Origin of the sequence: Actinacidiphila paucisporea (genome assembly GCF_900142575.1) — a bacterium.
Lineage (GTDB): Bacteria > Actinomycetota > Actinomycetes > Streptomycetales > Streptomycetaceae > Actinacidiphila > Actinacidiphila paucisporea.
On the sequence record NZ_FRBI01000013.1, the window covers coordinates 1 to 115,343 of the forward strand.

The 115,343-nt window shown below is 72.4% G+C and carries 101 protein-coding genes and 1 riboswitch (1 of these 102 running past the window's edge); of the genes, 32 read left to right on the forward strand and 69 right to left on the reverse strand.

Annotated elements, in window-relative coordinates:
• Positions 1–209 precede the first annotated feature (209 nt).
• The 3 genes from BUE44_RS19870 to thyX all read right to left on the reverse strand — a co-directional run bounded on the left by BUE44_RS19870 (position 210) and on the right by thyX (position 3,910).
• Positions 210–1,895 carry a ribonuclease J gene (locus BUE44_RS19870; RefSeq protein WP_073500318.1) on the reverse strand — a complete coding sequence of 562 codons (1,686 nt, stop codon included), beginning with the start codon at positions 1,893–1,895 and terminating at the stop codon, positions 210–212.
• A 141-nt stretch (positions 1,896–2,036) separates the two neighbouring features.
• Entirely contained in the window at positions 2,037–2,936 is a 900-nt protein-coding gene (gene dapA, locus BUE44_RS19875; RefSeq protein ID WP_073500319.1) for a 4-hydroxy-tetrahydrodipicolinate synthase, read from the reverse strand.
• Positions 2,937–3,124: 188 nt separating this feature from the next.
• Positions 3,125–3,910, reverse strand: coding sequence for an FAD-dependent thymidylate synthase (gene thyX / locus BUE44_RS19880; protein WP_079189897.1), 786 nt, complete (start codon positions 3,908–3,910; stop codon positions 3,125–3,127).
• 154 nt (positions 3,911–4,064) lie between these two features.
• On the opposite strand from thyX, the gene BUE44_RS19885 reads away from it, so the two are divergent.
• A complete protein-coding gene (locus tag BUE44_RS19885; protein ID WP_073500321.1) occupies positions 4,065–4,610 on the forward strand; it encodes a hypothetical protein in 546 nt (181 codons plus the stop codon).
• Positions 4,611–4,820: 210 nt separating this feature from the next.
• Here the strand turns inward: BUE44_RS19885 and BUE44_RS19890 are convergent, their stop codons facing one another.
• From BUE44_RS19890 to eccD, 6 genes are all read right to left on the reverse strand, one after another.
• The gene (locus tag BUE44_RS19890; RefSeq protein WP_073500322.1) at positions 4,821–5,270 is read right to left on the reverse strand and encodes a tetratricopeptide repeat protein; all 450 of its coding nucleotides are present in this window, start codon (positions 5,268–5,270) and stop codon (positions 4,821–4,823) included.
• 4 nt (positions 5,271–5,274) lie between these two features.
• Positions 5,275–6,048: a 4-hydroxy-tetrahydrodipicolinate reductase gene (gene dapB, locus BUE44_RS19895; protein WP_073500323.1), complete on the reverse strand. Its 774-nt coding sequence runs from the start codon at positions 6,046–6,048 to the stop codon at positions 5,275–5,277.
• A 59-nt stretch (positions 6,049–6,107) separates the two neighbouring features.
• Complete coding sequence (locus tag BUE44_RS19900; RefSeq protein WP_073500324.1) at positions 6,108–7,484, reverse strand: M16 family metallopeptidase; 1,377 nt, start codon at positions 7,482–7,484, stop codon at positions 6,108–6,110.
• On the reverse strand, positions 7,481–9,703 hold the full coding sequence (locus tag BUE44_RS19905; protein ID WP_073500325.1) for a polyribonucleotide nucleotidyltransferase: 2,223 nt from the start codon (positions 9,701–9,703) through the stop codon (positions 7,481–7,483). The genes BUE44_RS19900 and BUE44_RS19905 overlap by 4 nt, the downstream gene beginning before the upstream one ends.
• Before the next feature lie 331 nt (positions 9,704–10,034).
• Positions 10,035–10,322 (reverse strand): 30S ribosomal protein S15, encoded by a 288-nt coding sequence (gene rpsO, locus BUE44_RS19910; protein WP_033173003.1) that lies wholly within the window; start codon positions 10,320–10,322, stop codon positions 10,035–10,037.
• A gap of 209 nt (positions 10,323–10,531) precedes the next feature.
• The gene (eccD, locus tag BUE44_RS19915; protein WP_073500326.1) at positions 10,532–11,998 is read right to left on the reverse strand and encodes a type VII secretion integral membrane protein EccD; all 1,467 of its coding nucleotides are present in this window, start codon (positions 11,996–11,998) and stop codon (positions 10,532–10,534) included.
• 135 nt (positions 11,999–12,133) lie between these two features.
• Here eccD and eccCa point away from each other — a divergent pair, with 135 nt between their 5' ends.
• From eccCa to BUE44_RS35890, 7 genes are all read left to right on the forward strand, one after another.
• Positions 12,134–16,066, forward strand: a complete 3,933-nt coding sequence (gene eccCa, locus BUE44_RS19920) for a type VII secretion protein EccCa (RefSeq protein ID WP_073500327.1) — start codon at positions 12,134–12,136, stop codon at positions 16,064–16,066.
• Between the two features lie 108 nt (positions 16,067–16,174).
• A complete protein-coding gene (locus tag BUE44_RS19925; protein WP_235002284.1) occupies positions 16,175–16,807 on the forward strand; it encodes a hypothetical protein in 633 nt (210 codons plus the stop codon).
• Complete coding sequence (locus BUE44_RS19930) at positions 16,804–17,460, forward strand: hypothetical protein (RefSeq protein ID WP_073500328.1); 657 nt, start codon at positions 16,804–16,806, stop codon at positions 17,458–17,460. Before BUE44_RS19925 ends, BUE44_RS19930 begins: the two co-directional genes overlap by 4 nt.
• Positions 17,460–19,274 (forward strand): putative T7SS-secreted protein, encoded by a 1,815-nt coding sequence (locus BUE44_RS19935; protein ID WP_073500329.1) that lies wholly within the window; start codon positions 17,460–17,462, stop codon positions 19,272–19,274. Before BUE44_RS19930 ends, BUE44_RS19935 begins: the two co-directional genes overlap by 1 nt.
• Positions 19,275–19,571: 297 nt before the next feature.
• Positions 19,572–21,263, forward strand: a complete 1,692-nt coding sequence (locus tag BUE44_RS19940; RefSeq protein ID WP_073500330.1) for a putative T7SS-secreted protein — start codon at positions 19,572–19,574, stop codon at positions 21,261–21,263.
• 118 nt (positions 21,264–21,381) lie between these two features.
• A complete protein-coding gene (locus tag BUE44_RS19945) occupies positions 21,382–21,741 on the forward strand; it encodes a YrhB domain-containing protein (protein WP_073500331.1) in 360 nt (119 codons plus the stop codon).
• Between the two features lie 4 nt (positions 21,742–21,745).
• A complete protein-coding gene (locus BUE44_RS35890; RefSeq protein WP_079189898.1) occupies positions 21,746–23,071 on the forward strand; it encodes a YrhB domain-containing protein in 1,326 nt (441 codons plus the stop codon).
• A 74-nt stretch (positions 23,072–23,145) separates the two neighbouring features.
• On the opposite strand, the gene mycP (BUE44_RS19965) is transcribed toward BUE44_RS35890, so the two are convergent.
• The 7 genes from mycP (BUE44_RS19965) to eccB all read right to left on the reverse strand — a co-directional run bounded on the left by mycP (BUE44_RS19965) (position 23,146) and on the right by eccB (position 30,504).
• The gene (mycP, locus tag BUE44_RS19965; protein ID WP_407640039.1) at positions 23,146–24,372 is read right to left on the reverse strand and encodes a type VII secretion-associated serine protease mycosin; all 1,227 of its coding nucleotides are present in this window, start codon (positions 24,370–24,372) and stop codon (positions 23,146–23,148) included.
• A gap of 161 nt (positions 24,373–24,533) precedes the next feature.
• Entirely contained in the window at positions 24,534–24,830 is a 297-nt protein-coding gene (locus BUE44_RS19970) for a WXG100 family type VII secretion target (RefSeq protein ID WP_073500333.1), read from the reverse strand.
• A gap of 135 nt (positions 24,831–24,965) precedes the next feature.
• Positions 24,966–25,292, reverse strand: a complete 327-nt coding sequence (locus tag BUE44_RS19975; protein ID WP_073500334.1) for a WXG100 family type VII secretion target — start codon at positions 25,290–25,292, stop codon at positions 24,966–24,968.
• A 143-nt stretch (positions 25,293–25,435) separates the two neighbouring features.
• A complete protein-coding gene (mycP, locus tag BUE44_RS19980) occupies positions 25,436–26,830 on the reverse strand; it encodes a type VII secretion-associated serine protease mycosin (protein WP_073500335.1) in 1,395 nt (464 codons plus the stop codon).
• A gap of 43 nt (positions 26,831–26,873) precedes the next feature.
• A complete protein-coding gene (locus BUE44_RS19985) occupies positions 26,874–28,388 on the reverse strand; it encodes a WXG100 family type VII secretion target (protein WP_073500336.1) in 1,515 nt (504 codons plus the stop codon).
• A 40-nt stretch (positions 28,389–28,428) separates the two neighbouring features.
• The gene (locus tag BUE44_RS19990; RefSeq protein ID WP_073500337.1) at positions 28,429–28,908 is read right to left on the reverse strand and encodes a hypothetical protein; all 480 of its coding nucleotides are present in this window, start codon (positions 28,906–28,908) and stop codon (positions 28,429–28,431) included.
• 84 nt (positions 28,909–28,992) lie between these two features.
• Positions 28,993–30,504, reverse strand: a complete 1,512-nt coding sequence (gene eccB / locus BUE44_RS19995) for a type VII secretion protein EccB (RefSeq protein ID WP_073500338.1) — start codon at positions 30,502–30,504, stop codon at positions 28,993–28,995.
• Between the two features lie 167 nt (positions 30,505–30,671).
• Here eccB and eccE point away from each other — a divergent pair, with 167 nt between their 5' ends.
• The 7 genes from eccE to BUE44_RS20030 all read left to right on the forward strand — a co-directional run bounded on the left by eccE (position 30,672) and on the right by BUE44_RS20030 (position 40,482).
• Positions 30,672–31,961 carry a type VII secretion protein EccE gene (eccE, locus tag BUE44_RS20000; protein WP_079189901.1) on the forward strand — a complete coding sequence of 430 codons (1,290 nt, stop codon included), beginning with the start codon at positions 30,672–30,674 and terminating at the stop codon, positions 31,959–31,961.
• The gene (locus tag BUE44_RS20005; RefSeq protein ID WP_322940386.1) at positions 31,961–32,752 is read left to right on the forward strand and encodes a hypothetical protein; all 792 of its coding nucleotides are present in this window, start codon (positions 31,961–31,963) and stop codon (positions 32,750–32,752) included. The genes eccE and BUE44_RS20005 overlap by 1 nt, the downstream gene beginning before the upstream one ends.
• Positions 32,753–33,381: 629 nt before the next feature.
• A complete protein-coding gene (locus BUE44_RS20010) occupies positions 33,382–36,360 on the forward strand; it encodes an SCO5717 family growth-regulating ATPase (RefSeq protein WP_073500340.1) in 2,979 nt (992 codons plus the stop codon).
• A 238-nt stretch (positions 36,361–36,598) separates the two neighbouring features.
• Positions 36,599–37,528 (forward strand): ATP-binding cassette domain-containing protein, encoded by a 930-nt coding sequence (locus BUE44_RS20015; RefSeq protein WP_073500341.1) that lies wholly within the window; start codon positions 36,599–36,601, stop codon positions 37,526–37,528.
• On the forward strand, positions 37,525–38,373 hold the full coding sequence (locus tag BUE44_RS20020) for an ABC transporter permease (protein ID WP_073500342.1): 849 nt from the start codon (positions 37,525–37,527) through the stop codon (positions 38,371–38,373). Before BUE44_RS20015 ends, BUE44_RS20020 begins: the two co-directional genes overlap by 4 nt.
• 10 nt (positions 38,374–38,383) lie before the next feature.
• Complete coding sequence (locus BUE44_RS20025) at positions 38,384–39,727, forward strand: sensor histidine kinase (protein ID WP_079189902.1); 1,344 nt, start codon at positions 38,384–38,386, stop codon at positions 39,725–39,727.
• Positions 39,728–39,813: 86 nt separating this feature from the next.
• Positions 39,814–40,482, forward strand: a complete 669-nt coding sequence (locus BUE44_RS20030; protein WP_200804471.1) for a response regulator — start codon at positions 39,814–39,816, stop codon at positions 40,480–40,482.
• A 31-nt stretch (positions 40,483–40,513) separates the two neighbouring features.
• On the opposite strand, the gene BUE44_RS20035 is transcribed toward BUE44_RS20030, so the two are convergent.
• The 9 genes from BUE44_RS20035 to rimP form a co-directional block, all read right to left on the reverse strand.
• Positions 40,514–41,482 carry a bifunctional riboflavin kinase/FAD synthetase gene (locus BUE44_RS20035; RefSeq protein ID WP_073500343.1) on the reverse strand — a complete coding sequence of 323 codons (969 nt, stop codon included), beginning with the start codon at positions 41,480–41,482 and terminating at the stop codon, positions 40,514–40,516.
• A 315-nt stretch (positions 41,483–41,797) separates the two neighbouring features.
• Complete coding sequence (locus BUE44_RS20040; protein ID WP_073500344.1) at positions 41,798–45,682, reverse strand: trypsin-like peptidase domain-containing protein; 3,885 nt, start codon at positions 45,680–45,682, stop codon at positions 41,798–41,800.
• Between the two features lie 227 nt (positions 45,683–45,909).
• The gene (gene truB, locus BUE44_RS20045; protein WP_073500345.1) at positions 45,910–46,803 is read right to left on the reverse strand and encodes a tRNA pseudouridine(55) synthase TruB; all 894 of its coding nucleotides are present in this window, start codon (positions 46,801–46,803) and stop codon (positions 45,910–45,912) included.
• A complete protein-coding gene (gene rbfA, locus BUE44_RS20050; RefSeq protein WP_079189904.1) occupies positions 46,800–47,366 on the reverse strand; it encodes a 30S ribosome-binding factor RbfA in 567 nt (188 codons plus the stop codon). The genes truB and rbfA overlap by 4 nt, the downstream gene beginning before the upstream one ends.
• Positions 47,367–47,400: 34 nt before the next feature.
• Positions 47,401–47,694 (reverse strand): DUF503 domain-containing protein, encoded by a 294-nt coding sequence (locus BUE44_RS20055; protein ID WP_073500346.1) that lies wholly within the window; start codon positions 47,692–47,694, stop codon positions 47,401–47,403.
• 127 nt (positions 47,695–47,821) lie between these two features.
• Positions 47,822–50,959 (reverse strand): translation initiation factor IF-2, encoded by a 3,138-nt coding sequence (gene infB, locus BUE44_RS20060; protein ID WP_073500347.1) that lies wholly within the window; start codon positions 50,957–50,959, stop codon positions 47,822–47,824.
• Positions 50,960–51,122: 163 nt separating this feature from the next.
• Positions 51,123–51,404 carry a YlxR family protein gene (locus tag BUE44_RS20065; RefSeq protein ID WP_073500348.1) on the reverse strand — a complete coding sequence of 94 codons (282 nt, stop codon included), beginning with the start codon at positions 51,402–51,404 and terminating at the stop codon, positions 51,123–51,125.
• 103 nt (positions 51,405–51,507) lie between these two features.
• Positions 51,508–52,539 carry a transcription termination factor NusA gene (nusA, locus tag BUE44_RS20070; RefSeq protein ID WP_073500349.1) on the reverse strand — a complete coding sequence of 344 codons (1,032 nt, stop codon included), beginning with the start codon at positions 52,537–52,539 and terminating at the stop codon, positions 51,508–51,510.
• 2 nt (positions 52,540–52,541) lie between these two features.
• Positions 52,542–53,096, reverse strand: coding sequence for a ribosome maturation factor RimP (gene rimP, locus BUE44_RS20075; protein WP_073500350.1), 555 nt, complete (start codon positions 53,094–53,096; stop codon positions 52,542–52,544).
• A gap of 113 nt (positions 53,097–53,209) precedes the next feature.
• Here rimP and BUE44_RS20080 point away from each other — a divergent pair, with 113 nt between their 5' ends.
• The 3 genes from BUE44_RS20080 to BUE44_RS20090 are packed head-to-tail and all read left to right on the forward strand — an operon-like array spanning position 53,210 to position 55,140.
• On the forward strand, positions 53,210–53,731 hold the full coding sequence (locus BUE44_RS20080; RefSeq protein WP_073500351.1) for a hypothetical protein: 522 nt from the start codon (positions 53,210–53,212) through the stop codon (positions 53,729–53,731).
• Positions 53,728–54,147 carry a ferritin-like domain-containing protein gene (locus BUE44_RS20085; RefSeq protein ID WP_073500352.1) on the forward strand — a complete coding sequence of 140 codons (420 nt, stop codon included), beginning with the start codon at positions 53,728–53,730 and terminating at the stop codon, positions 54,145–54,147. Before BUE44_RS20080 ends, BUE44_RS20085 begins: the two co-directional genes overlap by 4 nt.
• Before the next feature lie 42 nt (positions 54,148–54,189).
• A complete protein-coding gene (locus BUE44_RS20090; protein ID WP_073500353.1) occupies positions 54,190–55,140 on the forward strand; it encodes an aminoglycoside phosphotransferase family protein in 951 nt (316 codons plus the stop codon).
• 4 nt (positions 55,141–55,144) lie between these two features.
• Here BUE44_RS20090 and BUE44_RS20095 read toward each other — a convergent pair whose 3' ends face one another.
• From BUE44_RS20095 to BUE44_RS20125, 7 genes are all read right to left on the reverse strand, one after another.
• Complete coding sequence (locus BUE44_RS20095) at positions 55,145–55,678, reverse strand: GNAT family N-acetyltransferase (protein WP_073500354.1); 534 nt, start codon at positions 55,676–55,678, stop codon at positions 55,145–55,147.
• Between the two features lie 61 nt (positions 55,679–55,739).
• Positions 55,740–56,585, reverse strand: coding sequence for a GNAT family N-acetyltransferase (locus BUE44_RS20100; protein WP_073500355.1), 846 nt, complete (start codon positions 56,583–56,585; stop codon positions 55,740–55,742).
• A 134-nt stretch (positions 56,586–56,719) separates the two neighbouring features.
• Positions 56,720–57,874, reverse strand: coding sequence for a flavodoxin-dependent (E)-4-hydroxy-3-methylbut-2-enyl-diphosphate synthase (gene ispG / locus BUE44_RS20105; protein ID WP_073500356.1), 1,155 nt, complete (start codon positions 57,872–57,874; stop codon positions 56,720–56,722).
• A gap of 99 nt (positions 57,875–57,973) precedes the next feature.
• Positions 57,974–59,290 carry a M50 family metallopeptidase gene (locus BUE44_RS20110; protein WP_073500357.1) on the reverse strand — a complete coding sequence of 439 codons (1,317 nt, stop codon included), beginning with the start codon at positions 59,288–59,290 and terminating at the stop codon, positions 57,974–57,976.
• Positions 59,287–60,540, reverse strand: a complete 1,254-nt coding sequence (gene dxr / locus BUE44_RS20115; RefSeq protein WP_073500358.1) for a 1-deoxy-D-xylulose-5-phosphate reductoisomerase — start codon at positions 60,538–60,540, stop codon at positions 59,287–59,289. The genes BUE44_RS20110 and dxr overlap by 4 nt, the downstream gene beginning before the upstream one ends.
• An 80-nt stretch (positions 60,541–60,620) precedes the next feature.
• Positions 60,621–62,543 (reverse strand): acyl-CoA dehydrogenase family protein, encoded by a 1,923-nt coding sequence (locus BUE44_RS20120; protein WP_073500359.1) that lies wholly within the window; start codon positions 62,541–62,543, stop codon positions 60,621–60,623.
• Positions 62,544–62,667: 124 nt separating this feature from the next.
• The gene (locus BUE44_RS20125) at positions 62,668–64,122 is read right to left on the reverse strand and encodes an aldehyde dehydrogenase family protein (protein WP_073500360.1); all 1,455 of its coding nucleotides are present in this window, start codon (positions 64,120–64,122) and stop codon (positions 62,668–62,670) included.
• 218 nt (positions 64,123–64,340) lie between these two features.
• Between BUE44_RS20125 and BUE44_RS20130 the strand changes: the two genes are divergently transcribed.
• Entirely contained in the window at positions 64,341–64,757 is a 417-nt protein-coding gene (locus tag BUE44_RS20130; protein WP_073500361.1) for a CU044_2847 family protein, read from the forward strand.
• A 17-nt stretch (positions 64,758–64,774) separates the two neighbouring features.
• On the opposite strand, the gene BUE44_RS20135 is transcribed toward BUE44_RS20130, so the two are convergent.
• Entirely contained in the window at positions 64,775–66,325 is a 1,551-nt protein-coding gene (locus tag BUE44_RS20135; protein ID WP_073500362.1) for a PucR family transcriptional regulator, read from the reverse strand.
• A gap of 98 nt (positions 66,326–66,423) precedes the next feature.
• Positions 66,424–68,775, reverse strand: a complete 2,352-nt coding sequence (locus BUE44_RS20140) for a type IV secretory system conjugative DNA transfer family protein (protein WP_235002287.1) — start codon at positions 68,773–68,775, stop codon at positions 66,424–66,426.
• 255 nt (positions 68,776–69,030) lie between these two features.
• Here BUE44_RS20140 and gabT point away from each other — a divergent pair, with 255 nt between their 5' ends.
• Together gabT and BUE44_RS39295 are read left to right on the forward strand one after the other, a co-directional pair.
• A complete protein-coding gene (gene gabT, locus BUE44_RS20145) occupies positions 69,031–70,362 on the forward strand; it encodes a 4-aminobutyrate--2-oxoglutarate transaminase (RefSeq protein ID WP_073500364.1) in 1,332 nt (443 codons plus the stop codon).
• A gap of 394 nt (positions 70,363–70,756) precedes the next feature.
• Positions 70,757–71,446 (forward strand): phosphatase PAP2 family protein, encoded by a 690-nt coding sequence (locus tag BUE44_RS39295; RefSeq protein ID WP_073500365.1) that lies wholly within the window; start codon positions 70,757–70,759, stop codon positions 71,444–71,446.
• Here the strand turns inward: BUE44_RS39295 and BUE44_RS20155 are convergent.
• The 7 genes from BUE44_RS20155 to BUE44_RS20185 form a co-directional block, all read right to left on the reverse strand.
• The gene (locus BUE44_RS20155; protein ID WP_073500366.1) at positions 71,390–72,922 is read right to left on the reverse strand and encodes a CoA-acylating methylmalonate-semialdehyde dehydrogenase; all 1,533 of its coding nucleotides are present in this window, start codon (positions 72,920–72,922) and stop codon (positions 71,390–71,392) included. The genes BUE44_RS39295 and BUE44_RS20155 overlap by 57 nt on opposite strands.
• A gap of 108 nt (positions 72,923–73,030) precedes the next feature.
• Positions 73,031–73,480 (reverse strand): hypothetical protein, encoded by a 450-nt coding sequence (locus BUE44_RS20160; protein WP_073500367.1) that lies wholly within the window; start codon positions 73,478–73,480, stop codon positions 73,031–73,033.
• A 161-nt stretch (positions 73,481–73,641) separates the two neighbouring features.
• Positions 73,642–75,039: an NAD(P)/FAD-dependent oxidoreductase gene (locus tag BUE44_RS20165; RefSeq protein WP_073500368.1), complete on the reverse strand. Its 1,398-nt coding sequence runs from the start codon at positions 75,037–75,039 to the stop codon at positions 73,642–73,644.
• Positions 75,040–75,087: 48 nt separating this feature from the next.
• Positions 75,088–75,879, reverse strand: coding sequence for an ABC transporter permease (locus tag BUE44_RS20170; RefSeq protein ID WP_073500486.1), 792 nt, complete (start codon positions 75,877–75,879; stop codon positions 75,088–75,090).
• A 14-nt stretch (positions 75,880–75,893) separates the two neighbouring features.
• Complete coding sequence (locus BUE44_RS20175; protein ID WP_073500369.1) at positions 75,894–76,832, reverse strand: ABC transporter permease; 939 nt, start codon at positions 76,830–76,832, stop codon at positions 75,894–75,896.
• On the reverse strand, positions 76,829–78,034 hold the full coding sequence (locus BUE44_RS20180) for an ABC transporter ATP-binding protein (protein ID WP_073500370.1): 1,206 nt from the start codon (positions 78,032–78,034) through the stop codon (positions 76,829–76,831). The genes BUE44_RS20175 and BUE44_RS20180 overlap by 4 nt, the downstream gene beginning before the upstream one ends.
• A 16-nt stretch (positions 78,035–78,050) precedes the next feature.
• The gene (locus BUE44_RS20185; protein ID WP_073500371.1) at positions 78,051–79,283 is read right to left on the reverse strand and encodes a polyamine ABC transporter substrate-binding protein; all 1,233 of its coding nucleotides are present in this window, start codon (positions 79,281–79,283) and stop codon (positions 78,051–78,053) included.
• Between the two features lie 282 nt (positions 79,284–79,565).
• Here BUE44_RS20185 and BUE44_RS20190 point away from each other — a divergent pair, with 282 nt between their 5' ends.
• On the forward strand, positions 79,566–80,603 hold the full coding sequence (locus BUE44_RS20190) for an adenosine deaminase (protein ID WP_073500372.1): 1,038 nt from the start codon (positions 79,566–79,568) through the stop codon (positions 80,601–80,603).
• A complete protein-coding gene (locus BUE44_RS20195) occupies positions 80,594–81,274 on the forward strand; it encodes a glycerophosphodiester phosphodiesterase (RefSeq protein WP_073500373.1) in 681 nt (226 codons plus the stop codon). Before BUE44_RS20190 ends, BUE44_RS20195 begins: the two co-directional genes overlap by 10 nt.
• Positions 81,275–81,344: 70 nt before the next feature.
• On the opposite strand, the gene BUE44_RS20200 is transcribed toward BUE44_RS20195, so the two are convergent.
• Positions 81,345–82,778, reverse strand: a complete 1,434-nt coding sequence (locus BUE44_RS20200) for a gamma-aminobutyraldehyde dehydrogenase (protein ID WP_073500374.1) — start codon at positions 82,776–82,778, stop codon at positions 81,345–81,347.
• 220 nt (positions 82,779–82,998) lie between these two features.
• Here BUE44_RS20200 and BUE44_RS20205 point away from each other — a divergent pair, with 220 nt between their 5' ends.
• The 6 genes from BUE44_RS20205 to BUE44_RS20225 all read left to right on the forward strand — a co-directional run bounded on the left by BUE44_RS20205 (position 82,999) and on the right by BUE44_RS20225 (position 88,149).
• On the forward strand, positions 82,999–83,460 hold the full coding sequence (locus tag BUE44_RS20205; protein WP_073500375.1) for an Lrp/AsnC family transcriptional regulator: 462 nt from the start codon (positions 82,999–83,001) through the stop codon (positions 83,458–83,460).
• Between the two features lie 2 nt (positions 83,461–83,462).
• Positions 83,463–84,824 (forward strand): aspartate aminotransferase family protein, encoded by a 1,362-nt coding sequence (locus BUE44_RS20210; RefSeq protein WP_073500376.1) that lies wholly within the window; start codon positions 83,463–83,465, stop codon positions 84,822–84,824.
• 214 nt (positions 84,825–85,038) lie between these two features.
• Positions 85,039–85,767, forward strand: a complete 729-nt coding sequence (locus tag BUE44_RS20215; RefSeq protein WP_073500377.1) for an ABC transporter ATP-binding protein — start codon at positions 85,039–85,041, stop codon at positions 85,765–85,767.
• Positions 85,764–85,895, forward strand: a complete 132-nt coding sequence (locus tag BUE44_RS39300) for a hypothetical protein (protein WP_265737163.1) — start codon at positions 85,764–85,766, stop codon at positions 85,893–85,895. Before BUE44_RS20215 ends, BUE44_RS39300 begins: the two co-directional genes overlap by 4 nt.
• On the forward strand, positions 85,889–87,010 hold the full coding sequence (locus BUE44_RS20220; protein WP_073500378.1) for a hypothetical protein: 1,122 nt from the start codon (positions 85,889–85,891) through the stop codon (positions 87,008–87,010). Before BUE44_RS39300 ends, BUE44_RS20220 begins: the two co-directional genes overlap by 7 nt.
• Positions 87,011–87,036: 26 nt before the next feature.
• The gene (locus BUE44_RS20225; protein WP_073500379.1) at positions 87,037–88,149 is read left to right on the forward strand and encodes an LOG family protein; all 1,113 of its coding nucleotides are present in this window, start codon (positions 87,037–87,039) and stop codon (positions 88,147–88,149) included.
• A gap of 26 nt (positions 88,150–88,175) precedes the next feature.
• Here BUE44_RS20225 and BUE44_RS20230 read toward each other — a convergent pair whose 3' ends face one another.
• From BUE44_RS20230 to rpsB, 10 genes are all read right to left on the reverse strand, one after another.
• Entirely contained in the window at positions 88,176–88,655 is a 480-nt protein-coding gene (locus BUE44_RS20230) for a VOC family protein (RefSeq protein WP_073500380.1), read from the reverse strand.
• Positions 88,656–88,817: 162 nt separating this feature from the next.
• Positions 88,818–89,834, reverse strand: a complete 1,017-nt coding sequence (locus tag BUE44_RS20235) for an ABC transporter ATP-binding protein (RefSeq protein ID WP_073500487.1) — start codon at positions 89,832–89,834, stop codon at positions 88,818–88,820.
• A 59-nt stretch (positions 89,835–89,893) separates the two neighbouring features.
• Complete coding sequence (locus BUE44_RS20240; protein ID WP_073500488.1) at positions 89,894–91,501, reverse strand: ABC transporter permease; 1,608 nt, start codon at positions 91,499–91,501, stop codon at positions 89,894–89,896.
• Positions 91,502–91,607: 106 nt separating this feature from the next.
• Positions 91,608–92,735 (reverse strand): thiamine ABC transporter substrate-binding protein, encoded by a 1,128-nt coding sequence (locus tag BUE44_RS20245; protein WP_073500381.1) that lies wholly within the window; start codon positions 92,733–92,735, stop codon positions 91,608–91,610.
• Positions 92,729–92,858: riboswitch (TPP riboswitch) on the reverse strand. It overlaps the preceding gene by 7 nt.
• Positions 92,859–92,920: 62 nt before the next feature.
• Positions 92,921–94,042: a 23S rRNA (adenine(2503)-C(2))-methyltransferase RlmN gene (rlmN, locus tag BUE44_RS20250; RefSeq protein WP_073500382.1), complete on the reverse strand. Its 1,122-nt coding sequence runs from the start codon at positions 94,040–94,042 to the stop codon at positions 92,921–92,923.
• Positions 94,043–94,107: 65 nt separating this feature from the next.
• A complete protein-coding gene (locus tag BUE44_RS20255) occupies positions 94,108–95,109 on the reverse strand; it encodes a phosphatidate cytidylyltransferase (RefSeq protein WP_073500383.1) in 1,002 nt (333 codons plus the stop codon).
• An 82-nt stretch (positions 95,110–95,191) separates the two neighbouring features.
• On the reverse strand, positions 95,192–95,749 hold the full coding sequence (gene frr, locus BUE44_RS20260) for a ribosome recycling factor (protein ID WP_073500489.1): 558 nt from the start codon (positions 95,747–95,749) through the stop codon (positions 95,192–95,194).
• Between the two features lie 34 nt (positions 95,750–95,783).
• Complete coding sequence (pyrH, locus tag BUE44_RS20265; RefSeq protein ID WP_200804466.1) at positions 95,784–96,566, reverse strand: UMP kinase; 783 nt, start codon at positions 96,564–96,566, stop codon at positions 95,784–95,786.
• Positions 96,567–96,752: 186 nt separating this feature from the next.
• Complete coding sequence (gene tsf, locus BUE44_RS20270; RefSeq protein WP_073500384.1) at positions 96,753–97,589, reverse strand: translation elongation factor Ts; 837 nt, start codon at positions 97,587–97,589, stop codon at positions 96,753–96,755.
• A gap of 109 nt (positions 97,590–97,698) precedes the next feature.
• Positions 97,699–98,637 carry a 30S ribosomal protein S2 gene (gene rpsB / locus BUE44_RS20275; RefSeq protein ID WP_073500385.1) on the reverse strand — a complete coding sequence of 313 codons (939 nt, stop codon included), beginning with the start codon at positions 98,635–98,637 and terminating at the stop codon, positions 97,699–97,701.
• Positions 98,638–98,902: 265 nt separating this feature from the next.
• On the opposite strand from rpsB, the gene BUE44_RS20280 reads away from it, so the two are divergent.
• A complete protein-coding gene (locus BUE44_RS20280) occupies positions 98,903–99,460 on the forward strand; it encodes a murein hydrolase activator EnvC family protein (RefSeq protein ID WP_073500386.1) in 558 nt (185 codons plus the stop codon).
• 43 nt (positions 99,461–99,503) lie between these two features.
• Here BUE44_RS20280 and BUE44_RS20285 read toward each other — a convergent pair whose 3' ends face one another.
• The 17 genes from BUE44_RS20285 to proS form a co-directional block, all read right to left on the reverse strand.
• On the reverse strand, positions 99,504–100,061 hold the full coding sequence (locus tag BUE44_RS20285) for a TetR/AcrR family transcriptional regulator (RefSeq protein WP_073500387.1): 558 nt from the start codon (positions 100,059–100,061) through the stop codon (positions 99,504–99,506).
• A gap of 54 nt (positions 100,062–100,115) precedes the next feature.
• The gene (gene whiG, locus BUE44_RS20290; protein WP_073500388.1) at positions 100,116–100,952 is read right to left on the reverse strand and encodes an RNA polymerase sigma factor WhiG; all 837 of its coding nucleotides are present in this window, start codon (positions 100,950–100,952) and stop codon (positions 100,116–100,118) included.
• Between the two features lie 283 nt (positions 100,953–101,235).
• Positions 101,236–102,387: a DNA-processing protein DprA gene (gene dprA, locus BUE44_RS20295; RefSeq protein WP_073500491.1), complete on the reverse strand. Its 1,152-nt coding sequence runs from the start codon at positions 102,385–102,387 to the stop codon at positions 101,236–101,238.
• A gap of 275 nt (positions 102,388–102,662) precedes the next feature.
• Positions 102,663–104,315, reverse strand: coding sequence for a YifB family Mg chelatase-like AAA ATPase (locus tag BUE44_RS20300; RefSeq protein ID WP_073500389.1), 1,653 nt, complete (start codon positions 104,313–104,315; stop codon positions 102,663–102,665).
• Complete coding sequence (locus BUE44_RS20305; protein ID WP_073500390.1) at positions 104,315–104,677, reverse strand: YraN family protein; 363 nt, start codon at positions 104,675–104,677, stop codon at positions 104,315–104,317. Before BUE44_RS20305 ends, BUE44_RS20300 begins: the two co-directional genes overlap by 1 nt.
• A 144-nt stretch (positions 104,678–104,821) precedes the next feature.
• Positions 104,822–105,148, reverse strand: a complete 327-nt coding sequence (locus BUE44_RS20310; protein WP_073500391.1) for a DUF2469 domain-containing protein — start codon at positions 105,146–105,148, stop codon at positions 104,822–104,824.
• A 49-nt stretch (positions 105,149–105,197) separates the two neighbouring features.
• On the reverse strand, positions 105,198–105,971 hold the full coding sequence (lepB, locus tag BUE44_RS20315; RefSeq protein ID WP_073500392.1) for a signal peptidase I: 774 nt from the start codon (positions 105,969–105,971) through the stop codon (positions 105,198–105,200).
• A 33-nt stretch (positions 105,972–106,004) separates the two neighbouring features.
• Positions 106,005–106,985, reverse strand: a complete 981-nt coding sequence (gene lepB, locus BUE44_RS20320; protein WP_235002290.1) for a signal peptidase I — start codon at positions 106,983–106,985, stop codon at positions 106,005–106,007.
• Entirely contained in the window at positions 106,975–108,129 is a 1,155-nt protein-coding gene (lepB, locus tag BUE44_RS20325) for a signal peptidase I (protein WP_073500394.1), read from the reverse strand. Before lepB (BUE44_RS20325) ends, lepB (BUE44_RS20320) begins: the two co-directional genes overlap by 11 nt.
• Positions 108,122–108,841, reverse strand: a complete 720-nt coding sequence (gene lepB / locus BUE44_RS20330) for a signal peptidase I (protein ID WP_073500395.1) — start codon at positions 108,839–108,841, stop codon at positions 108,122–108,124. The genes lepB (BUE44_RS20325) and lepB (BUE44_RS20330) overlap by 8 nt, the downstream gene beginning before the upstream one ends.
• 45 nt (positions 108,842–108,886) lie before the next feature.
• Positions 108,887–109,237, reverse strand: coding sequence for a 50S ribosomal protein L19 (gene rplS / locus BUE44_RS20335; protein ID WP_073500396.1), 351 nt, complete (start codon positions 109,235–109,237; stop codon positions 108,887–108,889).
• Between the two features lie 133 nt (positions 109,238–109,370).
• The gene (trmD, locus tag BUE44_RS20340) at positions 109,371–110,192 is read right to left on the reverse strand and encodes a tRNA (guanosine(37)-N1)-methyltransferase TrmD (RefSeq protein WP_073500397.1); all 822 of its coding nucleotides are present in this window, start codon (positions 110,190–110,192) and stop codon (positions 109,371–109,373) included.
• Position 110,193: 1 nt separating this feature from the next.
• Positions 110,194–110,784, reverse strand: coding sequence for a ribosome maturation factor RimM (rimM, locus tag BUE44_RS20345; RefSeq protein WP_073500398.1), 591 nt, complete (start codon positions 110,782–110,784; stop codon positions 110,194–110,196).
• A 130-nt stretch (positions 110,785–110,914) separates the two neighbouring features.
• Positions 110,915–111,154, reverse strand: coding sequence for an RNA-binding protein (locus BUE44_RS20350; protein WP_033173065.1), 240 nt, complete (start codon positions 111,152–111,154; stop codon positions 110,915–110,917).
• Positions 111,155–111,156: 2 nt separating this feature from the next.
• The gene (rpsP, locus tag BUE44_RS20355) at positions 111,157–111,609 is read right to left on the reverse strand and encodes a 30S ribosomal protein S16 (protein ID WP_073500399.1); all 453 of its coding nucleotides are present in this window, start codon (positions 111,607–111,609) and stop codon (positions 111,157–111,159) included.
• Between the two features lie 147 nt (positions 111,610–111,756).
• Positions 111,757–112,347, reverse strand: coding sequence for a hypothetical protein (locus BUE44_RS20360; RefSeq protein WP_073500400.1), 591 nt, complete (start codon positions 112,345–112,347; stop codon positions 111,757–111,759).
• A 231-nt stretch (positions 112,348–112,578) separates the two neighbouring features.
• Positions 112,579–113,991: a proline--tRNA ligase gene (gene proS / locus BUE44_RS20365; protein WP_073500401.1), complete on the reverse strand. Its 1,413-nt coding sequence runs from the start codon at positions 113,989–113,991 to the stop codon at positions 112,579–112,581.
• A 194-nt stretch (positions 113,992–114,185) separates the two neighbouring features.
• Here proS and BUE44_RS20370 point away from each other — a divergent pair, with 194 nt between their 5' ends.
• Both BUE44_RS20370 and BUE44_RS20375 read left to right on the forward strand, forming a co-directional pair.
• Entirely contained in the window at positions 114,186–115,028 is an 843-nt protein-coding gene (locus BUE44_RS20370) for a class I SAM-dependent methyltransferase (protein ID WP_073500402.1), read from the forward strand.
• Between the two features lie 59 nt (positions 115,029–115,087).
• A protein-coding gene (locus BUE44_RS20375) for a DUF402 domain-containing protein (RefSeq protein ID WP_073500403.1) crosses the window boundary here: on the forward strand, positions 115,088–115,343 show its 5' portion. Its footprint extends 248 nt past the window's final position; 256 of the gene's 504 nt are visible here — the first part of the coding sequence; the start codon lies at positions 115,088–115,090; its stop codon lies off the right edge, out of view.

The following is a 115,343-nucleotide window of genomic DNA, read 5'->3' on the forward strand; positions in this document are numbered from 1 at the left end:
AAGCTTCCTTCGAGACCGTTTCACCGGCCCCTCCGGGCTTTCCCTTCGTGTTTCCGACTTTAGCAGAAGCTATTCGGTCGGAATTACCAACCCCGTTCCGAGCACGCACGTTTCCGCGGGTCTCGTCGAGGCGGTTGTGCCAACGTACTGGAGCGGGCCGCCGGATGCAAATCCGGCGGCCCGTGTGTGGTCAGCAGCTTGACGGAGGGTCAGACCTCAACGACCACAGGGAGGATCATCGGGCGGCGGCGGTAGGTGTCCGATACCCACTTGCCGACGGACCGTCGGATCAGCTGCTGGATCTGGCGGACCTCCATCACTCCGTCGGAGGCGGACCGGGAGAGGCCTTCCTCGATCTTCGGGATGACGGCGGCGAACGCCACGTCCTCGATACCCGACCCCCGCGCGTGGATGTTCGGGCCGCCGACGATCTTGCCGGTGGTGCTGTCGACCACGACGAAGACCGAGACGATGCCTTCCTCGCCGAGAATGCGCCGGTCCTTCAGCGACGCCTCGGTGATGTCGCCGACCGACAGGCCGTCGACGTACACGTAGCCGGCCTGGACCTTGCCGGCGATCTTGGCCACGCCGTTGACGAGGTCGACGACGACGCCGTCCTCGGCGATGACGGTGCGTTCCTTGGGGATGCCGGTGAGTCGGCCCAGATCGGCGTTGGCGCGAAGGTGCCGCCATTCGCCGTGGATCGGCATCAGGTTGCGCGGCTTGCAGATGTTGTAGAAGTACAGCAGTTCGCCGGCCGAGGCGTGGCCCGAGACGTGGACCTTGGCGTTGCCCTTGTGGACGACGTTGGCGCCCCATCGGGTGAGGCCGTTGATCACGCGGTAGACCGCGTTCTCGTTGCCCGGGATGAGGGAGGACGCGAGGACGACGGTGTCGCCCTCGACGATGCGGATCTGGTGGTCCCGGTTGGCCATGCGGGACAGGGCGGCCATGGGCTCGCCCTGGGAGCCGGTGCAGACCAGCACGACCTTCTCGTCCGGCAGGTCGTCGAGCACCTTGATGTCCACGACGAGGCCGCCGGGGACCTTGAGATAGCCCAGGTCGCGGGCGATGCCCATGTTCCTGACCATCGAGCGGCCGACGAAGGCGACCTTGCGGCCGCGTTCATGGGCGGCGTCGAGTACCTGCTGGATGCGGTGCACATGGCTGGCGAAGCTCGCGACGATGATGCGCTTTTCAGCCTTCGCGAACGTCTGCCGCAGCACCGAGGAGATGTCGCGCTCCGGCGGGACGAAGCCGGGCACCTCGGCGTTGGTGGAGTCGGCGAGCAGCAGGTCGATGCCCTCCTCGCCGAGTCGCGCGAAGGTGGGCAGGTCCGTGAGCCGGCCGTCCAGCGGGAGCTGGTCCATCTTGAAGTCGCCGGTCACGACGACCATGCCGGCCGGGGTGCGGATGGCGACGGCGAGCGCGTCGGGAATGGAGTGGTTGACGGCGATGAACTCGCAGTCGAAGGGGCCGATACGCTCGCGGTCGCCCTCCTTGACCTCGAGGGCGTACGGCCGGATGCGGTGCTCCTGGAGCTTGGCCTCGATCAGTGCGAGGGTGAGCTTGGAGCCGATCAGCGGAATGTCGTCCTTTTCCCTGAGCAGGAAAGGAACGGCGCCGATGTGGTCCTCGTGGCCGTGGGTGAGGATGACGCCGACGACATCGTCGAGGCGGTCCCGGATGGAGCTGAAGTCGGGCAGGATCAGGTCGACGCCCGGCTGCTCCTCCTCGGGGAAGAGGACGCCGCAGTCCACGATCAGCAGCTTGCCGCCGAATTCGAAGACCGTCATATTGCGGCCGATCTCACCGAGGCCGCCGAGCGGTGTGATGCGCAGGCCGCCTTCGGTGAGAGTCCGCGGGGGGCCGAGTTCAGGGTGCGGATGGCTCAAAAGGTTCTCCCTATCACGCACGCCGGAGGGGCCTTCGTGGGCCGTGGCGTGCGGAACTGTATGTGACGTATCCGTTGGCGCACCGTCATTCGGGCGGTGCGTTTGCGTGCGGTGGTGCTTATTCAGTTGTGAAGTCCGTTGTCAGAGGTGTACCCCGCCGGCGGCGAGATCCTTCCTGAGGCGTTCCGTGGCGTCCGCGTCGAGTTCGGTGAGCGGCAGCCGGAGCGGGCCTGCGGGCAGTCCGCGCAGCGCGAGGGCGGTTTTGGTGGTGATGACGCCCTGGGCGCGGAACATACCGGTGTAGACGGGGAGCAGCCGCTGGTGGATCTCTGCCGCCTTGGCGACGTCACCGCTGGTGTACGCGTCCAGCAGGGCGCGCAGCTCCGGGGTGACGAGGTGGCCGACGACGGAGACGAAGCCGACGGCGCCGATGGCGAGCAGCGGCAGGTTGAGCATGTCGTCACCCGAATACCAGGCCAGGCCGCTGCGGCCGAGTGCCCAGCCGGCCGCGCCGAGGTCGCCCTTGGCGTCCTTGTTGGCGACGATCCTGGGGTGTTCCGCCAGCCGGACGAGGGTCTCGGTCTCCAGCGGGACGCCGCTGCGGCCGGGGATGTCGTAGAGCATGACGGGCAGGCCGGTGGCGTCGGCGATGGTGGTGAAGTGCCGGATCAGCCCTTCCTGCGGCGGCTTGCTGTAATACGGCGTGACCGTGAGCAGGCCGTGGGCTCCGCTGCGCTCGGCCTGGCGGGCGAGTTCGGTGCTGTGCCGGGTGTCGTTGGTGCCGACGCCGGCGATGACGAAGGCGCGGTCGCCGACGGCCTCGACCACGGCGCGTACGAGCTGGTCTTTCTCCGTGTCGCTCGTGGTGGGCGACTCCCCGGTGGTGCCGTTGACGACGAGTCCGTCGTTGCCCGCGTCCACCAGGTGGGTGGCGAGCTGCTGGGCGCCGGCGAGGTCGAGTGCGCCGTCCGTGGTGAACGGCGTGACCATTGCGGTCAGTACCCGCCCGAAGGGGGCGTTGGGGGTGGAGGTCGGAGCCATGGGTCCCACGCTACTCGGTGTGTATGGGGGCACGCAGCCGCGGGACCTGCGCAAAGGACTCCGGCGGTGTCTGCTCGGGGGTTCAGGCACCGCCGGGGTCCGTTTCTGCAGCCTAGATGAACCTCACGAATGCCTGCAATCCGAACACTTCGGACATTCGGCTGCGACGGGCCGGTCGGCCGGTCCCGCTACGGGGCGACACGCCCGTTGGCGTTGAACGCCGCATGGGTGAGCGGCATCAGTTCCGCCCAGGCCGCCTCCATCCGCTCGCCGACCATCTCGATCTCGCGCTGCGGGAAGGACGGCACCGTGGCCAGCTCGTGCTGGGTGCGCAGGCCGAGGAAGTGCATCAGCGACCGTGCGTTGCACGTGGCGTACATCGACGAGAACAGGCCGACCGGCAGGGTGGCCCTGGCCACCTCGCGGGCGACCCCGTCGGCGAGCATCGCCTGATACGCGGCATACGACTGCGCGTAGGACTCCTCCATGGCCGCGACGGTCTGCTTGTGCTGTTCGGGTGTCCCGTGCACGAACTCGTACTTCCCCGGGCGGCCGCGCTGCACCAGTTTGCGGTCCGGCCCCGGCACGTAGAAGACCGGCTGCAGCTCGCGGTAGCGGCCGGACTCCTCGTTGTAGGACCAGCCGACCCGGTGGCGCATGAACTCGCGGAAGACGAAGATCGGCGCGCTGACGAAGAAGGTCATCGAGTTGTGCTCGAAGGGGCTGCCGTGGCGGTCCCGCATCAGGTAGTTGATCAGGCCCTTCGACCGCTCCGGGTCCTTCGTCAGCTCCTCGAGCGACTGCTCGCCCGCGGTGGAGACCCGGGCCGCCCACAGGACGTCGGAGTCCGACGCGCTGTGCTTGACGAGGTCCACGGTGACGTCGTCCCGGAACTCGACGGAGGCCGGCGGGGCGGCGGGGGTCCCGGTGGGGAGGTCGGTCGGCACCGGAGGGTCCTTCCTGCTAAGCGGCATTGCGGCGACCAGCCTAAGGGCTGGGGAGGACAGCGGCCGCTGCCGAACGGCCGACCTGAAGTAGCCGTGGGGCCGCCGGGGCGGCTAGCCTCACCGGATCGGAGCGCAGTCCGCTCCGGCTGGCCCCCTCCGGAACCGGAAGAGGATTCTCCGCGTGTCCCTGCCCTACAGCTCCGCGCCCGCCGAGACCGACGACCTGGCGGCCGGACGCCCGCTCCCCCACCTAGAGCAGGACCGCTGGATGCGGCCGTACCGTCCGGGCCCGTGGCGGGTCGCCACGGCCGCGCTGGCGCTGATGCTGGCCTCGTACCTGATGTTCGCCGCCCTGATCATGGCCGCCGCGGCCGACACGCAGGGCGCGGGCGTGTGCCTGCTGGCGGCGCTGCTGGTGATAGCGGCCGCGCTGCGGCTGCTGCGGGTCGGCGTGTGGGTGAGCGGCAAGGGGCTGCGGCAGACGAGTTACTTCAGCACGGTGACCGTTCCGTGGCGCAAGGTCGCCTCGGTACGCACCGCGCAGCAGCCGGTGCGGGTGCTCGGGCTGCCGCGCAGCGTCCAGGGGCAGGCGCTGATCATCAGCCGGAAGGGCGGCGAGCCGCTGCGCCCGCAGCTCACCGACCACAACGCGGACTTCCTCGGCCGGGTCGACGCCTTCGACATGGCCGCCGACGCCATCGAGGGCTGGGCCGCGGAACTGCGCTGACCGCCCCCTGACGCCGCCCTAGGGCCTGTCCGGCGGATCTTGGCGGATCAGCCTGCGGCGTCCGGTGCCGTACATGGCAAGGCGGAGAATCGTCCTCGTACCGGGTCGTACAAGGATGATTCGACAACGCTGGGGGCACCTCCCGCCGAAGGCAGGGGGAGGGGTGCGGTGCCGGGCGTCGCAGGCCCGGCATGATCCGCCGGACAGGCCCTAGCGCTGCGGCCGGCCGTCGTGCAGGGCGATGGCGCGCTGCATCGCCTTGCGGGCCCTCGGCGTGTCGCGGGCGTCGAAGTAGGCGACGGCCAGCCGGAACCAGTTGCGCCAGTCCTCGGGCGCCGCCTCGGTCTCCGCCTGCCGCTTGGCGAAGACCGCGTCGGCCGAGTCACGGTCGATCCGGCCACTTGGCGTACGGGTCAGCTCGTCGACCGGCAGCCCGCCCTCGGCCTCCAGCTCGCGGCCCAGCCGCCCCGCGTGCCGGGCGAACTGCGTGGTGTGCCACAGGAACCAGGCACCGATCAGCGGCAGCACCAGCACCGCCACGCCGAAGGCCACGGTGACCGGGCGGCCGTCGGCGATCAGCAGCAGCCCGCGGTCGCCGACCAGGACGAAGTAGAACAGCAGCGCGACGGCGGAGCCGGCGTAGCTGATTTTGGAACGCATGCGGTCAGTCCTCTTGGTGGCCGGGTTCTGTTCCTTCGAGGAAGTTTTCCAGGCCGTAGGTGAGGCCGGGGACACCGGGGACGGTGCGGGCGGCGAGCAGGATGCCGGGCATGAAGCTGCTGTGGTGCAGCGAGTCGTGCCTGATGGTGAGCGTCTCCCCGGTACCGCCGAACAGCACCTCCTGGTGCGCGAGCAGGCCGCGCAGCCGTACCGAGTGCACCGGCACGCCCTCGACGTCCGCGCCGCGGGCGCCCTCCAGACCGTGGGTCGTCGGGTCGTGCTGCGGGGCGAGGCCCGCCTCGGCGCGGGCGGCCGCGATGAGCTGTGCGGTGCGGGTGGCGGTGCCGCTGGGGGCGTCCGCCTTGTTGTCGTGGTGCAGCTCGATGACCTCGGCCGATTCGAACCAGCGGGCCGCCTGCCGGGCGAACTGCATGGTCAGGACGGCGCCGATGGAGAAATTCGGGGCGACGAGCACCCCGGTGCCGGGGGCGGCGGCCAGCCAGCCGCGCAGCCGGTCGAGGCGCTCCGCGGTCCACCCGGTGGTGCCGACCACGGCGTGGATGCCGTGCCCGACGCAGAATTCCAGATTGCCCATGACCGCGTCGGGGTGGGTCAGTTCCACCGCGACCTGGGCGCCGGCCTCGGTCAGCGCCTCCAGCGGGTCCTCGCGGTCGATCGCGGCGACCAGGTCGAGGTCGTCCGCGGCCTCGACGGCGGCGGCCGCCGCCGAGCCGATCCGGCCCTGGGCGCCGATGACGGCCACACGGAGCTTGCTCATCGTTTCGGGGTCCTCCGAGTCGTGCGTACGGGATGGGTGCAGCGTGCGCGCGGCCCGCGCTATGCGACGGCTTCGTGCAGGCGGGCGGTCTGCTTCTGCTTGAGCGGGCCGATGGCGGCCAGCGAGGGGCGCTGCCCCAGCACGTCGCGGGCCACCGCGCGCACCTCGTCGGGCGTCACGGCGGCGATTTTTGCCAGCAGGTCGTCGACCGACAGCTGGTCGCCCCAGCACAGCTCGCTCTTGCCGATCCGGTTCATCAGCGCGCCGGTGTCCTCCAGGCCGAGGACGGTCGACCCGGACAGCTGGCCGATGGCGCGGCGCAGCTCCTCGTCGGTCAGGCCGTTCTCGGCGACCTGGTTCAGCTCGTCCCGGCAGATCTTGAGCACCTCGGGCACCCGGCTCGGCTGGCAGCCGGCGTAGACACCGAACAGGCCGCAGTCGGCGAAGGAGGAGGTGTACGAATACACCGAGTACGCCAGACCGCGCTTCTCCCGGACCTCCTGGAAGAGGCGGGAGCTCATGCCGCCGCCGAGCGCGGTGTTGAGCACGCCCAGCGCCCAGCGCCGCTCGTCGGTGCGGGACAGGCCGGGCATGCCGAGGACCACGTGGGCCTGCTCGGTGCGCCGGTCCAGCACCTCGACCCGGCCGGCCGTGCGCAGCGTGCGGGCCCCGTCGCGGGGCGGCTGCGGCAGGGCGGCGGGGTCGCGCAGTGCGCCGGCCCGGTCGAAGGCGCGGCGGACCTGGCGTACGACGACGGCGTGGTCGATGTTGCCCGCTGCGGCGACCACCAGGCGGGTGGGGTCGTAGTGCTTGCGGTAGAAGCGGGCGACCTGGTCGCGGGTGAGCGCGTTGATGGTCTCGACGGTGCCGAGGACCGGGCGGCCCAGCGGGGTGTCGCCGAGCATGGCGGTGCTGAACAGGTCGTGCACCTGGTCGCCCGGGTCGTCCTCGGTCATCGCGATCTCCTCGAGGACGACGCCGCGCTCGGCGTCGATGTCCTCCTGGCGGATCAGCGACCCGGTGAGCATGTCGCAGACCACGTCGATGGCCAGCGGCAGGTCGGTGTCGAGCACCCGGGCGTAGTAGCAGGTGTACTCCTTGGCGGTGAACGCGTTCATCTCGCCGCCGACCGCGTCGACGGCGGCGGAGATGTCGAGCGCGCTGCGCCGCCGGGTGCCCTTGAAGAGCAGGTGCTCCAGGTAGTGGGTGGCGCCGTTGAGCACCGGGGTCTCGTCGCGGGAGCCGACCGCCGCCCAGATGCCGAAGGTGGCGGAGCGCACCGTCGGCAGGGTCTCGGTGACCACCCGCAGGCCGCCGGGCAGCACGCTGCGGCGTACCGTCCCGATGCCGTCGGTACCGGGCAGCAGGGTCCGTGTGCGGACGGCCCGCCCCTTGGTGGAGGGGCGGGCCGTCGCGGCGGTGGAGCGGGTCGTCACTGGGCCGACTCGTCCTTCACGTCGTCGGCGTCGCCGTCCTCGCCCTCGATGACGGGGACGAGCGAGAGCTTGCCGCGCTGGTCGATCTCGGCGATCTCGACCTGCACCTTGGCGCCGACGCCGAGCACGTCCTCGACGTTCTCGACGCGCTTGCCGCCGGCGAGCTTGCGGATCTGCGAGATGTGCAGCAGACCGTCCTTGCCGGGCATCAGCGAGACGAACGCGCCGAAGGTGGTCGTCTTCACGACCGTGCCCAGGTAGCGCTCGCCGACCTCGGGCATCGTCGGGTTGGCGATCTGGTTGATCACCGCGCGGGCCGCCTCGGCCTGCGAACCCTCGGTGGCGCCGATCAGCACCGTGCCGTCGTCCTCGATGGAGATGTCGGCGCCGGTGTCCTCCTGGATCTGGTTGATCATCTTGCCCTTGGGGCCGATGACCTCGCCGATCTTGTCCACGGGGATCTTGATGCTGATGATCCGCGGGGCGTTCGGGGACATCTCGTCCGGGACGTCGATGGCCTCGTTCATCACATCGAGGATGTGGAGGCGTGCGTCACGGGCCTGCTTCAGCGCGGCGGCCAGCACGGAGGCGGGGATACCGTCGAGCTTGGTGTCGAGCTGGAGCGCGGTCACGAAGTTCTTCGTACCGGCGACCTTGAAGTCCATGTCGCCGAACGCGTCCTCGGCGCCGAGGATGTCGGTCAGCGCGACGTAGTGCGTCTCGCCCTCGATCTCCTGCGAGATCAGGCCCATGGCGATACCGGCGACGGGGGCCTTCAGCGGCACACCGGCGTTCAGCAGCGACATGGTGGAGGCGCAGACCGAGCCCATCGACGTGGAGCCGTTGGAGCCCAGCGCCTCGGAGACCTGGCGGATCGCGTAGGGGAATTCCTCGCGGGTCGGCAGGACCGGGATCAGGGCGCGCTCGGCGAGGGCGCCGTGGCCGATCTCGCGGCGCTTGGGCGAGCCCACGCGGCCGGTCTCGCCGACCGAGTACGGCGGGAAGTTGTAGTTGTGCATGTAGCGCTTGCGGGTCTCGGGCGCCAGGGTGTCGAGCTGCTGCTCCATGCGGAGCATGTTCAGCGTGGTGACGCCGAGGATCTGCGTCTCGCCGCGCTCGAAGAGCGCCGAGCCGTGAACCCGCGGGATCGCCTCGACCTCGGCGGCCAGCGTACGGATGTCGGTGACACCGCGGCCGTCGATGCGGACCTTGTCGCGGATGACGCGCTGGCGGACCAGCTTCTTGGTCAGCGAGCGGTAGGCCGCGGAGATCTCCTTCTCGCGACCCTCGAACTGCGGCAGCAGCTTCTCGGCGGCCAGCGCCTTGACCCGGTCCAGCTCCGCCTCGCGGGCCTGCTTGCCCGGGATGGTCAGCGCCTGGGCCAGCTCGCCGGTGACGGCGGACTCCAGGGCCTCGAAGACGTCCTCCTGGTAGTCCAGGAAGATCGGGAACTCGCCGGTGGGCTTGGCGGCCTTGGCGGCCAGCTCCGACTGCGCCTTGCAGAGCACCTTGATGAACGGCTTGGCGGCCTCCAGGCCGGCGGCGACGACCTCCTCGGTCGGCGCCTCGGCGCCGCCCTCGATCAGCTGGATGGTCTTCGCGGTGGCCTCGGCCTCGACCATCATGATCGCGACGTCGCCGTCCTCCAGGGCGCGGCCCGCGACGACCATGTCGAAGACGGCCTCTTCGAGCTCGGTGTGCGTCGGGAAGGCCACCCACTGGCCGCGGACCAGTGCGACGCGGACGCCGCCGATCGGGCCGGAGAAGGGCAGGCCGGCCAGCTGCGTGGAGCAGGAGGCGGCGTTGATGGCGACCACGTCGTAGAGGTGGTCGGGGTTGAGCGCCATGATCGTGCAGACGACCTGGATCTCGTTGCGCAGGCCCTTGACGAAGGACGGGCGCAGCGGGCGGTCGATCAGCCGGCAGGTGAGGATGGCGTCCTCGGAGGGGCGGCCCTCGCGGCGGAAGAAGGAGCCGGGGATCCGGCCGGCCGCGTACATGCGCTCCTCGACGTCCACCGTGAGGGGGAAGAAGTCGAAGTGCTCCTTGGGCTGCTTGGAGGCGCTGGTGGCCGACAGCACCATGGTGTCGTCGTCCAGGTAGGCCACGGCGGAGCCGGCGGCCTGGCGGGCCAGCCGGCCCGTCTCGAAGCGGATGGTACGGGTGCCGAAGGTACCGTTGTCGATCACGGCTTCGGCGTAGTGGGTCTCGTTCTCCACTATGGGGATTCTCCTCGTCCTTGCCCGCGGGGCGTGTCCCCGGGGGCCATCGGTGGAGGGGCGTCCTGCCGGGGGCCGGTCTTCGATCGAAGCCACCGGGGGTGGAACCACCCGGGGGCCACTACCGAGGACCGGCGACTGCGGCGGATAGGAGGACGCTCCTCCTCATACGTTGTCAACAGCACCATTGCACCAGATGACGCAGGGGTCGCGCACGTCATGTGCGCGCTTCGTAGCCGGGCGCGTACACGTTCGGTACTGCCGGCGGAATCCGGTGCATATGGCAAAGGGAGCGGCCCCGTCGTGCGGGCACCGCTCCCCTCCACGCGTCCTAGCGGACGCCAGCCGCGCCGGCACGGATGCCGAGGCGCTCGCGAAGCTCACGGAAGCGCGTGATGTCCTTCTTGGCCAGGTACTGCAGCAGACGGCGGCGCTGGCCGACCAGGATCAGCAGACCACGACGCGAGTGGTGGTCGTGCTTGTGGGTCTTGAGGTGCTCGGTCAGGTCCGAGATCCGGCGCGACAGCAGCGCGACCTGGACCTCGGGGGAGCCGGTGTCGCCCTCCTTGGTGCCGAACTCGGCGATGATCTGCTTCTTCGTCTCGACGTCGAGCGACATACGGACTCCTCATGGGGTCATGGGCCGGCGAGCGTCCCCGGTCTGCATCGCGGGGAAATCTCAGGTGACTCACGCGGCGTACGGTCACCGGGCGTGAACACACAGGTGACCGTCACCCAGGGTACCAGCCGGTTGCCGGGCTCCTTACCGGCGGGTCATCACCGCCGCCTGCCCTCCTCCACCAGCCGGAGCGAGTCCTTTCGTGCAGGTCAGTCGCTGCTCAGGCCGCGGACGGAACCGTAGACCTCGAGCACGCCCAGGCACAGCGGGACCAGAGACAGCACGATCGCACCCTCGGCCAGGTCCAGGCTGCGGCCCCAGAACGGGGACACGCCCTTGCGGGGCACGATCAAGCCGATCGAGACCAGCAGCACCGCGCCGGCCGCGATCGCCGCGGACAGCCACAGGGTGTGCAGGTCGAGCGGCCCGTGGTCGCCCCTGGCCAGGTCCATCAGCAGCGAGGTGTCGGGGTTGAGCGCGAGCCCGAGGATCAGCAGGGCCACCGCGAGGATGCCGGCGACCACCAGGCTGGCGACCTGGCTGGTGTAGCGGAAGAGCCGGGCGCGCAGCAGTGCCGCCACCCCGGCGGTCAGGGCGAGCACCTGGGCGGGCGCGGAGTCGGAGAAGCTCATCACCGCGGCGGCGCCGACGACGGTGGCCGCGCAGCCGCCGACCAGGCCGAGCAGCAGTTCGTGGCCGCGGCGGGCCTGTGCGGCGACCGCCTCGTAGTCGATGGCCTGCTCGGGCTCGCGCCGGTCGCCGTAGCGCTCCATGGCCTCGGCGGACGGTTCGGGCGAGCCGAAGCCGATCGGCAGCCGGGCGAAGCGTGCGGACCAGCCGGGCAGGAAGCCGACCAGGGCGACGGCCGCGACGGCCGCGACCGAGGCGACGGCGCGCGGCGGGGCGTCGGTGGCGATGGCGCCGTAGGTGGCCAGGGTGCCCGCCCCAGCCAGGAAGGCGGACGCCACGAAGGGCGCGTCACCGGTGGGCAGCACGGCGACCAGGACCGCGGAGGCCAGCAGGACCGTCGCGCAGCCGACCATGAACTGCAGCCGCCCAGGTCCGTGCCCGTGGTCGGGGGCGACGATGCCGGAGCCCGCGATCAGCAGGTGCGGCAGCGCGGCGAGGCCGAGCGCGACCGCGGCGGCGCGGTCGCGGTATATCCGGGCGCGTACGGCCGCGAAGGCGACCAGCAGCGTGCCGAGCACGCCGGCGACGACGCCCGGCATCGAGTGCATGTCGTGCCTGATCGGCTCCGCCCACCACAGCACGAAGCCCATCATGACCAGCAGCACCGCGCCGCCGGTCAGGCCGACGACCCGCATCAGGTCGTCGTCCCAGCGGCGCCGGTCGCGGACGACGGCGGTGGCGATGGCGTCCGCCACGTCGTCGTGGACGGCGGGCGGCAGCGACTCGGCGTAGGCGCGCAGCGCGATCAGCTCGCCGTCGAGGACACGCTGCGCGGACAGCGACAGGGCGGGGTCGAGGACGCTGCCGTCCCTGCGGACGAGGTGGAAGCCGGTCGGCTCGTCCTCGGTCTGCACCTGCCCCGACAGGCGCAGGATGTCCGGGCGCAGATCGGCGACCGGGAGGTCGTCGGGAAGTGCCACGTCGATCCTGCTGTCCGGTGCTACGACCGTGACGCGGCAGAATCCGGTCGCTGAGATCGTGCTCACCGCGCTGTGCCCCCTAGGGTGCGGAGTTCCGCGATCAGCCAACTCCCGCCTGGCCGGTGGGGGGTGGCTGTAAGTAGTATCTGCGACAAAATATCAGTCAGAACGGGTCGATGATCCCGGGGGGCGAGCACATCAGTGAGTTCGGTCATCGTCAAGCGTCCGGCGCGGGCATTCCCGCCCGAGATGCCGTCGGAAGAGCTTGAACTGGCGTCACCGCCCGAACTGCAACGCGGCCAGGACCAGGGCCTGATGATGATGCTGCTGCCCATGCTCGCCATGGGCGGCTCGGCGGCGTATTTCTTCATGCCGGGCTCGCAGGCGATCATGAAGGTCATGGGCGGGCTGATGCTCACCTCGATGGTGGCGATGGCGATAGGGCAGGTCGTACGCACCCGGCAAGGCGCCAGCGGGCATATGGCCGACAGCCGCCGCGACTACCTCAAATACCTCGCGCAGCAGCGCCGCAAGGCCCGCAAGGTCGCCGACCGGCAGCGCAGCAGCCAGCTCTACACCCACCCCGCACCCGACCAGCTGTGGGCGCTGGCCGCCGAGGGCAAGCGGGTCTGGGAACGCCGCCCGGGCGACGACGACTTCGGGCAGGTGCGGGTGGGGCTCGCCCCGCAGCAGCTGGCCACCCCGCTGGTCGCCCCCGACACCGCCCCCGTCGACCAGCTGGAACCGCTCACCGCGCACGCCATGCAGCGCTTCATCGCCGCCTACGGCACCGTCGAGGGCCTGCCGCTCGCGGTGTCGCTGCGCGCTTTCTCTCATGTCGCGCTGACCGGCGAGCCCGAGGCGGTCTACGGCCAGGCGCGGGCGATGATCGCCCAGTTGTCGACCCTGCACTCGCCCGCGGACCTGGTGCTGGGAGTCGCCGCCTCGCCGTCGGCGCTGCGCGAGTGGGAGTGGGTCAAGTGGCTGCCGCACACGCAGTCGCCGGCCGAGCTGGACGGTGCGGGCACCCGGCGGCTCGTGGTGGGCGACATGGGGGAGCTGGAGGAGCTGCTGCGCGGCAGGCTGGAGGACCGGCCGCGGTTCCAGCGCGACGCGGCACCGCTGCTCGACCAGCCGCACCTGGTGGTCTTCGTGGACGGCGGTACGGTCCCGCCGACGTCGGTGCTTGCCTCCGGTGAGGGCCTGCTTGGCGTCACCGTCGTGGAGGTGGCGCCCGGTGAGAACGGCGAGCCTCGCGGCGACCTGTGGCTGCGCTGCACGGCCGAGGAGATGCTGCTGCGGTCGGCCGCGGGCGGCGCGTACGGCGGCACCCCGGACCGGCTGAGCGCGATCGAGGCCGAGTCGCTGGCCCGCCAGCTGGCACCGCTGCGGCCGGCCGACGGCGGCGACGACGAACCGCTGCTGTCCAACCTGGACTTCACCGACCTGATGGGTATCGGCGAGGCCTCCTCCTTCGACGTCTCGCGCGGCTGGGTGCCGCGCAGCCAGCACGAGCGGCTGCGGGTGCCGATCGGGGTGGGCGAGGACGGCGAGCCGGTCCACCTCGACCTGAAGGAGGCCGCGCAGGAGGGCATGGGCCCGCACGGGCTGTGCGTGGGCGCCACCGGCTCCGGCAAGTCCGAGCTGCTGCGCACCCTGGTGCTCGGCCTGGCCGTCACGCACTCCTCCGAGTCGCTGAATTTCGTGCTCGCCGACTTCAAGGGCGGCGCGACCTTCGCCGGCATGAGCGAGATGCCCCACGTGTCCGCGGTCATCACCAACCTGGCCGACGACCTGACGCTGGTCGACCGTATGCGCGACTCGATCACCGGTGAACTGCAGCGCCGCCAGGAACTGCTGAAGTCCACCGGCAACTACGCCAACATCCACGACTACGAGCGGGCCAGGACCGCGGGCGCGGCCCTGGAGCCGCTGGCGTCGCTGGTGCTGGTCATCGACGAGTTCAGCGAGCTGCTGAGCGCCAAGCCGGAATTCATCGACATGTTCATCCAGATCGGCCGGATCGGGCGGTCGCTGGGCGTGCACCTGCTGCTGGCCTCGCAGCGCCTCGAGGAGGGCAGGCTGCGCGGCCTGGACACGTACCTGTCCTACCGCATCGGCCTGCGGACCTTCTCCGCCTCGGAGTCGCGGGCCGCGCTCGGCGTCCCCGACGCCTACCACCTGCCATCGGTGCCGGGTTCGGGCTATCTGAAGTTCGGCACCGACACCATGGTGCGCTTCAAGGCCGCCTACGTGTCGGGCCCGCACCGCAGAGGCCGGGAGACCGAGGCCGACGGCAGCGCGCAGGGCGGCCGGCGGCCCGCGCCGTTCACCGCGGCGCCGGTGCCGATGAGCGCGCCGGCGACGCGGCCGGTGGCGGCGCAGCGTGACGACGCCGTGGCCGACACGGTCCTGGACGTCCTGGTGCGGCGGCTCGAAGGCCGCGGCCCCGAGGCGCACCAGGTGTGGCTGCCGCCGCTGGACGAGGCGCCCAGCCTGGACCGGCTGATGCCGCTCGCGGTGACCGCCGACCGCGGTCTGCAGGCGAGCGGCGGGATGCCGCTGGGCGGCCTGACGGTGCCGCTGGGCATCGTGGACAAGCCGTTCGAGCAGCGCCGCGACCCGCTGACGCTGGACTTCAGCGGCGCGGCGGGACACGGCCTGATCGTCGGCGGCCCACGCAGCGGCAAGTCGACGATGCTGCGCACCCTGGTGGCGGCCTTCGCACTGACCCACACACCGCAGGAAGTGCAGTTCTACTGCCTGGACTTCGGCGGCGGCGCGCTGCGCGCGGTCGACGGCCTGGCCCATGTGGGCGGGGTCGCGGGCCGGCTCGAACCCGACCGCGTACGCCGTGCGGTCGCCGAGGTCGCGGGGGTGCTGGCCCGCCGCGAGGAGGTCTTCCGCAGCCGCGGCATCGACACGGTCGCGTCGTACCGCAGGCTGCGGGCGACCGGTGAACTGCCCGACGAGCAGTGGGGCGACGTCTTCCTGGTGATCGACGGCTGGGGGGCTTTCAAGCAGGACAACGAGCGCCTGGAGCCGGTCGTCGCCGACATCGCCGCCCGAGGCCTGGGTTTCGGTGTGCACGTGGTGCTCACGGCGTCGCGTTACATGGAGGTCAGGGCCGCCCTGAAGGACCAGTTGCTGAACCGCCTCGAACTGCGGCTCGGCGACACCATGGACTCCGAGATCAACCGCAAGGTCGCCGCGAACGTGCCGGCGGGAGTGCCGGGCCGCGGTATCACTCCGGCGCAGCTGCACTTCATGGCGGGTCTGCCGCGGATCGACGGCAGTTCGTCGTCGGCCGACCTCACCGAGGGCGGCGCCGGCCTGGTGGAGGCGGTCAACTCGGCATGGCGCGGGGCGCCCGCGCCCGGCATCAGGATGCTGCCGACGATGCTCACCGCCGAGCAGCTACCGGACGGTTCGCGCCACCCGGAGCGCGGTGTCGCGATCGGCATCGACGAGACGGCGCTCGCGCCGGTCTTCGTGAACTTCGAGACCGACCCCGTGCTGATCATCTTCGGCGACAGCGAGTCGGGCAAGACGGCCGCGCTGCGGCACATCGCCCGGCAGCTCAGCCAGCGCTACACCCCGCAGGAGGCCATGCTCGTCGTCGCCGACTACCGGCGTACATTGCTGGGCGCGCTCCCCGAGAGCCATGTGCTGGAGTACATTGCCGCGTCCGCGGCCATGGAGACGCACATGACCGAGGTGCAGAAGCTGGTCGAGCGGCGGGCGCCGGGCCCCGACGTCACCCCGCGGCAGCTGCGCGACCGCAGTTGGTGGAGCGGCCCGCAGCTGTTCGTGCTGATCGACGACTACGAACTGGTCGCGGCGGGCAGCAACCCGATGGCGCAGCTCGCCGACAGCCTGCCCTTCGCCCGTGACGTCGGCGTGCGCTTCATCATCGCCCGCAGCAGCGGCGGCGCGGGACGCTCGATGTACGAGCCCTTCATGCAGCGCGCCAAGGAACTGGCCGCGCAGGGCCTGGTGCTCTCCGGCGACCCGAACGAGGGGGAGCTGATGGCCTCCGTCCGGCCGCGGCAGATGCCACCCGGGCGGGCGATCTTCGCCGCGCGACGCGGCGGCAGCCGTCTGGTGCAGCTGGCCTGGACCCCGGAGGGGTGAGCGAGGCAGTTGACGCCCGGGTTACGCAAAGCCTTCCGCCTGCTAGGTTTTTTGTCGGGATGAGTGCGGCCGCAGGTCGGCGGCCGCACCGGCGATGGGGGCACGATCATGAAGTCGGACTGGGACCGGCTGTTCGGTTCCGGCGGTGACGCGGCGCCGGTCAGGCCCGACGGCGGCGGGCTCGACGGCGCCGGAGCGGCGGACCTGCCCGCCGGCGACAGCGCGGCGGAGGCGGCGTGGTCGGGGCTGACGGACCTGGTGGACGGCGTGGCCGACCGCCCGCCGGTGCCGGTGGCCGCGGCCTTCGGGATGCTGCCGAGCGCCCAGGACGGCGCGCACGCCGCGCTGGTGTCCGAACTGGCCGACCTGCACGCGGGGAACGGCGACCCGGACGCGCTGCTCGACGCCTTCCGGGCCAGCCTGGTCATGGTGCCGACGCTTGAGGGCGGCGACCTGTGGGCGACGAGCATGGGCGGTGTGCACTGGGTCTACGCCTTCTCCGACGACACCGAGCTGGCGCGTTTCGCGGTCGCGCGCGGCGCCGACGGCTCGTCGGACGTGGACTTCGTGACCGTCTACGGCTGGCGGCTGCTCGACGAGGTGGTGCCGGCGGTCGGCCAACCAGCCGGTGTGGCGCTGGACGTGGCGGGCGGCCGGCCGATGATCTTCCCGCCGGTGGCGGGTGTGGTACCTGACGGGGCCGCGGTGGACACCGCGGCGGTGAACGGGGAGGAACGATGACCGGAGGCGGCGGGGGCGGCGGTTACAACGTCACCGAGGCGGCGCTCGCACAGACGGCGGCCGGGCTCAACGGCGTCATCCACGAGTTGCAGTCGATGGGCCAGGAGGCGGCGGCCGATGTCGGCCGCGGCTTCTCGAACCTCAAGCTGACCGGCATGCAGACCGGGCACTCCGGGCTCACGTCGGCCTTCGACGGCTTCTGCGACCGCTGGGAGTGGGGCGTGCGGACGATCGTCCAGGACGCCGACCAGATCGCGCAGCGGCTCGGCCTGGCAGCGGGCACGTACTACGAGATGGACCAGTACGCCAAGAAGACCCTCAAGGTCGTCGTGGCCTCCGACATCGGCAACCCGAACCTGACGGAGGAGCAGGAGGAGAACATGTCGTGGGGGCAGATCGGGTCCGACAACCCGATCAACGACTTCCTGCACCCCGACTTCAGCGCGAAGTCGGCCAACCAGGCGGTGTCCGACATGGGCCAGACCTGGAAGGACACCGCCCACGACATGAGCCGGTCGATACCGCTGGAGACCGCGGCGACCCTCAGTGGGCACAAGGACGGCTACGACCAGGCACTTGACCAGGTCTACGGCCCGACCCCCGAGGAGCGCGCGCAGCAGGCACAGGGCGGTGGCACCGGCAGCGGCGGCTGATGGGCCTCCGGTCGCTGGTCGACGCGCTCGGTGACGGCGGCGACCGGCTGCTGCGCTCCGCGCAGCGGAAGGTCGGCGCCATGATCGACGACGATGCCCGTTCGCTGGCCGCGGCGTTCGACGCCGCAGGACTGCATCGCGTGGCGGACTGGACCGAGGACGCCGGTGACCTGGTCGCCGACCGGCTCGGCGCCCGGGTCGCCGAGCGGAAGTTGGGCGAGTGCGACGACCCGAGGGACCTGCTGCACGGCGATCCCGGCCGCCTTCGCACCGCCGCGGGCCGTCTGCGCCGGCTGCACACGGCCTTCGACACCGGCCGCAGGGGCCTGTCCCGGCTCGACCCCGGCGGCTGGTCCGGCGCGGGCGGCCACGCCTTCCGCGCGGCTTTCGCACAGCAGCCCGCGGCATGGGGCCGGGCGGCGGACGCGTGCCAGGAGGCGGCGGACGCGCTGGAGCACTACGCCTTCACCGTGGAGTGGGCGCAGGGCCAGGCCGAGGAGGCCGTCCGGCTGTGGAAGCAGGGTGTGCGGGCACGGAAGAAGGCCGCGGCGGCACACAACGCGCAGGTAGACCGCTACGAGTCCGCGCTCGCGGCCGGCGACGGCGCCGGCGGACTCCCGGCCATGCCAGGCCCCTTCACCGACCCTGGCGCGGAGGACCGCGGCACCGCCGAGGACCTGCTGGCCGCGGCGCGGGACCAGCGCGACACGGTGGCCCGCGGCGCCGAGGCGGCCGTACGGTCCGCGGCCGGGCTCGCCGTCGGGCTGCCGGACTTCGCCGGCCGCTTCGGGGCCGGCACGGCGGACCTGCTGGACGCGGCGCCGATCCGTCTCGAACACTTCGCCGGTGGTCTGATCCGCTCCGGCACGGACATGGAGAGGTTCCTCCGCGGCCTGGACCCGTACGACACCTACAACCGGGCCCATCCCGCCGCCTATATGACGCGGCTCAATGCCACGGCCGCCGGGCTGCTCGACCTGACAGCGCATCCGGAGCGTTTGCCCGGCCTCGTCCTCGGTGCGGGCTGGGGCAGCGACAGCGACCAGGCGAGCGGGCGGTTGCTCGGCAATGTGCTGCTGGCCGTCGCCACGGACGCAGGCAGTGCGGCCGGACGCAATGCGACGGGCTGGCGGAACGCCGTACCCGTGCGCGGTGCCACGCTCGACGACATCCGCCGCGTGCTGCGCGGCGGTGGCGACGGGCTGCAGCCGGCCGACCGGGCGGACCAGTGGCTGCGGGAAAGGGCGGTGCCGCGCCGCCTAGAGGGCAGTTTCCAGCGCTGCCCCGACCCTCGCGGCGTCTGGACGAGGCTGCAGAACGACGGCGGCACCAAGATGGCGGGCCGTTCCACCAACTACGCCGACACCGTGCGTGCCGGGATGGAGACCTGGTACGGCGATCCGCAGGTCGCCTCGGCCCGCACGCACAGCTGGACGGCCGGCGGGAAGCTCGACGTATTGGGCGCCGAGCGGTTCGGCGTGGAGAACGGCAACGTCCGGGGCGGCGCGTCCATCGGTTACACCGGTCACGGGCCCGGCGCCTACCAGCGGGTGGCCGCCGACCTGCGCGGCTCCGGGCACGGGTCGAGCGCCTTCGTCCTCGTCGAATGGCCGCTGACAGCCCAGGGTGGGCGCGCCGCGCACGTCTTGACCGCGCTGAACCACCACGGCGAGGTCTTCTGGTTCGACCCGCAGTCCGGCCTCGTGAGCAGGCACCCGATCCACTTGGCGGCGCGGCATGTCGTCCACTACGTCCTGGACGCCGCCCTGCGTCCTGTCACCCGCGAGCAGGCCGTGACCCCGACCCCGGAGTAGTCCGACGAACGCGGACGACGCCCGGCGTATCGCCGCCCGCACGTACTGCCGGCAGCTGCCGAACGGCGAGCCGGCCCCGACGAGCGCCGCGCACGGGTCGGGGGCCGCGGGAGTCCAACCGAGAGGCCGGAAAGGTCCGTTCCGCCGTGCTCTGTCATCTCGCCCGGCCTGGCAGTCGCCGCCCCGAGGATGCGTCCCGCGGCCGGAACCTGAGAGGATGGCCCGGATCGTCAACACGGCAACAAGCGGGCCGGCCGCCGAACCGGCTCCGCAGAACGGCACCGCGGGGGTGGGCTGATGGGTCTCGGTAGTCTGATCAACAAGATCGGCGACAACGGCGAGAAACTGATTGGCAAAGCCAAGCAGAAGGCCGGCGAACTGATCGACGACGGAGCCCACTTCGTCGGTGACAACCTGGACCACATCGGCCTGCACGACGCGGCCGACTGGGTCGACGACCACGGAGACTCCCTCGCCGACCACCTCGGCGCGCACGTCGACGAGCAGCAACTCGGCCAGACCGAGGAGCCCAAGGAACTGGTGCACGGCGACTCGCACAAGATCCGCGAGGTCTCCGGGCACCTGAACCGCTTCCACACCGCCTTCGACACCGGCCACACCGGTCTTACCCACCTCGACCCGGGCAGCTGGGACGGCGACGGCGCCGAGGCCTTCCGGGCGAAGTTCAAGCCGCAGCCGGCGAAGTGGGCCAAGGCCGCGACCGCCTGCCAGGACGCGTCGAACGCGCTGGAGCACTACGCCTTCACCGTCGACTGGGCGCAGGACCAGGCCAAGGAAGCCGTCAGGTTGTGGAAGCAGGGCACCGAGGCGCGGAAGAAGGCCGCGGACGCGTACAACGCGAAGGTCGATCAGTACAACACCGACCTGGCCAGCTACAAGAAGCTGGTCGACGGCGACAGCGACCCGGGCAAGCCGCCGGTGGCTCCCGACGCCTTCGTCGACCCGGGCGTGGGCGACAAGAACCACGCCAAGGAGATACTCGAGTCGGCCCGCAAGCAGCGCGACACCGTGGCGAGCGAGGCCGAGGCCAAGGTGCGTGCCGCCACCGCGCTGGCGCCGCGCAAGCCGGACTTCACCGACCGGATGAAGAGCGACGGCGGCGACTTCCTGAAGTCCGCGCCGATCCAGCTGGAGCATTTCGGCGGCGGCCTGATCCGCTCCGGCACGGACATGCTGAAGTTCGTCCGCGGCCTGAACCCGTACGACCCGTACAACCTCACCCACCCCGCGCAGTATCTGACCCACCTCAACTCCACCGTCGCCGGCCTGGTCGACATGACCGCGCACCCGGAACGGCTGCCCAGCATGCTGCTCGGCAGTGGATGGGGCTCCGACGGCGACGAAGCGGGCGGCCGCCTGATCGGCAACGTCCTGCTGGCGCTGGCCACCGACGGCGGCAGCGCGGGAGCCAAGGCAGGAGTCGAAGGCGCCGGCAAGGACGCCGCCGAGCAGGCGGCGAAGGACGCCGCGGAGAGCGGCAGCAAGTGGAAGGGCCTCGCCAAATCCACTTCCGACGTCAAGGGCGCGGCCTTCCACCAGGGTTCGATGACCCCGGCCGAGGAGGCGCAGTTCCTGCACGACGAATACCCCTGGCTCAAGGACGTCAACGAGACCGGCAAGCCCGGCTACACGCAGAACTGCTCCAAGAACGTCGAGGCGGTCAACGAACGCCTCGACGGCATGCCCTCCAAGGCCACCCCGCTGCAGAATCCGCAGTGGCCCAGCCCGGCACGGCTCGGCAATCCCGGCGCGAAGTTCGAGGACGTCGGAAGCTACGACGACATCATCAACGACATGAACGCGCGCGGTGAGGGCTCCCGAGGCGTCGTCTACATCGGCCGCGGCAATTCCGCGCACGTCTTCAACGTCGTGCACGACAGCAACGGCGTGGTCTTCCTCGACGGGCAGACCGGCCGGCTGGCCCAGCTGGAAAAGGGCGTGAAAATCCAGTACATGCCGTACAAGTAGCCTGAACACCGACCGGTCGACCGATCAACCGATCAACCGACCGACGTGATGTGAACGACGTGGCACGAAGCCGCATGACGGCGTGCGACGCCGTACGACGAAGAAAGGTGCACCCGTGATGACCGAGGAGGAGGCGCTCGCCGCCGCCTGGGCGTTCCTTCGGGACAAGTTCGGCGACGGGCCGCCGACGATCGTGGTGGAGCCGGGGAGCACCACCGAATACCGCTTGGCGTGGACCGTCGGCTTCGACTCGCAGGAGCACATCGACACCGGCGACATGACCCAGGCACCGATGGTGCGGGAGATCGTCGTGTTCAAGGACGGCTCGCTGATCGACTTCACGCCGAGCGCGCTGAGCACGGAGAACGCCGTGGCGTGGTTCGAGGACGGGGTCTGGCCCGAGCAGCTCAGCCAGCTGACCGACCCGCGCGTCTTCGGCACCCAGTGGACCCACCGGCCCCCGTCCGCCGGGGCGTGAGGACATGACCGACCCGTACCGGCTCGCCCACGAGTGGCTGCGGTCCGCCTACGACGTGCCGGTGGAGCTGCTGCGCGACCCGGTCGCCGAGACGCCGCAGGCGTGGGTGTTCAGCACCGCGCTGCAGCCGACGCCCGGCGTGCACGGGCCGACCGCGCCCGCGCCGCCGCTGACGTCGCTGGTGTGCGTGCCCAAGAACGGCATGCCGCCCTTCCACCCGGCCACCGACGACCCGTGGGGCGACCTGGCCGACTTCGAACGGGACCCGCGGCCCAGGGACCCCGCCGAACAGGCCCGCAGGACGAACGCCAGGGGCGCGGTGCTCGCGGCCCACGCGACGGTCGGCGGGGCGCCCGCGACGGCCCTGCCCTGGCAGTCCGCGCACGAGAGCCCCACCTGGTGGGACGACTTCCTGCTGCGGTACTTCCCGACGGCCGAGGTCGGGCCGTGCCCGGACTGGGAGACGGTCATCGCGGCGGTCGGCGAACTGGGCCCGGGCACCGCCGGCGTGGTGTGGGTACGCCGTGAACTGCACGGGGCCGAGGCGACCGGCCACCTGCTCTACGCGCACAACAAGGACGGCCAGGTCGCGCTGCTCGACCCGCAGGCCCGGCGGCTCGCCAGGCTGGAGACAGAGAACGTACGGGAGATCGTGCTGGCCCGCGTCCCGCCGGCGTCCGCGCACGAGACGCGGGACGCGCAGCCTTCCGCCGCGCGGTCCTCGACGGGCGTGACCGACTTCGGAGCGGCCGTACGCGCGGCCGAGGCGTGGCTCGAGCACGTGTACGGCGACCAGGTCGTCCTCGTCGAGCCCTCCCCCGCGGACGAGACCGCCCGCGGCTGGCTGTTCGCCTGCAACACCCGCGATTTCCTGGCCGACGGCAATCCGCAGCACGCGATGCTGGACGCGGCACTGGTGGTACCGAAGGACGGCTCCGTGCCGTTCGGGCTGCCCAACTCCGACCCGTGGGGCTGGTTCGACCGCTGGGACCGGGGTGCGCAGCCCGGCGTCGACGGCTTCCCGCTGCCACCGGAGCCGGGCCCCGCGGCGTGGTTCGCACCGACGATGAGCCCGCTCGGCGCGGTCCTCTCCGTGACCGACTACACCGACTGGCAGACCCTGGTGGCCGGCCTGGCGGAGATGCCGGTCGGCTCGCGGTCCGTGGTGTGGGTGCGCAGGAACGACCGGCGCGGCCGCGAGTCGGTCGGGCTGCTGTGCGTGGCCGCGCAGACCGAGAACGGCCTGGTCCTCATCGACACGGCGAGGGACGCCCCGGTGGAGCTGGAGAGCGACGGCGTACGGTCGCTGCACCTGATTCAGTACCGCTGAAGGCCGCATGCGGGCGTCTGCGGGCCTCGCTCCCGGCTCGTGGGGTTTTCCGCCTTCGGGTGGGACCCCGCGGGTCAGGAGCGGCGCCCGCGGTCGCGCAGGGCCACCGTCGCGCCGGTGATCAGCAGCAGCGCCACCGCGATACCGCTCACCACATACGCCGCGGTGCGCTTCTCCCGCTGCCGCGCGGGGTCACCGAAGGTCAGGGCCGCGGGCATGACCCGGTCCTGCCCCTTCAGCGTTCCGGGATCGGGCGTCGGCGAATCGATCGGCTTCTCGTCGTCGGTGAGCGCCCGGACGGGGTCCACCACGCCCCAGCCGACCAGGGAGTTGTGGCCGAGCGAGGTGCGCTGCGCCGTCTGCTCGATCTGCGCGATCACCTGCGCCGCCGTCCAGGTCGGGTGCTTGGCGCGGATCAGGGTCGCGACACCGGCGACGTAAGGCGCGGCGAAACTGGTGCCGTTGTCCACGCACTGGCCGCCGCCGGGAACGGTGGACAGCATGTCCACGCCGGGCGCCGCCACCCCGACGAAATCCCCCGTCTGGGAGAAGGAGGCCCGCTCGTTGTTGCGGTCGGACGCGCCGACGGCCAGCACGCCCCGGTAGGCGCCGGGATAGGTCGTACGCGCCTTTCCGTCGCCCCCGTCATTGCCCGCGGAGGCGACGACCACCGCACCCGACCGCACGGCCGCGTCGATCGCGTCCGCCAGCTCGGGCGTGTCGGTCGAGGTGTCCTGCGAGATGTTGATGACCTTGGCGTGGGCGGCAACGGCCTTCTGCAAGGCGGTCACCAGGTTGGGCACCGTGCCGGTGCCGTCCTCGCTCGCCTGCCGGATCGAGATGATCGTCGCCGCGGGGGCGATTCCCACGAAGCCGGTGGAGGGCGCCGGGCGGGCGGCGATGATGCCGGCCACCTCCGTACCGTGCCCGACCGGGTCGGTGGTGCCGTGCCCCTTGGGATCTATCAGGTCGACGCTATGGGCGACATCGACCGCCGAGGCCAACTGGGGATTCGTGACGGCCACCCCCGAGTCGATCACCGCGACCTTGACGCCCTTGCCCTGGCCGGTGCCCTGCCACAACTGGTTCACCAGCACGCGCTGCAACGACCAGGGGGTCTGCTTCACGGACGGCGCCGGGAACGTGCACTGCCCGTCGCCGTCGAGCGGCTGGGCGGCATGCGGCGAATCAGGCCGGACGGCGGAGGCCGTCGGAGCCGCGGGGGAGGCGAGCGCCGGCGCAGCCGCGCCCAGGACGACCCCCGGCAGCAGCGCCAGCACCGCCGCGCCGGCGGCAGCCACGGACACCGCACGCCGATGCGGCGGCGGCCCTGCAACCCTCACGACGCCTCTCCTCGGCCCGTACACCCCAATGGACCGGCCCGGCGCCGACCCGCCGGTCGGCCGCCATGGCGGCCAGCCGGTCCGGGTCGGCCGCACGGCCGGTCGGTTCAGTCTCGGCGTCAGCCGAAGTACGACGCGGCCTTCTTGTCGGCCGCGTTGTAGTGACCGCTCGCGATCTGCACCTTGCTGGCGATCGACTCCAGCACCTCGTGCATGTGGTGCGTACGGTTCGCCCACTCGTTCGCGACCGCGTGGAAAGCGGTCTGCGCGTCGCCCTCCCAGTACGCGGCGACCGCGCGGACGCGGGTCAGCAGGTTGTCAAGGTCGGTCTCGAGCTGACCGGCCTGCTGCTTGATCGCGCCAGCGGCCTCGTCGAGCGAGGAATATGTGACCTTGAGTTCACCGGGATCGGACATGATTACCCCCCATGGAAGTAGCTGATACGGCTCTTGACGTGATGGTCGGAGACCAGGTGACCATCGACAACCAGGTCCGGGACCAGGTCAGTGACGAGGTCAAGGATCGGGTCAGGGATCGGGTCGGACACCAACTCAGAGACCGGCGATGCCGCTGCCCGCGGCGCTGCCGTTGATGTCGATGCTCTTCATGTCCTGCAGGACATCCTCATCGGTCGAACCCGAGGTCAGGTTCGTGTCGTGCACGGCTTCCTTGATCTTGTTCAGCAGGATCGCCAGCACCCGGTGGTCCTCGTTGATCAGGCTCTGCTGCGCGTTGAAGGCGTTGGCGCCGATACCCCGCCAGTGGCCTTCGAGGTTGTCGATCACCGTCTGAAGCGCCTTCACCTGGCGGTCCATCGAGCCGACCATGTCGTAGATGTCGGTTTCCAGCTTGGCCAGCGAGGCCGCGGTGACTTTCATTCCGGCAGTCATGGTTTCTGCCCCTCCCCCATGCAATCGCGTGTACGTCGTCGCGGGCGAATACGTTACCCGCTCACTCTAGCCACAACACCTGCCGATCCCAACAGGACACCCCATAGTCCCAGTTGTGCCCTCGGCCCGCCCTAGGAGGGCGGCGGCGGAGGCGGCCGGTAACCACCATACGGCGGTTGCTGCGGATGGTGCGGTGGCAGCGGCGCATAAACGGCGGCGGCCGACGCGGCTGAGGCGGCCGATGCGGCACGTCGGCGCCGGCTGCGGACCGCGAGCGCCGTCCCGCCCGCCGCCAGCACGACGACGGCCGCACCGGCCGCGAGCCACGGCGCCGAACTGCTGCCGCCGCCGGCCGAGTCGGAGCCCCCGGCGACCGCCTTGTCGGACGACGAAGCCGAAGGCGCAGGAGCGGCCGTCCCCGTGGCGCCTGACGTCGGCGTCGCGGACGGCTCCGGGCCCTGCTGCCAGCCCTCGTGCTCCGCCAACGGATAGACGTCAGCGGGCCCGGGATCCCCCGGCGTCTGCAGAGCGACCCGCGGCCGCACGGCTCCGTACCCGATGGAGTCGTTCCGTTCGGCCCCGTCAGTGGGCTTCGACGCGGTGTTGAGCAGCACCCGCAGGACCTGGTTGGCGGTCCAGGAGGGGTGGGCGGACCAGAGGAGGGCGGCGGAGCCGGACGTGAGGGCGGTCGAATCGCTCGTGCCGCTTCCGGTGTTGACGCAGTGTGGCCGAACACCGCTTGGGCAGGCCTTAGCAATATTTTGGCCAACAGCTGACAGGTCCACCTGGGGCCCCTTGGTGGACAGCGGAAGGACGTTCCCGTTGCGATCTAGTGCGCCGATACCAACCACGTTGCGGCTCTCAGCTGGGTACTCCACAGGGCTGCCCTTTTCGCCTGAGTTACCTGTAGCTGCGAAAATTAGGCTGCCTCTGGCCCGCGCGTAGTCAATTGCATCCTGAAGGCCAGAGATATCTTGTGCCCGCAGGGAAGTGGCTGGCACACCCTCCGAGATACTGATTACTCGTGCCTTGCTATCTGCCGCGTAGCGGATGGCGTTGTCGAGCTGCACAGTGAACGACGCCGCGCTGGCAGCCTCATTAGTGTCACGCGGATCGTTGAAGATGCGAATCGGCAGGATTTTGGCATCCGGCGCTGCACCCCTGGCACCTGTACCGCCGTCTGCCGCCCCAGTACCCGCAATCAGGCTGGCCATGGCAGTGCCGTGGCCGTCCTTGTCGTCATAGGGCGACCCAGCGGGGTACGTGAAGCTCCTCCCCCCATCCAGTACCTGGCCTTCAAGGTCCGGGATGTTCCGATCGACGCCACTGTCGATCACCGCAACGGTGACGCCCGCGCCCTTACTGATCTTCCAGGCTTCCGGCAGTCGCATCGCGTCGATATGCCATTGCATCTGGCGGAGGGTCTGCGCCTGCGCGGGCAGCGCCCCGATGCTCAGCACCAGGGCGCCACTCGTGGCGACGACAGCCAGGGCACGGCGGACCCAGGTACGTGCCCGGCGTTTCATCGCTCTTCTCCTCGCAGTACGGCTCAGTCGGATCGCCGTTAAGTCAGTCGATAACGGGTGGGGCGATATCGTCACGGGTCGGGATCCAGTCGTCCTCTTCGATGAGGTGATCGGGACGGGAGCTGTTACGACGCCGGTCGCGGTCGGAGGAACGACTCGACCCCGGCGCGAACTCACCGGCCGGCGTCCGGCCCACGACACCCCCGGGTTCGCTCGCCAACCGCCCTGCGCCGCCACGGTTCATAGCACTTCGGCCGCCCATACCGGGACTGCCGCCTTCTGCCATGCCACCGCCAGGCATGCGCGCGGCGGCACCCCGGCCACCGACGACACTGCCACGAGGAACCTGACCCTGCGGACGACCGCCCAACACCTCCGGCTCGGTCGACGGACGGCCGCCGTAGATGCCATTGGTCGTGCTGCGCCGCATAGGCGGAGCGGCACCGATCTCCTCGGCAGGCGACATCGGCACGTTCCGCGGGTTGAACGGGCCGGTACCACGCGGACCGCCAGCAGTGTTGATGGGCTCGATCTCCCGCAACTGGCTGGGCAGAGTGGGGCCGGTACGGCCGAACTGCTGGTTCTGGTTGGGGATCGGCTGGAACGTATTGCCGAGGTTCGGTCCACCGAGGTTGGGACCGCCGCCACCGCCGGTGTTCGGAGTCACCGGGGTCTGCTGCGTCGCAACGGGAGCCAACGGTCCGGTCGACTGAATGTGTGTGACCGGCACCGCGCTGTTGTCGGGGATCTTCACGACGGGCGATCCGGTCGTGGTCAGGTGCGTCACGTCGCTCCCGACCGACACCTTCTGCAGGCCGCTGTGCTCCGCGGGCTTGACCGAATGTGACGAGCTGCTACTACTGCTCGATTTGTACGGCACATGCGAGCCGGTCGTAGAACTGTACGTGCCGGGATCGTGCTCACGGACGTCTGGCGGCGGCACGAACGTGGCCGGCATCGGCGGATACGTCGGCGGCTGCGCATTGTTGATGATCGCCGCCGAGAACGAGTACGACTGCGCCAGCTTGTGCATCTGGTCCGCCGCCTGGATGCGGGCGGTCTCCAGTTGCGTGTGGGCGTGCGAGATCTCCTGCTGCCCGTCGGGGTCGTGGCGGGCCGCGGGGTCGGCGTGCAGGGCGTCGTAGGTGGCCTTGGCGCCGGCCGGGACCTTCGGGATGTCGCGCTTGACCGTGCGCAGCGTGTCGGCGGCGGCCGTGAGCGCCTTGCCGGTGGAGTCGGCGTAGTCGCCCAGCGCCAGCGTGGACTTGGCGACGTTCTTGCCCCAGTCCTTGAAGGCTGCGCCTGACGCGCCTTCCCAGTCGACGTAGGCGATGTGGTCGTTGAGGTCCGTGCCGATCTGGTTGATCTTGCTGACCGCCGTGGTGAGACGGTCGCCGAAGCCGGCGAGTGCCTCGGGGTCGGCGTTCTGGACCATGCTCAGCATCGCCTCGTGCGAGAACGACTCGAAATCCGTGCGGGAGAAGTCGAGCGCGTGCTCGACCGACTTCACCATGTTGCCGAACCATCCGCCGGGGGTGCTCCCTGACTGATCGGTCATGTCCTGCCCCCGTCTTCCGTTGCTTTATTGGTGCGGCCGGTCATCCGACGCCCCCGCTGCCTGCCTGCGAACCGCTGCCGCCGTGGTCCGCTGCGGTGTGTGCCGCGGGGTGTCCGGTGTCGGCGACCTTCGGTGCGTTCGGGTCCAGTGCCGGGTTGTACGCCTGGACGATCTGGTCGTTGAGGTCGAGGAGCTTGCGCTGGGTGCCGAGGTCGACGTTCTTGAACGTCGAGTGCCCGATGTGGAGCGAAAGGCTCATCGCCTCGATCTGGTTGGCCAGCGTCAGCGAGAGCTGTTCGAGCTGGCCGTGGACGTAGTCGTACGCCTTCATCAGATCCTCGGCCTCGCCGAAACCGTGGCCGATCTGGACGGCCTTGACCCGGCCCTGACCAATTTCCTTCGGTGCGAAGTCCGAGCCGTCCAGTTCCTCGAGCAGCCCGTCCACACGCGTCTTGAAGCTGCGCAGGTCCTCCAACGCAACGTGCAGGCTGCCACCGCCGCCGTCTACCGGTGCTTCCATTCGAGCGTCGCCCCTCCCCCATGACCCCGGTGGCCACAGACACCACCTGCGTTGAGTTTACCCGTATACCGTTGCGCGGCGCGATCAGGATCCCTGTGGTTGTGCCGCACTTGCGGTGTCCAACGCCGGGCCCTTCGGGAGAAGTTCGGACCAGACGGACGGGATGGACATGGGCTTGACGTCCGCGTAGCCGAGCCGTACGGCGGCCTGGTTGGTCTCCTGCTTCGCGTCGGACGCCTTGTTGGCCGCGGCGCTGTCGTTGTTGCGGGAGACCGCGTACCGCAGACCGGTGTCGGTGACCAGGAAGAGGGTGCCGCCGCTGGTGTCGGTGCCGCTGACCTCCTGGTAGAGCAGGCCGCTGCCGGGCGTCACGTAGGCGCTGCTGGCGCCCTCGACGATCTGCTCGGGGTAGTCCTTGCCCGCCCACAGGCTGAGGTCGGGTCCGTCGGCCGTGGTGGCGCCGCCGCGCAGTACGCTGCACGCCACGTTGCGGGGTGAGTCGGCGTCGGGCGTGTTGACCTGGCGCGGGTCGCCCTGCGGCCAGTCCTTCGGCAGGAAGGGGGGCTGCGGGCTCTGCGGGATGCTGGTCTGCACCGGGGCGGTCTGGGTGTTCGCCTGGAGCAGCAGCAGTGAGGCGAACTGGGTGATCGGTGCGACCCCGTCCTTGGTGACGATGTAGTACTGGTAGCCGGCTCCCGACGGGGCGCGCAGCACTGTGCCGACCTTGGAACTGCCGCCGGGCACCCCGACGACCTTCTCGGTGTCGCCGCGGTTTTCGATGGGCGGGAAGCGGATCGGCGTCCCGCTGTCGAGCGAGGCGAGCCAGGTGTCGGAGACGGTCTGCGGCTGCGGGTTCTCGCCGAAAAGCGTGCGCAGCAGCATGCCTGGGTCATTCGCCTTGGCGTTCTTCTGACTCTTCGTGCCGGAGCCGTCCAGGAGGAACTTGATGCCGTCGCTGTCCACGAGGTATTGGACGCCGTCCTGATCCTGTACGTAGAGGACCTGGTCGCCGCCGAGCTTGGACGGGCCGCTCATGGCGGCCGCCTCGTCGCCGCCGAGGACGAACACCGCCTGCTGCGGGGCGCGGCTGGTGCCGCCGCCCGGCCGGTCGCAGACCGCCCAGACCTTCGCCTTGCCTGCGTCGGCGGCTTTGGGCAGCCGGTCGGGGGCGTAGGGGATCCCTATGGTGGCGCCGTGCTTGAGTCCGCTGTGGTCGAGCACGGACTCCTTGACCTTGATGACGTCGTAGGCCCCTGGGTCGAGCAGCAGCCGCGCCGACGCCATGTTCAGCACCGGGTGCAGCACGGGCTTGTGGGTGTCGACGTCATTCAGCACGACGTAGCGCGTGGTGGACTCGTCGGCGACGATCACGTGCTTGCCCGGTTCGTCCCAGCCGTGCGGCACCGAGGGGCTTATCAGTCCCCAGGCGCCGAAACCCGCGAGCAGGACGGCTCCGACGACGATGCCCGGCACCAGGGTGCGCAGCGGGCGCGGGGCTCCTTCGTCGGACCCGGCCGGGTTCGGCTGGAGAAAAGCCGCCACCACGCGCTTGCGCGCGAAGGTGTAGGCGTTGAGCTGTTCCTTGCGTGAGGCCATCGTTCCGCTTTCCCCCCGGGTGACGTCCGCTGGGACCCGCTGCCGTCAGGCACCGTGCCGTCGCGTTGGCAGGGTCGGTCACCTACTATGCCGGGTGCGCCGCATGTCCTACGACACCGGTACGGTGAGCGTGCATCATGACGCCGCACGACGGAGGGCGCAGGGGGATGACCACCGCAAGCACAGCACGCCGTGATCGCAGGCACGGTCCGGCCCCGGCGGCGCTGCATCTGAGTTCGCGCCCCGGGCGGATCGGTGTGTTCCGGCTGCACCAACTCGCGCTGGTCGAGGTGGCCGCGGCGCTGGTGCTGATCGGCGCGGCGGCGGGCGGCGCGGTGATGGTGCCCTGCGCCGTGGTGGCGGTGCTGCTGGTCGCCGCGGCCGTGATGCGCCGCCGAGGCAGGCCGCTGCCCGAGTGGCTGACCAGCGTCATGGCGATGCGGCGCCGACAGCGTGAGGCGGCCAGGGAGGCGGCGGCACCGGGCGGCGCGGCAATTGCCGCGGGTTCGGGGCTCATCGACCCGGCTCTGGCACCCATCACCGAATGCGACCCCGCCCTGCGCACGTACACCTTCACCGGTCGGCGCCGGGAGCGCAGCGTCGGGATGGTGGGCGACGGTACGTTCCTGACGGCGCTGCTGCTGGTGCAGTCGCGGGACGAACCGCTGCGTACTGCGAGGCCGATGCCGCTGGGGCTGCTCTATGACGCCCTGGACGTGGACGGCATATCGCTGGCGTCGGTCCAGGTCGTCCAGCACGTCCAGCCCGCCCCGGCCCCGCATCTTCCCCCGCAGGCGGTGGCGGCGGTGTCGTACGGCCCGTTGCAGGCGCAATACGGCACGCCGGCGATACGCGTGACCTGGGTCGCGCTCAAGCTGGACCCGGAGTTGTGCCCGGAGGCGGTGCTGGCCCGCGGCGGCGGTCTCGGCGGAGCCCAGCGGGCGGTGCTGCGGGCGGCGGACCATCTGGCCAGCAGGCTGGCGGGGGCGGGTTTCGAGGCCTCCGTACTGGACGAGGAGGAGCTGACCGCGGCCCTGGCCACCTCGGCGGGCGTCAACCCGCTCGCCACTGCACTGGCCGGGCGGATCGGCACGGGCCAGCGCAGGACACTGGAACGCAGCCGCGCATGGCGCTGCGACGACCGCTGGCACACCACGTACTGGGTAGGGCGTTGGCCGCAGGGCGGCGGTGCACTGCCGACCGCGCGTACGGTCACCGCGCTCACCGCGGTTCCCGCCATGGCCGGAAGCTTCGCGCTGACACTGAGCCGCGGCACCGGCCAGACGCCGGCGCTCAGCGCGTACGTGCGGATAACAGCCAGGGACGACCGCCAGCTCAGTGCGGCACGCAGGGAATTGGAACGGGTCGCGCGCCAGCACAAGGTGGGCCTTGTCCGGCTCGACCGGGAGCAGTTGCCGGGTGTGCTGGCCACACTGCCGCTGGGAGGAACCAGCTGATGACCAGTCATCCGATGCAGGGGTACCAGGCGCCGCGCCCCGGGATGCGCCCTGGCGAGCCGGACCGGGCTGTGCCCCCGCGGCGCCCAAAGGCCAAGCCGGGCTTCGGTCTGCGCGGCCCGCGACGGGACCGGCACGGGTTGTCGGCGCGGCAGCTCGACTCGATGTCGCTGCCGCTGGGCGACGACGGTGTGGTCTCGGGCATCGACGAGGCCGGGAATCCCGCTGTCCTCGGCCTGTTCCGGCCCACGCAGCTCGACCTCGTCGTGATCGGCAGCGTGTGGACCGCACAGGTGCTGGCCCTGCGCGCGGTCGGCACCGGCGCCCGCGTCGCGGTGGAGTCGGCACGCCCGCAGGTCTGGACACCGCTGTCGCAGGCCGCGGGGGGCGGGCAGCAGTGCATGACGGTGCACGACGTGAAGGAACTCCCCACCCAGGGCCCGACGGTGTCCAGCCCGGTGCTGGTCGTACGGGACTGCGGCACCTACCCGCCGCGCAGCCGCCTCGCGAAGGCGCCGTGGCAGGCCGTGCTGACGCTGCTGCCCTTCCTCGGTCCGCAGGCGCCCAGGCTGCTGGGCGAGGCCGGCCTCGTCGGCATCCAGCGGGTCTCCCCGCAGGAGGCGGAGATCCTGGCCAAGGTGCTGCGGTTGACCCGCGAGGAGGCGGCGGCGCTGCCCGCGCTCGGAGACGGCGTCATGCTCTGGGGCACGCCGAAGCACCGGCAGTTCGTGCTCATGCAGCCCACCGAGGCGGAGGTGGGCCTCCTCGGGGAGGCCCGTCGCATCGATTGACCGCGGGCGGCCGGAGGCCGTTTAACCGGGCCTGCCTTGCTCCTCCCGCGCGGCTCGCCGTCGACCTCCTGCCGCGCGGGCGAGAGCGCTTCTACGGCCTCACAGTTGCGGTCGTGGCAGGCTGGGCGCGCAGTTCCCCGCGCCCCTGAGGGGGTGCCCCTTGCGGTGGGCGCTTGCCTGCTGCGCCGTTTCGGTTGGGCGCGCCGTTCCTCGCGCCCCTGGGTGGCTGCCCAATTGCCGAGGCGCGGTGCCTTCTTCGCCGTCTGGCGCAGGCTCTCGCGCGGTGGGTGCGTGCCCCCTTGTGGAGGGATGGCGCCTCTCCACCATCTGGTCGGGCGCGGGTCTTGCGGGGTTGGTGTGAGTCGAGGTGTGGGGTGGTGTGAAATGGGGCAATAGGCCGGGAACGGGCGGATGAGACGCCTCGTGGCGGAGGGACAGGCACGTGCCGTTGGCGGGGGCGGTGGCGTGGGAATGGGGCAAGCGGGTGCGGGCGGCCTGACGGTGGACGTGCCCCGGCGATTAGGCTGTCCGTCGAGAGCGGCAGGACAGTGGCGAACGGGCGGTTGCCCTGCGGCGCACGGGGCGGGGATCGGCTACAGGTAGCTCCCCGACGCAGACCGGGAGGCACAGTGAACAGCGATCGGGACGACAACCGCGCGGGCGGGGCCGCCCCTGTCGAGGAACCGGCCGAAGGCGACGCGACGGGCGAGTACCGCTTCGACTTCACCCCGCCGGCTTGGTACATGCAGAACGGCAGCGCAAGCGGCGACGAAGGCGCGGGCACGGCGGCGGTGCAAGGGCCGCAGCCCGAGCCGGTCGAGGCGCCGGCTCCTGCGCCGCCCGAGGCACCGGTCGCGCCGGAACCGGGCGTGCTGTCGGCCGAGGACGTGACGACGCGTGTGCCGGTGTGGGAGATGCCGCCGCCGCCCGCGCCGCAGGAACCCGCCGCAGGTGCCACGCCGTTGGCCGGCGGCGCGTCCTGGTCGGCGGCGGCGCCGCAGTCTTCCGCACCGGAGCCGCCGCAGCCGCGGGAGCCCGAGGCGCCGAGCGCGGTTCCCGCGCGCCCCGCGTGGTCCGGCACTCCGGTGTCGCCCGCCCTTCACGCGCCGGTCGCCCCGGCCCACGAGCCGGAAGCGGAGCGCGCGCCCAAGCCGCAGCACGTGGCGGATGACGAGGACGTCGCGGAGTCGCGGGGCGACCTGGTGGCTCGCGAGACCGTACGGTTCAGCGCCGCCGCGCTGCGCCAGGAGGTCGAGGAGCGGGCCGGCGTAAGGATCGAGGACGTCGCGTCGGCGTCCCCGCAGCCGGCGGCCGAGGAGCCGCATACTGCCGAGCCCGCGGCGGTGGCCGCGGAAGAGGCGCGGGCAGAACCGCAGGACGCGCGGCCGGTCGAGGCGCCGCCGCAGGACGCCGTGCCGCAGGACACCCCGCCTGCGAACCGGCCGCCCGTGTGGACGCCGCCGCCGCAGGCGCCGCCTGTTGCCGAGTCTGCTCCATGGGCGCCCGCGGCGCCGCAGAGTGCGGTGCCGCCGCTCCCGCCGCACTTCGAGCGCGCGGAAGCGCAGTATCCGACTCCGGAAAGTTCGCAGTCCTTCCCCGCTCCGGCGTCGCCGCCGGTCGCTCAGGCGGGGCCGCCCCAAGGCCCGCCGGCCGCCTATCCCCCGCCCGCGCCCGTCGCACCGACCCCGTATCCCCAGGCCGGCGGCTTCCCCGCCCCCCAGCCGCCCGCGCCCGACACCCAGGGCGGATACGGCTTCCCGCAGCCCGCACCGAACGTGCCCGCGGCCCCGGCCCAGCCCGACCCGCAGGGCGGATACGGCTTCCCGCAGCCGCCGGCGCCCCCGCAGGCCGGGCAGGGTGGCTACGGCTTCCCGCAGCAGCAGCAACCGCGGCCGCCCCAGGCGCACGACGCCGTACCGACCGGGTTGCCCCAGCAGCCGCCGCCTCCCGCGCCGGCGGAGAACAGGCCGCTGCCCGCACAAGGTGGTTACGGTTTTCCGCCGCCTCCGCAGCCCGCTCACCCGCGGCCAGTGAGTTCGGAGCCCGAGTCCGCGGGCCCGCTGCCGCCGCTGCCCGCGCAGGGCGGGTACGGCTTCCCGCAGCCGCCGCAGGCGCAGAATCTGCCGGCGGCGTACGCCCCGCAGCAGCCCCAGGCGAACGACCCGCGGCTGGGCGGCGATCCGGCGGCGCACCAGGCTCCGGTGGACCCGCGGTCCGGCGGCTGGCCCACGGTGACGCCGGATCAGCGGCAGCGCACGACGCAGGGCGGGGCACCGCTGGGGTACACGGCGGCCGTGGAGCTGTCGTCCGACCGGCTGCTGCGCAACCAGTCGAAGCCGAGGAAGCCGGGCGCGAATGCGCAGCCGAGCCGGTTCAGGATCGGTGGCAAGAAGGAGGAGGCGGAGCGGCAGCGCAAGCTGGAGCTGATCCGCACGCCGGTGCTTTCCTGCTACCGGATCGCGGTGATCAGCCTCAAGGGCGGCGTGGGCAAGACGACGACCACGACCGCGCTGGGTTCGACCCTCGCCAGCGAGCGGCAGGACAAGATCCTGGCGATCGACGCGAACCCGGACGCCGGCACGCTCGGCCGCCGGGTGCGCAGGGAGACCGGCGCGACGATCCGCGACCTCGTCCAGGCGATCCCGTACCTGAACAGCTACATGGACATCCGCCGTTTCACCTCGCAGGCGACGTCCGGCCTCGAGATCATCGCCAATGACGTGGATCCCGCGGTGTCGACGGCCTTCAGCGACGAGGACTACCGGCGGGCCATCGACGTGCTGGGCCGGCAGTATCCGATCATCCTCACCGACTCGGGTACGGGTCTGCTCTACAGCGCGATGCGCGGGGTGCTCGACCTGGCCGATCAGCTGATCATCGTGTCGACACCGTCGGTGGACGGCGCCTCCAGCGCCAGTACGACCCTGGACTGGCTGTCGGCGCACGGCTACGCGGACCTGGTCGCGCGCAGCATCACGGTGATCTCCGGGGTCCGCGAGACCGGCAAGATGATCAAGGTCGAGGACATCGTGTCGCACTTCCAGACCCGCTGCCGCGGGGTGCAGGTGGTGCCGTTCGACGAGCATCTGGCCGCGGGGGCCGAGGTGGACCTCGACATGATGCGGCCGAAGACCCGGGAGGCGTACTTCCACCTGTCCGCGATGGTCGCCGAGGACTTCATCCGCGCCCAGCAGGCGCAGGGGCTCTGGACGGGGGACGGCCAGAGCCAGCCGCCGCACCAGGCACCGCCGATGCCGGGTGGCTACGGCGCGCCGGGACCGTACGGCGGCGCGCCGGCCGGCTACCCGCCTCCGGGGCAGCCCGGCCAACCGGCTTACCCGGGTCACCCCGGGCAGCCGCCTTACGGCCAGCCGATGCAGCCGGGGCAGGTACCGCCCGCGCAGTACGGCGGCCCGCCGCAGCCGTATCAGCAGGCCGGCCCCGGCGGGCAGCCGCCCGCGCCGCCCTTCCAGCCGCAGTCGCCGCAGCCGCAGGCACCCCAGCCGCAGCAGGGCTGGCCGGTGCCCCACCAGCCGGAACACCAACCGGAACAGCCGCCGGAGCAGCAGGGTTACGGCTACCCGCCGCCGCCCCCGCAGCATCAGTAGAGACAGAAGGCACAGCGCGGTCCGCGGGCCGCCGTCGTGGGTCGCCACGGCGGCGGCCCTTGGCGTGTACGGGCTGCGGCCGGTCGAGTACCCCGCCGGTCGTATGCGGTGTCCCCCCGGGGATGCAGCCGGGGCGGTACGGAATCCGCCCGTGGACCGTCGCGCGGGCAGGGTCGGGAAACGGACGATGGTGACATCCGGATCGACCCCCTCCGAGGCACGTCAAGAGGTCCACCCCATGATCGAAGCCCACGCCCTGACCAAACGCTACGGCGAGCGCGCCGCCGTGACCGAGTTGAGCTTCACCGTGCGGCCCGGTGCCGTCACCGGCTTCCTCGGGCCGAACGGCGCGGGGAAATCGACCACGATGCGGATGATCCTCGGGCTCGACGCACCGACCTCGGGCCGCGTGTCGGTCAACGGGAAGCGGTATGCGCAGCACCGGGCGCCGCTGCACGAGGTCGGCGCGATGCTGGAGGCGCGGGCGATCCACACCGGGCGGAGCGCCTACAACCATCTGCTGGCACTGGCCGCCACCACGGGGATACCGCGCCGCCGGGTGGACGAGGTGATCGACATCGTGGGGTTGCGCGAGGTCGCACGGAAGCGGGCGGGCGGCTTCTCTCTGGGTATGGGCCAGCGACTGGGCATCGCCAGCGCGCTGCTCGGCGACCCGGCCACTCTTGTGCTCGACGAGCCGGTGAACGGCCTGGACCCCGAGGGAATCCTGTGGATCCGCAATCTGCTCAAGGACCTCGCCGCCGAGGGCCGCACGGTGCTGCTGTCGTCGCATCTGATGTCCGAGATGGCGCTGACCGCCGAGCATCTGATCGTCATCGGCCGCGGCCGGCTGATGGCCGACACGTCGGTGGCGGAGTTCGTCCGGGCCGCGGCGGGCACGTCGGTGCGGGTGCGGACGGACGAGGCGGACCAGCTGCGCCAAGCGCTGGCCGGGCCTGATGTGACGGTGAGATCCACCGAGCGCGAGGTGCTCGACGTGACCGGGCTGAGCAGTGACCGGATCGGCCGCATCGCGGCGGACCGCGGGATAGCCCTGGCCGAGCTGACGCCGCAACAGGCGTCCTTGGAGGAAGCGTTCATGGAGATGACCAGGGACGCCGTGGAGTATCAGTCCCCGGCGCGCGAGCGGGAAGGACAGCCGGCATGAGTACGACCACCAGCACGGTCATGGCGGGCGGCGCCGTGCCGCCGGCCGCGACGGTCGTTCCGCGCGGCCAGGTCACCCAGCTGCGGGTGCTGCACTCCGAGTGGATCAAGATGCGGAGCCTGCGGTCCACCTTCTACACCTTGATAGCCGCCGTGGTGGCGCTGATCGGACTCGGGGCGCTGTTCTCGGCGTTCACCGCGAGCCACTGGGCGCATATGAACGCACATGAGCGGGCCGACTTCCAGCCGGGTATGACCAGCCTGCGCGGCTTCTTCCTCGCGCAGCTCGCGGTGGGCGTGCTCGGGGTGCTGATGGTCAGCGGCGAGTATGCGACCGGGATGATCCGGGCGTCGCTGTCCGCCGTGCCGGGCAGGCTGCCGGTGCTGTGGGCGAAGGCCGCGCTGTATGCCGCGGTCACCTGGGTGCTGATGACGGCGGGTGCGATCGTCGCCTTCCTGGTCGGCCAGGCGACGATGTCCTCGCAGCACATAGGGACGTCGCTGAGCGACCCCGGCGTGCCGCGCCAGGTGATGGGTGTGGGCCTGTATCTCACCGTGGTGGGGCTGCTCGGGGTGGCGATCGGCGCGCTGATCAGGAACACGGCGGGGGGTATCGCCTCGGTGTTCGGGCTGCTGCTGGTGGTGCCGGTGCTCGCGGAAGCGCTGCCGGCGTCCTGGGCGGACCATGTCAACCAGTGGCTGCCGAGCAATGCGGGCCAGTCGTTGATATCCCTGCACCGGGAGGCGCATACGCTGGCGCCATGGACGGGGTTCGCGGTGTTCTGCCTCTACGCGGTGGTGGCGCTGGCGGCGGCCGCGGTGCTGCTCAAGCGGCGCGACGCGTGACGGCGGCGCCATGACGTACGCGGTGCCGCCGCCGAGCGGGCCGCCCGCGCAGGCCGCGCAGGCGCCGGTCCCTGGTCTCGGCGCCGACCCGGGTCCCCGAGGTCCCGCACAGGCGCAGGGCGACAGGGCCGGGGCGGTGGGCGCCGAGGCGGGTCCGGTGGCGCGGGTCGAGCGGGCGGCCCGGGCGGGGTATGCCCGGATTGCCAGGGGGTTGCGGCTGTCGCCGCCCACGGTGGACGCGGTCTTCGCGGTGGGGCTGTTCCTGGCGACCGCTGCCGCCCTGCGGCGGCCCCTGCAGGACGACCCGCGGCTGCTGGTGCTGCATGCGGCGCTGGTGCTGCCGCTGGTGTGGCGGCGGCGGGCACCGATGGCGGTGTTCTGCACCCTCTCAGGTACGGCGCTGGTGCAGTGGTCCTTCGGCCTGCGGATCCCGACGGACGTGATGCTGCTGATCGCCCTGTACGCGGTGGCCGCCTACAGCAGCCGGCGCCGCACGCTGGTGGCGTTCGCGATGCTGGAGGGCGGCGTCGTGCTGGCGACGCTGCGGTGGTCGGTGCACGAGCGGGGGGCGGGGACGTTCGTGTCGCTGTCGGCGATGGCGACGGCGGCGATGGTGCTCGGGCTCAACATGCGCAGCAGGCGGGACCGGTTGGCGACGCTGGAGGACCGGGCGGTGCGGCTGGAGCGGGAGCGGGACCAGCAGGCGCAGCTCGCGGTGGCCGGCGAGCGGGCCAGGATCGCCCGGGAGATGCACGACATCGTGACGCACAACCTGTCGGTGATGGTGGCGCTCGCGGACGGCGCGGTCTTCGCCCAGCGGCGGAGTCCGGAGCGGGCGGCCACCGCGATGCGGCAGGTGTCGGCGACCGGGCGGCAGGCCATCACCGACATGCGGCGCTTCCTCGGGGTGCTGCGGGCCGACGAGCCGGACGCGCTGCGGCACCCGATGCCGGGCGTCGGACAGCTGTCGGCTCTGGTCGAGCAGGTGCGGGCGGCGGGGCTGCCGACCCGGCTCGCCGTGGCAGGCGATCCCGCGGCCGTGCCGGTCGCGGCGCAGCTGACCGTCTACCGCCTGGTGCAGGAGGCGTTGACCAACACCCTCAAGCACGCGCCCGCAGGTACGACGGCGAAGGTCGAGGTCGACTGCACGCCGGAGGCGGTGGCGGTCACGGTGACCGATGACGGCGCCGGGCCGGCGGCGCCGCGCGACAACGCCGGGTCCGCGGGGCACGGGCTGCCCGGTATGCGGGAGCGTGCCGCGGCCTATGGCGGCCGGCTGACGGCGGGGCCGCTGCCCGGCGGCGGCTGGCAGGTGGCCGCCGTTCTCACTCTGACGACTCCGGAGCCGTTGTGACCGCAGAATCCGCACCGTCCGACGCCCGGCCCGCGGGCGGTTCCGCGCCCGGGCGGACGGTCCCGCGCGACGAGGAGGCGCTACCGGTGATCCGGGTGCTGCTGGTCGACGACGAGCCGCTGCTGCGGATGGCCTTCACGATGGTGCTGGACGCCCAGGCCGACATGCAGCCGGTGGGTGAGGCGGGGGACGGCGCGCAGGCGCTGCGGCTCGCCAGGGAACTGCGGCCCGACGTCGTGCTGATGGACGTCAGAATGCCGGGCACGGACGGCATCGAGGCGACGGCCAGGATCATCGAGAGCTGCCCGCGGTCGAAGGTGCTGATCCTGACGACCTTCGACCTGGACGAATACGCGTTCGCCGGGCTGCGGGCCGGTGCCTCGGGTTTCCTGCTGAAGAACGCGCTGCCCGAGGAGTTGCTGGCGGCGATCCGCTCGGTGGCGGCAGGGGACGCGGTGGTTGCGCCGCGGATCACCCGGCGGCTGTTGGAGAATTTCGCGCACCAGCTGCCGGCCGCGGGCGGCGCCGAGGGACCCGAGGCGGACGAGCGGCTGGCGCGGCTGACGGCCAGGGAGCGCGAGGTGCTGGTGGAGGTGGGCCGCGGGCTGTCGAACACCGAGATCGCGGCGTCGCTGCACCTGGCCGAGGCCACCGTGAAGACCCACTTCAGCCGGGTGCTGGTCAAGTTGGAGCTGCGCGACCGCGTCCAAGCGGTGGTCTTCGCCTACGAGACCCGCCTGGTCCGCCCGACCTGAGCGCCGACCGGCCGGGTCCCGGCAGCCGGACCTAGCCGTCCGAGCGGGACGGCTGCTCGGCCGCCCCGACCAGGTCCCTGGCGCGCTTCACGTCGTCGGCCATCCGCTCCAGCAGCGCCTCGATCGTGTCGAACTTCTCCATCCCGCGCAAATACGTCAGGAAGTCCACGGCCACGTGCAGGCCGTAGAGGTCCAGGTCGACACGGTCGATGGCGTAGGCCTCGACGGTCCTGGCGGTGCCGTCGAAGGTCGGGTTGGTGCCGACCGAGATGGCCGCGGGCATCGCCTCGTCGCCGACGTGCAGCCAGCCGGCATAGACGCCGTCGGCGGGAATGGCGGTGTGCGGCAGTGTCTCGACGTTGGCCGTGGGATAGCCGAGGTCCCGGCCGCGCTGCGCGCCCCGGACGACGACGCCCTCGACCCGGTGCGGCCGGCCCAGCACCTCTGCCGCGCCCTCCACGTCGCCCGCGCCGATCAGCCGCCTGGTCAGGGTGGAGGAGAACGGCTCGCCGCCGCCCGCCTCGCCGCGCATGAAGAGGTCGACGACCTCAAGCTCGTAGTCGTATTTCAGCCCGAGCGCCGAGAGGAAGTCGACGTCACCGGCGGCCTTGTGGCCGAAGCGGAAGTTCGGGCCCTCCACCACGTACTTGGCGTGCAGGCCGTCCACCAGCACCGTACGGACGAACTCGCTCGGCGAGAGCTTCGAGAATTCGCTGGTGAAGGGGACGATCAGCAGCGCGTCCACGCCGAGTGCGGCGACCAGCTCGGCGCGGTGGTGGTGCGCGGACAGCAGCGGCGGGTGGCTACCGGGCCTGACGACCTCGCTGGGGTGCGGGTCGAAGGTCACGACGACCGACGGCAGCCCCAGCTCCCGCGCCCGCTCCACCGCCCGGCCCATGATCAGCTGGTGACCCCGGTGGACGCCGTCGTAGGAGCCGATGGTGACGACGCAGCGTCCCCAGTCACCGGGAACGTCATCCAAGCCCCGCCAGCGCTGCACCTTGACGCTCCGCTTCCCTCGCCGAATCTCTGACATTCACTTTTCTGCAGAGCCAAGACTGCCATGTCCGTGCCCGGGGGCGCTCCCCCGGGCCGGTCGGGCCCGCGTCCGTGGCGGCTCCGCATCCCCGTGCGCGGCGGCACGAACGGGTGCCGGGCTGATACCGCCGCGCCGGGCGGGCGGCTCCTGGGCGCGAGGCACCGGAAGGCAGCCGTCCCCGGCCGACGGTACGCACCGGAACGGACGGCTCCCCGGGACGGTGACGACGTGCGACGTGGTCGCATCCCTGACCGGGCTCGGCCCGGGGACGCGTCGTCAGCGGTGGCGGGCGAGGCGGTCGCGGGCGAGGCGGTGGCGAGCGCTGGGGCCCAGGAGCGGGTCCCAGGTCGCCGTGTCGGTGAGCCAGGTGAGCAGGAGGCGGGAGAAGTCGGGGGTGGCGGCGGCGAGTTCGACGACACGGCGGTCGAAGCGGGCGGCCCCCTCGGGCGTGCGGCCCAGCAGCAGGGCGAGGCGGCGGACCAGGTCGTGGGTGAGGGGTGGCGGGCGGCGGGCGGCGCCGTCGGCCGCGGCGGCGAGGAGGGCGTCCAGGACGTCGGGGTCGCGTTCGGTCTCCAGCGCCGCGTCCAGCAGTTCCTGGCGCAGCGGCCGGGACAGGTGGCTCCCGGGGGCGGCGAGCACCGCGGCCAGGGTGCCGCGCACCTCGGGCGGGTGGTCGCGCAGCAGGGCGGTGGTCAGCGGCAGGACGACGGCCCGCACCGCGGGGCCGTGTTCGAGTCGCAGGTCGAGGAAGCGGGCGACGCCCGCCGCCCCGGCCGGGCGGTGGCGCAGGTGGTCCTGGACCAGGGCGGCGACCCTGCGGGCGAGCGCCGGCTCGGTGACAGCCGCCATTTCCGCGAGCAGGTCGCCGTCGTCCCCGCGGGTCTCGGCGGCCCGCAGCCGGGCCTGGAAGGCGGCGAGCACCGGCTCGGGGTGGGTGGTCAGCGCCGCGGCCAGCGCGCCGGCCGGCAGCCGGGGGTCGCCGGCGGTGAAGCGGTCGAGTGCGGCCGTCAGATGGCGGCCGCGGGTGACCGGGTCGCGGACGAGCATGCCGAGGACGGCGCCGTGCAGGGTGCAGTCGGCGGGGCGGGCGAGTATCGCGAGGGCGGCGTAGCGGAGCAGTTCGCGGTCGGCGTCGGAGCGGACGAAGGGCGCGGCGCGCGGGCCGTACGCGGCTGCCGCGACATGCCGGTCGGGGCGCGGGTCGTGCGCCCAGCGGTCGACGGCCCGGCACACCGCCGAGGGCTCGTCCTCCGCCAGCGCGGCCAGCACCTCGTCGGCGCCCGGGTGCGCCGCGGCGACCAGGGCCTCGGTCAGGTCGTCGACGGCCAGCCTGCGGTGGGTGTGCAGCAGGGCCTGCGCGGCCGAGGCGACGGTCAGCCGCGGCATGTCCAGCCCCGGCGGGGCCTGGAGCGGCCGGTCGTCGTCGAACCAGCCGCACACCGCCGGGAGCACCTCGGCCGGGCTCTCGCACAGCAGCTCGGCGACCCCGGCCAGGAAGCGGTCCGCGCGGTCCGGGACGCCCGGCGGGCCGTCGGCGGGCAGCAGCAGCCGCAGCAGTTCGAGCCGCTCGGCGACCGGCAGCCGCACGCGCCGCCAGAAGGACGGCCCGAAGTCGCCCAGCCCGCCCATGCCCTCGGGTGTGAACCCCCCGCGCTCCACCGCCCGCACCGCAGTCCTGGCGGCCAGGTCCCGCAGCGCCGCACGGCAGACGGTCGCGTCCGGCAGTCGCAGCAGCACCTCCCGCAGCAGATGCGCCGCCCACCACAGCGCGTCCCCGCGCCGCTCGGCAGGCCCTGGCCGGGCGGGCCGCCCGGCAACCGCCACACCGTCGGGCCACCCGCCGTCGTCCGCGTCCCACGGCGGCATGGCGTCCGGCGCCTCGGTGCGGGCGGTCCCTCCCGCACCGGCGGCAATGTCAGGCCTTCCGCTGTCGCCCGGGTCGCCCCGGCGAACCGCCCCCGGCGCGGCATCGGGCCACCAAGGGCCGGGGGCGCCGTCCGGCCCTCCCGGCGCCGGGTCGAGCTGGGCGGTTCGGCGCGTGCGGGGGTTGGGCACCGTGTCGGCGTCGAGGTCGACCGGGGGCGGGGCGGCGGGTTTGCGGGGGGTGCAGCGGGTGGGTGGCGGGGTGCTGTGGTCCAGGGCCTGGGCCAGGGCTGCCAGGTGGCGGGTCAGGTCGGCCGGGGGCGCCATCAGGAGGGCCTGGACGACGGGGCCGGCCCGGTGCCGCGGTACCGGGAGCGAGCGGCCGGACGGTGGGGCGACGGCGGGCGCCTGCGGGACGGCGGGCGCCTGGCCGGCGCGCGCGGCCGGGCGGAAGGGCAGCCGTACGGGGGCGTCCGCCGGGCCCGCGGCCGGGGCGGCGAACCAGCGGTGGACCAGGGCTTGCAGGGCCGCGCCCACGTCCAGGTGCAGGGCCTGGAGCCAGTCGGCGGCCTCCTCGTGGGCGAAGCGGTAGCCGGCGCCGGCGGGCACCAGCAGGCCCTCGGTCAATACGGCGGAGGCCCAGCCCGTGCGCCACGGGAACAGCTCCTCGAAGGCCTCCCGGTCCAGCTCCCCCTGGCCGGGCCCGAGGCAGCGGCGGGCGGCCTCGTGCACATGGCCGGCGACCCGGGCGGCCAGCCGCCGTACTCCGGTGCCGCGCACCGGGGGCTCCGCGGCCGCGGCCAGCCGGACGGCGATCCGCAGGCACACGAGGTCCAGGTGGGCGGCGAAGACCTGCGCGCGGGTCGGTTGCCCGTCGGCGCCCCCGGGGACGGCCGCGCGCACCTCGGACAGCAGGCGCAGAGTCAGCGGATGCGCCGCGTCGGCGCTCCCGAGCACGCCGTCGGGTACGCCGTACCGCTCGCGCGCCACGGCGGCCTGCGCCGCGTCCAGGTCGCCGACGTGCACGCAGGGCGGCAGCGGCTGCGGCAGGGCCACGGGCCGCCCGTGGAGCAGGTCGGCGGGCAGCAGCCGGCCCGCCTGGTCCCAGAACTCGGGCCGGCAGGCGACGACCAGCCGGGCCGCGCCCGCCCGTAGCCAGCTCGCGGTGCCCGCCGTCCAGTCGGGAAGGGCGTGGGCGAGCACCGGGGGCATCTCCTCCGGGGCGTCGAGGACGATCAGCAGCGGGCGTCCCGCGGCGCGGGCGAGTCCGGCGACGGCGTCGGGCGAGGCGTGCAGCGGCTCCGCGGTCGTGGCGGCGCCGACGATCCGAGCCGCGGTGCGCAGCGAGCGCTCCACCGCGTCCTTGATGCCGCCGTCCGCCGGGCGCAGTTCGGCGCCGCGCAGCCACACCGTCGGGGCGGGCAGCGCGCCGCGGGCCCGGCGGGCGGCGAGCCGGGCCAGCTCGGTGCTGCGGCCGGTGCCGGGTTCGCCGACCAGCCCGAGCACCAGCGGGGCGCCGTCGTCCCGCGCGGCGAGGAAGTCCCGGAGCGCGCCGGCCACCTCCGGGCGCGCGACGGGTTCGCGCCACTCGCCGGAGCCGGCCGCGGCGCCGACCGAGGTGGCGGTGAGCTGGAGCGCGCCCGCGAGGTTCAGGTGCGGGCCGTAGCCGGGCACGGTGGCGGCATTGCGGGCGAGCAGGTCGGCCAGGGCGCGGGGGGCTCCCGCGGGCCGCAGCGGCAGTGCGAAGCCGGCGGCGCGGTGCCCGGCGTGCAGCGCGGTCGCGACGACGCCGAGTACCGCCCCGGTCAGCGCGTCGACCACCGGGGCACCGGACGCCTGCGGCGGTACGCGGCTCAGGTCGGCCCCGCCGTCCAGGGCGAGTTCGTAGACGTCCTCCAGCAGGTGGAAGCGGTCGGTGGCGGTGTACGTCACCGTGGCCGTGCCCAGCACCGAGCCGTCCGTACGCTGCGGCAGCCGCACCCGTATCCGCCGCTCGGGGTGCGCGGGGCCGCCGGGTGCCACCGGCAGCGGCGGCACGCCCAGACCCTCGGTGGCCACCAGGGCGAGGCCCTGCTCGGGCAGCGCGGTGATGGCCGCGGCCTCCACCAGGCACAGCTGCCCGCCGGGGGCGTGCAGGACCAGGCGGGTGAGGCCGTCGACGGCCTCGTGGCTGGTCACCATCGTGCCGTCGCCGTCGGCGAGGAAGCCGGTGCCGCGGGGGCGTCCTGCGAGGTCGCAGACCCGGATGAGTACGTCGTCCGGTCCGCTGCCTGCCGCGCCCCGTGCCGCCGCCGCCATTCCGGCACCTCCCCCGCCACCGCGCCCAATTCGTCCCGCTTCGACGGTAGGGGGTGGATGCGTCTGTTCGGCAGGGCCGAACGGGAAGGCGCCCCCTCCGCGCCCCACCTGCACCACGAGCGCCCGACCATCCGGGTGATCCCGTGCGAGGTGTGCTTTCCACGGGCTCGCGCCGGGAACCGGCAGGCAGTGCAGTGAGGTCCAGCGCGGCGGGGGACGGGGGGACGCTACGCCGGGAAGCCCGCGACGATACGGGCCTGGCCCGCGTGCGGCTCGACCAGGGCCAGGAGGCGGCCGTCCGGGCCGAAGGCGGCGTGCGGGACCGGGGCGAGCTCCGGGGTCGGGATGCGGACCCCGTGGCCCAGCAGCGTGGCCTGGTCCGCGTCGACGTCCCAGCGGGGGAAGGCCGCGGCCGCGGCGTCCTCGATGGGGAGGACGGCGAAGTCCTCTTCCAGCTGTTCGAGGGTGCGCGCGCCCGCGAGGTCATAGGGGCCGACGCGGGTGCGGCGCAGCGCCGTGAGATGGCCGCCGACGCCGAGGCCGGCGCCGAGGTCGCGGGCCAGCGCGCGGATGTACGTCCCGGAGGAGCAGACGACCGTGACGTCGAGGTCGAGCGCGCCGTCGGCGGGCCGTACGTCCTGGACGGTGAAGGACGAGACCGTCACCGGGCGAGCGGGCAGCTCGAAGTCCTCGCCCTCCCTCACCCGGGTGTAGGACCGCACGCCGTTGACCTTGATCGCGCTGACCTTGGACGGCACCTGCTGGATCGGCCCGGTCAGTGCGGCGATGCCGGCGTCGACGGCCTCCCGCGTGACCGCGGCGACCGCGGCAGCCGGCGCCGACGCGGTGACGTCGCCCTCCGCGTCGTCGGTGACCGTGGTCTGGCCGAGCCGGATGGTGGCGGCGTACTCCTTCTCGGTCAGCGCGAGATGCCCGAGCAGCCGGGTGGCCTTCTCGACACCGATGATCAGGACGCCGGTCGCCATCGGGTCGAGGGTGCCCGCGTGGCCGACCCGCCGGGTGCCGGCCAGCCGGCGCATGCGGGAGACGACGCCGTGCGAGGTGAGCCCTCCGGGCTTGTCGACGACGACCAGCCCGGAGGAAGGTGCGGTACGGGTCATGCCGGCGACGTACCGCCCTCGGAGTCCCGGTCCGCGTCGCCCGAGCCGGAAACCGAACCCGAGCCGGAAACCGAACCCGAGCCCGAGCCCGAGTCGGAGCCGGACGCCGAGTCCGAAAGGTCGTCCTCGTCGTCCTCATCGTCCTCGGCCGGCTTGCGGTACGGGTCCGCGTCGCCGGCATATTGCGCGTCCGTGGCGGACTTGCGGACCTCCTCGTCGGCGGCCCTGGCCTTGGCCAGCAGGTCGTCGATGGTCCGCGCGTTGTCCGGCAGGGCGTCGGCCACGAAGGCCAAGGTGGGCGTGAACCGCACCCCGGTCTGCCTGCCGACCTCGGAGCGCAGGACGCCCTTGGCGCTCTCCAGCGCGGCGGCTGAGGCGGCCCGCTCCTCGTCGTCGCCGTAGACCGTGTAGAAGACCGTCGCCTCCCGGAGGTCGCCGGTGACCCGGGTGTCGGTGATCGTCACGTAGCCCAGCCGCGGGTCCTTGATCCGCCGCTGCAGGGTCTCCGCGACCACGACCCGGATGCGGTCGGCCAGCTTGCGCGCCCGCGCGGTGTCGGTCATCGTCTTCTTCTCTCTGTGTCCTGGGTCGTTCGTCTCAGTCGTCGTCGCCGTGGATGCGCTGCCGTGCCGACAGCAGTTCCACTTCGGGACGGGCGATCATCCAGCGTTCGCACCGGTCGAGTACGTCCTTGAGGTGTGCGAGGTCCCCCGACACCACCGCGATTCCTATCTCGGCCCTGCGATAGAGGTCCTGTTCGCCGGTCTCCGCCACGCTCACCCCGAACTTCCGGTGCAGCTCGGCGACTATCGGACGGACCACGGACCTCTTCTCCTTCAGGGACCGTACGTCACCCAGGAGCAGGTCGAAGCACAACGTGCCTGCATACATGGGTACGACGTTACAGGCGACGGCCGGGGCCGATCGACGGGATTTCCCCCGCCGACCGGCCCCGGCCCCGAGCCCCGCCCGGCCGTACGGCACGCCCTGCGGCGTTCCGTACGGCCGGACCGCGGCATCAGCCGCGCGGCTTCTCGCGCATCTCGTACGTGGCGATGACGTCGTCGATCTTGATGTCGTTGTAGTTACCGAGGTTGATACCGCCCTCGTAACCTTCACGGATCTCGGTGACGTCGTCCTTGAAGCGGCGCAGGCCCTCGATGTTGAGGCTCTCCGCGATGACCTTGCCGTCGCGGAGCAGTCGGGCCTTGGTGTTGCGCCTGACCTCGCCGGAGCGGACCAGCACACCGGCGATGTTGCCGAGCTTGGAGGAGCGGAAGACCTCGCGGATCTCCGCGGTGCCCAGCTCGACCTCCTCGTACTCCGGCTTGAGCATGCCCTTGAGCGCCGCTTCGATCTCCTCGATGGCCTGGTAGATCACCGAGTAGTAGCGGACGTCGACACCCTCGCGTTCGGCCATCTGCGCGGCACGGCCTGCCGCGCGGACGTTGAAGCCGATCACGATCGCGTCGGAGCCGGTCGCCAGGTCGATGTCCGACTCGGTGACCGCACCCACACCGCGGTGCAGGACGCGGATGTCGACCTCGTCGCCGACGTCGAGCTGGAGCAGCGAGGACTCCAGGGCCTCGACGGAACCGGACGCGTCACCCTTGATGATGAGGTTCAGTTCCTGCACCAGACCGGCCTTGAGGGCCTCGTCCAGGTTCTCCAGGGAGAACCGCACGCCCTTGCGGGCGAAGCGGACGTTGCGCTCGCGGGCGGCACGCTTCTCGGCGATCTGCCGGGCCGTGCGGTCCTCGTCGACGACCAGGAAGTTGTCGCCGGCGCCGGGCACGTTGGTCAGACCGAGGACGAGCACCGGAGTCGACGGGGTCGCCTCCTCCACGTTCTCGCCCTTGTCGTCGAGCATGGCGCGCACGCGGCCGTACGCGTCGCCGACGACCATGGTGTCGCCGACCCGCAGGGTGCCGCGCTGGACCAGGACGGTCGCCACGGCGCCGCGTCCCTTGTCCAGGTGGGCCTCGATCGCGATGCCCTGTGCGTCCTGCTCGGGGTTGGCGCGCAGGTCGAGCGAGGCGTCCGCGGTGAGGATCACCGCTTCCAGCAGGCTGTCGATGTTCAGGCCCTGCTTGGCGGAGATGTCGACGAACATGGTGTCGCCGCCGTACTCCTCGGCCACCAGCCCGAACTCGGTGAGCTGGCCGCGCACCTTGGTCGGGTCGGCGCCCTCGACGTCGATCTTGTTGACCGCGACCACGATCGGCACCTCGGCCGCCTTGGCGTGGTTCAGCGCCTCGATCGTCTGCGGCATCACACCGTCGTTGGCCGCGACCACCAGGATCGCGATGTCGGTGGACTTCGCACCACGGGCACGCATGGCGGTGAACGCCTCGTGACCGGGGGTGTCGATGAAGGTGATCGCGCGCTCTTCACCGTTGACGTCCGTGGCGACCTGGTAGGCGCCGATGTGCTGGGTGATGCCGCCGGCCTCGCCCGCGACCACGTTGGTCTTGCGGATCGCGTCGAGCAGGCGGGTCTTGCCGTGGTCGACGTGACCCATGACAGTGACCACCGGCGGGCGGGAGACGAGCATCTCCTCGCCGCCCTCGTCCTCGCCGAACTCGATCGAGAAGGACTCGAGCAGCTCGCGGTCCTCCTCCTCCGGGCTGACGATCTCCAGCACGTAGTTCATCTCGCCGGCCAGCAACTCCAGGGTGGAGTCCGAGACCGACTGGGTGGCCGTGACCATCTCACCGAGGTTGAGCATCACCTGGACGAGCGACGCCGGGTTGGCGTTGATCTTCTCGGCGAAGTCGGTGAGGGAGGCACCGCGCGACAGGCGCACGGTCTGGCCGTTGCCGCGGGGCAGCAGCACGCCGCCCACGGACGGGGCCTGCATGGCCTCGTACTCCTGGCGCCGCTGGCGCTTGCTCTTACGGCCGCGCGCCGGACGTCCGCCCGGGCCGCGACCGAACGCGCCCTGCGTGCCGCCACGGCCGCCCGGACCACCGGGACGTCCGCCGAAGCCGCCGGGACGGGGGCCGAAGCCGCCGCCACCGCCGGGAGCACCGCCGCCACCGGGACGCGGGCCGCCGAAGCCGCCACCGCCGCCACCGGGACGACCGCCGCCACCGGGACCCGCGGGACGGCCGGCGAAGCCGCCGCCGCCACCGGGACGAGCACCGGGGCCACCGCCGCCGGGACGCCCACCGGGACCGCCGGGACGGCCGCCGGGGCCACCACCCGGGCGACCGCCCGGGGAGGGGGCGGGACGCTGCGGCATCATGCCCGGGTTCGGGCGCGGACCCGCGGACTGCGGACGGGGCATGCCGCCCGGCGACGGACGGGAACCGCCCGCACCGCCGGGACCGCCCTGGCCGCCGCCGGGACGCGGGGCGCCACCGGGGCGCGGAGCGCCGCCGCCGGGACCCGCGGGACGCGGGGCACCGCCCTGGCCGCCACCGGGACGCGGCGCGCCACCGGGGCGCGGCATACCGGTGGAACCGGACGTGAAGGGGTTGTTGCCGGGACGCGGACCCGCGGGCCTGGCGCCACCGGGACGTGCGGCGCCACCCTGGCCGGGCGCGGGGCGCCCGCCCTGGCGGGGACCGCTGTCGCGCTGGCCGCCGTCACGCGGGCCTGCGTCGCGCTGGCCGCCGTCGCGCTGACCGCCGGCCGGGGCCGGGCGGGCGGGACGGGGGCCGGGGGTGGCCGAACCGGGCCGGGTGGGCTGGTTCGCCGGGGGTGCGGCGGGCGGCGCCTGGAACTCCGCGGCCGGCACGGGTGCGGCCGGGGCGGGCTTGGGCGCGGCCGGAGCCGGCTTGGGTGCGGCGGGACCCGGGCGCGGGCCGGGCGCCGGCGCGGAGCCGGTGCTCGGCGCGGCGGGGGCCGCGGGGGTGACGGGACCGCCGGCCGCCGGCTTGGGTGCCGGGGCAGCGGGACGGGCCGGCGCACCCGGGGCGGGGGCCGGCTTGGCGGGGACACTCTTGCGGGGTGCAGCGGGCTTCGCGGCGGACTTGCCGCCGTTGCCGCCGCCGGGACCCTGGAATGCGTCCGTCAACTTACGGACTACCGGCGCCTCGATCGTCGAGGACGCCGAACGGACGAACTCGCCGAGTTCTTGGAGCTTGGCCATGACGACCTTGCTCTCAACTCCCATCTCTTTTGCGAGTTCGTAGACCCGGACCTTAGCCACTTCGCTCCTTTTAGGTCCGGGGTGATCGTCCGCCGGACCGTCGCTACTTCATGGGCGTACTCATCGCGTACTCATCGAGTGCTCATCGCAATCTCGACCTACTTCCATCTCGCGAGGTACCTGATCGCACGGGGTGACCCGTGCCGTACGTCTTCTTGCTTTCTTACGTGGTCGCCTGCTGCTCGACAAACCGGCGCAGTTCCGCGGTATCGAGCGACACCGGGCCCCGGAAGGCCCGGCCGAACGCCCGGCGGCGGACCGCCAGGTCGAGGCAGGCAAGGACGGGATGCAGATACGCACCCCGACCGGGCAGCGTACCGCGATGATCGGGAACGCACGCATCCCCGATCATCACCACACGCAGCAGATCGGTCTTGGCCGCACGCTGACGGCAGCCGACGCACGTACGCTCCGGGCATGCTGGCGACAGCGTCCGACCAGACACTCTTCAGTCTACCTCCCCGCACGGGCCTCACTCCTTCGAGTGTGCCGACGCACGGTTGTCCGTTTCCTTGCGGCCGGGGATTCGGCCACACGTACGTCCGGTTTCAGCCTTCCGGACGCGCCTGCACCGGTGAGCGCGGCGCGGAGGGCGGCTGCTCGGCGCCCTCGGTGTCGGGGCGGATGTCGATCCGCCACCCGGTGAGCCGGGCGGCGAGCCGGGCGTTCTGCCCCTCCTTGCCGATGGCCAGTGACAGCTGGTAGTCGGGCACCGTGACCCGCGCGGAGCGGGCGCCGGCGTCCACCACCTCGACGCGGGAGACCCGGGCGGGCGACAGCGCGTTCGCCACCATCTCGGCCGGGTCGTCCGCCCAGTCGACGATGTCGATCTTTTCACCGTGCAGCTCGGCCATGACCGCCCGCACCCGGGCGCCCATCGGGCCGATGCAGGCGCCCTTGGCATTGAGCCCGGAGCGCGCCGACCTGACCGCGATCTTGGTGCGGTGGCCGGCCTCGCGGGCGATCGCCTCGATGACGACGGAGCCGTCGGCGATCTCCGGCACTTCGAGGGCGAAGAGCTTCTTGACCAGGTTCGGGTGGGTGCGCGACAGGGTCACCGACGGGCCGCGCACACCCTTGGCGACGCGGACGACGTACGTGCGCAGCCGGACGCCGTGCTTGTACTCCTCGCCGGGGACCTGCTCCTGCACCGGCAGGATGGCCTCCAGCTTGCCGATGTCGACCAGGACGTTCTTGGGGTCCTTGCCCTGCTGGACGACCCCGGTCACGATGTCGCCCTCGCGGCCGGCGTACTCCCCGAAGGTGATGTCGTCCTCGGCGTCGCGCAGCCGCTGGAGGATCACCTGCTTGGCGGTCGACGCGGCGATCCGGCCGAAGCCGGACGGCGTGTCGTCGAACTCGCGCGGCTCGGCGCCCTCGGCGACCTCGTCGGGGTCCTCGGTCGCCCACACGGTGACGTGCCCGCTGGTGCGGTCCAGCTCCACCCGGGCCCGCCGGTGGCTGCCGGGCTCGCGGTGGTACGCGATCAGCAGCGCCGACTCGATGGCCTCGACCAGCAGCTCGAAGGAGATCTGCCGTTCCTGCACCAGGCCCCGCAGGGCCTTCATGTCGATGTCCACGGCTACGCCTCCTGCGTGGTCTCGTCGATGTCGCCGTCCGCGTCGTCCGGGTGGTCGCCGGGGTCGTCGTCGGGCTCGCCGGCCTTGCGGTTGAACTCGACCTCGACCCGGGCCTTCGTGATCTCCGCGAAGTCCGCGCGGGCGGGCTTGGGCTTGCGGCCCTTGACGCCCGGCACCTCCAGGTCGAGACCCGTCTCGTCCACCGCCATGATCCGTGCGATCAGCTCGCCGCGCTCCTTGAGCGACAGCTTCACCAGCCGCCCCTCATTGCGCCGGAAGTGCCGGGGGTCGCTCAGCGGGCGGTCGGTGCCGGGCGAGGTGACCTCCAGGACGTACTCCGTCTCGCCCATCACGTCCGACTCGTCCAGCGCCTGGGAGACCCGGCGGCTCAGCGCCGCCACGGCGTCCAGCTGTGCCCCGGCCTCGGCGTCCACCACGACCTGGAGCTGGCGCCGCCGGCCGGACGCGGTCAGCGTGATGTCCTCCAGGTCGAGACCGGCCTCGCCGACGAGCGGTTCGAGCAGCGCGCGCAGCCTCTCGCTCTGGGTGGTGCTCATCCGGGTGACTCCTCGGCCGCGTGTGCTGTTGTGATGGAAGGTCGCGTGTAAGGGCAAGGCTACCCGAGCCGGGGCAGCGCACCGTGCCATCCGGGCCCCCGTACACTCCCCCCATGATCCCGGAGGCGGCCGCTCGGCTGAGCAGGCGGAGTGTGGTGGCGGCGGCGGTCGTGGCGGCCGGCGCCGGGTGTGGCAAGGGTGCTGACGGACCGTCGGACGCCGCCCAGGACAACGCGCCGGCGACCCTCCCCGGGGCCGCGGAAAAGGCGCGGGCGGTCCGCGACAGCACGGAACTGATCGGGCGTTACGACGCCGCCGCGGCCGCACACCCCGCGCTCGCCGCCCGGCTGCGCCCGCTGCGGGCCGAGGTCGCCCGGCACGTCGAGGCCTTCGGCGGGAAGCCGCCCGCCGCCGTCCCCTCGCCTGCCGCCCCCGCCGCAACCGCCGCGCAGGCGCTGGCCGGCCTCGCCGCCGCCGAGCGCGCGCTGGCCGACCGCAGGGCCGCCACCGCCTTGACGGTGCCCGGCGAGCTGGCCCGGCTGATCGCCTCCGTCGCGGCGGCGGGGGCCGGCCACGCGGCGCTGCTGGGCAGCGCCGCAGGGCACCCGGCGAGCGAGGGGAAGAGCGCACGATGAACGCGGTCATCGACGCGGTGCAGGCGGCGCTCGCCGCCGAGCACGCCGCCGTCTACGGCTACGGGGTGATCGGCGGCCACCTCACCGGCGCCCGGCAGGCCGAGGCCCGGCAGGGCTACGACGCCCACCGCGCCCGCCGCGACGGCCTGATGCGTACGGTCGCGGACCTCGGCGCGTCCCCGGTGACCGCCGCGGCCGGGTACGAGCTGCCCTTCCCCGTCACCGACACGGCGTCCGCGCTGCGGCTGGCGGCCTATGTCGAGGAGCGGGTGGCCGGTGCGTACGGCGACGTGGTGCGCAGCACGGTCGGCGACCTGCGGCGGGACGCGACCGGTGCACTGCGCGACGCGGCGGTGCGGGCCGTGCGATGGCGCGGCGGCAGCGTAGCCTTCCCGGGTCTGGCGGAACGCGGCTGAGCGTCGCCGCCGGACCCGACCGCACGGAGGGCAGGCACAGGGATGGGCTCAGCAGCGCACCACGGGCGGCCCGCCGCCGGTGACCTCGAACCGCCCGAGCGGCTGGTCCGTACGGTCACCGCGTGGGAGGGCGAGGCGGGCCGGGAGTGGCTGGCGCGGCTGCCCGGGTTGGTGGCGGACCGCCTCGACCGGTGGGGCCTGGCCGTGGAGCGGGTCGTCGCGGCCGGCGGCCAGATCAGCATGATCCTGCTGGTGCGCACCGAGGACGGCGAGCCCGCGGTGCTCAAGGTCGGCATGGTGAACCGGGAGACCGAGAAGGAGCACGCGGCGCTCGCGCACTGGGACGGGCGTGGCGCCGTGCGCCTGCTGCGGGCCGAGCCCGCCGAGGGCGCGATGCTGCTCGAACGGCTGCGGGCGGACGTCTCGCTGCGCTCGCTCGCGGAGCCCAAGGCCATGCTGGAGGCCGAGGGCGTGCTGCAGCGGCTGTGGGTGCCGGTGGTGGACGGGCACCCGTTCCGTACCGTCGCCGAGGCCACCGGCGAGCTGGCCGCACTGCTGCGGGAGCGGCGCTCGGCGCCCTTCGCGGCGGACGCGGGAGCGGTGATCGACGAGGCGCTGGCGGCGCAGGCCGAGCTGGCCGGCTCGGCGGACGAGGTGGAGAGCGTGCTGCTGCACGGCGACTACCACCACGGCAACGTACTGGCGGGCGAGCGGATGCCGTGGCTGGCGATCGACCCCAAGCCGCTGGCCGGGGAGCGGGCGTTCGACCTGGCGTGGCTGGCCAGGGACCGGCTGTCCACGCTGGCGGCGCAGCCCGGCTCGCGGGCCACCGCCAGGCGGCGGATCGCGAAGCTCGCCGACGCCCTGGAAGTGGACGCGGGAAGGCTGCGCGGCTGGTCGGTCTTCCGCGCCGTGGAGGCGGGCGTCTGGTACCTGTCGGTCGGCGGCCGGGACGACGGCGAGCTGCTGCTGGAGTTCGCCAGCTGGCTGTAGCGCCTCAGCGCAGCAGCGGCAGCGGGGCGCCCATCACCGCGTACGGCCGGGCGGCGCTTGGGAAGTGGACCGGCCGGGCCAGGTCGCGGTAGCCCAGGGCGCGGTAGAGCCGCCGGGCGGGGGTGTCGCCGTCGATCGCGGACAGGATGCTGCGCGGCTCGGTGGCGCCGTCGGTGATCTCGGTGATCAGCCGGCGGCCGACGCCGTGGCCCTGGAAGTCGGGCAGCACGTGGAGTTCGGTGATGACGAAGGAGTCGTCGAGCCACCCGTCGTTGCCCTCCCGGCGCAGATACGGCTGCACGACGCTGGACCACCAGTGCGTACGGTCGTTGGGCAGCCCGTACACGAAGCCGACCAGCCGCCCTTCCCCGGTCCGCGCCTCCAGCGCCCGGGCCCCCGGACAGGCCAGGTGCCGCAGGACGATCTGCCGCCGGATCGCCACTTCCTCGGGTCCGAGCCCGAAGGCGACCGCCTGCACGGCGAGGGCCTCGTCGACATGCGCGGCAAGATCGCCCGCCCCGACCACCACGTTCTCCATGGCCCGCGACACTACTGCCTTTCGACGGCCCGCTCCCCGCCGGGCGCCGCGGCAGGACGCTTCAGAACAGCACGCTCATGAAGGCGCCGACCTCGGTGAAGCCGACCCGGCGGTAGGCGGCGCGGGCCGCGGTGTTGAAGTCGTTGACGTAGAGGCTGACCACCGGGGCGACGTCGCGCAGCGCGTAGTGCAGGACGGCGGCCATGCCGGATTCTGACAGGCGGCGGCCGCGGTGCGAGGGGGCGACCCAGACGCCCTGGATCTGGCAGGTGTGACGGGTGACGGCGCCGATCTCGGCCTTGAAGACCACCTCGCCGTCCTCGATACGGGCGAAGGCCCGGCCCGTGGAGACCAGTTCGGCGACCCTGGCCTGGTAGAGCAGGCCGCCGTCGCCGGCCAGCGGCGAAACGCCGACCTCCTCGGTGAACATCGCCACGCAGGCCGGCATGATCACCTCCATCTCGTCCTTGCGCACGCGTCGCACCCGGGGGTCGGGGGCGATGTCGGCGGGCAGGGCGCGGGTGGTCATCAGCGGCTGGTGGCGGCGGATCTCGCGGGCCGGACCCCAGTGCGGCTCCAGGCGGGACCACAGCTCGGCGGTGGCGTCGGCGGGGCCGACGATGGACGAGCAGCGGCGCCCCGACCTGCGGGCGCGTTCGGCGAAGGCGGCGACCGCTTCGGGGGTGGCGCAGATCGGCACGAGGTTGGCACCGGCGTAGCACAGCGAGGTGAGCTTGCCGGCCGCGTAGAAGCCCCACATCTCGCCGCCGAGCCGCCACGGGTCGAGCCCGGCGACATTGACCCGGGAGGTGACGAACGCGTTGGCGACCGGGTCGCTGTGCAGGACGGCCAGCGCCGCGTCGAGGTCACCGGGTTCCAGGACGCGGGCAGTCGAGTGGGTCAGCACGTGGACGCCTCACCGTCTTCGCCTTCTGGTCCGCTCGTGCAGGCGGGGGATGGTCTGGGCACTTTACCTCGCACGGACGTGCCACGCCCCGCGCCGGTGGCGGCGGGACGCGGGGCGGACCGGGATCGGGCCGGTCAGGAGACGCTCACCTGGGGTTCGCCGGAGGCCACCCCGGCGTCCTCCATCTGCTCGGCCAGCTTCATGGCCTCCTCGATCAGCGTCTCGACGATCTTCGACTCGGGCACGGTCTTGATGACCTCGCCCTTGACGAAGATCTGCCCCTTGCCATTGCCGGAGGCGACGCCGAGGTCGGCCTCGCGGGCCTCGCCGGGGCCGTTGACGACGCAGCCCATCACGGCGACCCGCAGCGGCACCTCCATGCCCTCCAGACCGGCGGTGACCTGGTCGGCGAGCTTGTAGACGTCGACCTGGGCGCGGCCGCAGGACGGGCAGGAGACGATCTCCAGGCGGCGCTGGCGCAGGTTCAGCGACTCCAGGATCTGGATGCCGACCTTGACCTCCTCGGCCGGCGGGGCGGACAGCGAGACCCTGATGGTGTCGCCGATGCCCTCGGCCAGCAGCGCGCCGAAGGCGACCGCGGACTTGATGGTGCCCTGGAAGGCGGGGCCGGCCTCGGTGACGCCGAGGTGCAGCGGGTAGTCGCACTTCTGGGCGAGCAGCCGGTAGGCGGCGACCATCACGACCGGGTCGTTGTGCTTGACGGAGATCTTGATGTCGCGGAAGTCGTGCTCCTCGAACAGCGACGCCTCCCACAGCGCGGACTCGGCCAGCGCCTCGGGGGTGGCCTTGCCGTACTTCTCCAGCAGGCGGGGGTCGAGCGAGCCGGCGTTGACGCCGATCCTGATCGGGACGCCGGCGCCGGAGGCGGCCTTGGCGATCTCCCGCACCTTGTCGTCGAACTGCTTGATGTTGCCCGGGTTGACCCGGACCGCGGCGCAGCCGGCGTCGATCGCGGCGAAGACGTACTTCGGCTGGAAATGGATGTCGGCGATGACCGGGATCTGGGACTTCCTGGCGATCGTGGCCAGTGCGTCGGCGTCGTCCTGGGTCGGGCAGGCGACCCGGACGATCTGGCAGCCGGAGGCGGTCAGCTCGGCGATCTGCTGGAGGGTGGCACCGATGTCGGAGGTCCGCGTGGTGGTCATCGACTGGACGGACACCGGGGCGTCACCGCCCACGGCGACGGATCCCACCTGGATCTGACGGCTTTTGCGGCGTTCGGCGAGCTTGATCGGAACATCCGGCATACCGAGCGAAATCGCGGTCATCTGCGTGGCTTCCCCAAGGTGTGACACAAGTCCCGGCGTGGGCGGGCTCCGCTTCGAGGTTACGGCACCCGCCCCCCGTCTCTCACTCGGCTCAGGGCATTACGAACTCAGTTTGACCGGGTTGACCACATCCGCGATCAGCACCAGCAAAGTGAAGGACACAAAGATTCCGGCCACGACATAAGCGACCGGCATGAGCTTCGCCACGTCGAAGGGGCCGGGGTCGGGCTTGCGGAAGACCCGGGCGGTGTGCCGCCTGATCGACTCCCACAGCGCGCCGGCCACGTGGCCGCCGTCCAGCGGCAGCAGCGGCAGCATGTTGAACAGGAACAGCGACAGGTTGAAGCCCGCGACCAGCATCACCATGGTGGCGATCCGGTCGATGGCCGGTTCCTTCAGCGACAGGACCTCGCCGCCGACGCGGGCGGCGCCGACCACACCCATCGGGGAGTCCGCCTTGCGGGGGGCGCCCTCGAAGGTGGCCCGCCACAGGTCGGGGATGCGCTGCGGCAGCCGCAGCAGCGAGTCGACGCCCTGCCGCGCCATGTCTCCCATGTGGCTGACCGAACTGGTGAAGCTCAACGGCTCGATGCGGCTGGCCGGGCTGAAGCCGAGGAAGCCGGCGGTCACGGTGCCGTCCTGCACGTCGCCGTGGCTGTCGGTCCTGGCGACGACATTCCTGGTGATCTGCGGGTGCAGGGTGACCTGCTTGCCGTCCCGTTCGACCACGACGACGGCCGGGCCCACGCCGTTCCTGATGTCCTTGGACAGTTCCGCCCAGTTGTCGACCGGGCGGCCGTTGAACTCCAGGAACTTGTCGCCCTTGTGGAAGCCGGCGGTCTTGGCGGGCGCGACCGGGTCGGTGGGCAGGCAGGGGTTGTCCGGGTCCCGCTTGGCGGCGTCCGCCTGCGAGATCACGCAGTCGCTGACCGAGCTGACGACGGTGGTCTGCCGGGCGATGCCGATGCCCATGAAGACCGACAGGGCCAGCGCGAAGGCCAGGATCAGGTTCATGAAGGGCCCGGCGAACATCACGATGACGCGCTTCCAGGGCTTGCGCGTGTAGAACAGCCGCGTCTCGTCGCCGGGCTTCAGCTCCTCGAAGGCCGCCGAGCGGGCGTCCTCGATCATGCTGCGCCACGGCGAGGTGGAGCGGGCGGTGATCCGGCCGTCCTCGCCGGGCGGGAACATCCCGATCATGCGGATGTAGCCGCCGAGCGGGACGGCCTTGAAGCCGTATTCGGTCTCGCCCTTCTTGCGGGACCAGATGGTCGGGCCGAAACCCACCATGTACTGCGGCACGCGGATCTTGAACAGCTTGGCCGTGGAGAGGTGGCCCAGCTCGTGCCAGGCGATGGAGACCATCAGGCCCACGGCGAAAACCACTATGCCGAGGACCGTCATGAGAGCGGTCATACGCCTGTTGCCTCCGATGTCCTGGCCAGTTCCACGGCCCGGGCGCGTGCCCAGGCCTCCGCTTCGAGGACGTTCTCGACCGTCAGAGAAGTTCCCGGTTCGGGTGTGCCGTGTTCCTCGACGACCTTCGCGACCGTGTCCACGATCCCGGTGAAGGCCAGCCGGCCGGCGAGGAAGGCGTCGACGCACTCCTCGTTGGCCGCGTTGAACACCGCGGGCGCGGTGCCCCCGAGGCTACCCACATGGCGGGCCAGTGCGACCGACGGGAAGGCGTCCTCGTCGAGCGGGAAGAACTCCCACGTCGAGGCCTTCGACCAGTCGAAGGCCGGCGCGGCGTCCGGTACCCGGTCCGGCCAGCCCAGACCCAGCGCGATCGGCATCCGCATGTCGGGCGGGCTGGCCTGCGCGATCGTGGAGCCGTCGACGAATTCCACCATGGAGTGGATGTACGACTGGGGGTGCACGACGACCTCGATACGGTCGAAGGGGACGTCGTAGAGCAGGTGCGCCTCGATCACCTCAAGGCCCTTGTTGACCAGGGTCGCGGAGTTGACGGTGATGACCGGGCCCATGTCCCAGGTGGGGTGGGCGAGCGCGTCGGCGGGGGTGACCGAGGCCAGTTCCGCCCTGCTGCGCCCACGGAAGGGGCCGCCGGAGGCGGTGACGAGCAGCTTGCGCACCTCCTGGCGGCGGCCGCCCAGCATCGCCTGGAAGAGCGCGGAGTGCTCGGAGTCGACGGGCACGATCTGGCCGGGCTTCGCGAGGGCCTTCACCAGCGGGCCGCCGACGATCAGCGACTCCTTGTTGGCCAGGATCAGCACCCGGCCGGCCCGCAGCGCGGCCAGCGTGGGCCGCAGGCCGATGGAGCCGGTGATGCCGTTGAGCACGGAGTGGCACTCGAGGGCCGCCAGCTCGGTCGCGGCGCCGGGTCCGGCGATGATCTCGGGCAGCGCGGCGCCGGGCCCGTAGACCTCGGCCAGTACCTCGCGCAGCGGGCCGACGGCGGCCTCGTCGGCGACGGCGACCGTGCTCACGCCCAGCTGGCGGGCCTGCTCGGCGAGCAGCCTGACCCGGCTGCCGGCGGCGGAGACGGCGGTGACGCGGAAGCGGTCCGGGTTGCGGAGCACCACGTCGATGGCCTGGGTGCCGATCGATCCGGTGGAGCCGAGGATCACGATGTCGCGGGGGCCGCCGGCCGGGTCGCCGGCCAGGAGCGGGCGATAGTGCGGGTCTGCGAGAGCATCCGTCATGGGGCCATTGTGTCGTGCGGACGCTGCGCGCCGTCCACTGCCCCGCAAGGGCTGTGGACGGCGCACTGACGTGCGGTGCCTCAGTGCACGGGCCGGTGCACGTTGGCGGTCCTGGACGGGCCTGGCTCGGCCTCGGCGATCCAGGGGCCTTCCCTGCTGGGGTCGATGATGCCCGCTTCGAGCCACTCGGTGCCGCCGTCGAGCACCGCCTTGGTCAGGGCCCGGTCGGCGCTGTCGGTGTTGGTCCACAGCCGGGCGAACAGCTCGTCGGTGCGGACCCGCGCCTGCCGGCAGAAGGTGTCGGCGAGCTGCCGTGCCTGCGGGCCGTGGTCGCCGCTGGACCCGAGGTGCTGGGCCCGTACGCATGCGGCGCTCATCGCGAACAGCTCGGCGCCGATGTCGACGATGCGCGCGAGGAAGTTCTGCTTGGTCTCCATCCGGCCCTGCCAGCGCGACATGGCGTAGAAGGTGCAGCGGGCCAGCTTGCGCGCGCTGCGCTCCACATAGCGCAGGTGGGTGGCCAGGCCGTCGAACTCGGGGTACGAGTTCGGCAGCTGCCCGGGTCCCGCGACGAGTTTGGGCAGCCACCTGGCGTAGAAGCCGCCGGCCTTGGCGCCGGCCCTGGCCTTGTCGCCGAGGGAGGTGTCCGGGTCGATGAGGTCGCCGGCCACCGACAGGTGGGCGTCGACTGCCTCCCGGGCGATCAGCAGGTGCATGATCTCGGTGGAGCCCTCGAAGATCCGGTTGATCCGCAGGTCGCGCAGCAGCTGCTCGGCGGGGACGGCCCGCTCGCCGCGGGCGGCCAGCGAGTCGGCGGTCTCGAAGCCGCGGCCGCCGCGGATCTGCACCAGCTCGTCGGCGATCCGGCAGGCGGCCTCCGAGCCGTAGAGCTTGGCGAGGGCGGCCTCGATCCTGATGTCGTTGCGCTCCTCGTCGGCCATCTGCGAGGACAGGTCGAGCACCGCCTCCAGGGCGAAGGTGGTCGCGGCGATGTAGGCGATCTTGGAGCCGACGGCCTCGTGGTGGGCGATCGGCTTGCCCCACTGCTCGCGGGCCGCGGACCACTCCCGCGCGATCTTCAGGCACCACTTGGCGGCGCCGACGCAGCCCGCGGGCAGTGAGAGCCGGCCCGTGTTGAGCGTGGTCAGGGCGATCTTGAGGCCGGCGCCCTCGGGACCGATGCGGTTCGCGGCGGGCACCCGCACCTGGTGGAAGCGGGTGACGCCGTTCTCGAGGCCGCGCAGGCCCATGAAGGCGTTGCGGTTCTCGACGGTGATGCCCTCGGCAGCGGCCTCCACCACGAAGGCGGTGATGCCGCCCTTGTGGCCCTCGGAGGCGGGCACCCGGGCCATCACGACCAGCAGGTCGGCCACGACGCCGTTGGTCGTCCACAGCTTCACGCCGTCCAGCACGTAGTCGTCGCCGTCGGGGACCGCGGCGGTGGCGAGCCGGGCGGGGTCGGAGCCGACGTCGGGCTCGGTCAGCAGGAACGCGCTGATGTCGGTGGTGGCGCAGCGCGGCAGGAACGCCTCCTTCTGCTCCTTGGTGCCGAACATCTTCACCGGCTGCGGTACGCCGATGGACTGGTGCGCGGACAGCAGCGCGCCGATCGCGGGGCTCGCGGTGCCGACCATGGCGAGCGCCTTGTTGTAGTACACCTGGGTGAGGCCGAGCCCGCCGTAGGCGGGGTCGATCTTCATCCCCAGGGCGCCCAGCTCCTTCAGGCCCACGATCGTCTCGTCCGGGATGCGTGCCTCCCGGTCGATCCTGGCGCCGTCGATGGAGGTCTCGCAGAACTCCCGCAGCCTGGCGAGGAATTCCTCGCCCTTGGCCGTGGCCTCGGGCGTCGGCATCGGATACGGGTGGATCAGGTCGAGGCGGAATCGGCCGAGGAAGAGCTCCTTGGCGAAGCTCGGCCTGTGCCAGTCCCGCTCGCGGGCGGCCTCGGCCACCTGGCGTGCTTCGCGTTCAGAGACCTTGCGTGTTGCAGCGGGTGCGGACACGGTTGCGTCACCTCCGGGTAGCCGGTTACCGACCGGTGCTACCAGTCCGTACTACCCGAATTCCGGCGACCCCACCAGACGAGCCGTCAACGCCCGGCACCTCGCGGGGGTCTGCGAGCACCCGTCACAGGTCGAGGCCGGTGAGCACCAGCACCCTCTCGTAGGTGTAGTCCTCCATGGCGTACTTCACGCCCTCGCGCCCCGAGCCGGAGTCCTTGACGCCGCCGTAGGGCATCTGATCGGCCCGGTAGGAGGGCGCGTCGCCGATGACGACACCGCCGACCTCCAGGTCGCGGTGGGCCCGGAAGGCGAGCTGCAGGTCGTGGGTGAAGACGCCGGCCTGCAGGCCGAAGCGGGAGTCGTTCACGGCCGCGAAGGCTTCCGCGGCGCCGTTGACCCGATGGAGTGACAGGACGGGGCCGAAGACCTCCTCGGTGGCCAGCACCGCGTCAGGGGGCAGATCGGCCAGCACGGTGGGTGCGTAGCCGGCCCCGTCGCGGGTGCCGCCGGCCAGCAGCTTGGCGCCCTTGGCGACGGCGTCGTCCACCCACTGCCCGACGCGTACTGCCGCGGATTCGCTCACCAGCGGGCCGACGTCGGTGGCCTCGTCGCCCGGGTCGCCGGTGACCTGCGCGCGGACCGCGGCGACGACGCGCTCGGCCAGGGCGTCGTAGACCGCCGCGTCGGCGATGACCCGCTGCACCGATATGCAGGACTGGCCGCCCTGGTAGTTGGCGAAGGTCGCGATCCGGTTCGCCGCCCAGTCCAGGTCGGCGTCCGAGGACCAGTCGGCGAGCACCACGGCCGCCGCGTTGCCGCCCAGCTCCAGGGTGACGTGCTTGCGCGGCACCGAGTCGGCGATGGCGTGGCCCACGGTGTCGGAGCCGGTGAAGGAGATCACCGGCAGCCGCGGGTCCTCGACCAGTGCCGGCATCCGGTCGTTGGGCACCGTCAGGATGCTCCACGCACCGGCCGGCAGGCCCTCGGTCTCGGCCAGGATCTCGCCGAGCAGCAGCGCGGACAGCGGGGTCGCGGGCGCGGGCTTGAGGATGATCGGCACGCCGACCGCGAGGGCCGGGGCGACCTTGTGCGCCACCAGGTTCAGCGGGAAGTTGAAGGGCGCGATGCCCAGCACGGGGCCCCGCCCGAAGCGCCGGGTCAGCGCGAGCCGCCCGACCCCGCCCGGGTCGGTGTCGAGGCGCTGCGCCTCGCCGGAGTTGAAGCGGCGGGCCTCCTCCGCGGCCCAGCGGAAGACCGACACCGCGCGGCCGACCTCGCCCCGCGACCACTTCAGCGGCTTGCCGTTCTCCGCGGTGATGAGCCGGGCGATCTCGTCGGCGCGCTCGGCCAGCCGCTGGGAGACGTGGTCCAGCGCGGCGGCCCGCACGTGCGCGGGCGTCGCGGAGAATTCCGCCTGCGCCGCGGCCGCCGCCGCGACGGCCGCCTCGACCTGCGCCTCGTCCGGGACGCTCACCCGGCCGACCAGGGCGCCGTCCCAGGGACTGGTCACCTCGAAGGAGTCCGTGCCGGTGGCCTGCCGGCCGGCCAGCCAGAAGGCGTACGGGGCTGCGGTGGTCACGGTTCTTCCGCCCTTCGGTCGCGGGTGTCGCTGCCTGCCACGGTAGGCACCCGCGGCACCCCGCCGAGTTGTCCACGGCGGAGTACGCGTGCACCCGCGCGCTACGCAATGGCCAGCGCCGCCGCCGTGGGCCGGATGGGCCGCGTGCGCCGGAATCCGCCCCGCCCGGCGCCCGGCGGCCCTATCCTGGCGCCCCGGCACGGGGAGGGGACGGGCGGATGGCGCAGACGGTCACGATCGCACTGGACGACGGCTCGACGGTGGAGGCGGAGATCGTCGGCGAGGTGCCCTTCCAGCACCCCGACGACTCGGGGGCCTACGACGACGTCGGCGTACGCTCCCGGGCCGCGGCCATGGGGTCCGCCGTCACCCTGACCCTGGAAGGCGTCCGCGACACCGTGCGCAGCGTCGGCCGCTGGGCCGCGCAGACCATCACCGAGGGCGGCGCCGCCGGCTCCCCCGACTCCTTCGAGGTGGAGTTCGGCCTCAAGCTCGCCGTGAAGTCGGGCCAGCTGCTCGGCGTCATCGCCGAGGCCGGCACCGAGGCGGGCCTGACCGTGCGGATGTCCTGGGACCTCGCCGCGCGCCGTGCCGCCGCCCCTCCCGGCGGCACGGGGGCGACACCGGCGCCGTAACGCCTCGCCGCGCCCCTTCAGGCGCCGGCCTCCGCCTGGGTCTTGAGGGCCAGCCACAGCTCCATGCGCACGTCGGGGTCGTCCAGGGAGCGGCCGAGGATCTCCTCGACCCGCCGCATCCGGTAGCGCAGCGTGTGCCGGTGCACCCCGAGGTCGGCCGCCGCCGCGTCCCACTGGCCGTGGTGCGACAGCCAGGCGTGCAGCGAGGCGACCAGGTCGCCGCGCGAGGTGGCGTCGTGCTCGCGCAGCGGCCGCAGCAGGCCCTCGGCGAAGGCCCGTACGGCGTCGTCGGCGAGCAGCGGCACCACCGAACCGGCGCCGACCTCGCCGTGCTCGACCAGGTTGCGGCCCCTGCGGACCGCGACGGCCAGCGCCTGCTCGGCCTGCCGGTTCGCCTCGGGCACCTCCTCGGGCGGGACGGCCGCCGACAGCCCCGCGGCCAGCGCGTCCTCGGCCTCGGCCAGGTCGGCCGCCGCGGCCAGCGAGGTGGCGCCCTGCGCGGCCAGCACGATCAGCCGGGCCTCCTCGTGGATCACCAGCAGCGGGTCGCCGGAGCGGGCGGCGGCGGAGTCGACGCGCTCGGCCAGCCGGGTCAGCGCCTCGGGGCCGCGCTGGGCGTCGCTGGGCTCGGCGATCAGCACCCGCACCGGGTGGTCGAGCAGGCTGCGGTAGAGCGCGCCGGCGACGCTGCGGGCGTGGCCGGCCTCGCCCGCGAGCAGCATCCGCAGCAGGGCCGCGGCCAGCCGGCTGTGTGCGTCCTGGAGGGCGCGGGACTGCTCCAGCGACAGCGTCAGCAGGGCGACGGCGCCGTGCACCACGTAGCGCGCCGAGGTGTCGAGGCGTTCCTCGGTGCCGACCGCGAGGTAGCCGCGCGGGCGGCGCCCGGTGCCCAGCGACTGGATCTCGACCCGGTCCTCGCTGCCCGCGGGCCCCGCGACGGCGGCCCCGGCCGGCCCCTGGATCTCCCGCAACCGGTCGATCTCGCCGGCCAGCCGGGCGGCGCGGCGGCCCGCCCAGTCCGGGGCGGCGGCCACCACGGCGCCCGAGGCGTCGTAGAGCGCCGCCCAGCCGTCGAGGTGGGCGGCGAGCCGGGTCAGCAGCGCGGCCGTGCCGTCGGGGGCGAGCGCCGCCCGGGTCAGCTCGCGCTGGGCGTCGAAGCCCGCGGTCACCGCCTTGTAGCGCTCGGCGGCGAGCGCGGCGGAAACCGTCTTGCTGATCGCGATGAAAGGTGTCCTGCGCGGCACTTCGAGCAGCGGCAGCCCGGCCCGCTCGGCGGCCGCCACCAGGGCCTCGGGCACCGTGTCGTGCCCCACCCCGACGCCGAAGCCCAGCCCGACGACCTTCGCGGCGGTCAGCCGCCGCACATACCCGCGCATCGCCTGCGGGTCGCCGACCTCCAGTTTGAGCCCGGTGGTCAGCAGCAGCTCGCCGCCCTCCAGATACGGGCCCGGGTCGTCCAGTTCGCTGGTGTGCACCCAGCGGACCTCCGCGTCCAGCCGGTCCTTGCCGGCGAGGACGGTCAGCTTGAGCGCCGAGTGCTGCACGAGGGACGCGAGGGTGAGCGGCATACGGACCAGATACCGGCAATCGCTGGATTTTGGCCGACCGGGAGTGGTCGCCCCCTCCAATTGTGCCGCACCGTACAGCCCGCCCCCTCAGCCCCGCGTCACCCCCGCAGATCCACCAGGATCGGCGGGGCGTGCTCCCCGGTCGTCGCCGTCAACGACAGCACCGCGTGCCCGGCGGGCACCGCATGCGCCAGATCCGAAGCGGACCAGCGCTCGCGCTCGACCTCGCGGACGGTGACGGCGTCGGCGGTGACGACGTGGCCGGTGATCACTCGGCGCGCCACACGGCTGATCCGCTGCGCCATGTCGCCGGACTGATCGGCGCGGGTGATCTCCCGGGTCTCCACCCGGGTGGTCCCCCAGGACTCGGCGAAGAACCTGCCGTCCCAGGCGGTGACCCCGGCCAGCGACATACGGCAGCCGGCGGCCGCGACCAGCGGGCCGCGCAGGTGCTCCTGCACGTCGTCCAGTGTGCGCAGGCCCAGGAGCATGCCCGCCCGGGTGGACGGCAGGGACGCAAGGGCGCGGACGGTCTCCGCGCTGACGGCCTGGCCGACGTCGTCGACGATCAGACCCACGAACCGGGACGCGGCGCGGCGGCCGCGGACGGCGGTGGTGAACTGGGCGACCAGCAGCCGGACGAGGACCCGGCAGGCTTCGGCGTGGCCTCTTTCCGGCAGCTCGATCCGGACCCGGATGGGGTGGGCCAGCGCCGCCTCCATGGAGAACAACCCGGTTCGCCCGGAGCCACCGAAGGACTCGGCGAAGGCCGGCCGGTCGAGCAGGGCGATCCGGTTGGCCAGGTCGCTGCCGATGTCACCGGGGCGGGTGGACTGCCGCTGCCTGGCGTCGAGTTCGCGCAGCAGCGCGGACGCGCCCGCCTCGTGCACCGAGCGGCGCAGGTCCTCGTACGCCTCGGGCGACCCGTCCAGCAGTTCGCGGAGCACCGCCACCGTGGGAAAGCCGCCGTGGGCGGCGGCGTACGGACCGAGCAGCTGGCCGAGGGCGGCGGCCGCGCGGCGCTGGTCGGCCTCCGGGCCGTCGACGAGTGCTTCGGCGAGCAGCGACGCGGCCAGGTCGGGGTCGGTGGTGCCGCCGTACAGGTCCAGGCCGTAGCGGGAGGCGGGATCGCCGAGCGATATCACGACGTCGTACGCCTCGTGCGGCCCCAGGTCGGTGTCCGCGCCCGCCACCGCGACCACGGCGGCGGTGCCGGTGAGCGCCTGAAGGCACAGCGACTCCGCCACCGGGCGCATGATCCGGTGGGTCTTGTCGGCTCCGGGAGGACCGACGACGAGCAGGCCGGTGCCGAGCAGCCCGGGGTCCAGGGCCATGCCGGAGCCGCGGTACGCGAAGGGGTTGCGCTCGTCCTCGACGCCGCGGCCGATCCTGACCTGGCTGCCGAGCAGGTCGTGCGGTGCCGCGCGGAAGGCCAGGTCGCGCTCGCCGGACGGGTGGAGGCAGGCGCCGCCACCGAGCCGCAGCACCGCGTCGGTGAATTCGGCGACACCCCGGGGGCGCCGCCCGGCCTCCTTCCACGCGTGCCGGATCCGGACACAGTCGACGTCGTTCATCCGGCCGAGGCTCACCTCGCGGGCCAGCTGTTCAGCCACGTCGGAGCGGCCGGCCGCGCGCAGCTCAGGCCAGTCGGCCGGTGTCGCGTCGAAGGGGGTGGCGGCGGGGGCCGGGATCTGGGGGCGCTGCTCGGGGCGCGACGAGGTCCCGTGCTCCGGCTTCTGCCCGAGGAGCCCGAACCAGTCGCCGTACTTGGCGCAGGGCCAGGCGATCAGCACGGCGACGAGGGCATAGATGCTGTAGGAGACCGCGGCTGCCCGGTCGGGATCGCCGCCACCGCTTATCCACGAGAACGGGAAGAGGTCGAGCACGGCGTCGAGGATGGGGACGTAGCCGGTCCAGCTGAGCTGCCAGACCACGACCCCCGCGGCGAGCGCGAACCAGGCCCGCCGGGTGCGCGTGTCGAGATAGCGGCGCGCCACCTCGGGCCAGTCGCCGAGCTTGCCGAAGATCCAGACCATCACGGCCGCCGACAGCACGCTGTAGAGGTTCTGCGTGAAGACCTCGGGGCGGGTGAGGTGGCCGCTGATCGACCAGCTGTGCGGGCTCAGCACGTGAAGCGGGAACTGCCACCACGAGAGGAAGCCGTTATTGCGCAGTGACCAGACGAGGACACCGGCCAGGAAGGCCAGCACAGCCCGGCTGATGACCCGGCTGTCCGGGACCCGGCCGGGCTCCGAGGGCACGTGCCCGTACGCGTACACGCCCGGCGCGTCGGACACCCGGGGGGTGCGCAGCCAGCGTTCGACGGCGGAGAGGGGCGGCGCCTGCGCCGGGACCGGCGGCGGGACGGCGGGACGCGGCACCGGAGAGCCCGCGGGGGCGGCCGGTCCGTGGCCGTAGCTTTGCGTGCCCTCGTAATCCATGGCATCCATGGCGCGTCTGCCCCTCGTCGCCGCCGATGCGCACAATGTAGTCGAGCCGCTACACCCAAAGAAAGGATCTTGGCCGGACGCCCGCCCGGCCGGTTTCCGGGCGGCCCCGCCGCCGGAGGCGCCGGCACTGGCCGATCCGGCGAAGACCCGCCGGTCAGTGCGACCGTTCGGCGTATGCGGGGGCGGGTGGGGCGGCCTAGCCTCGGGGGAGGTCCGGATGGAGCTGGGTCGAGGAATTCGAGGAGAATGCCCGTCATGAGCGAATTGCCGCAGGAGCGCAGGCTGGTCACCGCCGTGCCGGGGCCGAAGTCGCGGGAGTTGTCGGCCAGGAAGTCGGCGGCGGTCGCGGACGGGGTGGGGGTCACGCTGCCGGTGTACGTCACGCGGGCGGGCGGCGGGATCGTCGAGGACGTGGACGGGAACCGGCTGATCGACTTCGGGTCGGGCATCGCGGTGACGTCGGTGGGCAACAGCGCGCCCGCGGTGGTCCGCCGGGCCACCGAGCAGCTGGCCGACTTCACCCACACCTGCTTCATGATCACGCCCTACGAGGGCTACGTGGCGGTCGCCGAGCAGCTCAACGCGCTGACCCCCGGCGACCACGCCAAGAAGTCCGCGCTGTTCAACTCCGGCGCCGAGGCGGTGGAGAACGCGGTGAAGATCGCCCGCTCCTACACCAAGCGCCAGGCGGTGGTGGTCTTCGACCACGGCTACCACGGCCGCACCAACCTGACGATGGCGCTGACGGCGAAGAACATGCCGTACAAGGAGGGCTTCGGCCCCTTCGCACCCGAGGTCTACCGGGTGCCGCTGGCGTACGGCTACCGCTGGCTGACCGGCCCGGAGCACGCGGCGCGGGAGGCCGCGGAGCAGGCGATCGACATGATCACCAAGCAGATCGGCGCGGAGCACGTCGCGGCGATCGTGATCGAGCCGATCTCGGGCGAGGGCGGTTTCATCGAGCCGGCGAAGGGCTTCCTGCCGCGGATGGCGCAGTTCGCCAAGGACAACGGGATCGTCTTCGTCGCCGACGAGATCCAGACCGGCTTCTGCCGGACCGGGCAGTGGTTCGCGTGCGAGGACGAGGGCGTGGTGCCCGACCTGATCACCACCGCCAAGGCGCTCGCGGGCGGGCTGCCGCTGGCGGCGGTCACCGGGCGGGCCGAGATCATGGACGCGGCCCACACGGGCGGCCTGGGCGGCACCTACGGCGGCAACCCGGTGGCGTGCGCGGCGGCGCTGGGCGCGATCGAGACGATGAAGGAGCTGGACCTCGCCGCGCGGGCGCGGCGGATCGGCGAGATCATGACGCCGCGGCTGCGGGCGCTGCAGGAGAAGTACCCGGCGATCGGCGAGGTCCGCGGGCGGGGCGCGATGATCGCGGTGGAGCTGGTGCGGCCCGGCGGCAAGGAGCCGGACGCGGCCCTGACGAGCGCGGTGGCCAAGGCGTGTCATGCAAATGGCCTTGTGGTGCTCACCTGTGGGACGTACGGCAACGTACTTCGTTTCCTGCCGCCGCTGGTCATCGGGGAGGATCTGCTCAACGAGGGTCTCGACATCATCGAGGAGGCCTTCGCCGGCGTGTGACGACGGCAGGAGGCGGGGGCTCGTGAAGAACGTGTGGGGGCCTGATGGCGGACGGGTGAGCGGACGCCTCGCGGCCCCCGCGGTGACGTACGGTTTCACCGGAACACCCCGCTCGCGGTCGGCTCCTTCGGAGTCGGCGACGAGTGACAACGGGCCGGTGATTCCCCATCACCGGCACGGCAGTGCCCTCGCGCACGAAACCGCCGGGTCCGATGGTGGCCCCGGTACACCTCGCCGATCGGTCGGCCGTTCGTCCCACACCCCCCGGGACGAGCGGTGCGGCGATCGCCATGGCCGCCCCGGAACTGTCCCCCCTGTTCCGGGGCGGCGTTCTGCTGTTCCGGCGCTCAGCGGGCTGGGTGCGGTCTTCGCCGCCGGCGTCGCCCTTTTCGTCGTGCTCACCCGGCAGGTCTCGCGGAACGGTCCGCTGGTGGACCGGGACTGGTCGGTGCTCGGCTGGTTCCAGCGTGCCTCGGCCGCGCATCCGGCGCTGCTCGGCACCGCGCAGGCGCTGTCCGACCTGGGCAATGTGCAGGTCGCGGTGCCGCTGCTGCTGGCCGCCGCGCTCTTCGCGGCGCTCAGGGGCAGGGCCGGCGGGCGGCCGCTGTGGTGGCTGCCGCCGCTTGCGGCCGCCGCGGCCATGGCGGTGGTGCCGCTGGTGGTGGGCGGGGTGAAGTCTGCGGTGGCCAGGCCCGCGCCCGGCAAGGTGCACCTGGGGCCGAACGGCTACGCGGGCTTCTTCCCCTCCGGGCACACCGCGACCTCGGCGGTCGCGATCGGTGCGGCGGCGCTGCTGGTGCTGCCCTTCGTACGGCATACGGCGCTGCGCCGGTCGCTGGGCGCGGCGGCGGTGCTGCTGGCCGCCGCGGTGGGCGCGGCCCTGGTGTGGCACGGCTACCACTGGCCGCTGGACGTGCTGGCCAGCTGGTGCCTGGCCGGGGCGCTGCTGTCGGCGGTGGCGGCGGCGGGGGTCCTGGAGCGCCGGGCCGCGGGACCGCGCTCCAGGACCCCCGCCGCCGGCGCCGGGTCAGCTGTTGGTGGGGAAGCCGAGGTTGATACCGCCGTTGAGGGTCGTCCCGCGTGAGGTGGGGGAAGGGTCGAGCCAGCGCTGGGTGACGGCCTTGCCGCGGGTGAAGAACCTGACGCCGTCCTCGCCGTAGGCGTGGGTGTCGCCGAACAACGAGGACTTCCAGCCGCCGAAGGAGTAGTAGGCGACGGGCACCGGGATGGGCACGTTGATGCCGACCATGCCGACCTCGACCTCGTGCTGGAAGCGGCGGGCGGCGCCGCCGTCGTTGGTGAACAGCGCGGTGCCGTTGCCGTAGGGGTTGGCGTTGATCAGGGCCAGGCCGTCGTCGTAGGACGGCACGCGCACCACGGAGAGCACCGGGCCGAAGATCTCGTCGTCGTAGACGGACATGCCGGGCCTGACCCGGTCGAAGAGCGTCGGGCCGAGCCAGAAGCCGCTCTCGGCCGCGCCGTCGGACAGCGGGTGCTTGCGGCCGTCGACGGCCAGCTCGGCGCCGTCGGTGACGCCCGAGTCCAGGTAGGAGGTGACCTTGTCGCGGTGGACGCCGGTGACCAGCGGGCCCATCTGGGAGTCGGGGGCGCTGCCGGGGCCCACGGTGAGGCCGGCGATGCGCTGCTTGATCCGCTCGACCAGGTCGTCGCCGACCGGGTCAACGGCGACCAGCACCGAGACCGCCATGCAGCGCTCCCCCGCGGCGCCGAACCCGGCGTTGACGGCCGCGTCGGCGGCCAGGTCCAGGTCGGCGTCGGGCAGCACCAGCATGTGGTTCTTGGCACCGCCGAGTGCCTGGACGCGCTTGCCGTGGCGCGTCGCGGTCTCGTAGACGTAGCGGGCGATCGGCGTGGAGCCGACGAAGGACACCGCCTTGATGTCGGGGTGCTCCAGGAGCCGGTCGACGGCGGCCTTGTCGCCGTGGACGACGTTGAAGACGCCGTCGGGCAGCCCGGCCTCGCGCCACAGGGCGGCCAGGAAGTTGGCCGCGGAGGGGTCCTTCTCCGACGGTTTGACGACGACGGTGTTGCCGGCGGCGATGGCGAGCGGGAAGAACCACATCGGGACCATGGCGGGGAAGTTGAACGGCGAGATCACCGCGACCGGGCCGAGCGGCTGGCGCAGCGAGTAGACGTCGATCCCGCTGGAGGCCTGCTCGGTGTAGCCGCCCTTGAGCAGATGCGGGATGCCGCACGCGTACTCGACGACCTCCAGGCCGCGGGCGATCTCGCCGAGGGCGTCGGAGTGCACCTTGCCGTGCTCGGAGACGATGATCGCGGCCAGGTCCTCGCGGCGGGCGTTGAGCAGTTCGCGGAAGGCGAAGAGCACTGAGGAGCGCTTGGCAACCGAGGTGTGCCGCCAGTGGCCGAAGGCGTCGAGTGCGGCGCCGACCGCCTGGTCGACGACGCCGGTGTCGGCGAAGTCGACCTGCCCGCTGACCTGGCCGGTCGCGGGGTCGTAGACGTCGCCGCGCCGCTCCGCGGTGCCGGTCCAGGGGCGGCCGGCGATCCAGTGGGTGATGTGCTGGGGGCTCGTCACGTGCTGACCCTTCCGTCGTCGTCCCGCCAGTGTCACCACGGGGGCGCCGGGCCACAAGCACCGCGCTGTCCGCAGCGGGCGGAGCCGGGCCGGGACAGCTAGCCGCAGCTAGCCGCCGGCCAGTTGCGCGGCCGCCTCGTGCATGGCCAGTTCGAGGACGACCGGGTCGGTGAGGTGCCCGGTGCCGTCGGGGGGGACCAGCCAGCGCACCCCGCCGGTGGGCCGGCCGGGGTAGGGCACCACGATCCAGGTGCCGCGGCCGACCGCCCGTACGCCGGTGCCCAGCCAGCGGGCGGCGGTGCCGGGCGGCACGAAGAAGCCGATCCGCGCGTCGCCGAAGTCGGCGAGCACCGGGCCCGGCCGGTCCACCAGCCGGCTGAGGACGTCCAGGGTGGGATAGCCCAGCTCGCTGCCGAGGATCAGCACGTCCCACTTGCGCCCGGCGGGCAGCAGCGCCACCCCGAGTGGGTTGTCCTCCCACTCCCGGCGGACGCCGTCAGGATCGTGCGCCACCGACGCCAGCCATTCCACCGCACTCATCGCTCCGGCGCTGCCCATGCCGGCCCCTCCTTCTGCCCGGTGACCCCTGCTGTCACAGGAGAGAGGGCGCGGGGCGGCGGCTATTACGCGGGTTTCACTATCCTCGGTAGTGAGACGGCTCGCACGGGTGCCCGGAGGGCTCACGCACCCTCCGGTCCGCGTGCCCCCCCAGCGGACGGTCAGCTGTCGAAGCCGAGTCCGGCCCGGTCCATGGCGCGCAGCCACATGTTGCGCCGGCCCTGCGCGCGGTCGGCGCGGGCCAGCGACCACTTGGTCAGGCCGATCCCGGCCGAGGCGAAGGGCTCGGGCGGGAAGGGCAGCGGTTTGGTGCGCACCATCTCCAGCCGGGTGCGCTCGGTGTCGGCGCCCGCGAGCAGGTCGAGCACCACCTCGGCGCCGAATCTGCTGGCGCCCACCCCGAGCCCGGTGTAGCCCGCCGCGTAGCCGACCCGCCCGGAGAAGGCGGTGCCGAAGAAGGCCGAGAAACGGGTGCAGGTGTCGATGGCGCCGCCCCAGGCGTGGCTGAAGGCGAGGCCTTCGAGCTGCGGGAAGCAGGTGAAGAAGTGCCGGGCCAGGGTGCGGTAGGTGGCGGGGCGGTGGTCGTAGTCGGCGCTCATCCTGCCGCCGCGGGGATATACCGCGTCGTAGCCGCCCCACAGGATGCGCTGGTCGGCGGTGAGCCGGAAGTAGTGGAAGCGGTTGGCGCTGTCACCGAGGCCCTGCCGGCCGCGCCAGCCGATCGCCCGGCGCTGCTCGTCGCTGAGCGGTTCGCTGACCAGGGCGTAGTCGTAGACCGGGACGGTGTAGGGGCGGACCCGGCGGACCAGGGAGGGGAAGGCGTTGGTGCCGAGCGCGACCCGGTGGGCCAGCACCCGGCCGTAGGGGGTGCGTACCGCCATGCCGGCGCGGTGCCTGACCACGGCGGTGGCGGGGCTGCGCTCGTAGATCCGTACGCCCGCTTCCTCCGCGGCGCGTTGGAGGCCCCAGACGAGCCGGGCGGGGTTGACCATGGCGACGCCGTGCCGGTCGTACAGGCCGCCGTGGAAGGTGGGCGAGTCGACCTCGGCGCGGACCTGGTCGCGGTCGAGCAGTTCGACGTCGACGCCGTTCGCCGTGGCAATTGCCGCGGCTTGGCGAAGCTCGGCATATTGATACGGCTCGGTGGCCACGTCGATCTCGCCGGTCCGCTCGAAGTCGCAGTCGATGCCGTACCGGGCGACCGCGGCCTCGATGGCGTCGAGGTTGCGGTCGCCGAGGAGGCGGAGCGCGGGGAACTGCGCCGGCCAGCGGGCCAGGCCGTTCATGACGCCGTGGGTGAGGCTGGCGGCGCAGAAGCCGCCGTTGCGCCCCGAGGCGGCCCAGCCGACCCTGGCCCCCTCGACGAGCACCACGTCGCGGCCCGGGTCGCGCTCCTTGGCCAGCAGCGCCGTCCACAGCCCCGTGTAGCCGCCGCCGACGACCAGCAGGTCGCAGTCCTCCTCGCCGGCCAGCGCCGCCCGCGCGGGGGGCCGCCCGGGGTCGTCGAGCCAGTACGGCGTCTGCTCGGCGTCGGCGAGTGATCGGGCGGCCGGGTCCATGGCTCCTCCGGTGGCAGTGGCGGCGGTCTGTGCGGTGGGCCGGCCGGGTCAGGTGCGCGCCCCCCTGCGGCGGCCGCCGACGAGCTGCCCCGCCACCACCAGCAGCACCGCGACCACGAACATCGCCGTACCGATCACGTTGACCTGCACCGGGGTGCCGCGCTGCGCCGAGCCCCAGACGAACATCGGGAAGGTCACGGTGTTGCCCGCGTTGAAGCTGGTGATGATGTAGTCGTCGAAGGACAGCGCGAAGGACAGCAGCGCACCGGCCGCGATGCCGGGCGCCGCCAGTGGCAGGGTGATCCGCAGGAAGGTCTGCGCGGGGGTGGCGTAGAGGTCCTGCGCGGCCTGTTCCAGGCGCGGGTCCATGCTCATGACGCGGGCCTTGACCGCGACGACCACGAAACTCAGGCAGAACATGGTGTGCGCGATCAGGATCGTCCAGAAGCCGAACCGGATGCGCATGTTGAGGAAGAGCGTGCCGAGCGAGGCGCCCATCACGACCTCGGGCATGGCCATCGGCAGGAAGATGAGCATGTTGGTGGCCGCCCGGCCGCGGAATCGGTAGCGGGCCAGCGCGAAGGCGGTCATGGTGCCGAGCACGGTGGCGCCGATGGTGGCGTAGACCGCGAGCCGCAGGCTCAAGGTGAGCGAGCCGCACATGTCGGCGACGCCGCAGGGGTGCTGCCAGGCGTCGGTGGAGAAGTGGTTCCAGGTGTAGTTGAAGCGGCCCTTGGGCTTGTTGAAGGAGAAGGCCAGCACGACCAGGTTGGGCAGGATGAGGTAGCCGAGCGCGAGGACTCCCGCGAGCACCACCACGTTCTTGCGCAGCCAGCGCATCGGACGCGTCTGCATCAGACCAGCTCCTCCGTCCCGGCCCTGCGGATGTAGACGGTGACGATCGCGAGGATGGCCGCCATCAGGATGAAGGACAGCGCGGCGGCCGTCGGGTAGTCGAGCACCCGCAGGAACTGCGACTGGATGACGTTGCCGATCATCTTCTGGTTGGTGGAGCCCAGCAACTCGGCGTTGATGTAGTCGCCGGACGCCGGGATGAAGGTCAGCAGGGTGCCCGCGACCACCCCGGGCAGCGACAGCGGGAAGGTCACCTTGCGGAAGGTGGTGAAGGGCGTGGCGTACAGGTCGCCGGACGCCTCGTGCAGCCGCCCGTCGATCCGCTCCAGCGAGGTGTAGAGCGGCAGGATCATGAACGGCAGGAAGTTGTACGTCAGCCCGCAGACCACCGCCAGCGGGGTGGCGAGCACCCGGTCGCCCTGGGTGATGTGCAGCCACGAGGTGACGTCCAGGACGTGCACGGTGTTCAGGAACGACACCACCGGCCCCTGGTCGGCCAGGATCGTCTCCCAGGCCAGGGTGCGGATCAGGAAGCTGGTGAAGAACGGCGCGATCACCAGCACCAGCACGACGTTGCGCCAGCGCCCGGCCCTGAAGGCGATCGTGTACGCCAGCGGGTAGCCGATCGCCAGGCAGGCCGCGGTGGCGATGCCGGAGTAGAGCAGCGAGCGCAGGAAGTGCGGCCAGTACTCGCGCAGCGCGTCCCAGTAGGTCGCGACGTGCCAGGTGACCTTGAAGCCCTCGTCGAGCGACCCGGTCTGCACCGAGGTCGAGGCCTGGTAGACCATCGGGGCGACGAAGAAGACCAGCAGCCAGGCGACCCCGGCGAGCAGCAGCAGATACGGCGTCAGCCGGCGCCGCCCGGCGGCCCGGCGCGGCGCCGCGGGTACGGTCGCGGGCGCCGGGGAGGTCGGCGGCGGTGCGGTGGCGGCGGTCATACGGCGGCCTCCGCGGCGGTGCCCGCACCGTCCGGGGAGAGCGCCGCCTCCACCGCGTCGGCGTCGAGCCCGGCGTCGATGTCCTGGGCGGCGTCGAGGCCGAAGGTGTGCGCGGGGTTCCAGTGCAGGACGACGGGGGCGCCGGGGACGAGCCGGCCGTCGCGTTCGACGTTCGGCACGAAGACCTCGAGTTCCGGGCAGACCGGGCTGTCGATCACGTACTGCGTGGACACCCCGATGAAGCTGGAGTCGACGATCCGGCCGGGCACCCGGTTGCGCCCCTCGGCTATCGCGTCCTCGTCGTCCCGGTGCACCAGCGCGATCTTCTCCGGGCGAACGCCGGCCAGCACCCTGCCGCCGGTGGTGACCTCGGCGCCGCACCTGGCGGCGGGCAGGGTGAGCCGCTGCCCCGCCGCGACCAGCTGGATGTCGCCGCCCGAAGTGCCGGTGACCTCGGCCTCGATGAGGTTGGAGGTGCCGAGGAAGTTGGCCACGAAGGTGGAGCCGGGGTTCTCGTAGAGGTCGGCGGGGGCGCCGAGCTGCTCGACGCGTCCGGCGTTCATCACCGCGACGGTGTCGGCCATCGTCATGGCCTCCTCCTGGTCGTGGGTGACGTGGATGAAGGTGATGCCGACCTCGGTCTGGATGCGTTTGAGCTCCAGCTGCATCTGGCGCCGCAGCTTGAGGTCGAGAGCGCCCAGCGGCTCGTCGAGCAGCAGCACCTCGGGCTTGTTGATCAGCGCCCTGGCCACGGCGACCCGCTGCTGCTGCCCGCCGGAGAGCTGGTGCGGCTTGCGGCGGGCCATCCCGCCGAGCTGTACGAGGTCCAGCATGTCGCCGACCTGCTGCTTGACCGACTTGATGCCGCGGCGGCGCAGCCCGAAGGCGACGTTCTCGTAGACGTCCAGGTGCGGGAAGAGCGCGTAGTTCTGGAAGACCGTGTTGACCGGGCGCTTGTACGGCGGCAGGGCGGTGACGTCCTTGCCGCCGAGTGCGACGGAGCCCGTGGTGGGGTCTTCGAGGCCGGCGATCATCCGCAGGGTGGTGGTCTTGCCGCAGCCGGACGCGCCGAGCAGGGCGAAGAAGGACCCCGCGGGGACGGTGAGGTCCAGCGGGTGGACAGCGGTGAAGGACCCGTAGGTCTTGCTGAGCGCGGAGAGGCGGACGGCGTCGCCGGGCGCTGCGGTGGGTTCGGTCGTCATGGCAGATGTCCTCGGGTCAGGCGCCGATGAGCTTGGAGAACTTCTCCTCGTAGCGGGTGTCCTCGTCCTCGCTGAGGGAGCGGAAGCTGTGCGACTTGGCGTCCATCGCGGCATCCGGGAGGATCAGCGGGTTGGTGGCGAGCGCCGGGTCGATCTTCGCCAGGTACGGCTTGACCCCGGACACCGGGCACACGTACGCGATGTACGCCGACACCTGGGCGGCGACCTGCGGCTCGTAGTAGTAGTCGATGAGGCGTTCGGCATTGGTCTTGTGCCGCGCCTTGGCGGGGATCAGCATGTTGTCGGTCGAGAAGAGGAATCCCGCGTCGGGGAAGACGTACTCGATGTCCGGGTCGTCGACCCGCAGTTGCACCAGGTCGCCCGCCCAGGCGACGCAGGCCGCGATGTCGCCCTTGCTCAGGCCGTCGGTGTAGTCGTTGCCGGTGAATTTGCGGATCTGCTGGCTGTCGACGGCCTTCTGGACCCGGGCGAGCGCCGCGTCGTAGGTGTCGTCGGTGACCGTCTCCGGCTTGTGGCCCATGTCGAGCAGCGTCATGCCGATGGTGTCGCGCATCTCGGACAGCATCGCGACCCGGCCCTTGAGCGCGGGGTCGTCCAGCAGCTGCGAGATCGAGGTGACCGCCCGGCCGTTGGTGGACTTCTTGTTGTAGGCGATACAGGTCGCGATGCCCTGCCAGGGGTACGAGTAGGCGCGGCCCGGGTCCCAGTCGGGGCTGCGGAAGCGCTGTTCGAGGTTGGCGAAGGCGTGCGGCAGGTGCGCGGGGTCGAGCCGCTGGACCCAGCCGAGCCGGATCATCCTGGCCGCCAGCCAGTCGGTGAGCACCATCAGGTCGCGCCCGGTGTCCTGGCCCGCGGACAGCTGCGGCTTGATCTTGCCGAAGAACTCGACGTTGTCGTTGATGTCCTCGGTGTACTTGACCTTGATCCCGGTGCGCCTGGTGAACGCCTCCAGGGTCGGGCGGTGCTTGCCGTCGTCCGACACGTCGACGTACTCGGTCCAGTTGGAGAAGTCGACCGTCTTCTCCCGGTCCGAGTGGTCGGTGGACGCGACGCTGTCGCCGGTGCGGCCTGCCGCGGGTATCCCGCACGCGGTCAGGCCCGCGGCGCCGACCGCGCCGAGGCCCGCGGCGCGCAGCAGCGTCCGCCGGCCCATCGCGGCACGTCCGCCGCTCATACTGCGCCGCAGAGCCGCCCGCAGCGGCGGGGGCAGGGGCTCGTACTGCTCCATGGATGACGCCCTCCGGTCTCGGGGCCTTCGCGGGGGTTATCGGCGAGCACTGCCCGGTCGCCCGACAGCGTGGCCAATGCCCGGATTGGTGGCTGATCCTGACAGAGGAGACGTCCTCCAACAAGGGATTCCGTTGTTGCCATTTGGTTACGCGACGAAATCTGTGCCCGGGGCTCCCGTTCGACCGGTCCGGGGCCGCCGCGGAGCGGCCGCCGGCGGCCGTTCTACGATGAAGCGGCACCACCCCGCCGTGACCGCACCCCTTGTCCAGGAGGACCCCGCATGCCCGACAGCGCTCCCGCAGGCGGCCTCGACGCCTTCATCGCCGGGCTGCCCAAGGCCGAGCTGCACGTGCACCACGTGGGGTCCGCCTCACCGCGGATCGTGGCGGAGCTGGCCGCCCGGCACCCGGACTCGGCCGTGCCGGCCGATCCGGCGGCGCTCGCCGACTACTTCAGCTTCCGGGACTTCGCCCACTTCATCGACGTCTACCTGTCGGTGGTCGACCTGATCAGGGACGCCGAGGACGTGCGGCTGCTCACCTTCGAGGTGGCCAGGGACATGGCCCGGCAGAACGTGCGCTATGCCGAGCTGACGGTCACGCCGTACAGCTCGACGCGGCGCGGCATCCCCGACCGGGACTTCATGGCGGCGATCGAGGACGCCCGCAAGGCGGCGGAGGCGGAGCTGGGCGTGACGCTGCGCTGGTGCTTCGACATCCCCGGCGAGGCGGGGCTCGCCTCGGCGGAGGAGACCCTGCGGCTCGCGGTCGACCTGCGCCCCGAGGGCCTGGTCTCCTTCGGGCTCGGCGGGCCGGAGATCGGCGTGCCGAGGCCGCAGTTCAAGCCGTACTTCGACCGGGCGCGGGCCGCCGGGCTGCACAGTGTGCCGCACGCCGGGGAGACCACCGGGCCCGAGACGATCTGGGACGCGCTGCGCGAGCTGGGCGCCGAGCGGATCGGCCACGGCACCAGCGCGGTCCGCGACCCGCGGCTGCTCGACCACCTGGCCGAGCACCGCATCCCGCTGGAGGTCTGCCCGACGTCCAACATCGCCACCCGCGCGGTCGCCACGCTCGACGAGCACCCGATACGGCAGATGGTCGAGGCGGGCGTGCTGGTGACGGTCAACAGCGACGACCCGCCGATGTTCGGCACCGACCTGAACACCGAGTACGCGGTCGCGGCCCGGCTCCTGGAGCTGGACCACCTCGGGGTGGCGGGGCTGGCGAAGAACGCGGTCGAGGCGTCGTTCCTGGACGCACCCGGCAAGGCGCGGCTGGCCGCCGAGATCGACGCGTACGCGGCCGCATGGCACTGACCGTCGCCCACCGGGGCGATCCGTACGTGCACCGCGAGAACACCCTGCCGTCGGTGCGCTCCGCGCTGCTCAAGGGCGCCGACGCCGTCGAGGTCGACGTCCAGGTGACCTCGGACGGGGTGCCGGTGCTGCTGCACGACCCGTCACTGGACCGCCTGTGGGGCCACCCGCGGGCGGTCGCCGGGCTGACCCGCGACGAGATCGGCCGGCTCACCGGCGGGGCGGTGCCGACGCTGGGCGACGCGCTCGCCGAGCTGGCCCGCCACGCGCACGGCCGGATGCTGCTCGACCTCACCGACACCGGGCAGGTCGGCCCCACGCTTGCCGCGGTCCGCGCCGCGGGGGCCGGTGAGCGGGTCTACTACTGCGGCGGGGCGACCGCCATGCGCGCCGTGCGGGACGCGGACGCGGACGCGGAGATCGCGCTGACCTGGAAGACGTCGGCGTGGCCCGCGCCCGCACTGCTGGCCGAGGTGGCGCCGCGCTGGCTGAACCTGCGCTTCGGCCTGGTCGACCCGCCGACCGTCGCCTACGCCCGCGAGCACGGCCTGCTGGTGGCGGCCTGGACCGCCGACTGGCGGCGCTCGATGCGCCGCCTGCTGGCGCTGGGCGCCGACGCGGTCACCACCAACCGCCTGACCGCGCTGCAGCGCCTGACGGGTGATGGGTGACGGCTGACGGCTGACGGCTGACGGGGCACCCCGTGCCCGGCGGCACGGGGAGCGCCCCTGCGGGGACCGCCTAGTCCAGCGACGTCATCACGTGCTTGATCCGCGTGTAGTCCTCGAAGCCGTAGCCGGACAGGTCCTTGCCGTAGCCGGACTGCTTGAAGCCGCCGTGCGGCATCTCGGCGACCAGCGGGATGTGGGTGTTGATCCAGACGCAGCCGAAGTCCAGCCGCTTGGACATCCGCATCGCGCGGGCGTGGTCCTTGGTCCACACCGATGACGCCAGCGCGTAGTCGACGCCGTTGGCCCAGGTGAGGGCCTGCTCCTCGTCGGTGAAGGACTGCACGGTGATGACCGGCCCGAAGACCTCGCGCTGGATGATCTCGTCGTCCTGCCGCAGCCCGGAGACGACGGTGGGCGCGTAGAAGTAGCCCTGCTCGCCGACGCGGTGGCCGCCGGTCTCGATCCTGGCGTGCGCGGGGAGCCGCTCGATGAAGCCGCTGACCTGGTCGAGCTGGGTGGCGTTGTTGAGCGGGCCGTAGAGGACGTCCTCGTCGTCGGGCCGGCCGGTCTTGGTGTCGGCGGCGGCCTTGGCGAGGGCGGCGGTGAATTCGGCGTGGATCGACTCGTGCACCAGGACGCGGGTGGCTGCGGTGCAGTCCTGGCCGGCGTTGAAGTAGCCGGCCACCGCGATGTCCTCGACGGCGCGCGGGATGTCGACGTCCTCGAAGACCACCACGGGGGCCTTGCCGCCCAGTTCGAGGTGGACCCGCTTGAGGTCCTTGGCGGCGGACCCCGCGACCTCCATGCCGGCCCTGACCGAGCCGGTGATCGAGGCCATCGCGGGCACCGGGTGCTCGACCATCAGCCGGCCGGTGTCACGGTCGCCGCAGATGACGTTGAAGACGCCCTTGGGCAGGTGCTCGCCCACGATCTCGGCGAGCAGCACGGTGGACGCCGGGGTGGTGTCGGACGGCTTGAGCACCACCGTGTTGCCCGCGGCGATGGCGGGCGCGAACTTCCAGACCGCCATCATCATCGGGTAGTTCCAGGGCGCCACCTGCGCGCAGACCCCGACCGGCTCGCGCCGGACCATGGAGGTCATCCCCTCCATGTACTCCCCCGCGGAGCGGCCCTCCAGCATCCGCGCCGCACCGGCGAAGAAGCGGATCTGGTCGACCATCGGCGGGATCTCCTCGCTCGTGGTCAGGCCGATCGGCTTTCCGGTGTTCTCGCTCTCGACCGCGACGATCTCGGCGGCGCGCTCCTCGATCGCGTCGGCGATCCGCAGCAGCGCCTTCTGCCGGTCCGACGGTGTGGTGTCGCGCCAGCCGGGGAATGCCGCGGCGGCCGCGGCCATGGCCGCGTCGACGTCGTCGGCGCCGGACAGCGGCGCGGTGGCATAGGCCAGGCCGGTCACCGGATTGACCACCTCGGTGGTGCGGCCGTCCGCGGCCGCGCGGAATTCTCCGTCGATGTAGTTGCGCAGATTACGGAGTTCGGTCACGGCGATTGCTCCCTGGTCGTCCGGGTCATGGTGCTCTGTCGGATGTCCACGCACTGAGACAGCTCCCAGCTTAGTCGCAGGACTGCCGTATTCGACATACCCAACTCCCACCGACAACCGAATCGGTATCCAGGGCAGGGCTCAGCGACGAATTTCATCGTGCGGGGCTTGCGGGACCGTCGACCTCTCCTGCACAGTGGGGCGCGTGGCCACACGTGACATGAACGGCGGGGCGCCGTCGATAGACGCGGTGTCGAAGGCGATCATCGAGCAGCTCCAGGAGGACGGCCGCCGCCCCTACGCGGCGATCGGCAAGGCCGTGGGCCTGTCGGAGGCCGCGGTGCGGCAGCGGGTGCAGAAGCTGCTCGACCAGGGTGTCATGCAGATCGTCGCGGTCACCGACCCGCTCACCGTGGGATTCCGCCGGCAGGCGATGGTCGGCATCACCGTCGAGGGCGACATCGACCCGGTCGCCGAGGCCCTGGCGGCGCTGGACGAGGTGGAGTACGTGGTGATCACCGCGGGCTCCTTCGACCTGCTGGCCGAGATCGTCTGCGAGGACGACGACCACCTGCTGGAGCTGATCAACAAACGCATCCGCGCACTGCCCGGCGTGCGCTCCACCGAAAGCTTCGTCTACCTCAAGCTCCGCAAGCAGACCTACACCTGGGGAACCAGATAGCCATGAGCGCAGACCTGTCGAAGACGGCGTACGACCACCTGTGGATGCACTTCACCCGCATGTCGGACTACGAGAACGCCCCCGTGCCGACCATCGTGCGCGGCGAAGGCACGTACATCTACGACGACCGCGGCAAGCGCTACATCGACGGCCTGTCCGGCCTCTTCGTGGTCAACGCCGGCCACGGGCGGCACGAGCTGGCGCAGACCGCGTACAAGCAGGCGCAGGAGCTGGCCTTCTTCCCGGTGTGGAGCTACGCCCACCCCAAGGCCGTGGAACTGGCCGAGCGGCTGGCGCACTACGCGCCGGGCGACCTGAACAAGGTCTTCTTCACCACCGGCGGCGGCGAGGCCGTCGAGACGGCGTGGAAACTGGCGAAGCAGTATCACAAGCTGACCGGCAACCACACGAAGTACAAGGTCATCTCACGGGCCGTCGCCTACCACGGCACCCCGCAGGGCGCGCTGTCCATCACCGGGCTGCCCGCGCTCAAGGCGCCCTTCGAGCCGCTGGTGCCGGGCGCCCGCAAGGTGCCCAACACCAACATCTACCGGGCGCCGCTGCACGGCGACGACCCGGAGGCCTTCGGCCGCTGGGCGGCGGACCAGATCGAGCAGCAGATCCTCTTCGAGGGGGCCGACACGGTCGCCGCGGTCTTCCTCGAACCCGTGCAGAACGCCGGCGGCTGCTTCCCGCCGCCGCCCGGCTACTTCCAGCGGGTGCGCGAGATCTGCGACACCTACGACGTGCTGCTGGTCTCCGACGAGGTGATCTGCGCCTTCGGCCGGCTCGGCACGATGTTCGGCTGCGAGAAGTTCGGCTACGTGCCGGACATGATCACCTGCGCCAAGGGCATGACGTCCGGCTACTCGCCCATCGGCGCCTGCATCGTCTCCGACCGGATCGCCGAGCCCTTCTACCGCGGCGGCAACACCTTCCTGCACGGCTACACCTTCGGCGGCCACCCGGTGTCGGCCGCGGTCGCGCTGGCCAACCTCGACATCTTCGACCGCGAGGGCCTCAACCAGCACGTGCTGGACACGGAGGCCGGCTTCCTCGGCACGCTGGACCGGCTGCGCGACCTGCCGATCGTCGGCGACGTCCGCGGCAACGGCTTCTTCTACGGCATCGAGCTGGTCAAGGACAAGGCCACCAAGGAGACCTTCACCGACGAGGAGACCGAGCGCGTCCTGTACGGCTTCCTGTCCAAGGCGCTCTACGACAACGGCCTGTACTGCCGCGCCGACGACCGCGGCGACCCGGTCGTCCAGCTCGCCCCGCCGCTGATCAGCGACCAGGCGCTCTTCGACGAGATCGAGGGCATCCTGCGCACGGTGCTGACGGAGGCCTGGACGAAGCTGTGAGGCCGGCGGCCGCGCCGACCCGTACGGACCTCACCCGTACGGACCTCACCCGTAAGGACCTCACCCGTACGGACGGATCGGTCCGGCCGGCCGACGCGCCTGCGGGCCTAGGCGGCCACCGCCTGCCTACGGTGCCGGGGAGTGACCGCCCACTCCCCGGCGTCGGCGACACACCGCCGCCTGCCGCCGGGGGGACGACTCGCGGAGGAACGGCATGGTGGCCCCGCCCGACAACGACGTGCTCTTCGCCCGCACCCTGCGCCACTCCCACCGGGGCTCGCCGGCCCTGCTCGGCGTCTCGGTCGCGGTGCGCGAAGGAGAGATCCTCGGTGTGGTCGGGCCGCGCGGCAGCGGCAAGACGACGCTGTTGCGCTGCCTGTCGGGACAGCTGGTGCCCGACCAGGGCGAGGTGTGGTTCAACGGCGCACCCGTGAACACGCTGGGCGCCGCCGCCCGCGACCAGTTGCGCAGGGAGCGCTTCGGCTGGGTCGGCAGCGAGCCGCACCTGCTGCCCGAGCTGACCGCGTGGGAGAACGCGGCGCTGCCGCTGCTGATGCGCGGCGTCAGGTCACGGGCCGCCCGCGCCAAGGCCCAGGAATGGCTCGAACGCCTCGACATCGGCGCCGCCGCCCGCAAGCGCCCCGGCGCGCTGCTCCAGTCGGAGTGCCAGCGCGTCGCGGTCGCCCGCGCCCTGGTCGCGGTGCCCGCCGTGGTCTTCGCCGACGACCCGGCCGCCCCCCTGCACCACGCCGACCGAGCCCAGGTGCTGCGCACCCTCACCAGCGCGGCCCGCTCCCACGGCGTGACGGTGGTCCTGGCCGGCACCGACCCGGGCACCGCCGCCTACACCGACCGCACGCTGACCCTGCGCGACGGCCGCTGCGACCAGGCGGTGGCCCCCCAGGACCGCGAGACCCCCGACCCCGCACCGGCGAACGCATGACCCGGCGAAGCGTCCGCGGGCGCGGGCGCGGTCACGAGGCGGAGCCGGTCGACGGCTACGAGGGCGGTCAGGTGCGCGGTTTCGCCGGTCCCGGCACCTCCTGCGACTTCCGGGCGGCGTCGTGCTGAGCTGGCGGGTGGTGCGCGGGGCCTGGTTGGGCGCCATGGGCCGGTGGCTGACCGTGGTCGCCGCGGCGGCCGGTACGGGCTTGCTGCTGCTGTCCACGCTCGGGTGGGCGCTGGGAAGTGCGCAGCCGGGTGCCGGGGCCGGGGCGCGGCTGGTGTGGTGCCTGCTGCCGGTCGCGGTGACCGTGCAGCTGGCCGCGACGGTCGGCCGCGCCCAGCCGCTGGGGTGGCCCCGCCCGGGGCTCGCCGCGATCGGCCTCGGCAGGACCGCGACCGTGCTGATCGGCGCCGCCGGCGCCGCGCTGGCCTGCGCCGCCGGCAGCGCGGTCGCCCTGCTGGTCTTCCTCTACCTGCGCGGCGACCTGGACGGTGTGCCCTACGCGGGCTCCGCGTCCGGCGTGCTCGGCGCCGGGCACCGGCTGCCCGTCGCGGGCGCCGCGACGCTGCTGGCGGCGGTGCCGCTGATGGCGGCGGGCGTCGCCGCCGCCGGGCTGTGGCAGCCGCGGGCGCCGAAGCCGGGTGCCGCGCCCGTGGGGCTGCCGTGGGGTGTCGCGCTGACCGCGGTCGGGCTCGCCGTACAGGTGGGCGCGCCGCGCGGGGACACGCTGCCGCTGCCCAGCGGCCTCGGTTCCGTGTCGCCCGCGACGGCCGCGGGATGGCTGGTCGCCTCGGCCGGCATGGTGGTCGCCGGGCCCGGCCTGGTGCACCTGTGCGGGCGGCTGCTCGCCCTGCACCGCCCGGGCGCGCTGCGGCTGCTGGCCGGGCGGGCGATGCAGCAGGAGGCGCGCAGGATCGGCCGTCCCGTCGGCCTGCTGTGCGCGACGGCGACGGCGGCCGTGGCCGTCTACCACCTGCAGAGCGGCGTCGGCCACCGGTTGGGCCCGCTGACCGCCTTCGCCGCGGCCCTGATCGGTGCGTCCGTGCTGGTGATCGCGGGCACCGCGATGCTGGAGGCCAGGAGTGCCAGGGCTCGCTCCACCACGGCGCTGCGCGACCTGGGCGCCTCGCCGGCCCTGCTGCGGGGCGCGGTCGCGCTGCGCGCCGGGGTGCTGCTCGCGGTCGCGGTCCCCCTGACGGCGGTGGTCGCGGGGCTCGCGACCGTACCGGCGACCCGGTGAGCAGGCGGGCGGGCTATCGTGCTGGCGTGCCCGCCGATGCCACGCCCCCGCCCGTCCGCGAGATCGAGACCCTGGAGGAGTTCGACCGGGTCGCCCTCAGCGGCTCCTTCGCCGGATACCGCCTCCAGGCCGTCGACCTGACGGACCGTACGTTCGCCCTGCTGGTCGCCGACACCACGCAGGCCGTCTTCCTCGGCTGCCCGATGGAGCCGCAGGCGCTCGCCCATGTCAGGGCGGGCGGCGCGCTGGTCTTCCCGCCGGTCCCGCATCTGCCCTTCGACCCCTACCGGGCCACGCTGTACAGCCCCTCGGAGCTGTACGCGGACCTGGCCGGCGGCTACGAGCACACGCCGGACGCCCGGGCGTACGCCTGGTTCCGGTCGACCGCGGCGAGCGGCGACGTCCTCGCCTCGATGCTGCGTTCGATCCACGACGACGCGGTGACCGACGCCCTGGACGAGCACCTGGCGGGCGCCCGGGTGGTGGGCGTGATGGGCGGCCACGCCATGAAGCGCGGCACCGACGCCTACGCGGGCGCCGCCCGGCTCGGCCGGACCCTGGCCCGCGACGGCCTGACGGTGGCCACCGGCGGCGGGCCCGGCGCCATGGAGGCGGCGAATTTCGGCGCCTATGCCGCGCCGCACGAGGACGTGATGCTCGGCAAGGCGCTGTCGGTGCTCGGCGGAGCGCCGTCCTTCCGCCCGTCGGTGAGCGAGTGGGCGCTGACCGCCTTCGAGGTCCGCGAGCGCTGGCCCGAGGGCGGCACCTCGCTCGGGGTGCCGACCTGGTTCTACGGCCACGAGCCGCCGAACGCCTTCGCTTCCCACGTGGCGAAGTTCTTCGCCAACTCGGTGCGCGAGGACACCCTGCTGGCGCGCTGCAATGCCGGCGTGGTCTTCCTGCCGGGTGCGGCGGGCACCGTGCAGGAGATCTTCGAGGCGGCGACCCCGAACTACTACTCCTCGCGCGGCGAACCCTCACCCATGGTGCTGGTCGACAGGGCGCACTGGACCGAGCAACTGCCGGCCTGGCCGCTGCTGAGCGCGCTGGCCCGCGACCACCCGATGGCCTGGCGCATCGCGCTGGTCGAGTCGGTGACGGAGGTGCCCGACGCGCTGGCCCGGCTGGCGGACAGGTAGCGGAGCCGCGGGGCCGCCGGCCGCGCTCAGCCCGCGGCGGCGGCCGCGTCCTCCAGCTCCTTGATCACGATCTTCTTCATGGCCATCATCGACGCCATCGCGGCCGCGGCCCTCGCAGGGACGGGGTCGGCGATGAGCTCTTCGAGCCGCCGGGGCACGATCTGCCAGGAGACGCCGTAGCGGTCCTTGAGCCAGCCGCAGGGCCCCTCCTCGCCGCCGTTCTCCGTCAGTGCCGCCCACAGGCGGTCGACCTCCTCCTGGGACTCGCAGTCCACGGACAGCGACATGGCCTCGTTGAAGGTGAACTGGGGGCCGCCGTTCAGTGCCAGGAAGCGCTGTCCGGCCAGCTGGAACTCCACCAGCATCACGCTGCCGGGAACACCGGGCCCCGAGTCGCCGTACCGCTGCTCGCGGACGATCCGCGAGTCGTCGAAGAGCGAGGTGTAGAAGGCCGCGGCCTCCCCCGCCTGGTCGTCGTACCAGAGGAAAGTGGTGATCTTCTGCATGGCGTGTGCTCCCGGTTCTCGTCGGCCAAAGGGCGTCCTCGCCCATTCAGCAGATAGGACGGATCGGGGCGCCGAAACTCATCGGTGCCATGCGGGTGGTTTCCGCGGTGGCCCGGTCCGGCGGCTGACGGTCCGGCCGCGAGGTCGCGCCGTCCGGACCGGTCAGCCGCGCAGGACGACGATGTCCTCCGGGTCGAAGGCGACGCCCACGCGCTCGCCCTCCCGCGGGGCGGCCCGCAGCGCGCACTCCGCTTCGAGGAGCGGCCCGCGCTCGGGACGCACCCGCACCGCCACATGGCCGCCGCGGAAGGTCCTGGCGGCCACCTCGCAGCGCAGGACGCCCTCCGCCGACAGCAGGACGCCGGTCGGGCGGACCAGCAGCCGGCAGGGCCCGTCGGGGGCGCCGGCCGGCGCGGGCAGCCTGCCCCAGTCGGTGACGGCGACGCCATCGGTGACCACGGCGTCGGTGATGTTCTCGAAGCCGAGGAAGCGGGCGACGAACTCGCTGGCCGGATATTGCCAGACCTCCAGCGGGGTGCCGGTCTGGGCGATCGTGCCGTCGCGCATCAGCACCACCCGGTCGGCCAGCGCGAAGGCCTCGCCCTGGTCATGTGTGACGGCCAGCACCGTGGTGCCGAGCCGGCCGAAGAGCTGCCGCAGCTCCACAACCAAGCGCTCGCGCAGCGAGCGGTCGAGCTGGCCGAGCGGCTCGTCCAGCATCAGCAGCCGCGGCTCGGGAGCCAGCGCGCGGGCCAGCGCGACCCGCTGCTGCTCGCCGCCGGACAGCGTGGCGACCGACCGGGACCGCGCGCCCGGCAGGCCGACCAGGTCGAGCAGTTCGGCGACCCGGCGCTGCCGCTGCTCGCGCGGCGCCTTGTGCATCCGGGGCCCGAAGCCGACATTGCCGCCGACGTCGCGCTGCGGGAAGAGCTGGTGGTCCTGGAACATCAGCCCGACCCCCCGGCGGTGCGCCGGCACGTCGCGCTGGTCGGCGCCGCCGAGCAGCACCCGGCCGCCGTCCAGCGCGGTGAGTCCCGCGACGGCCCGCAGCAGGGTGGACTTGCCGCTGCCGCTGGGGCCCAGCACGCTGACGATCTCGTGCTCGGCGACGTCCAGGTCCACGGCGTCCAGCGCGGTCCGCGCCCCGAACCGTACGGTGGCGGCGTCCAGCCGGAGCAGCGCGCCGTCAGCGGCGTGCCGCGCGGTACGTGCTCCGGTGCCCGCGGCGGCTCTTGCGGTCACAATTCCCCCGATCCGGTGGTGCGCAGCGATTCGAGCGCCAGCAGCGAGGCGGCGCAGACCCCCATCAGGACGGTGCTCAGGGCCATCGCCTGGCCGTGGTTGAGCGCCCCGGCCCGGCCCAGCAGCCGGGCGACGGCGACCGGCAGGGTGGGGTTGTCGGGGCGGGCGATGAAGACGGTGGCGCCGAATTCGCCCAACGAGACGGCGAAGGCGAAACCCGCGGCAATTGCCACGGCTCGGGAAACCATGGGCATTTCCACCTCGCGCCAGACTCGCCACGGTGACGCGCCGAGCACCGCCGCGGCCTCGCGCAGCCGCTCGTCGACCGCCCGCAGCACCGGCAGCATCACCCGCACCACGAAGGGCGTGCCGACCAGTGCCTGGGCGAGCGGCACCAGCAGCCAGGAGTCGCGCAGGTCCAGCGGGGGCTTGTCGAGCGCGATCAGGAAGCCGAAGCCGACGGTGACGGCGGAGGTGCCCAGCGGCAGCATCAGCAGCGCGTCGAAGCCGCGGACCAGCCGCCCTGCCCTGCGCACCAGCGCAGCCGCGGCCAGCCCGCCGACGGTCAGCGCGATGACGGTGGCAATGGCGGCGAAGCGCAGCGAATTGCCCACGGTCTGCCAGGGGGCGACGCTGAAGGTGCCGCCGTCGGTGGAGCCGAGCGCCCGGTAGAAGGCCAGGCCGTAGCCGCTGGGCGTGTCGAAGGAGCGGGCCACGAGCACCCCGAGCGGCAGCAGGATGACCAGCCCGATCACCGCGAGCACACCGCCGAGCAGCGCCCGCTCGCCCGCGCCGCGCGGCCGGTGTGCGGTCATGGCCGGGTCGACCAGCCGCAGCACGGACTCCCGGCGGCGGACCGTCCAGCCGTGCAGGACCAGGATCGCGATGACCGCGGCGAATTGCAGCAGCGTCAGCACGGCGGCGGTCGGCAGGTCGAAGACCTCCGCGGTCTGCCGGTAGATCTCCACTTCGAGAGTGGAGCGGGTCGGACCGCCGAGGATCTGGATCACGCCGAAGGAGGTGAAGGTGAAGAGGAAGACCATCAGGGCGGCCGCGGCCACCGACGGTCCGAGCGCGGGCAGCGTCACCCGCCGCCAGGCGGCGAGCCGGGAGGAGCCGAGCATCCTGGCGGCCTCCTCCTGCGCCGGGTCGAGCTGCGCCCACAGGCCGCCGACGGTGCGGACCACGACGGCGTAGTTGAAGAAGACGTGGGCGATCAGGATCGCCCACACGCTCGTGTCGAGCCGCACCCCGACCAGCGAGTCGGTGAAGCCGTCGGGGCCGAGCAGGGCCAGGAAGGCGGAGCCGGCGACGACGGTCGGCAGCACGAAGGGCACCGTGACGACCGCGCGCAGCAGCCGGCGGCCGGGGAAGTCGAGGCGGGCGAAGGCGTAGGCGCCGGGCAGCGCGACCAGCAGGGTGAGCGCGGTGGACGCGGCGGCCTGCCAGCAGGTGAACCACAGCACATGGCGGATGCCGGGGTCACCGAGCACGTCGGCGAACCGGCCGAACTGCCAGCTGCCGCCCTGGTGCAGGCCGCGAGTGACGATCGCCGCCACCGGATAGGCGAAGAAGGCCGCGAAGAACAGCAGCGGGAGCGCCATCAGGGCGGCACGCACGGCCGCCCGGCGCCCGCCGGCGCCGGCCTGGGGGCCGCCGGCCTTGCGGGCGCCGCGGTCGTCGACCGTCCGCAGCGCGCTCACCGCGCGCTCACTTCAGGACGATCGCGTTCCACGCGCTGACCCAGTCGTCGCGCTTGGCGGCGATCTTCTCGGGCGGGAGCGTCGTGGGGTGCGCGATCTTCGCGCCGTATTTGACGAAGACCGGCGGCTCGACCGCGTCCTTGCGCACCGGGTCGACGTACATCTGCAGCGGCATGTCCTGCTGGAAGGTCTTGCTCAGCATGAAGTCGATCAGCGCCCGGCCGCCCGCGGTGTTCTTCGCCCCGTGCAGCAGCCCGGCGAACTCGATCTGCCGGAAGCAGGTGCCGGTGGCCACCCCTACGGGTGACTGGGCCGGCTCGGGGGTGACGCCGACGACCTCGGCGGGCGGGCTGGAGGCGTAAGAGACCACCAGCGGCCGGTCGCCCTTGGCCTGCTTGCCGGCCGAGGAGCCGGAGAAGCGGTCGTTGTAGGCCTGCTCCCAGCTGTCGACGACCTCGACGCCGTTGCTCTTGAGCTGCTTCCAGTACCCCTGCCATCCCCCGCTGCCCCCGGCGTCGCCGAAGGTGGCGGCGCTGCCCAGCAGGAAGGCCAGGCCCGGCGAGGACGTCGACACGTTCTCGGTGACGAGCAGGTTCTTGTACGCCGGCTTGACCAGGTCGGCGAAGGTCTGCGGCGGCGCCAGGTGGTGGCCGGTGAAATAGGCCCGGTCGTAGTTGACGCAGACGTCGCCCGAGTCGATCGGGGTGACCCGGTGCTGTGCCGCGTCGAGCTGCACGTCGGCGGGGACCTGGCCGAGGTCCTTGGCCTTGTACGGCGTGAACAGGCCGTTGTCGAGAGCCCGGGAGAGCAGGGTGTTGTCGACGCCGAAGAAGACGTCGCCGCGCGGGTGGTCCTTGGTGAGGATGGCCTGGTTGACGGCCGCGCCCGCGTCCCCGCCGCGCAGCACCTTGACCGTGTAGCCGGTCTCCTTGGTGAATTCGGCGAGCACCGACTTCGACGCGGCGAAGGAGTCGTGGCTGACCAGGGTGACGGTCCTGGAGCCGCCCCCGGTGGCGCCGCTACCCGTGGTGCCCTTGGACTTGTCCTGCGAGTCGCCGCCGCAGGCGGCCAGCACGGTCGCCGCGGCGGTGGCAAGGACGAGCGCGCCGACGGCACGCCGCGAGGTGTTTCTCATCTGCGATGACTCCCTACGCCGGTATGACCCGGATCAGGTGGGAGGGTCTGCGGCCTGAGACCTCGACTTCCGGTCCCTCGCCGCACTCTCAGCGCCGTCGCAGGCGCTCCCCTGTCGGAATGTTCTGTTGTCGACCGTACGACGCCATGCCTTCCGCCGGTCGCCGACCGTACGATAGCAGCAGGTCAGCGCTCGGCCGCCGCCAACTGCCCGCAGGCGCCGTCGATCTCCTGGCCGCGGGTGTCCCGCACGGTCACGGGCACGCCGTGCGCTTCGAGCGCGGCCACGAACGCCCGCTCGTCCTCGGGCCGGGACGCGGTCCACTTGGAGCCGGGCGTCGGGTTGAGCGGGATCAGGTTGACGTGCACGCGGTGGTTCTTCAGGAGCCTGCCCAGCCGGTCGGCACGCCACGCCTGGTCGTTCACGTCGCGGATCAGCGCGTACTCGATCGAGATCCGGCGGCCGGAGACCTCGGCGTAGTGCCAGGCCGCGTCCAGCACCTCGCGGACCTTCCAGCGGGTGTTGACCGGCACGAGGGTATCGCGCAGCTCGTCGTCGGGGGCGTGCAGCGACACCGCGAGGCGGCACTTGAAGCCCTCGTCCGCGAAGCGGTACATCGCCGGCACCAGGCCCACCGTGGACACGGTGATGCCGCGCTGCGACAGGCCGAGCCCGTCCGGCTCGGGGTCGGTGAGCCGGCGGATGGCGCCGACGACCCGCTTGTAGTTGGCCAGCGGCTCGCCCATGCCCATGAAGACGATGTTCGACAGCCGCGCGGCATCTGCGGAGCCCGCGCTCCCGGGCACCTCACCGTCGCGCAGCGACCTCATGCCGGCCACGATCTGGTGCACGATCTCGGCGGTCGACAGGTTCCGGTCCAGGCCGGCCTGGCCGGTGGCGCAGAAGGGGCAGTTCATGCCGCAGCCGGCCTGTGACGAGATGCACATCGTGACCCGGTCCGGGTAGCGCATCAGCACCGACTCGACGAGCGTCCCGTCGAAGAGCTTCCACAGCGTCTTGCGGGTGTCGCCGTCGTCGCACGACGCGTGCCGCACCACGGTCATCAGCTCGGGCAGCAGGTCCTCGGCGAGCCTGCCGCGGGCCGCGGCGGGGATGTCCGTCCAGGCCGCCGGGTCGTCGGCGAACCGCGCGAAGTAGTGCTGCGACAGCTGCTTGGCCCGGAAGGGCTTCTCCCCGAGCGCTGCCACCGCCTCACGTCGCTCGGCGGGCGAGAGGTCGGCAAGATGCCGCGGGGGCTTCTTGGCCCCGCGCGGCACGGCGAAAGTCAGTTCTCCGGGTGCAGGCATGATGCAACCAGTGTCGCATCCCGCGGGAGAACCGTTCGACGGAGGCAGGAAGGCGCCCGGAGAGGCTAGCCCTTGCCGACGAAGGCGACCAGGAGGAGCCAGACCACCGGGGCGGTCGGCAGGAGGCTGTCGAGGCGGTCCATGATGCCGCCGTGGCCCGGGAGCAGGGTGCCCATGTCCTTGATGTCGAGGTCGCGCTTGATCATGGACTCGCCGAGGTCGCCCAGGGTGGCGCTGAGAGCGGCGGCCAGGCCGAGCAGCAGGCCCTGCCACCAGTGGCCGTCGTCGATGACGTACTGCATGAGCAGGGCGCCCGCGACCATGGCGAAGGCGATGGCGCCGAGCAGGCCCTCGCGGGTCTTGCCGGGGCTGATGCGCGGGGCGAGCTTGTGGCTGCCGAAGCGCCAGCCGACCGCGTAGGCGCCGGTGTCGCTGATCACGGTGAGCAGCAGGAAGACCAGCACCCGGCGGGGGCCGTCGTCCGCGGCGAGCATCATCACCACGAAGGTGGCGAGGAAGGGGACGTAGAAGGTGGCGAAGACGCCCGCGGTGACGTCCTTGAGGTAGTCGTGCGGGGGTTCGGTCATCCGCCAGACCAGGATGGCCAGGCAGGTCAGCGCCATGGCCACCCAGGCGCCGTCCGCGCCGCGCAGGTAGCCGGCCACCACCATGGCCACGCCGCCGACCGCGAGCGGGATCAGGGGGACGCGGATGCCCTTGCGCTCGGCGAGCCGGGAGGTCAGCTCCCAGACGCCGACCAGCACCGCGACCGCGACGACGCCGACGAAGACCGCCTTGACGATGAAGAGCGATGCGACGATGACCACGCCGAGCCCGACCCCGACCCCTATCGCGGCCTGCAGGTTCCGCCCGGCGGACTTCTTCGCGGGAGCCGGCTGCTGCGGCGGCTGGGGCGCCGAGGCCAGGGGTGGCGGTGGCATGGGAGGAGTCTTCCTGCTGGTGCCGGTTTCCGCGACGGAACCCGCCGTGGCCGTGGCCGTGACCGTTTCCTCGGGCGCTCCCCAGTGACCGGCGCGTGGCGAAGCGCCCCAGGAAGAGTCGTTCACTGAGCTTCGCCTCGCGTCGTCGTCGGGGGTCGTGAGAGCCGGGAATGGGTCGGGCGGCAGGTGCGGCGATCAGGCCGGGAGGTCAGACCTCCAGCAGCTCCGTCTCCTTGTGCTTGAGCAGTTCGTCGACCTGGGCGACGTACTTCGCGGTGGTGTCGTCCAGCTCCTTCTCGGCGCGGCGCACCTCGTCCTCGCCGGTGTCGCCGTCCTTGACGAACTTGTCCAGGGTCTCCTTCGCCTTGCGGCGGATGCTGCGGATGGAGATCTTGGCGTCCTCGCCCTTGGTCTTGGCGACCTTGATGTACTCCCGCCGGCGCTCCTCGGTCAGCTGCGGGAAGACCACCCGGATGATGCGGCCGTCGTTGCTCGGGTTGACGCCGAGGTCGGAGTTGCGGATCGCCTCTTCGATGTTGCGCAGGCTGGTGTTGTCGAAGGGGGTGATCACCGCCATCCGCGGCTCGGGCACCGCGAAGGACGCCAGCTGGTTGATCGGCGTGACGGTGCCGTAGTACTCGGCCACGATCTTGTTGAACATCGCCGGGTGCGCACGGCCGGTGCGGATCGCCGCGAAGTCGTCCTTGGCGACGACGACGGCCTTCTCCATCTTCTCCTCGGCTTCGAGGAGGGTTTCTTCAATCACCATGTGCTCCTGGTATTCAGATGGCGGGTTGCGGCTAGTCCCGGGTGCCGTGGGTGTTGACCAGCGTGCCGATCTTCTCACCCTTGACCGCTCGCGCGATGTTGCCCTCGGCGAGCAGCTCGAACACCAGGATCGGCAGCTTGTTGTCCTGGCACAGAGTGATCGCGGTGAGGTCGGCGACCCGCAGGTCGCGGGCGATGACCTCGCCGTACTCCAGTGCGTCGAACTTGACCGCGGCCGGGTTCAGCTTGGGGTCGGAGTCGTAGACGCCGTCCACCCCGTTCTTGCCCATCAGCAACGCTGCCGCGTCGATTTCCAGTGCGCGCTGCGCGGCGGTGGTGTCGGTGGAGAAGTACGGCATTCCCATACCCGCGCCGAAGATCACCACGCGGCCCTTCTCCAGATGCCGTACGGCCCGCAGCGGGATGTACGGCTCCGCGACCTGACCCATGGTGATCGCGGTCTGCACCCGGGTCTCGACGCCCTCCTTCTCCAGGAAGTCCTGGAGCGCCAGGCAGTTCATGACGGTGCCGAGCATGCCCATGTAGTCGGAGCGGGCGCGGTCCATACCGCGCTGCTGCAGTTCCGCGCCGCGGAAGAAGTTGCCGCCGCCGACGACAAGGGCGATCTCGTAGCCGTCGGCGACGACGGCGGCGACCTCGCGGGCGATGGCGTGCACCACGTCGGGGTCGACGCCGAGACCGCCGCCGCCGGCGAAGGCCTCGCCGGACAGCTTGAGCAGGAAGCGGCGGCGCGGGCCACCGCTGCCGTCGGCGGCGGATGCGGTGGTCGGAGCCTGTTCGGCGCCTTCGGTCATGGAGGTCTCCTCGTGCACGTACAAAGGAGGCCATTGCCGTGGGTCCTTGTGGGTTCCCGGTACGGCAATGGCCTCCTTGTCACATCTGCGGCCGGCCGGCGGGCGACCGACCGCATACGACCCTAGCGGGGCCGCCGGTCGTTCGCTGCCCGGCGGAAGCCGGTACCCGGCCGGTGGGCGTTGCGGTCAGACGCCGACGCGGAAGCGGGCGAAGCGCTTCAGCGTCACGCCGGCCTCGTCGAGCACCTTCTGGACGGTCTTCTTGGCGTCCTTGGCGAACGCCTGCTCCAGGACGACGTTCTCCTTGAAGAAGCCGTTCACCCTGCCCTCGACGATACGCGGCAGGGCGGCGTCGGGCTTGCCCTCCTCGCGGGCGGTGGCCTCGGCGACCCGCCGCTCGTTCTCGACGGTCTCCGCGTCGATCTCGTCGCGGGTCAGGTACTTCGGCGCGAAGGCGGCGATGTGCTGCGCGACGTCCTTGGCGGTCTGCGCGTCGGCCTTGTCCAGCTCGACCAGCACGCCGACCTGCGGGGGCAGGTCCGGGCTGGTGCGGTGCAGGTAGGAGGCCACGTAGCCGCCGGAGAACTGCGCGAAGCGGTCCAGCACGATCTTCTCGCCGAGGGTGGCGTTCGCCTCGTCGACGAAGGCCTGCACGGTCTGGCCGGGCTTGATCTCGGAGCCGAGCAGCGCGTCGATGTCGGCCGGCTTGGTGCTCGCCACGTGGGCGGCGACGGCGTCGGCGACGGCGACGAACTTGTCGCCCTTGGCGACGAAGTCGGTCTCGCACTTCAGCTCGACCAGGACGCCCTCGGAGTTGTCGTCGGCGATCAGGGAGACCACAGCGCCGTTGGAGGCCGAGCGGCCCTCGCGCTTGGTGACACCCTTCTGGCCCTTGACCCGAAGGATCTCGACGGCCTTGTCCAGGTCGCCTTCGGCCTCCACAAGGGCGTTCTTGCAGTCCATCATGCCCGCGGCGGTCAGCTCGCGGAGCTTCTTGACGTCAGCGGCGGTGAAGTTCGCCATGGGTTTGAGTCTCTTCCCGAATGGTCGGTGGATCTACGGGTGGACGGCGGGGGCATCGGCCCCCGCCGTCGTCACGCGTGTCCGGCGGCTGTGCGCCGCCGGCCTCTGGTCAGGCCTGCTCGGCGTCGCCCTCGGCGGCCGGCGCGTCCTCGGCGGGAGCCTCGGTCGCGGGGGCTTCGGCGGCGGGCGCCTCTGCGGCCGGCGCGTCCTCAGCGGGAGCCTCGGCCGCGGGGGCCTCGGCGGCGGGCGCCTCGGTCGCGTCGTCGGCCTTCTTCTCGCCTTCGAGCAGGTCACGCTCCCACTCGGCCAGCGGCTCCGCCGGGGCGCCCTCGGGCTTCTTGTCGCCCACCGCGGCACCGGAGCGGGCGATCAGGCCCTCGGCGACGGCGTCGGCGATCACGCGGGTGAGCAGCGTGACGGAGCGGATCGCGTCGTCGTTGCCCGGGATCTTGTAGTCGACCTCGTCGGGGTCGCAGTTGGTGTCCAGGATCGCGACCACCGGGATGCGGAGCTTGCGCGCCTCACCGACGGCGATGTGCTCCTTCTTGGTGTCGACGATCCACACCGCGCTCGGCACCTTCTGCATCTCGCGGATGCCGCCGAGGGTCTTCTCCAGCTTGTCCTTCTCGCGGGAGAGGACCAGCAGCTCCTTCTTGGTGAGGCCGGACGCGGCCACATCCGCGAAGTCGATCTCCTCGAGCTCCTTGAGGCGCTGCAGGCGCTTGTAGACGGTCGAGAAGTTGGTGAGCATGCCGCCCAGCCAGCGCTGGTTGACGTAGGGCATGCCGACGCGCGAGGCCTGCTCCGCGATGGCCTCCTGCGCCTGCTTCTTCGTACCGACGAACATGATGGAGCCGCCGTGCGCGACGGTCTCCTTGACGAACTCGTAGGCGCGGTCGATGTACGACAGCGACTGGAGCAGGTCGATGATGTAGATGCCGTTGCGCTCGGTGAAGATGAAGCGCTTCATCTTCGGGTTCCAGCGGCGGGTCTGGTGCCCGAAGTGGACGCCGCTCTCGAGCAGCTCCCGCATCGTGACGACGGCCATGGCCGTACTCCTTGATGTACTCGGTTACCGCGGCCGCCGGACGGCGGTCGCGCCTGACGCCCCGACGCGCCGTGCCACGAGGGACCGAGGGGCGCGGCCACCGTCCCTGGGAAGGGGGTGGGTGGCGGGGCGTGCGAAGTCGACCCGGTGACCCGGATCGCCAGAGAAAGTGTACGGGACCGGTGGAGCCACCGGCGACACCCGAGTTATCCACAGGCCGCGACCATGATCATCTTTCAGCGGCGGAATGCGGGATCGTCATGTCATGGCATTCACGACGATGTGGTTCACGATGATCGCGGCGCTGCTGGCCGGCGCCGGCGGCCTCCCCTCCGCCGCGCCCGGCGGCGGCACCGGCGGGCGCAGCTGGCCCGTGTCGGGGCAGGGCCCGCGGGGGCGGCCGGTGGTGCTGCGGGCCTTCGAGCCGCCCGCGACGGCGTGGGGGGCCGGGCATCGCGGGGTCGACCTGCGGGCGGGCCCGGGGGCGGCCGTGCGGGCGGCGGCGCCGGGTGAGGTGGTCTTCGCCGGGCAGGTCGGCGGCACGGGCGTGCTGGTGCTGCGGATCGACCCCGCCCTGCGGATCAGCTACGAGCCGGTGCGGGCGACGGTGCCGGTGGGCGCCCGGGTAGCGGCCGGGCAGCGGGTCGGCGTGCTGGACGGCGGGCTCGCGCACTGCCCGGGAGGCTGCCTGCACTGGGGGCTGCTGCGCTCGGAGGCGGCCGGTGACGTCTACCTGGATCCGCTGTCTCTGCTGCCCGCGTGGATACGCCGCCCGGGTCCGTCGCGGCTGCTGCCCGTCTACGGCGTCGCGGTGCCGGGGTGAGCCGCCCCCGCGTGCGGGCGGGGCGGTGCGGGAGGTGCGGGGGTCAGCCGGTGACGCCGTGCAGGGCCATGGTTATCGCGGCCCGGGTGATCCGCTCGGGGTCCTCGGCGGCGCCCAGTTCGATCCGGCGGACGGCCGCGTCGACGACGCCCTGCAGCAGCATCGCGGTCAGCCGCGGCTCGTCGTGGCCGAGGTCGGACAGGGCCTCGACCACCATGGCCGCCAGCCCGCCGTGCGCGGCGCGGATCTTCTCCCGGGCGCCGGGGTCGAGCTCGCCGGCGGAGATCGCCGCGACCGCGCGGTGCCTGCGGTCCCCGACCAGCGCCAGCTGGCTGCGGACATACGCCTCGATGCGGGCCTCGGCGCAGTCCGCGGCCTCCATCGCGGCCTCCACCTCGGCCGCCCAGACCGGGAAGTCGACCGCGCACAGCTCCTCGACCACGGCGGCCCGGGAGCGGAAGTACTCATAGACCGACGAGCGTGCCAGCCCGGTCCGCTCGGCCAGGGCCGGGAAGGTCAGCGCCTCGGTGCCGCCTTCGGAGAGGAGGGATCGGGCGGCGTCCAGCAGGGCCCGGCGCTGCATCGTGCGGTGTTCGGCCACCGAGGCCGCTCGAATCCTGGGCATCCCACCACTGTAGACAGTGCGCAGGCGCCCTCACCGGCCGACGTCGGCGAGCTTTGCCCGTAGTTGAAGCACCGACTTGGTGTGGATCTGGCTGACCCTGCTCTCGGTGACGCCCAGCACCTGACCGATCTCGGCCAGCGTCAGGCCCTCGTAGTAATAGAGGGTGACCACGGTCTTCTCGCGCTCCGGCAGGGTGTTGACGGCGCGGGCGAGCAGCCGGCGCAGCTCGCGGTCCTCGGCGACCTCGACCGGGTTGTCGGCGCCGGTGTCCTCCAGGGTGTCCACCAGGCTGAGCCGGTCGCCGCTGTCGGCTCCGACGTGCAGCAACTCCTCCAGCGCCACCACGTTGGCCAGCGACAGCGCGCTGAAGACGCCGTGCAGTTCCTCCAGGCCGACGCCCATCTCGGCGGCCACCTCGGGCTCGCTGGGGGTGCGGCGGAGCTTGGCCTCCAGGGTCGCGTAGGCGCGCTCCACCGCCCTGGCCTTCTGCCGCACCGAGCGCGGGATCCAGTCCAGCGCCCGCAGTTCGTCGATCATGGCGCCGCGGATCCGGGTGATGGCGTAGGTCTCGAACTTGATCGCCCGGTCCGGGTCGAACTTCTCGATCGCGTCGATCAGCCCGAACACCCCGGACGACACGAAGTCGGCCTGCTCGACATTGGCCGGAAGTCCCACGCTGACCCGGCCCGCCACGTACTTCACCAGCGGCGAGTAGTGCAGGATCAACTGCTCGCGCAGCCGCGCGTCCCCCGTGGACTTGTAGGTCCGCCACAGCGCGTCGAGCGACGTGGGGGCGGCGGGCCGAGGGGTGGCGGGGGCGGTGGTCGCGGCCGTCGCCCGTTCGGACCCGGGGGTGTACTGGGGCATGCGTCGTTGTGCGCCGTTCTGCCGTGACGTGGACGGGAAATCGAGCCTCCGAGAGCGTAGCGTGACCATAGTGTCGCTTATTGCTACATCATCCGTATGGGACATGCGCAGATACGTTCCTCTACGGGTGCGTGGGCGCCGGGCCGGCTCACGGGGTCCGGCGCGGGGGCCGCCGAACGTCCGCATCCGGCCATCATGGTGCGCGGCCGGGGCCCGAAGTGCGCGCCCCGCGATCACCGCAGGTCGCGGGCTTCCGCTGTCACCTGATGGTGTACCGGTCACGTCAACCGGGGTGCCGTGCACGGTCATCCCGTGCGGTACGGACCAATTGCCACCTCCCGTCCTGCCGTTCGACGAAGCCGAGCGCCTGCAATTCGTAGAGCCTGCTCAGCGTGTCGTCGCAGGTGGTCCCGGCGGCGTCGGCGATCCGCCGCTCGTCCGCGGCGCCCCGGCCGGGCATCGCTTCCAGCACCTGGGCCGCCGCCGGGCTGAGCAGGTCGCGGGGCAGCACCGGGCCGCGCCGCAGCGGTGCGAGGTCGGCGCCGATCTCGCCGACCAGCTCCACGACCTCGGCCGCGTCGGTCACCACCGCCGCACCCCCGCGCAGCAGTTCGTGCACCCCTTCCGACAGCCCGCTGGTGCACGGCCCCGGCACCCCCATGGTCACCCGGCCCATCGCCGCCGCCCGGCGGGCGGTGATCAGCGAGCCGCTCCGGTAGCGCGCCTCCACCACCACCGTGCCGCGGGTCAGGGCGGCGATGACCCGGTTGCGCAGCACGAAGCGGCTTCTGGTCGGGTGGTCGCCGGGTGGCAACTCGCCGACCAGCAGCCCGCGCTCGGCGATCTGCCCGATCAGCTGGGCGTTGCCCGGCGGATACGGCACGTCCACCCCGCACGCCACCACCCCGACGGTCGCGCCGCCCGCCGCCAGGGCGCTGCGGTGCACCACGCCGTCCACCCCGTAGGCGGCACCGGAGACCACTACCCAGCCCGCCCCGGCCAGCCCCGCGCCGAGCCCGGCCGCCATGTGGGCGCCGTAGTCCGTGCAGGCCCTGGCGCCGACCACCGCGACCGACCGCAGCGCCCACAGCCGCAGCGACGGCCGCCCCCGCACCCACAGCCCGATGGGGCGCTGCGGCCCCAGGTCGTCGAGCTGCCCCGGCCAGTCGCCGTCCCCCGGGCAGACGAAGCGCGCCCCCGCCCGGTGGGCCGCGGCCAGGTCGGCCACCGGGTCCGCACGGGCGGCCCGCCGTTCATAGGACGCCGTCCGCCGCGGACTGGCCCCCGGCAGCGGCCGCCCACCGCGTGCGGCCCGCAACGCCTCCTGCACCCCGAGGTCCCGCACCGCGCGCCCCATCACCTCGTCCCCCGGTTCGGCGATTCGCGTCAGCGCCGCCCTGCCCAGCCGCTCCTCCCACCCGATCCACTCCCCCAGCCCTTGGGCGGCCTCCCCGCCCTCTCCTCCACTCCCGTAGAACCGCCGTAGCACTTCCGCCCGGCCGCCCGCGTCGGGCCCCGGCCCCGACTCCGCCGGCCAATCGCCACGTCCCCCGCCTGCCAGGCCGCCCAGGTCCGGCGCCGGCCCTGCCGACCAACCCCCGCGACCTCCACCCGCAGGCCCGCCCGGGCCAGGTCCCAGGTCCGCCTCCGCCGGCCAACCACCGCGCCCTCCCCCCGTCAGGACGTCGGGGTCCGGCGCCGGCCCCGGCATCACAGGCTCACTGCCCGGGCCGGGCCGCGGCTGACGCCGGTGCGCAGCTGGAGTGCCGCTCTGACGTCGTCGGCGTCCGGGCGGGGGCGTCCCGCCAGGTCGGCGAGGGTCCAGGCGACGCGCAGCACCCGGTCGAGGCCGCGGGCGGTGAGCAGGCCGCGCTCCATGTCCCGCTCGGCCGGGTGCATCGCGCCGGCGGCGACCGGCCAGCGGGTGCGCAGCTCGTGGCCGGGGATGTCGCCGTTGGCCCGCCACGGGGTGCCGGCGTAGCGCACGGCGGCCCGCTCCCTGGCCTCCCGCACCCGGGCGGCGACCACCGCCGTCCTCTCCGCCGGGCCGCGGCCGATCAGCTCGGAGCGGCTGACCGCCTCGACCTCCACCCGCAGGTCGACCCGGTCGAGCAGCGGTCCCGACAGCCTGGCCTGATAGCGGCGCACCGCTGTCGGTGAGCACTCGCAGCCCGCGCCCAGCAGCGAATGGCGCCCACAGGGGCAGGGATTCGCGGCCAGCACCAGCATGAAGCGGGCCGGCAGCCGCATCACGCCGGCCGAGCGGGCCACCACCACATGCCCGGACTCCAGCGGCTGCCGCAGCGCTTCGAGCGCTTTTACGGTGAATTCCGGCGCTTCGTCCAAGAAGAGCACCCCGCGGTGGGCGAGCGACACCGCTCCCGGCCTGGGCAGGCCGCTGCCGCCGCCGACCAGGGACGGCATCGTGGCCGAGTGGTGCGGCGCGCAGAAGGGCGGTGCGTCCACCAGCGGGCGGCCCGCCGGGAGGATGCCGGCCACCGAGTGGACCGCGGTGACCTCAAGGGACTCCTGCCGGGTCAGCGGCGGCAGGATGCCGGGCAGCCGCTCGGCCAGCATGGTCTTGCCCGCCCCGGGCGGGCCCTTGAGGTAGAGGTGGTGGGCGCCGGCCGCGGCGACCTCCAGGGCGAGCCGGGCGGCGGACTGCCCCGCCACGTCGGCCAGGTCGGGGCCGGTGACCCGGCAGCCCTCACGGCCGGGACCGGACGAGCCGCCGCCCAGGCTGGTGGCCAGGCCCGAGCCCATCCCGCCGCTGGGCACCGTCAGCCCGGCCAGCATCGAATCGGGCCGGCCGTCCCCGTACGGGCCCTCGTCCTCCTCCTCGGGGATTGGCTCGTCGTTGAGCACCGCCACCAGCTGGCGCAGGCTGCGGACCCCGAGGACCGCGACATCCGGCACCAGCGACGCCTCCGCCGTCGTGCGCTCGGGGACCACCACATGGCGATATCCGGCGTCGGCCGCCGCCAGCACCGCGGGGAGCACGCCTCGCACCGGGCGGACCCGGCCGTCGAGGCCCAGCTCGCCGATCATCATCAGGTCGGCGATGGACTTGGGGTCGATCCGCTCGTTGGCGGCGAGCAGCGCGCACGCCACGGCCAGGTCGAATCCCGAGCCGCCCTTGGGAACGGACGCCGGGCTCAGGCCGACGGTCAGCTTCTTCTGCGGCCAGATCTCACCGCTGTTCACGATCGCGGCGCGCACCCGGTCCCGGCTCTCGACCAGGCTCTTGTCGGGCAGGCCGACCAGCGTGAAGGCGGCGAGGCCCGGCTCCAGATCGGCCTGGACCTCCACGACCACGCCCTCGACGCCGATCAGCGCGACCGAGCACGTACGGGCGAAGCCCATCACGCCACCCCCCGCACGTGCTCGACCGCGGGGGCACCGCGGTCGGGGAGGATCACGCCGACCAGGTCGATCCGCACCCCGCCCGGTGGCGCCCCGCCGTGCTCGGCGGTCCATCGCTCGGCCAGTGACCGCAGCCGGTCCAGCTTCGCCGGGGACAGCGCCGCCATCGGGTGCTGGAAGGGCCCGGCCCGCCGGGTCTTGACCTCGCAGACCACCAGGGCGTCACCCTCGGTCGCGACAATGTCGATCTCACCGCGGCGGCCGTGCCGCCAGTTCCGACCCAGCACCTTCAAGCCCGCGGCCTGCAGGGCGCGGACCGCGACCTCCTCGCCGTACCGCCCCAGCGCACCTCGTGCGTTCATACGTACCACCTCCGTCACTGACTGTGACAGAGATGAGCCGACCCAAGATGATCTTGCTCGTCGCCCTGTGGATAACTTTCCGAACCCCCGGAACCCCCGTACGAAACCGCCGCCCGGAATCCGCCAGGCCCGGCTCTCAGGGCCTCAGCTGTTGAAGCCCGAGTCGTCCGACGGCAGATCGAGGTCCGCCTTGTTCAGCTCCTCGATATTCACGTCCTTGAACGTGAGCACCCGCACCTGCTTCACGAAGCGGGCCGGCCTGTACATGTCCCAGACCCACGCATCGGCCATCGAGACCTCGAAGAACACCTCGCCCTGCACCGACTGGACCTGCATCTCGTAGTCATTGGTGAGGTAGAAGCGCCGCTCGGTCTCGATCACGTACTTGAACAGGCCGACGACGTCGCGGTACTCCCTGTAGAGCTTCAGCTCCATCTCGGTCTCGTACTTTTCGAGGTCCTCGGCGCTCATCGTGTGTTCCCCTTCAGCCGTGCGTGCCCCCATTGTGCGTCACACGGTCTCACGACCGCGCGGAACTTCTCCGCACCAGTTTGGCCACCGGGTCGTAGGCGGCCCCGCCCACGATCAGCACGGCTCCGGCGATGACCGCGATCGTCAGCGGGCCGAGCGGCCCACGCCCGGGCGATCCGCCGGGGACGGCATCGAAGGCGGAAGTGCGGGTCAGCAGGCCCATCCGGGACGAGGGCCAGGCGATACCGTCCACCCGGGCGCGGACGTCGTCGGCCGGGACCGAGCCGCCCTCGGCGTCCGCCAGGTGGATACGCGAGTCCTCGGAGACCGCGCGGTTGTCGCCGAGCAGGAATATCTTGCCGGCCGGGACCCGGGTGCTGAACGGCTCGAAGGAGGCCGGGCCGCCGCCCTTGAGGTACGTCTCGTCGATCGGCTTGCCGTTCACCGTGAGCCGGCCCTTGGCGTCGCAGCAGGCGATGACGTCGCCGCCGACGCCGACGACCCGCTTGACCAGCGGCTGGTCGCCCCACAGCTTGTCCTTGAAGACCACCACGTCACCGCGGTGCACCTCGGAGCCCGAAACCTTCTGGGCCAGCAGCCGGTCGCCGGGCTGCACGGTGGGCACCATGGAGTTGGTCGGCACCGTGTAGGGGCGGTAGACCAGGGCGGCCCATGCGGCACCGCCCAGGAAGAGGACGCAGCCCAGTGCGATGACCACGCCGGACAGCCGGTGGCCGAACCCGCCTCTGCCACCGGCCGCGCCGCGTCGTACGGTGCCGCTGTTCCCTGTGGTGCCGGTCGTCGCACGGCTGCTGCTGGTCATGAACCGGAACCCTACCGGGCGGTACGCCCCAGGTCAGCAGTCTTCCGCGGTCTCCCGCACCGGCCCGGCTCCTGCCAGCAGCCGCCGCCTGCGCCACAACACCAGCGGCAGGGCGCCCGCGAAGCCCGCCGCCGCCGGTACGGCCGCACCGGCCGCATTGATGCCGGGCTGCGAGAACGTACCGGGAATGGAGAGCACGTCCCAGCGGTTGACCGGCCAGGCCACCACGAAGGCGCGGCCGACCACGTCGCTGTTGGGGACGGTGCCGCCGCCCGGCAGCGTGGGGTGGAAGCGGGAGTCGAGCGAATTCTGGCGGTTGTCGCCCATCACCCAGATCCTGCCCTTGGGCACGTGGACCGTGAACGGCATGTCGGGGGTGCACGCCGTGCTGCCGGGGCGGACGTAGGGCTCGACCAGCGCCTTGCCGTTGACCATCAGCGGTCCGGTGCCCTTGCACGACACCGTGTCGCCGCCGACTCCGATCACCCGCTTGATCAGGTCCTTCTCATCGGCCGACGGCATCAGGCCGATGAAGCTGAGGCCCTTCTGCAGACCGCGCACCACCACATTGCTGCTGGGCGACGGAGCCTCCGGCAGCCAGCCGCCCGGGTCGTGGAAGACGACGACCTCGCCGCGGCTCGGGGTGGAGCCGAACCAGGGGGTGAGCTTGTCGACCAGCACCCGGTCGCCCTTGAGCAGGGTGTCGTTCATCGAGTCCGACGGGATGGAGAAGGCCTGCACCAGGAACGTCTTGATCAGCAGCGCAAGCACCAGGGCGATGCCGATCAGCAGCGGCAGCTCCTTCCAGAACGACCGCTGCTTGCGGTCGCGGGAGGGCCGCTCGGCGTCCTCGTCGTCGCGCGGATCCCGCTCCGGCTCCGCGGGGCCGACCGGGCCCGCGGGGTCGCCAGGAGCGCCGCCGGCCATCGCCGGGATGCCGTTCCCTGGCAGCCCCGGGTCCGTGGCCCAGCCGCCGTTCACCGCGCTGCCGCCGGGTGCCTGATCATGCTCCACCGGAGTCACTCCCGTGCCGTCGTCGTAGACCGGCCCGGCCGACGGCCGTCCGGGGACCGCGGCGCCTGCCGCCGATTCGTCGGCCGGGGGCGCCTCGGCATCCCGCTTCTCGGGATCGCCGGGTCCAGACCGTGCGCCGACCACCAGGTCCCCCACATCCACTCCTCACTCCAGACCGCCGCCCGCGCCGCATCCGGCGCAGGCCCGCCACTCCCATAACGAGCGAGAGTTCCGCAGGAGTCGGTAGCTGGTTCGTCCTTTGACCGTTGTTGGCCGAGCCCACAGTAGTGGGCCCAGCTGTGGCTACAGCGGCGGCAGACCCGGGTGCCGGGACTGCGCCGAAGGTCGCCGGTTCCTTCAGGCGCTGCCAGTGGCCGATCGGCCAGCCGATCACGAAAGCCCGTCCGACCACCAGACTTTCTGGGATGGTGCCGCCGCCGGCCTGGTCGGTGTGGAAGCGCGAGTCGGCCGAGTCCGAGCGGTGATCGCCCATCACCCACAGCCGTCCCGGCGGCACGTGGTCGACGAATTTCATCAATGAGGGTGGATTGCCGGGGTAGAGGTACGGCTCGTCCAGTGGCTGGCCGTTGACGAGCAGCCGCCCTTGGGCGTCGCAGCACTCCACGGTGTCGCCGCCGACCCCGATCACCCGCTTGATCAGATCCTGCTCCCCGCTGGCCGGGAGCAGCCCGATGAAGGTGAAGAACTGCTTCACCTGCTTGACGACCACCGGGTCGGGCTTGGGCGCGGCCTCGCCCTGCAGCCAGTGGCCCGGGTCCCTGAAGACGACCACATCCCCGCGGTGCGGCTGGGCGCCGAACCAGGGGGTGAGCTTGTCCACCAGCACCCGGTCGCCGATCTTGATGGTCTGCTCCATCGATCCGGACGGGATCACGAACGCCTGCAGCAGGAAGGTCTTGAGCACCAGCGCGATCACCAGGGCCACCATGATCAGCAGCGGCACCTCCCTGGCCAGGGAGCGCCGCCTCCTGCGGCGGACTTTGCGGGCCAGCCGGCGCCGCTCGATCCTGGTGTTGCCGGGCAGCCTGGGCGGCAGGCCGTCGTCCTGCGCCGGATCCTCCGCGGGACCCGCGTCCGCGCCCGCCCGAGCGGAGCCGGAACGCGCCTTGCCGCGGCTACCCATGCGGGCCGGCCGGGGCGGGGACGGCGGCGAAGGTCGCGGGGCGGCGCAGCCTGGTCCAGTGGCCGACCGGCCAGCCGATCCATTCGGCGCGGCCGATCACGCGGCCGACCGGGACGGTGCCGCCGCCGGGGTCGCCGAGGTGATCGCGCGAGTCGCGCGAGTCGTCGCGATGGTCGCCCATCACCCAGAGTCTTCCGTCCGGAACCACGATGTCGAACGGTACCCGGGAGGGCGTGTCCCCGGGATAAAGGTAGGTCTCGTCCAGGGGGTGGCCGTTGACCATCAGCCGGCCCCGCGCGTCGCAGCAGGTCACCCGGTCGCCGCCGGTCCCGATCACGCGCTTGACGAAGTCCGTGCCGCCTGACTGCGTGAACGACCCGTCGCCGTCGAACACGATCACGTCCCCCCGCCGCGGTGCGCCGCCGAAGCGGTACGCGAGCTTGTCCACCAGCACCCGGTCACCGATCCGCAGCGTGCCCTCCATCGAGCCGCTGGGCACCTGGAAGGGCTGCATCACGAAGGTGCTGACCAGCAGCAGCGCCGCCACACCGGCGAGCGCGACCAGGATCGTACGCCGCCAGTCCGCCCACCACAGCGGGAGCGCCCGGGCCAGTCGCGCGCGCAGCACGACGGAACGCGACCGCTCCTCCGGTTCCGCCTCGTCGGCGGGGGAGGAACGGTCGCGTTCCGGTACGGCAGCTTCGGTGTCCATCGAGGCCAGAGCCTATCCGGCCGCTCCCTGGAAACCGCTACGCGCTCAGTTGTCGCGCTTCTCCTTGATCTTCGCGGCCTTGCCGCGCAGCTCACGGAGGTAGTACAGCTTCGCGCGGCGCACGTCGCCGCGGGTGACGACCTCGATCTTCTCGACGATCGGGGTGTGCACGGGGAAGGTGCGCTCGACACCGACGGAGAAGCTGACCTTGCGGACCGTGAAGGTCTCGCTGACGCCCGCGCCCTGGCGGCGGATGACGACGCCCTTGAACTGCTGCACACGGGAGCGGTTGCCCTCGATGACGCGCACGTGGACGTTGACGGTGTCACCGGGGCGGAAGGCCGGGATGTCGGTGCGCAGCGAGGCGCCGTTGAGGCCCTCGATCAGGTTGGTCATATGGTGTCTGCTTCCTCGCCGATGCCACAGGTCATCGACGGAACGGGTTCGGTTCGTCATGGGGTGCGCCGCCGGTGCCGGCGGGCGTCGTTCCCCCTGTGGCAGGGGCGCGCGCCGGACGGGCAGCAGCCGCTCATTCTTCCACGGCGTAGGGGCTCGGCCCAAATCGCCCGTCAGGGCCGGGCTGCCACCCCAGAATGCTGAGCATCTCGCGGTCGCGCCGGTCGAAGACCGACGGGTCGCAACGCCGCACCAGGTCAGGCCGGTTGGCGACCGTACGCCGCAGTGCCTCGTCCCGCCGCCAGCGGGCGATCTTGCCGTGGTGGCCGCTGAGCAGCACCTCGGGGATGCCGCGGCCGCGCCACTGCGGCGGCTTGGTGTAGACCGGGCCCTCCAGCAGGTTTGCCATCGCGCCCGGCGCAAAGGAGTCGTCGCGGTGCGACTGCGCATTGCCGAGGACGCCGGGCAGCAGCCGGGCCACCGCCTCGGTGATGACGAGCACCGCCGCCTCGCCGCCGGCCAGCACGTAGTCGCCGATGGAGACCTCGTAGACCGGCATCCTGGTGCGGTACTCGGCGGTGACGCGGCTGTCGATGCCCTCGTAGCGCGCGGGCGCGAAGACCAGCCAGGGGTGCGCGGACAGTTCCGCGGCCAGCTCCTGGGTGAAGGGGCGCCCGCTCGGGGTGGGCACGACCAGTGCGGGGCGGGAGGCGCCCGCCTCGTAGCCCTCGGCCAAGGCGTCGTCCAGGGCCTCGCCCCAGGGTCCGGTCATCATGACCATGCCGGGGCCGCCGCCGTACGGGGTGTCGTCGACGGTGTTGTGCCGGTCGTGGGCCCAGTCGCGCAGGTCGTGCACCCGGACATCCAGGCGCCCCGCCGCGCGGGCCTTGCCGACCAGCGAGACCTTCAGCGGCTCCAGGTACTCCGGGAAGATCGTGACGACGTCGATCCGCATCTCAGTCGCCGTCCACGGGAGCGGCCGCGGAGCCGTCGCCGTCCCCGGCAGCGTCGACCGCCTCGCCGCCGCCCCCGGGGGCTTCCTCGTCCAGCAGCCCGGGCGGCGGGTCGATCACCGCGCGCTGCTCCTCCAGGTCGATCTCCGGCACGAACTCGGCGACGAAGGGGATCAGCACCTCGGACTCGTCCGGGCGCCGGACGACCAGGAGGTCCTGGTACGGCAGGTGGCTGATCTCGGCGATCCGGCCGATCTCGCGGCCGTCGACAGTGACCACGTCGAGGTCGATCAGCTGGTGGTCGTAGAACTCCTCGGGGTCCTCGGGGGTCTCCGCGGGGTCCACTTCGGCGATCAGCAGCGTATTGCGCAGCGCCTCGGCGGCGGTGCGGTCGCTGACGCCCTCGAAGCGCAGCATCAGCCGCCCGCTGTGCACCCGCCCCGCGGCGATGGTCAGCGGCCCGGTGGCGGCCGGATCCGTGGCCAGGACGGCGCCCGGCGCGAGCCGCAGCTCCGGCTCGTCGGTGCGCACCTCGATGCTCACCTCGCCCTTGATGCCGTGGGCGCGGCCGATCCTGCCGACTACCAGCTGCATGGAGCGCTTCACCTCTCGTACGTGGTCCGGTTAGTACGACATCCAGGTCGTACGGCATACGGCTCGGGCCGGGAGCGGCATCGCCACCCCCGGCCCGAGCCGGTGTTCCGTGCGGTACTGCGGCCGGTGCTCAGCGCACCTGGTCGACGTCGACCAGGTCGACGCGGATACCACGGCCGCCGAGCGCACCCACGACCGTGCGCAGTGCGCGGGCGGTACGGCCGTTGCGGCCGATCACCTTGCCGAGGTCGTCGGGGTGCACCCGGACCTCCAGCACGCTGCCACGGCGCAGGGTGCGCATGTCCACCTGCACATCGTCGGGGTTGTCGACGATGCCCTTCACGAGGTGCTCAAGAGCCTCCTCAAGCACGCTCAGGCCTCGGTGGACTCAGCCGCGGCCGGGGCCTCGGCGGTGTCGTCGGCCTTCTTGTCGGCCTTGTCGGCCTTCTTCGCCTTCGGGGTGATCGCCTCACCCTTGGGCTCGTCGGCGCTGTCCTTGGCCGCGGCCTCGAACAGGGCGCGCTTGTCGGCCTTCGGCTCGGCGACGAGCAGCGGCGCGGGGGCCTCAAGGCCCTTGTGCTTCTGCCAGTCACCGGTGAGCTTGAGGATGGCGAGCACGGGCTCGGTCGGCTGGGCGCCGACGGAGAGCCAGTACTGGGCGCGGTCCGAGTCGACCTCGATGCGCGACGGGTTCTGCACCGGGTGGTACAGGCCGATCTCCTCGATGGCCCGGCCGTCACGGCGGGTACGGGAGTCGGCGACGACGATGCGGTAGTGAGGCGAACGGATCTTGCCCAGACGCTTCAGCTTGATCTTGACTGCCACGGGAGTGGGTTCTCCTGGTGTTGACGTGTTTGGGCGCGGCGAACTTCCACGTGGGGTTGCGGAGTCGTGCGCCCGATGGACGCGTCAGCCGAAGGAGAGAGGGTTCCTGCACGGCTGTCGAGTTCTCAGCTGGACATTCTGCCACACTCAGGCGGCGCCCACGACCTCGGGGATACGGAAGGGCTGCCCGCAGGCTCCGCACATGATCGGCGCTTGGGCCAGCACGGACGGCACCACGCGCACATTGCGCCCGCAGTCGCAGACCGCCTTGACCCGCACACCGCCGCCCGAGGAGCCGTGGCGTGCTGCGGGCCCGCGGAAGGAGCTCGCGGTGTCCGCCGTGGTGGCCACGGTGTGGGCCTTGAGGGCGCGCTGCAGACGGTCGATGGTCACCCGATATCGCTTACGGGTGTCGGGACGCATCACCACGAGCGAGAACCCGCTGCTGGGATGCGGCTCCTCTGCATGGTCGAGGCCCATCTCGTCGGCAATGGCCAGGAAACGGCGGTTGTGGTAGCGGCCGGCACGCGAGGTGTCACGGATGCCGCGTGCTGCGGCGATCCCGTGCACGGCCTCGTGCAGCAGCCTTTCGAAGGAGAGTGCGTTGCCGCAGGCGGACGACGACTCTCCGATCAGGGACTCGGGGGCGGCCAGATCGGGCAGCTCGGGGTGGTGCCGTTGAATATCGGCCCACGCGACTGCCAGCTCGGCGGCGAGAACAGGTGGTGTCGTGCTCACGCCGTGACAACGAGCCGGGCGCTCCCGGTGTTCCGATTCCGGGCCAGCCCAATTAATTTGCACTGATCGGTCAGTTCCGGATGATGCGCATTGGATGGGCGTGGATGGGCATGACGCAGGGCGGGTGCGGAGGACAGTGGAGAACCCGCGCACCCGCCCCATCGTCGGACGAACCACGTATTACGTACATCGGTTTTCGGTCAGCGGACATCTGAGGGCGCCCGCGGGCGGTCAGTACGCCCGGGCGACGATCGCCAGCGTGCCGGGAGCGTCGTCCGAGTCCGGCACCCCGCCGTCCTTCGTGACCAGGCAGCGCACCGAAACGCCCTGCTGGGCCAGCTCCTCCTCGCCCACCGGGCCGAGATCGGCCCACGGGATGCGCGCCCAGCCGGTCGCGGCGGCCTCGACCGCCTCCTCGATGGACGCGACGTCCACAGTGCGGGATTCCCGGCGCTCGCGGGACTCCCGCAGCAGCTGCGCCTGGTCCTCCTCGAGCACCGCGGGCAGCAGTTCGGCGAGGCTGTCCAGCGCGACCGGCGTCTTGCCGCCGGGAATGCGCCGGGCCAGCATCGCGGTGCCCGCCTCCAGGTCGCGGGGGCCGACCTCGACCCGCACGGGCACGCCCTTGAGCTCCCAGTCGACCGCGCGGCGGCCGAAGGGGGTGTCGGTGCGGTCGTCGACGACGACCCGCAGGCCCGCGGCCTTGAGCCGGTCGCCGATCTCCCGCACCTTGGCCACGACCTCGTCGTCGCCCTTGATCGCGAGCACCACCACCTGCACGTGGGCCAGCCGCGGCGGCACCCGCAGCCCGTTGTCGTCGCCGTGCATCATCACCAGGGCGCCGATCATGCGGGTGGTGCTGCCCCAGGAGGTCTGCCAGACGTGCTCCTGGGTGCCCTCCTTGGACAGGTACTGCGTGTTGAAGGCCTTCGCGAAGTTCTGGCCCAGCTCATGGCTGGTGCCCAGCTGCAGCGCCTTGCCGTCGCCCATCATGCCTTCGAGGGTGAGGGTGTTGATCGCCCCTGCGAAGCGCTCCTTGAGCGTCTTGCGGCCCAGCACGACGTCCATCGCCAGCACGTTGGCCATGAAGTCGGCGTAGACCTCGCGCTGGATCAGCGAGGCGTAGTCGCGCGCGTCCTCGTAACTGGCGTGCGCGGTGTGGCCCTCCTGCCAGAGGAATTCGGTGGTGCGCAGGAACAGTCGGGGGCGCAGCTCCCACCGCACCACGTTCGCCCACTGGTTGATCAGCAGCGGCAGGTCGCGGTAGCTCTGCACCCACTTGGAGAAATACTCATTGATGATCGTCTCCGAGGTGGGGCGCACCACGATCGGCTCTTCGAGCTCCTTGCCGCCCGCGTGCGTGACGACCGCCAGCTCCGGCGCGAAGCCCTCGACGTGCTCGGCCTCCCGGGTCAGGTAGGACTGCGGGATGAAGAGCGGGAAGTACGCGTTCTGCGCACCGGCCTCCTTGATCCGCAGATCCATGTCCTGCTGCATCCGCTCCCACAGGCCGTAGCCGTACGGCCGGATGACCATGGTGCCGCGGACCGGGCCGTTGTCGGCCAGCTCTGCCTTGTTGATCAGGTCCTGGTACCAGCGCGGGAAATCGTCCGCCTGGGGGGTGAGAACGGGAGCCTTTGCCATGGGGGCGATGGTACGACGCGGGGCGGCCGCAGCGTGAATCGGTTACGGCCGCGGGACCGGCCGTGGAACGTGTGAAAAACGGCTCCCCCGGACCCTGGACTACACGGGCAAACAGCAGTTGTCTGGCTGTCGGGGACGAAAGCGGCACACATTCCCACGGGGGCACACAGCGAGGCAGGCTGATTGGGGCTTCGATGGCACCTACCCTCTATCGCGGATCCAGGCCGGCGACGGCGCACCAGGGCCGGGCACGGGACTGGGCCGAGATCCAGGAACGCATGCTCGTACCGCTCTACGACACCGTGCACGACCGGCTCGACGTCGGCCCGGGCACCCGACTCCTCGCCCTGAACTGCGGGTCTGGCCTCGCCGTGCTGCTCGCCGCGGCCCGGGGCGCGACCGTCACCGGATACGACGCCGACCCCGACCGGCTGCGACTGGCCGCGGAAAGGGCCGCCGTACAGCGAAGGCCCGGCACATTACCGCGGGGATCACGCCCGCACGCCGCCGCGGCCGTCCTTCGCGCCGGCGCACCCGAAGAGGCCGACCTGCGCGACGGCGGCTACGGCCTCGTCACGGCCCTCGACCCGGCGACGCCCGCCGACGATCTGCGGCCCGCGCTGTCCGCCGTCGCGGGCACGGCCCGCCCGGGCAGCGCGGTGGTGCTGGCCGGCTGGGGGCCGCCGGAGCGCTGCTCGGCCGCCCGGGTGCTGAAGGTCGCCGCCCGGCTCGCCGAACCCCGCGGCACGGCCGGGCCCGCACCGCGGCTCAGCGGGCGGGACGACCTGGAGGACCTGGCCAGGGACGCCGGGCTGCGTCCTGACGGCTCGGGGCGGGTGTCCTGCCCGTTCGGCTACCAGGACAAGGCCAGCGCCGTACGCGGCCTGCTGTCGACCGGCCTGTTCGACGCGGCGGTGGCCGCCACCGACCAGCAGCAGGTGGAGAAGGAGGTCGCCGAGGCCCTGCACCCCTACCGGCGCCCCGACGGCACCGTCCGGATGGAGAACGTCTTCCGCTACCTCGTCGCCCGCGTCTGAGCCCGCCCGGTGCGGAAACCCGGTGGCCGCCGGGGCACGGCGTCGGCAAGGGTGGAGGCATGTCCACCACTCCCCTGCCGCCCGGCGCCCCGGCGTCCGTACGCCTGGTCAAGGCCGGCCGCGAGAAGGTCTCCTATCCCGCCACCGTGGTCGCCGACGACGGCGTCCGGGTGACCGTCACCGCGCCCTGGTCGCTGCCGCACGTCCGCGACTTCGGCTTCGTACGCTTCGAGCCCGGCGACCTGTTCACCGAGCACTACTGGCGCGACCGGTGGTACGCGGTCAAGGAGGTGCGCGACGCCCGCGGCGTGGCCA

Coding starts and splice junctions, on each gene's coding strand:
- dapA (WP_073500319.1), bottom strand. CDS start 2,936: ATGGCTCCGACCTCCACCCCCAACGCCCCCTTCGGGCGGGTACTGACC.
- thyX (WP_079189897.1), bottom strand. CDS start 3,910: ATGCCGCTTAGCAGGAAGGACCCTCCGGTGCCGACCGACCTCCCCACC.
- BUE44_RS19890 (WP_073500322.1), bottom strand. CDS start 5,270: ATGCGTTCCAAAATCAGCTACGCCGGCTCCGCCGTCGCGCTGCTGTTC.
- dapB (WP_073500323.1), bottom strand. CDS start 6,048: ATGAGCAAGCTCCGTGTGGCCGTCATCGGCGCCCAGGGCCGGATCGGC.
- rpsO (WP_033173003.1), bottom strand. CDS start 10,322: ATGTCGCTCGACGTCGAGACGAAGAAGCAGATCATCGCCGAGTTCGGC.
- BUE44_RS19925 (WP_235002284.1), top strand. CDS start 16,175: ATGAAGTCGGACTGGGACCGGCTGTTCGGTTCCGGCGGTGACGCGGCG.
- BUE44_RS19930 (WP_073500328.1), top strand. CDS start 16,804: ATGACCGGAGGCGGCGGGGGCGGCGGTTACAACGTCACCGAGGCGGCG.
- BUE44_RS19935 (WP_073500329.1), top strand. CDS start 17,460: ATGGGCCTCCGGTCGCTGGTCGACGCGCTCGGTGACGGCGGCGACCGG.
- BUE44_RS19940 (WP_073500330.1), top strand. CDS start 19,572: ATGGGTCTCGGTAGTCTGATCAACAAGATCGGCGACAACGGCGAGAAA.
- BUE44_RS19945 (WP_073500331.1), top strand. CDS start 21,382: ATGACCGAGGAGGAGGCGCTCGCCGCCGCCTGGGCGTTCCTTCGGGAC.
- BUE44_RS35890 (WP_079189898.1), top strand. CDS start 21,746: ATGACCGACCCGTACCGGCTCGCCCACGAGTGGCTGCGGTCCGCCTAC.
- BUE44_RS19970 (WP_073500333.1), bottom strand. CDS start 24,830: ATGTCCGATCCCGGTGAACTCAAGGTCACATATTCCTCGCTCGACGAG.
- BUE44_RS19975 (WP_073500334.1), bottom strand. CDS start 25,292: ATGAAAGTCACCGCGGCCTCGCTGGCCAAGCTGGAAACCGACATCTAC.
- mycP (WP_073500335.1), bottom strand. CDS start 26,830: ATGAAACGCCGGGCACGTACCTGGGTCCGCCGTGCCCTGGCTGTCGTC.
- BUE44_RS19985 (WP_073500336.1), bottom strand. CDS start 28,388: ATGACCGATCAGTCAGGGAGCACCCCCGGCGGATGGTTCGGCAACATG.
- BUE44_RS19990 (WP_073500337.1), bottom strand. CDS start 28,908: ATGGAAGCACCGGTAGACGGCGGCGGTGGCAGCCTGCACGTTGCGTTG.
- eccB (WP_073500338.1), bottom strand. CDS start 30,504: ATGGCCTCACGCAAGGAACAGCTCAACGCCTACACCTTCGCGCGCAAG.
- eccE (WP_079189901.1), top strand. CDS start 30,672: ATGACCACCGCAAGCACAGCACGCCGTGATCGCAGGCACGGTCCGGCC.
- BUE44_RS20005 (WP_322940386.1), top strand. CDS start 31,961: ATGACCAGTCATCCGATGCAGGGGTACCAGGCGCCGCGCCCCGGGATG.
- BUE44_RS20015 (WP_073500341.1), top strand. CDS start 36,599: ATGATCGAAGCCCACGCCCTGACCAAACGCTACGGCGAGCGCGCCGCC.
- BUE44_RS20020 (WP_073500342.1), top strand. CDS start 37,525: ATGAGTACGACCACCAGCACGGTCATGGCGGGCGGCGCCGTGCCGCCG.
- BUE44_RS20025 (WP_079189902.1), top strand. CDS start 38,384: ATGACGTACGCGGTGCCGCCGCCGAGCGGGCCGCCCGCGCAGGCCGCG.
- BUE44_RS20040 (WP_073500344.1), bottom strand. CDS start 45,682: ATGGCGGCGGCGGCACGGGGCGCGGCAGGCAGCGGACCGGACGACGTA.
- truB (WP_073500345.1), bottom strand. CDS start 46,803: ATGACCCGTACCGCACCTTCCTCCGGGCTGGTCGTCGTCGACAAGCCC.
- rbfA (WP_079189904.1), bottom strand. CDS start 47,366: ATGACCGACACCGCGCGGGCGCGCAAGCTGGCCGACCGCATCCGGGTC.
- BUE44_RS20055 (WP_073500346.1), bottom strand. CDS start 47,694: ATGTATGCAGGCACGTTGTGCTTCGACCTGCTCCTGGGTGACGTACGG.
- rimP (WP_073500350.1), bottom strand. CDS start 53,096: ATGAGCACCACCCAGAGCGAGAGGCTGCGCGCGCTGCTCGAACCGCTC.
- BUE44_RS20080 (WP_073500351.1), top strand. CDS start 53,210: ATGATCCCGGAGGCGGCCGCTCGGCTGAGCAGGCGGAGTGTGGTGGCG.
- BUE44_RS20085 (WP_073500352.1), top strand. CDS start 53,728: ATGAACGCGGTCATCGACGCGGTGCAGGCGGCGCTCGCCGCCGAGCAC.
- BUE44_RS20090 (WP_073500353.1), top strand. CDS start 54,190: ATGGGCTCAGCAGCGCACCACGGGCGGCCCGCCGCCGGTGACCTCGAA.
- BUE44_RS20095 (WP_073500354.1), bottom strand. CDS start 55,678: ATGGAGAACGTGGTGGTCGGGGCGGGCGATCTTGCCGCGCATGTCGAC.
- ispG (WP_073500356.1), bottom strand. CDS start 57,874: ATGACCGCGATTTCGCTCGGTATGCCGGATGTTCCGATCAAGCTCGCC.
- BUE44_RS20110 (WP_073500357.1), bottom strand. CDS start 59,290: ATGACCGCTCTCATGACGGTCCTCGGCATAGTGGTTTTCGCCGTGGGC.
- dxr (WP_073500358.1), bottom strand. CDS start 60,540: ATGACGGATGCTCTCGCAGACCCGCACTATCGCCCGCTCCTGGCCGGC.
- BUE44_RS20130 (WP_073500361.1), top strand. CDS start 64,341: ATGGCGCAGACGGTCACGATCGCACTGGACGACGGCTCGACGGTGGAG.
- BUE44_RS20135 (WP_073500362.1), bottom strand. CDS start 66,325: ATGCCGCTCACCCTCGCGTCCCTCGTGCAGCACTCGGCGCTCAAGCTG.
- BUE44_RS20140 (WP_235002287.1), bottom strand. CDS start 68,775: ATGGATGCCATGGATTACGAGGGCACGCAAAGCTACGGCCACGGACCG.
- gabT (WP_073500364.1), top strand. CDS start 69,031: ATGAGCGAATTGCCGCAGGAGCGCAGGCTGGTCACCGCCGTGCCGGGG.
- BUE44_RS20160 (WP_073500367.1), bottom strand. CDS start 73,480: ATGGGCAGCGCCGGAGCGATGAGTGCGGTGGAATGGCTGGCGTCGGTG.
- BUE44_RS20165 (WP_073500368.1), bottom strand. CDS start 75,039: ATGGACCCGGCCGCCCGATCACTCGCCGACGCCGAGCAGACGCCGTAC.
- BUE44_RS20170 (WP_073500486.1), bottom strand. CDS start 75,879: ATGCGCTGGCTGCGCAAGAACGTGGTGGTGCTCGCGGGAGTCCTCGCG.
- BUE44_RS20175 (WP_073500369.1), bottom strand. CDS start 76,832: ATGACCGCCGCCACCGCACCGCCGCCGACCTCCCCGGCGCCCGCGACC.
- BUE44_RS20180 (WP_073500370.1), bottom strand. CDS start 78,034: ATGACGACCGAACCCACCGCAGCGCCCGGCGACGCCGTCCGCCTCTCC.
- BUE44_RS20185 (WP_073500371.1), bottom strand. CDS start 79,283: ATGGAGCAGTACGAGCCCCTGCCCCCGCCGCTGCGGGCGGCTCTGCGG.
- BUE44_RS20190 (WP_073500372.1), top strand. CDS start 79,566: ATGCCCGACAGCGCTCCCGCAGGCGGCCTCGACGCCTTCATCGCCGGG.
- BUE44_RS20195 (WP_073500373.1), top strand. CDS start 80,594: ATGGCACTGACCGTCGCCCACCGGGGCGATCCGTACGTGCACCGCGAG.
- BUE44_RS20205 (WP_073500375.1), top strand. CDS start 82,999: ATGAACGGCGGGGCGCCGTCGATAGACGCGGTGTCGAAGGCGATCATC.
- BUE44_RS20210 (WP_073500376.1), top strand. CDS start 83,463: ATGAGCGCAGACCTGTCGAAGACGGCGTACGACCACCTGTGGATGCAC.
- BUE44_RS20215 (WP_073500377.1), top strand. CDS start 85,039: ATGGTGGCCCCGCCCGACAACGACGTGCTCTTCGCCCGCACCCTGCGC.
- BUE44_RS39300 (WP_265737163.1), top strand. CDS start 85,764: ATGACCCGGCGAAGCGTCCGCGGGCGCGGGCGCGGTCACGAGGCGGAG.
- BUE44_RS20230 (WP_073500380.1), bottom strand. CDS start 88,655: ATGCAGAAGATCACCACTTTCCTCTGGTACGACGACCAGGCGGGGGAG.
- BUE44_RS20240 (WP_073500488.1), bottom strand. CDS start 91,501: ATGGCGCTCCCGCTGCTGTTCTTCGCGGCCTTCTTCGCCTATCCGGTG.
- BUE44_RS20245 (WP_073500381.1), bottom strand. CDS start 92,735: ATGAGAAACACCTCGCGGCGTGCCGTCGGCGCGCTCGTCCTTGCCACC.
- rlmN (WP_073500382.1), bottom strand. CDS start 94,042: ATGCCTGCACCCGGAGAACTGACTTTCGCCGTGCCGCGCGGGGCCAAG.
- pyrH (WP_200804466.1), bottom strand. CDS start 96,566: ATGACCGAAGGCGCCGAACAGGCTCCGACCACCGCATCCGCCGCCGAC.
- tsf (WP_073500384.1), bottom strand. CDS start 97,589: ATGGCGAACTTCACCGCCGCTGACGTCAAGAAGCTCCGCGAGCTGACC.
- rpsB (WP_073500385.1), bottom strand. CDS start 98,637: ATGGCCGTCGTCACGATGCGGGAGCTGCTCGAGAGCGGCGTCCACTTC.
- BUE44_RS20280 (WP_073500386.1), top strand. CDS start 98,903: ATGGCATTCACGACGATGTGGTTCACGATGATCGCGGCGCTGCTGGCC.
- whiG (WP_073500388.1), bottom strand. CDS start 100,952: ATGCCCCAGTACACCCCCGGGTCCGAACGGGCGACGGCCGCGACCACC.
- BUE44_RS20300 (WP_073500389.1), bottom strand. CDS start 104,315: ATGGGCTTCGCCCGTACGTGCTCGGTCGCGCTGATCGGCGTCGAGGGC.
- BUE44_RS20305 (WP_073500390.1), bottom strand. CDS start 104,677: ATGAACGCACGAGGTGCGCTGGGGCGGTACGGCGAGGAGGTCGCGGTC.
- BUE44_RS20310 (WP_073500391.1), bottom strand. CDS start 105,148: ATGAGCGCCGAGGACCTCGAAAAGTACGAGACCGAGATGGAGCTGAAG.
- lepB (WP_073500392.1), bottom strand. CDS start 105,971: ATGACCAGCAGCAGCCGTGCGACGACCGGCACCACAGGGAACAGCGGC.
- lepB (WP_073500394.1), bottom strand. CDS start 108,129: ATGGGTAGCCGCGGCAAGGCGCGTTCCGGCTCCGCTCGGGCGGGCGCG.
- lepB (WP_073500395.1), bottom strand. CDS start 108,841: ATGGACACCGAAGCTGCCGTACCGGAACGCGACCGTTCCTCCCCCGCC.
- rplS (WP_073500396.1), bottom strand. CDS start 109,237: ATGACCAACCTGATCGAGGGCCTCAACGGCGCCTCGCTGCGCACCGAC.
- trmD (WP_073500397.1), bottom strand. CDS start 110,192: ATGCGGATCGACGTCGTCACGATCTTCCCGGAGTACCTGGAGCCGCTG.
- rimM (WP_073500398.1), bottom strand. CDS start 110,784: ATGCAGCTGGTAGTCGGCAGGATCGGCCGCGCCCACGGCATCAAGGGC.
- proS (WP_073500401.1), bottom strand. CDS start 113,991: ATGGCAAAGGCTCCCGTTCTCACCCCCCAGGCGGACGATTTCCCGCGC.
- BUE44_RS20370 (WP_073500402.1), top strand. CDS start 114,186: ATGGCACCTACCCTCTATCGCGGATCCAGGCCGGCGACGGCGCACCAG.